Raw genomic sequence first — 115,343 nt, 5'->3', positions numbered from 1 at the left:
GGAATGCGATGGGCCTTTTCCTCGGCCCGCATGCGGCGGCGCTCACGCATCTCCGAAGCGTAGACGCGCAGGGTGGTGGCGATGCTGGTGCCCAGCTTGTCCGACTGGATCATCAGCGTGGTGAAGGAGGTGATCTCATCGACACCGGCCTCTTCGGCCAGCAGCCGCAGCGCCTCCTCGCGGCTTGCGCCGGCCCGCTGACGCAAGGTCACCGCGGTCAGCAGAGCCGCGACCAGCGGATGGGACACCGCCATTTCGCGGCCCACCCGGTCGAAAGCGGCCTCCATGCCGTAACCGGCCTCGACGCAGATCAGCAGCAGGTCGAGGCAATCGGGAAAGCCGTTGATGATCGCCTCGCGGCGGCGATCGGCCCGGATGCGGACATAGAGCGCGGGCCCGTAAAGCCCCACCGCCGCCCAGAAGCAGCATGCCGCATAAAGCGACAAGATCGACAACTGCCGCCCCAGAGCGAACATCCCCGCCACGAAGAGCAGGGGCAGGCCGATCACCAGCACCAGCCGCAGCAGGGAATAGACCCGCACCGCCGCGGCAGAGGCGTAACCGGCCGCGCGCAGCTTCTGGCGCAAACTGTCTTCACGCGTGTCGCCCAGATTGAGGCCGCTCGCCTCGATGCGGGTCACGAGCCGTGTCCAGGCATCCTTGCCGCGCAGCGAAAGCGTGTCATGCTCGATCTCGTCCGCCAGGACATCGTCACCGGCAAGCCGGCGCAGATCGCGCCTCACCCCGGCATGGCGCGCCATGGCCATGCTGCCCATCAGGCTGACCAGCATCACCAGCGCAAAGATCCCGATCAGGATAACCGTGCGCATAAGCGGATTGGAAGCGACCAGATCGATCATGTCACACCTTGATGTCGATGATGCGGGAAATGATGAAGACGCCCAGGCAATACAGCGCGATCAGCGAGGAAAAGCCGTAAACGAAGATCGTGTCCTGAGCGACGTCGAGGTAGAATTTGGGGTTGACCAGGAACATGCTGGCCAGCGTCAGCACCGGCAGGGCCGAGAGCATCCAGCCGCTCATCCGCCCTTCGGAGCTGAGCGCGCGGACCTTCATGTAGAGCCCCGCCCTTTCGCGGATCACCTTCAGCAGGTTTTCCAGCACCTCCACAAGGTTGCCGCCGGTTTCATGCTGCACGGAAAGCGAAACGACGAACATGCGGATATCATCGAGATCCCAGCGCTCGGCCATGCGCATCAGCGCATCGTTGAGGTCCGAGCCATAGGTCACCTCATCGGCGACCAGCCCGAATTCACTGCCCAGCGGGTCACCCACCTCATGCGTCAGCAGATCGATGGCCGCCGCGATGGGATGCCCGGCCCGCAGCGCGCGGGTGAAGACATCGAGCGCAAGCGGAAATTGCTGCTCCATGCGCTTGCGGCGCTTTTGCGCCATGCGCGAGACCATCATCAGCGGCAGGCCGATGGTGATGGCCATGGCCACGCCCGTGACCAGCTCGACCACCCCTGCCGTCACGCGGAAATGCGCCGCCCAGACGAGGAACAGGATCACACTGTCGAGCACCAGGCAGGCCCCCAGCGAGAGCGCCACCAGATCGTGCGGCGCGATTCTCAGATTGGCCATCGCCATCATCCGGTGCAGCCGCCACAATGCCCGCCCCAGTGCCCCCGGCAAGGAAGGGTTCAGGCCGGGCCGGTTGCCGCGCAGCAAACCCACCACCGTCTCGCGGTCCAGTCCCTGGCGCAGCAGATCCAGCCGGCGATTGACGGCACGGCGCTGGGCTCGTCCCTCGATGGCCATGATGGCGCTGACACGCACCGCCAGAAAAACCGCCGCAAAGATGGCCAGCAAGGCGACAAGGCGCAGGACGGGAGGCATCAGGCGCCTCCCATCGACAGATCGGGCCGGAACAGCGCCGGATCCAGCTTCACGCCCGCCACCGCCAGTTGCGCGGCGAATTTCGGGCGGATGCCGGTGGCTTCGAACTGGCCCAGCACCTGGCCCTGCGGCCCGCGACCGGTGGCATGGAAGCGGAAGATCTCCTGCATGGTGATCGTCTCGCCCTCCATGCCGGTCAGTTCGGAAAGGCTGAGCATCTTGCGGTGCCCGTCGCTCAGGCGCCCGACCTGCAGCACCACATGCACCGCCGAGGCGATCTGCGCGCGGGCGGAACGTGGCGAAATGTCGATGCCGCTCATGCCGATCATCTGCTCGATGCGCGAAAGGGCATCGCGCGGCGTGTTGGCATGGACGGTGGTCATCGATCCATCATGGCCCGTGTTCATCGCCTGCAGCATGTCGAAGGCCTCACCGGCACGGCATTCGCCAAGGATGATGCGGTCGGGGCGCATGCGCAGCGCATTCTTCACCAGATCGCGCTGGGTCACCTCGCCCTTGTCCTCGATGCTGGCAGGGCGGGTTTCCAGCCTTGCGACATGCTCCTGCTGCAGTTGCAGTTCGGCCGAATCCTCGATGGTGACGATGCGCTCGGCAGGATCGATAAAGCTCGACATGGCGTTGAGCATCGTCGTCTTGCCCGAGCCGGTGCCGCCCGAAATGATGATGTTGAGCCGCGCCGCGACAATGCCCGACAGGATCGCGGCCATCTGCGGCGGAATGCTGCCCAGCTCTACCAGGCGATGCACGCTGATCGGCTTCTTGGCGAATTTGCGGATCGAGAGCAGCGAGCCATCGATGGCCAGCGGCGCGATGATCGCATTGACGCGCGAACCATCGGCCAGACGCGCATCGACGAAAGGCGAGGCCTCATCCACCCGCCGTCCCACCGCGCTGACGATCTTCTGGATGATGCGCAGCAAATGGCGCTCGTCCTGAAAACGCGCCTGGGTCTTTTCCAGCCGCCCATGGCGCTCGACAAAGACATTCGTATGGCCGTTGACCAGAATGTCGGTGATCGTCTCATCCTGAAGCAAAGGTTCGAGCGGCCCAAGCCCCAGCAATTCGTCGAGCACATCGGTCAACAGCCGCTCGCGCTCGCCCTTGTTGAGCGCTTCCTTTTCAGCCGCGAGAATGTCGGCAACGATGCCCTCCACCTCGCGGCGGATCTGCTCGCGCGGCAATTTGTCGAGCAGGGCCAGATTGACCCGGTCGAGCAATTGCCGATGCACGCGGATCTTGAGCGCCAGCATGCGGTGCGCGGCATCCTCATCATCATCCTGCGGGCGGGCCGGCATCGCCATGGCCGCCAAAGTCAAAGCGGGTACAGAGGGGGCCGCAGCCAGGACAGGGGCTTGCCCTGAACTGCGACCGCCTCCGCCGCTGGCATCGCCGTTATCCGGACGTATCTGCCAGAAGCTCATGCTTCACCTCCCTGCCAAACATCGGTCAGCCGCCGGGCAATCGTCGCGATGTCGGAGACGAAACGCCCCCTGTGCCCGATCAGCAATTCACCTCTTTCCTGCGCCGCGGCCACCGCGGGCGCCTCCAGCGCCACGCTGCCCAGCACCGTCTGCCCCAGCGTGCGGGCCACATCCTGCAGCCCGATGGTACGAAACAGGCGCCGCTCCACCCGGTTCACCACCAGATGCACATGCCCATCCGGCACGCCGATGCTGCGCAGCAAATCCAGTCGGCGCCTTGCCTGATGCAGGCTGGGGATGGTCATCTCCACCACCATCACAATGGCATCGGCCCCCATCAGCGAGAAGATCAGCCAATTGGTGAGATTGAGCGGCAGATCCAGCACGACATGGCCGTAATGGCGCCGCAGCAGATCGAGGACATCGATCATCCGCTCGGTCGGGACATCCTCCAGCGCGCGGATCTCCTCGGGCGCGGCAAAGACCTTGATGCCGCTGGCCGCCGGGCGGGCGATGGCCGCCATCAGATCGGCGTCGAGACGGTTTCCGGCCTCGATCAGATCGCGGATCGAGCCGCGACCATGGGCGCTCAGACGATCGGCCACGCTGCCGAACTGAAGGTCGAGATCGACCAGCGCCACGCTTCGCGAGTCCGGCCGACCAGCCCCCTGCCCGTCGCCGCGCGGATCCTCCTGCCCGGCCAGCGCCGCGGCCAGATGGGTGGCCACCGAAGTCGCTCCGCAACCGCCGACCGAATGCATCACCGCCACCATCGGCGCCAGTTGCGCCGTCGCCGCGCGCCCGCGCCCCGGACGCGCCAGCGCCGATGCGACCGCCCCGGCCAGCTCCTCATGCTCCAGCGGCAGGCCCACCACATCGACCACGCCTTCATGCAGCAACCGCCGCACCAGTGTCAGCGACGCATCGTGGATCGCGGCGATCACCGGCACATCGCCATGCTGCTGGTGGAAATGCGAAAGCCGGTCGAGCGAAGCCTGCTCATCGGGCGCGACCTCCAGCACCAGCAGGTCGAGCGCGTCGGTCTCGATCTGCTCCAGCGGGTCGCCGGGCATCGCCTCGCAGACCCTCAGCCCGGCCAGGCGGGGATCGTCCAGCGCACCCAGGGTCCAGGAAAAGCGGGGCGAGATCACCGCCATGATCCGGGGGCCGCGCTTGGCCTGAAGGTCCGGTACGATGGAAAAGGGGTGATCTGCGCGTCCCATGGTCATGGCCGTCCTAATTCGAGTTGGAGCCGCTGCCGTCTTCCATCGGCAGCGTCGCGGTGAACTGGGGGATCGGCACGGCGGCGCCGAAGATCTCCAGCGTGAGCGGCTGATAGGTCAGGTTGCGCAGCCGCACGGTGACCAGCGGAGAAATCTGCATGCAGGAACCGCCCGCGCTGCAACTGGCGTCACCGGCATAGCCCAGACCCGAGCCGCGATATTCCACCACCAGATTGGCGGCCGAAATCGTGCTGCCCGAGGCGCTCTGCATGCGGGTGACGAGGGCGTTGAAGCTGGTGGTGTTGAGCGTGCAGCCGCTGCTGAACAGGCTGCCCGCCCCGCTGCAATCACAACTGCTCGAGGTGCAGGAAATCACCCCCAGCGCCGAGGCCGGGATCGGGTCCCCCTGCGCGAGCACCTTGCCACCCACGCTCTGCCCCACGAAATCGAGGCCCAGATTGCCCACCACCGGATCGGTCACCACCGCCATGCGCGCACCCATCTGGGTGGCCTTTTCATCGCGGTTGAGCGTCCAGCCATAGAGACCGGCATCGATGGTGCCGAAGACAAAGATCAGGAACAGCGGTAGCACCATGGCGAACTCCGCCGCCGAGCTGGCTGTCGTGTCGCGCATGAGGCGCGGGAGAGGCGCGGGCCCGCTCATACGCCCATCACCGCGGCCTGATCGCTGGCACCGATCAGCTTGGCGGTACCAAACGACGTCAACTGCTTGAACAGCGAGGGATATTGCACGCTCGCGCTGACCTTGATCACCGGGGCGCCGCCCAGCACCGTATAGATGCCGGTGTAGGAGCCCGAACCCGACACCGCGCCGGCCGCCGCGCAGGTCACCGTGATGGTGGTGGTGCTCTGGCCGGCCGTATCGGGCACGGTCCAGGTGGAAATGCGGGGCGTATCGGTGCTGGTCGGGCTGACCTTGCCATAGACGGTGACATTCTTGATCGCGGTGACCAGCGCCGCCGAAGGGGCCTGCGTGCAGGACAGGCTGGAAAAGCTCTGCCGCCCGGCATAGCGCGCACCGTCGCGCACCCCCTTGATGATCTGATGCTCGGTGTAGAGGTAATAGCCCGCCTCCATACAGACGAAGATCAGCGCCAGCATCGTGGGCAGCATCAGCGCCATTTCCACGGCGACAGCGCCATCCCGGTGGGAGATCAGGGCCCGGCAGGCCGGAAGGGTGCGAAGCTTGGCCATCTCAGTTCACCAGATAGGGCTTGCTGACGCGCACGGTCTGCGCGCTGGTGGTGTCGCCGCCGCCACCGATCTGGGTGGGGCCGATCACCTCGACATAGACGTCACTCTGGCTGGTGCGCGCCCGGTTGACCGAGGGTTCGACCAGAAAGACATCGATCCATTTGGTGACCGCCACATTGGTGGTGCGGCCCGCCACCCCCTGCGCCGCGCAATCGATCACCGCGACCGAGAGCACCCGCCGGTCCACCGAGGCACCACCGACCGGCAGGCTGCCGCCGCAGGTGGCGGCAGGGCGCGAGGTCAGATTGCCGTTGGTCTGGTTAAGCAGGCGGCTCGCGGCATTGGCGGCCTCATACTTATAGACCTGGTAGCGGGTGGGGGTCGACGTGCCCAGCGTGCTGGAGGGCGAGAAATTGGAAGGATAATCGGCGCTGTTGGTCTTGAAATAGGCGTTGCTGTCCCACACGCCATTGCCCAACTGGCCGCCCGAACAACTGCCCGCGCTGCTCACCGCATGGCAGATGTCGCGCGGATAGCCCATGGGGGCTGTGGCGGTGATCTGCGTCGGGGTCAGCGCCGCATTCGATGACGGCGCATAGGCATTGGACGGTTGCTGCCAGCCATTGCCATTGCCGTTGGTGAAAGCGCAGCCGCTGCCCTTCTGCTCCAGATCCTTGCGCGAATTGGCCGAAGCCGGGCAGGAGCCGTTGCCATTGCCGCAGACATTGTTCAGCCCGTTGGCATAGACATCCATCCGCGTGTTGAGCGCATCGAGCACGCTGACCTGCTGCCCCGGCTTGGTCGTCACCGTGTCGGCGGAGATGCAATCACCCGGCGGCACCACATTGCCCAGAGCCTGCGCCACGGCATTGGCGCCATTGCCCGCGTTCGATTCCAGATAGCCGAAATTGCCCGGCGCGTAATTGCTGCCTCCCGAATTGGCGATCAGCTTCAGCCCCTTGCCGACATAATTGGCGACGGTGAACCCCGGATCACTGGTTTCGGAAGGGTTGCACAGGAAAACCGGCGGCACCTTGCAGATCGAGGACCCCAGCCCCGCCGTCGCCGCTGCCGCGACATTGCCCGAGGACACCAGCCCGACGATCGGCGTAAAGGCATAGAAGGCCTGCCGTGCATTGACCGAAACCCGCACGAATTTGGCCTTGGTGCTATCGGTGGTCGGGTTGGTCCCCGCCTCGGCATCGGCATAAGTGGTGTAGAAGACGAGGCCGGCCACGGTGACGGCCGAGGACGCAATGTTGTCATTGGCCAGCAGCGTCGTGTTGTGCACCAGATTGCTGGCGGCCAGCGTCGCATCGGCGATGGCGCTGCTGGTGCCGTCAAGCTGGGTGGCGGCGGCCAGGGCGGCCTGATCGGCGGCGCTGTGCATCTCGCTGCTGAGCGAGGCCAGGCGGGCATAATCGAAGGACACGCCCGCCGAGGCAATCAGCCCGGTCAGCGCCAGGGCATAGGTCACCGCCACCGCGCCGCGCTCGTCGCGCAGCAAGCATCCGGCTTTGCGGTGACGGGAAAAAGGAGATCGCATCATCATCCGCCTCCCTGTGAAGCGCTAGTTGGTGGGGCCGCTCGTGCCCGCATTGCCCTGACCGCCAGTGCCAATCCCGGTGCCCACCGAGGTCACCCGCAGCCGGTCGGGCCGCTTGACGCGATCCGTGCGATAGCGATCCAGCGCCATTTGCGTATGGTCGCCGCGCCCGGTCTGGACGGTGTCGGCGGCGGGCGGCACGGGGTCGATGATCTGGGCGGCCATGGTCTGGCGGTTGGCCTCGCCCCAGGTGCGATCCTCCGTGCCGGGGCCCGCCATGCCCTGGGTGCAGGCCCCAAGGGACAGCAGCGTCGCGGCGATCACATGTTTACGTTCAATAGGCATAACCATCTCCCTTCGCGGGGCCATTGTCCTTGGTCGAAGGCGTGGCGGCGGGCGCGTTTGGTGTGGGCGACGCGCCCGCCGCCGGAGCAGTCCCCGTGGGATGGTAGGGCTGCCCCATCAGAAAAGCCTCGGCCTCGGTCGGATCACGCACGCGGTCGGTCGGCAGATGAACCTGGCTGGGCCGGATCGGCGCCACCAGATGAGCCGTGACCACGATCAGCAATTCGGTATCGCCGCGCTGGAAGTTGGTCGAGCGGAACAGCGCGCCAAGGATCGGGATCTGCCCCAGCAGGGGCATCTGGTCCACGCTGGTCTTGAAATCGCGCTGCAGCAGGCCCGCGATGGCAAAGCTCTCGCCGTCGCGCAGTTCCAGCGTGGTGCTGGCCCGCCGCGTCTTGAGGCCCGGAATGGAAATGCCGTTGAGCGTGATCGAGGCCGTGGGATCGAGCTGACTGACCTCGGGCTCGACGATCAGATTGATCGTGCGGTCGCCCAGCACCGTGGGCGTGAAGCCGAGGCTGACGCCGAACTGCTTGAACTCCACCGTGATGGCTGCGGTGTTGCTGGTGCCCGTGCCCACGCTGGCCGATTGGGCCACGGGGATGGGGAACTCGCCACCCGCCAGGAAAGACGCCTTCTCGCCCGAGAGCGCCACCAGCGTCGGCTGCGCCAGCGTCTTGGCCAGCCCCTTGCTCTCCAGCCCGTTGAGATAGCCCTGCAGGCTGAGCCCGCCGATGCTGAACTTCTGGGCGATGATGCCATAGGCCCCGGTGATCGCGTTGAGCGCAAGCTGCGCATTGCCGCTGCTGTCGGGGATCAGTTGCGCGCCCTCTCCGGTGACGGCGCCGAAGCGTCCGCTGGCCGAGGTGGTGCCGCTGCTGACACCGATCTGCTTGCCGGTGGTGTGCGAGACTTCGGCAAAGCGCACCTCCAGCATCACCTGCTGGCTGGAGCCGACGCTGATCAGATTGACCACCTTGTCCCCGGCATAGGTCCTGGCCAGTTGCACCGCGCGATCGACCGCCTGCGGATTGTTGACCGTGCCAGAGAGCACCACCGCCTCGTTGGACATGCGGGCGTCGATATGCTCATCGGGGATGAAGCTGGTGAGCTGGCCGCGCAGTCCCTCGACATCGGGGCCAACCGCCACATCCACCACCGAGATCACCCTTCCCTGCGCATCGTAGAAGCTCAGGCTGGTGGTGCCCATCTTCTTGCCCAGCACATAGACCGAGCGATCGCTGACCGGCATGATATCGGCGATTTCCTCGGACCCGATCATCGCCTTGGCGATGGGCCGGTCGGCGCTGACGACCTGGCTCTTGTGGAGCGGCACTTCGAGCACCCCGGCCTGAAGGCCTGCGGGTTGAACATTGGGCGGAAGGACTGCCGAAGGTTCGGCGACGGCGGTGCCGGAGATCGATGCCGTTGCCAATAAGGCCCCCAGCAGGCCGGCGATGCGCGCCCGACGGCGCGTGGTTGCGCGGTCACAAGCCATGTTGCACCTCATAAGCCATGGGCTTCACACCGCGCACGATCATCATTGAGGCGCCGGGGAAACCGGAGAATGCGGGCCGGGCGACAGGATGCGCTGCCCGGTTCTGGTGATGGACGACCGGAGCCGGTGCCTGTGCCGGCGCGGAGGCCAGCGCCAGCTTGCTTGCGGTCAGATCGCGGGTGGAGACCGTGACAGGCGTCGGCCGGGTCTGATCGGAAACATTGCGCAGCGCCAGGCTGATCGTGCCCGTCTGCGTGGCCAGAGCCAGCTTCTGGGCGCCTAGAGCATCGACCTCCAGCGTGGCGGTCTTGCTGACCACGGGCTGGGTCTTGCTTTCATCGGCCACCTGATCGACGCCGATCACGCGCACCGCCTGAAGCAGCACATCGGTGATCTTCTCGGCGTTCATGGTGTTGCCGGGCAATTGGCGCGTGACCATCACATCGACGCTGTCGCCGGGGCGGACGAAGCCGCCGACACCGGTCTGGTCGTTGAGTGGCACCGCGACCGCCAGCTTGCCTGCCGGAAGGTTGGCCGCAATGGTGGCGCGACTGTCAGCACCCGAGACCTTGGAAGCCAGCACGGGCTCTCCGGTGATGATCGGGCGCAGCGCGGCGCGGTTGCGGGTGACGGCATCGAGCGAGGTAAAGGCCCCGGTCGGCACGGAGTCCGCGGGCCAGTTGGCGAGCCGGACATTCTGGGTGCTGAGAGGCGCTCCGAACGCCACATCCTGGCTGGCGACCACGATCCGGGCCATCAGGGCCTGGCGGGCGACCTGCTCCTGCTGATGCTGGCGAGCGCTGAAATAGGTGTTGGTGACATAAACCGCCGTCAGTCCCAGAAAGACGGCAATAACGATGACCAGAATGTTGCGTGACAACATGGCCTTTCCCCCCAGAAGCGGCCAGACACGGTCTGTGAAAGTGGCAGGATGGCGTTTTTGGGCGCCATCCTGCCGGAAGATCAGGCTGCGGGCGGATTCGTGATCAGGTTCGCCGCCTTGTCCATCGCGCCGGAAATGCTGGTGCCCAGGCCGACGGCGGCCGTTGCAATGCCTGCGCCGACAATGGCAAGGATCAGTGCGTATTCAGCCGCAGCTGCGCCCGAATCGTCACGAAACAGCTTGTGAACAAAAGATACCATGAGACTTTCCCCCTTCTGTGGACAAAAGAGATGGGTCCATTACGCCGCATATCATGCGGAATGGGCTCATTCCGGACAAAAATCCGGTATGTTCATGTTGAAATTAACAGATGAATAAAGTCCGGAACTCGCGCCATTGCGAACAGACTTTATGCAAACCCCCAAACGAACTTTTATCTCTTCTGTTCGTTCAGAAATCTGCCTGTTTTTGTCGGTCGTCAATGAATTTTTATCCGTTATGGTTTAGGACAAAGCTTCAACAACTTACCGCGCAAAAAAATTAACAGTCATGGTAAAAATACAGGGATGAGGGCAACGACTCGTCGTCAACGAATCTCTTTTCGTCGTATTTCTTGCGAAACATTCGCATTTTTCCTCCGAAATGATGCGGACGGAGCTTGCCGAGCATGAAGACTCCTACTAATCTGGAAGATCGCTAATGCGGACAACCATCAACAACGTCGCGCAATATCTGCTGAACCGCAGTATCCGGCTGATCCGCAAGCTCGATGCCCGGATCGAGGTGATCATGACAGGCTGGATCGCCATCATGCTGGCGACAGGGATGGTCAAACTTGTCCGGGCGCCTGTTCCGCCACGCGATATTCTTGCGCTGATCTGCGAATTTCTTCCCTTTGCGCTGGCCGCTCTTGCCCCTGTCGCGGGTTACCGCCTTGCGGAAGCCAGCTTTCGCTCCGGCCTGCTGACCGGCCAGCCATGGCTTCGTCCGGCACGGATCAGCCGCTGGCAAAAGCTCGACCTGCTGACGGCGCGGCGTCATCCGGCCTATGGTCCGGCGGGTTTCCTCGCTTCGCTGACCTTTGGCATCCTGCTCAACATACCGGTTCGCACGATGGAATGGTTAACCGCCCTGCCCGTGCTCGATGCCCGCGCACCCGATTGGGTTTACGTTTTGGGCATGAGCATGACCGGCGATCTCCTCCTGATGAACTTTCTTTATGCAGCCTGTTTCCTGATGGCGATGCGCAGCGTCCCGCTGTTTCCGCGCATGCTGCTGCTGTGCTGGGCGATGGACATCCTGGCGCAATTCGCCATCGCGCACACCATGGCGCGGATGCCCAGCCTTCCGCCGGAGGTCCGCACGGCGCTGACCCATCTGCTGGAAGGCAATATCGACAAGGTGCTGATCAGCGTCCTGATCTGGCTCCCCTATCTGATCCTTTCGGAGCGCGTGAATGTCACTTTCCGGTGGCGCTGCGCCCCTGGGCACTCTGACTAGAAGAGGGCTGAACGGGGAGCGCCTTCCGACAAAGAGGATAGCCTTTACCAGAAAACTCCACACTCTTTCCGATATTTAAGAATGCCCTGACAACACGATTTCGAATGACGGGACACCCTTCTTAAGAAATTTCCGAGTCGGTCTCTTAGGAAAGAATTTTTATGTTTTGATGCATTCTGCCTCACTGGATCGTAAACGCTGTTGCGTTCCGGCGAACGGGTTGTTTTTCATAATGATTTTATCCTCGGAACAGTTAATGGCTGGCACGACGACTCTTGCCTCACTCTTTCCGGCGAAGCGCGCCCTGCATCGCAGCGCGCCAGACATGGCGGAGGAAAGGCTTGCCGAAGCCGAACGCCTGTCGCGATCCGGCCTGCCGATTTCAGCGATCACGCTTGCCGAACAGGTGAGAAACGAAGCGCTCGCCCATGGCAGCCAGCATATTTATGCGCTGAGCACCGGACAGCTTTCCTGGTATTATTTTATGACCGCCCGCTATGAACAGGGCGCGGTGCATGCGCTGGAAGCGATCGAGATCTGGCAGGCCACCGGTGATGCCGTGCGCGAGGCGACCTGCCGCTGTTATTACGCCTGGCAATTGTGCCAGATGGGCATGCCCGGCGCCGAACATGAGGCGATGCAGGCGCTGCGCCAGGCCGAAAAGACCGGCGATCCGGCGGCGCTGTGTCTGGCACAGAACACGGTTGCCGTGGTTCTGTGGATGTACAAGCAATTCGAACTGGCGATCGATTTCAGCACGCAGGCGGTCGCTCTGGCGCGCGAGGTTGGCGATCCCGTGGCGCTGGGCTGGTGGCTGATCAACGATGGCGGGATCCGGGGCGATCAGGCCGCCCTGAAGGCAGCGCAGGGAGACCGCAGCGAACTGGCCTCCACCATCGACCATGCCAACCGCATCACCGAAGAGGCCCTGGCTTTGGCGCTGGCGCATCAGGATCATTGGGGCGCGCGCATCTGCCTTGGCAATCTGGCCGAATTTGCGCTGCATGTGGGCGATACCGATCGCGCCACGGCGCATATGGAGCATTGGCAGCAGCTTCCCGGCGAGTTGGGCGACCGCGACCTCACCCAATACCATCGCTGCAACGGGCAGGTGCTCGTCGCGCAGGGGCGGATCGACGAGGCGATTATCGCACTCCGGACCGGCGTAGAGCATGCCGATCAGGTCAATGATCTGGAATCCGGCGTGCCGGGCTGCGAGGCGCTCGCCGCAGCCTATGAGCGCAAGGGCGATTTTCAAATGGCCCTGCACTGGCATCGCGAATTTCACGAGCATTATGTGCGTTACTGCACGCACACCGCCCAGCGCAGTGCGCGCGTGGCGGCGACCCAGTACGAAACCGAGCAATTGCGCAACCAGAGTGAAACAGCGCGCCGCCAGGCACAGGCGCTGGAAATGACAAACCTGGAGCTGACTCAGGAAACCGACCGGCTGAAAAAGGCCAATCTGGAAGATCCGCTGACCGGCCTCTACAACCGCCGGGCATTGGAAAATATGCTGGCCGAAACGCAGAAGTCGGGCTCAGCCTATGCCATCGCCATTCTCGATGTGGATCATTTCAAGCGCATCAACGATCAGTTCTCGCATCTGGTGGGCGACGAGGTGTTGCGCCAGATCGCCGGAATTCTGGGCGGCTTGACCCGCAAAAGCGAATTTCTGGCCCGGTTCGGGGGCGAGGAATTCGTGTTGCTGATGCCCGAAACGAGCAGTGTCGAGGCCGTTGTTTTATGCGAGCGTTTGCGCAGTGCGGTTGAGGCGTGGTGCTGGGGCGAGCGGAACACCGAGCTGCGGGTGACGATCAGCATCGGCATCGCCAGCACCGAAGGGGCAGACGATCCGACCGCCATTCTGGCAGCGGCTGACGCGCTGCTGTATCAAGCCAAGGCCAACGGACGCAATCGGGTGGAAATATCGAAACCCGCTGATACTTGACCTGCTGAAGATCATCATGGAGTTTCCATTCCGAAGATCGCAAAGGTTCGAATGGATGAACACCGCACGCCTTCTCCCCCCGACGTGCGCAAGGAAAAGCGGTCGCCGCCGGCGGCGCTTTTGTCAAAGGATGGGGGCATAATGTCCGGACGTGTTGAACCGCAGCGCCCTCTCCGCCGGCTTGAGGACAGGCCGATAGCAGTCGCCGCCGCCATGGCGCCGCACATCGCGACCGGCACAAGAGTAGCGCTCGATGCCTGATCCCCTTCGCGAGCGTCCCCGACGGGTCTGGCTGATGGGGCTGGCCAACACGACTTACGGCTATCTCTATGCGGTGCCGCTGGTCACCGTGCCCCAGCAACTGGCGGCACGCGGCGTACCCGAACCGGAGATCGCCAACATCGGCGCGCTGGTCATGGCGGTGTCGCTGGCGACCTTCGCGCTGGCCCCGGTGCTCGATACCTCGATGAGCCGCAGGCGATGGTCGGTGTCGCTGGGGCTTCTGGCCACCATCCTCGCGCTGGCGGTGCTGCTGCTGCCCACCGCCAGCCCGCTGCTTGCTCCCGGCCTTGCGGTGGCGGCTCTGGTGACCTCGCTCTACAATGCGGCCATCGGGGGCTGGCTGGGAGCCGCCCTTCCCAAGAGCTGCGACGAGACCGTCGGCACATGGTTCGGCATCGGCAATGCGCTGGGTTTCAGCCTGGGCGCGATGTGTCAGTTCTGGTTGCTGACCCATCTGCCCGCGCCGCTGGGAGCGCTGGCGATCGCGGGGATCGGCGTGTCGACGATGCCGATCCTGCTGGCCCTGCCCCGCCCCTCGGCAGACCGCAAGGCCATGCGCGAGACCTTTGGCACGCTGGCCCGCGATGTCGCGCATCTGGCAAGGCGAGGCCCGGTGTTGCGGATTGCCGTCCTGCTCGCGATGCCCTGCGCGGCCTTCACCCTCACCAATGCCTTTGGCGGGTTGGGCGGCGATTTTCATGCCTCGGCCAATGTGGTGGGTGCGGCCAATGGCGTGGGGCAGATGGTGGCCTGCCTGTTGGGGGCTCTGGCCATACGTCTCGTGATGGCCAGGGTGCCCGCGCCCTTGCTCTATCTGCTGATCGGCTCGGTCGGGGCGGCTTTTACCCTGTTGCTGTTGCCGCTGCCGCATACAGCGCCGGTCTATGTGCTGGCCGTGCTGGGCGAATGCGCGGCGCAGACCTGCGCTCAGGTGGTGCAGAACGCCATCATCTTCCGCTCGATCGCGCCTGACGACCCGCTGGCCTCCAGCCAGTTCGGGCTCCTGCAAAGCGCCCTGATCGTGCCTTACGCCTATATGCAGGCGCTCGACGGCTATGGCTATCGGCTGGCGGGAGGGGTGGCGGGCTCGCTGCTGATGGATGCGGGCGTCAGCCTTGCCGCCTGCGCCCTGATGGCGATGCCGGTCCTGCGGTGGCTGCGCAACGGGCGCCTGGAAGCCGATCCGTGCGCCACCCAATCCGCAGAGCGCGAGCCCACGCTGGCCTAGAGGTTACCCGGCGGGGTCCTTATGACAGCTTGCCTCGGGAAGCCGGGAGAGCGGCGGCTTGTCCGTCATATGCACCGGCAGGATACGCCCATCGGGCGCATAATGGATTGCGTCGATCGCCACTTCGCGCGTGCCCTTGTAAGGGCCCGGTCCCGGCCCGCGTTCCCAGCGGTGATAGGCCATGAACCATTGATGGGTCGCGGGATTTTCCGCGAAGGCATGATGGCCCGGCCCTTGATGGGTGGCGTCGGCCTGCAGGATCGCGCCGCGATAGGTCCAGGGGCCGACCGGCGATGTCGAGGTGGCATAATGGACCGAATAGTCCGGCCCGTCGAAGTGGCCGTGGCTGTAGGACAGATAATAGATGCCGCCACGCTCATGGACGAAGGCGCCTTCGGTGAAATTGGGCGGGGTGGTGACGGGGATCTCATGGTCGATCTCCGTCATATTGGGCTTCATTTCGAAGATGCGCAGCTTCGCGCCCGCGCTGCCGCCGGCGTAAAGATAGGCTTTCCCGCTTTTCGCATCGACGAAGACCATCGGATCGATCGCCTCGAAACCGTTACCGCCGGTCAGCAAGGGCTTGCCGCTGTCGGTGAAGGGGCCCTCCGGCCGGTCGCTGACCGCCACGCCCAAACGGCTCGGCGTCGGGTTCTGCGGGCCGACAGAGTAATAGAGATAATAGCGACCCTTGGCTGCCGTCAGGCTCGGCGCCCAAAGGCCGTGATAGGAGGCGCCATCGGCCTTGATCCAGTCGATCTTGTCCATCTCGAGCAAGGGAGCCGATTTGCTCCAGTGCTGCAGATCGGGGGAGGACCAGGCGTAGAAGCGCGCGGCGGCAAAACCATCCTTGGGGTCGACCGCATTGGTCGGATAGACCCACCAACGGCCACAAAGCGCGACGAAATCGGGATCGGCGCCCGTGAAGACCGGATTGGCGGGGGTGACCGGCTTGGCCGAGCCCGAAGAAGCCGCAATGCTCAGCAGAGCCGCGGCAAGAAGGGGGGAACGCATCGCGTCTGAGCCTTGAAAAAATGGCCGGGAGCCAGAAGGCGCCCGGCCAGAGGGGGGAGGGACTATCAGAGGCGGAAACGCGCACCGATCGCATAGGTCGTGTCATCGAAGCGGATGTCGTGCGGATTGGTCACGTCACCGTAGAAGCTGCGATAGGGCGTGCGGGTGACATTGGTGCCGTCGAAGGTCAGCGTGATGTTCGGCGTCACGTCATAGCCGATGCTGAAATCGAGGCGACCCGCGGCGCGCACGCCATTGAGGAAGGTGCCCTGATTGACCGGACGCAGATTGACCGAGGTGGTGTTGTCGCCATCCATATACTGCGAGCGGTGGGTGTAGATCAGGCGTGCCGACAGGCCGTACTTTTCGTAGAGCAGGCCGGTGTTGTAGTTATACTTGGATACGCCCAGCAGCGGTTGGCCATAGAGGCTGTCGCTGCGCGCGGTCACCTTGCTGTCGGCCAGCGTGAAGTTGCCATAGACGCCGAAACCGGAGAGCGCACCGGGCAGGAAGTCGAAGAAATACTGCGCGCTCGCCTCGATGCCCTTCAGCTTGGCCGCGCCAAGGTTGCGCGGGGTCTGGATCAGATAGTTGATCCCGGCAATCTGCGTCAGGACACCCGTGGTGATGACGCGCCCCGTGATGTTCTTCTGATAGACGCCAAGCGAGATCGCGTTCGACTTGCCGAAGTAATATTCGGCGATGGCGTCAAATTCGTCGGCCTTCTGCGGCTTCAGATCCGGGTTGCCCTGCGATCCGCCGTTCTGGATGTTGGCATTGGTCGACACCGCATAGCTCAGGCCCGGATTGAGCGAGCCGAAGTCGGGACGCGACAGCACCTTGGCGTAGCTGGCACGCAGCTGCAGGCCACCGCCCAGCTTCAGGCGAGCGCTGAAATTGGGCAGGAAATCGGTGTCGCTGGTGGTGCGGCTGACGGGAACCAGCGTGGTCGTCCCGTTCGGATTGGTGACCGTGCCCGTACCCGCAATGGTGCGATCCGTGCGGGAGATGCGCAGGCCGACAAGGCCGTCAAGCACGATCGGTCCGCCCAGTTCGATCCCGTATTTGGCCTGGACGTAGCCCGAATAGGTCCTTTCGCTCGCATGGAAGCTGCGCGCCGGATCATAGGGCTGGTCGCCGGTCGGCTGGTTGAAGATGGTGAGCAGACGATCCTCGACACCGCGATCGAGCAGCACATCCGTGCCCGGCTGCAGCCAGGCCTGGCCGCCGTAAATGCGCGGCACGCCGGGAACCGGCTGCAGGAAGTTGGACGGCAGGCCCTGACCATCGATCGGGGTGACATAGGCGCCGCCGGGCGCGGCGGGGTTGACGATCACATCCTGGAAATCGCCGATGCGGCCAGCATAGCGCGCACCGACCTGAATTTCCTTCAGGATGCCGCCGACTTCATATTTGGTGTTGAGCGCAGTGGCGAACAGCGTGCCGGTCGACTTGGAACGCTCGTCATACAGGCCGTTGGTGAAGGTCCAGCCGCCCTGCTGGCCGAGCGGGTTGCCCGGCGCGGAGAAGTTCACACCGCCGCCGTCATTGGTGGTGACATCGAGTTCGGGGATGCTCTTGCCGATGTCGATGATGAAGGTCTTGTTGCGATAGGTCGACTTTTCATACGACACGTCGAGATCGGCGTGGAAACGGTCCTGGTCGAACTTCATGCCGCCGCCGAAGATCAGATCATCGGTGCTTTGCTTATGCGCCTGATTGCTGGTGAAGCCGCGACCGTTGAGGGCTGTGTAGGAGGTCGCATTGCACAGATGCTCGACCGCGCCATTGGGGTTGTAATAACCATCCGTGCCGACCTGATAGTCGTTGCAGTGGCTGCTATCGAGCTTGAGGTTGGTGATGGTGCTGCCCGGCGCATAGGCATCATTGATGAGGAAGGCAGTGGAGGAGGTGTTGCGATAACCCGCCCAAAGCCCATCGGCATAGACCTGCAGATGGTCGCTGGCCTGCCACTGGAACGAGCCGTTGATCTGCGGACGCGAATAGGTGCCGAACTGGTTGAGGCCGCCCACGCCGGTCGGCATCAGCGCACCCTGGGAGCCGGTGCCCGCGTGATGATTGCCCGAGCGCATCAGATCGTCGAACGCCACCGGGCGGTCGAACTTGGTGCGCGAATAGGAACCGCTCAGCAGGAAGCCCATCTCTCCGACATCGGTGTCAAAACGGTCCGCAATAAGCGCGCTGACGGCGGGATAGGTCGTCCCCAGATTGCTGGAGCGGGTCTGCTTGTAGCTGCCCGCCAGCGTGAACTTCTTGAAATCGAACGGGCGATGCAGATCCATGTTGATGACGCCGGCAACGCCGCCCTCGATCATGTTGGCGCTGTTGTTCTTGTAGACCTGAGCGCCTGCCAGTGCTTCGGCGGGCACGTCCTGGAACGAGAAGCCACGGCCCGCGCCGGTGAAGACTTCGCGCCCGTTCAGCGTGGTGAGAATATCGCCGAGGCCGCGCACCAGCGGGTTCACGATCTCGTTGTTGTCGCCCACGGAGACCTGCACGCCCGGCACGCGCTGCAGCGCGGAGGCGACGGTCGGATCCGGGAACTTGCCAATGTCCTGAGCGACGATGGCATCGACGATCTGGTCCGAATTGCGCTTGATGGTCTCGGCGGCCTTCATCGAACCACGGATGCCGTTCACGATGATTTCCGGAGCTGCGGCGTCGGCCCCACCGGCGGGCGCCTGCCCGACTTCGGTGCCGCTGGCCGGAGCGCCCTGCGCATGCGCATTGGCGGCGACAAGCCACATCGCAGCAAACGACACAGAGCACAGAAAATTCTTCCGACTTACCATCTTCACATCATCCTCCCTTGGTCCCGGCCTTCGGCTCGGCGATTCGCCTGCAGCCGCTTTGGCCGCGGCCGCCTAGCATGGCTGAGATCGCATTTATACGACAATTATGCCCCAGCCAAGGCTTTGTTGCTCGCTTATTTCAATTATTCCGGCAGAGGGAAACCGCCGCCTTTTGGGAGGATTCGTGAGAAAAACCTGCAAACGCTCTCTATTTTCGAGCGCAAGCTCTGCGGAATCCCTTTCTATTTTCCGCAGAAGAACGATTCCACCGCCCTGATGCCCATAGCAATCCTCACAGGATAGGGTGATATCCGGGCTGATCCCCCCATATTTTGCGTTTCCGCATCACCCATGGGGCCATTTCAATCGAATCAACCGATCATGGTCCGGAGCGCCATCAAGGCGCCTGATAATATTATCATACATTTTTCCACCCCTCAGCCTTCTTTTCGCGCGCCAACACGCCGGCCCGCTCCCCGAAGATAGCGGTCGTTCGAAGCTGAAAGGGCCCATTCCCGAAGCCATCGGCCCTTCATCGCCGCATGAGCGGCAGGACCCAAACAGCCCTTCAGCCAGCCTGCTGAAAGCGGCCGAAATGCCGGGCGCAGAACAATCCGATCATCACACCGCCAAGCCCGGCCGCCAGGGCATCGACGGGCACGCGCAGATCGAAAGCCCCGACCTGACACAGCAGCAACCACGACAGCAAAAGATTGAAGAAACCCCACGCCACATTCACCGTCGGGGATGACAGCCCCTCGCCCGGCGGGTTGGCAAAGGGGCTCTGAAACGGCTTACCCATCAGACCGGACACCAGATGCGGGATCGCATTGATCAGCGTTGCCCCACCAAAAAACCAGGCCAGAAGCTGCAAGGGATGCATCGCTCTCTCCTTTCAAATCCTCGTTACGCGCCCTTCTCCACACGGGACGGCAACCGCCGCGCCGTGAGGCAGACCGCGCCATGCAGCAGCCCCAACACCAGAAACGCCCAGCCATAGGCATTGAGGCCCGGCGTCAGGCTGCCATGGCCGATCTGATCCACCCCCAGCCGCCAGGCCAGAAGGGTCGCGCACAGGGTCGTCATGGTCGGGCCGCCGATCCTTTGCACGATGTTGATCGATGTGGTGGCCATGGGCAGGTCCCGCTTGGCGACGGTGGTATAGGCCGCCGACATGGTCGGCAGACCGACCGATCCCTGCCCCATGCCGCGCAGGAACAGCGCCGGCATCAACACCCAGAGGTCGAGCCCATGCCACGCCAGCCAGACGAAGGACAGGGTCGAGACCGAAGCCAGCGCCGCCCCGCCACGCACCAGCCGGCGTGTGCCAAGCCGCTGGGTCAGGATGCTCATCGCCAGACTGCTCACCAGCATGCCCAGCCCCAGCGGCGCCAGCATCCAGCCCATATCGGTGGGGGCCCGCCCGCAAGCCCCGACCAGAAACACCGGAACCAGCATCTGCCCGGCAAACAGCGCGCCATTCGACAGGAACTGGGTGATCGCGCAAGCGCGAAACACCGGGCCCCGGAACAGCCGCAGATCGATCAGCGCATCATCACCCCTCGCCCGCGCTGCCCACAGAAACAGGCCGATCAGGCTGACGCCCGCAGCCATCTCCAGCCAGCCCGCCGCCTGAGCCAAACCCTGCGTGCCATAGAGGAACAGCACCAGCCCCGGCGACAACAGCGCCAGCCCGCCCCAGTCCAGCCCGCGCGGGCGCAGATCCTGCCGATCCTCGGGCAGCAGCATGAAGGCCAACCCCAGCGCGAGCAGTCCGACCGGCACATTGACCAGAAACAGCCAGCGCCATGTGGCATATTGCAGAATGATCCCCGCGATCATCGGCCCCACGATCGGCGCGAACAGCACCGGCAAGGACATATAGCCCACCACCCGGCTCATCTGCTTGCCCGCCGCGCGCGCCACCAGCATCTGCGCCATGGGGGCCATCAAACCACCGCTGATCCCCTGAAACGCCCGAAAGGCAATCAGCGACGCCGCCGACCAGGCCAGACCGCACAGCGCCGAGGACATCGTGAAACCGGCAAGGCACATCAGGAACAGCCGCTTGGCGCCGATCCGCTCCAGCAGCCAGCCGTTGAGCGGCAGCACCAGTGTCAGCGCCAGAAGATAGCCGCTGGTCACCCACTGGATGGTGGAAAGCGAGGTTTTCAACTCCGCCGCCAGCCCGGACAGCGAGACGTTCACGATCGTCGCATCGACCTGCGACAGCAGGGGGCCGAACACCGCGACAAAGCAGATCTTATAGACCGAAGGGTCGAGTTTTTCAGGCCTGTCCCGCGCTGCCGATGCCATGCGTTCAGCCTCTGGCGTCGAGCAGGGCGGCGATGGCCTCGACCGTGCCGCTCTCACCCAGACGGGGGAAGATCCGCGCGAGGCTGTTGTCATGCGCCTCGCGGCTCATGTCGGTCATGGCATCGGTGGCCAGGGTGACGTTGAAACCCAGTTCATGGGCGAAGCGCGCCGTGGATTCCACCCCCGCGCTGGTGGCCACACCGCAGATCACCACCTGCGTCACCCCATGCGCGCGCAGCCGCGCCTCCAGATCGGTGCCGGTGAAGGCGCCCCAGGTCCGCTTGGTCACCAGAATGTCCTGGGGCCGAGGATCGAGTTCGGGCAACAGATCGGCAAAGTCGGGCGAGAAGCGCAAGCCGCTCATGCTGTGTTCGGTGCGGCCCGGCGCCAGCCCCGTGACATTGACGAGAACGACCGGCAGGGCGTGTCGGCGAAAGGCTGCCAGCAGGGTGACGGCCCCGGCCACCACATCGCCCATCGGATGAGCGCCGGGCAAGGCGACAATGCCTTTCTGAAGATCGACGACGATCAGCGCCGTCCGGGGATCGAGCGTGGTGACAGGCATGGTTGGCTCCATGGTTGAGAGAAAGGTTCAGCCTTCGCCAAGGCGCCGGATCAGAGGGATGGCGGCCTGCAAGGTCTGCACTTCGGATGGTTCGAGCCGCTCCATCGCGGCGAGCAGCCAGGCACGCTTGGCGGCCTGTTGGCGGTGGCGCGCGGCAAGGCCCGCCTTGGTCAGGGCGATCAGCATCTGCCGCCCGTCGGTGGGATGGGGTTGCCGCTCCACCAGCTCCTGACGCTCAAGCTGGGCAATCAGCGCGCCCATCGACTGGGGCTTCATCGCTTCGGCGCGGGCCAGCGCGGCGGTTGTGAGAGGTCCTTCGCGCTCCAGACGGGCCACGACGGCGGCTTCGGAGAGATTGAGGTCCGTGGCCCGCACATCAGCCCGAAGCCGGCGGATGAGGCCGCCCACGGCAAGGGTTAAATCGGCCACCACGGCATCGAAGGGGGGCTGGCTGGTCATTGGGACCAATTACATCTTGGAAGGCAAACTTGCAAGATAGACTTTTAATTATCAGGTCTCGATGTGCAAGATCCTTGATCGGCGGGACAACACGCGCGCCTCAACCGCTGACAAAGAGAACATCCCTCCGGCCCGGCGCGGGCCAGAGGGATGCGGCAGGCAGACCGCTGCGATCAGGCGTCGGTCACCTCGGCGCTTTCCTGTTTCACGGTGCGGCTGCGACGGCCGTCAATCGAGACCGGCACGTCGCCCGCCACCGTGGCGCGGCGCAGCGTGCGACGCTGGAGGCCGAAATCGGCGATGGCGCGATGCTGGGTGGCGCGATTGTCCCAAATGGCCACGTCGCCGACCTGCCAGCGCCAGCGCACGGTGTTTTCCGGCTTGGTGATGTGGTCCTGCAGGATGGCGAAGATTCTCTGCGAATCCGCCGAGGTCAGCCCGACAAACTGCTTGACGAAATGGCCCAGAAGCAGGCTGCGCTCCCCGGTTTCGGGGTGGACGCGCACGACGGGATGCTCGGTTTCATAAACGGTCGAGGCGAAGATCTTGGAATAGGCCTCGGCGCGTTTGGAATCCTTGCTGCCGAAGGTGCCGGCATAATCATATTTGTTGGTATGCACCGCCCACAATCCATCGACCAGAGCGCGAAGCGGCTCGGTCAGCTCTTCATAGGCGGTCACGCCATTGGCCCACAGCGTGTCGCCGCCCGCCTCGGGGATGGTCAGCGCACGCAGGATCGAGGCCTTGGGATAGGCTTCCACGAAGGTGACATCGGTGTGCCAGCTCGAGGCGGCCTCACCCTCCTTCGAATCCAGTTCGAGCAGATAGCGCGAACCCTCGACCACCGGCACCGTGGGATGGGCCACCGGATCGCCCAGCAGGGCGGCGAAGGCCTCATGCTCCTGATCGGTCAGATCGTGCTGGCCACGGAAGAAGATCACCTTGTGCCGCAGCAGAGCGGCGCGCACCGCCCCCAGCGTGGCGGCATCAAGATCGCCTGACAGGCGCACATTGCGGATTTCCGCGCCGATCCGGCCTGCAACCGGCACGATGTCGAGCGGGCTTTGATCATCGGCGGCATTGCTGAAGCGGTGGATGGTATCAGTCATGGTCGTACTCCTTTGACAATCGGGTTGGCGGTTATTCGGCGGCGGTGGAGAAAGGGGTGGCGGCGGCCCGCTCGGCAAGCGCGCGGCGGACCTCGGCATGGCGCGCTTCATCGAGCGGGAAGCCCATGATCAGCCAGGCCGAGAGCAGATGGGCGAGCGCCGGGCCCAGCGCGAAGACATAGAGCAGGCCCCTGAGCGCTTCGGGCGTATTGTGCGCGGCATGCGGGCTGAAGCCCAGCCAGCCCACCAGCGGCAGCGCCACGCCCACGGCAAAGGCGGTGCCCGCCTTCATCGAGACGCTGAAGGCCGAGAAGAACAGGGCGGCGCGATCCTCGCCGGTGCGCAGGCGGTGTTCATCGGCGATATCGGCGACCATCGAGCGCAGCATCAGATTGCCCGAGCTTTGCGTCAGCCCCTGCGCCACGGTCAGCGCCACCATCAGGGCGATGCCGCCCGGCACCACGAGGAGCAGGCCCAGATTGATGGCCACCTGCGCCAGCTCTCCGGCGATGGCGGCGCGATGCTTGCCGAAGCGATAGCCGATCTGCGCCCAGACGGGGCCGGCCACGACACCGAAGATGAACTGCAGCAGATAGAGGCCGCTCGCCCATTGCGGCAGGCCCATGTAAAAGGTGGCGAAGAAGACGATCAATCCGGCGCGCGTGCCCTGCCCCGCCGTGACCGCGAAATCCGAGAGCAGGACGCGGCGCAGCAGCTTCTCGCGGACGATCAGGCTCAGCGTGCGGCCAAGGGGCTGGCGGCGGACCGGTGTCGTGCCGGCCGGTGCCTCGCCTGGGGTCTGCTCGGGAAAGGCGCGCAGGGTCAGCGGCAGGGCGATCACCAGACTGACCAGCACCGCCGCCCCCATCGCCGCCAGCCGCAAGCCGCTGTCGCCGGGGCGCAACTGGTCAATGATCGTCGGCAGGACCAGCACCATCAGCAGCGCGAAGGAACCGGCCACCTGCTGATAGGTCGCCACGCGGGTGCGGCCATGATAGTCGGCGGAAATCTCCCCGGACCAGGCCAGATAGGGGATCTGCATCATCGACCAGCCGAGATAGAGCAGGAACAGCCCAAGCCCGAGGTAGGCGGGCGACACCAGCGCCCGGCTCGGAAAGAACAGGGCCAGGCAGGCCAGACCGAACAGCACCGACCCCGCCGCGATCCAGGGACGGCGGCGCCCGAAGCGGCTGCTTGTCCGGTCGCTCAACGCGCCGATCAGCGGGTCGCTGACGGCGCCCCACAGGCGCTCGATCAGGAACAGCAGGCCGATCACGCCCAGCGAAAGGCCAAAATGCTGCGTGTAGATCGCGGGCAGATGCACCGCGAGCGGCATCTGCGCGGCATAGATCGGCACCGACAGGGCGGCAAAGCCCGCCAGCCGCCAGGCTTCGGGCCGATGCGCCTTGCCGCGCGCGCCGTTGGGAGTGGAGCGCGCGGTGGCGGCGCCCTCCCTTGCGGAATAGACTGTCGCCATGTCTCACCTCACCATTTGGTCTTGACGGTGACGCCATAGGTGCGCGGATCGCCGATGGTGCCGGTGATGTAGCCGGTGGCGGCCGCGCTGAGCGCCTGGAAGTAGTTGGTGTTCGTCAGATTGCGGGCCCAGACGGACAGATCCCATCTGTCGCTTTCCGAGCGGATGCCCAGCCGCGCATTGAGCAGGCCGTAGCCCGGCACCTGCGCGTAACGGCTGTTGTTGGAGGAGGTGTTGAAGCTGGATTTATGCGCGAAATCGGCATGGCCATAAACGACCAGCCCGCCGCCCTTGAGCGGCTGCGCCACATCCGCGCCCAGCGAATAGGAGAAGCGCGGCACGCCGGGCAGTTGCACGCCGCTCAGGTTCTGGGTCGGCCCCGATCCACCCGCCGCGATGGCCGCCGGATTGTTCTCAAGCGCCTGCGGCGCATTGGCATAGTCGCGGTACAGCGCCTCCACATAGGAGCCCGAGGCGGTCAGCGTCACCCAGCGGCTGGGGGTGTAGGTCAGATCGCCCTCGATGCCGCGCGAGCGCACCTTGGGAATGTTGGAAATATATTGCACCAGCGAGCCCAGCGCATTGTAAGCGGAAATGGCGGTCTGATAATCCTTCACATTGGTCCAGAAGCCGGCGAGATTGGCAGTCAGATGCCGGTCGAACCACTGCGATTTCACGCCAACTTCGACATTGTCGACCGTTTCGGGGCGCACGGTCAGCGCCGAGGTGGTGAAGCCCGCCGGAATGTTGGTAAGGTTGAGCCCGCCCGACTTGCTGCCGCGCGAATAGGAGCCATAGATCAGCACATCGCGCGCTGCCTTCCAGCTCAGCGTGGCCAGGCCTGAAACGCTGTCGTCGCTCAGGCCGATGCTGTAGCTGGTCTGGGGGTTGAAGGCGTTGCGATAGGCTGTCGCGGTCTGCGCATCCGCCGCTGACAGGGTGGAAAGATCGGTGCCCGCCGCCCACCACTGGCGATAGACGCCACTCTTGTCCTCATGGGTGTAGCGCAACCCACCGGTGAAGCTGAGCCGCTCGGAGATGTTCCAGTTCGCCTGTCCGAACAGGGCATAGCTGCGCGTGATCGGATCGGAAAAGCTGTTCGCCTCGAAGCCGTTGAGGGCAGCCGCCGCAACCGCCTGATTGGCGGTGGGCAGGTTCCAGTTGGCCGCTGCCGAACCATAGGCCGAGGCGCCGTAGCCACGGATCGTCTGCCAGAAGTAATAAGCGCCCACCACCCAGTCGATGGTGTGCTTGCCTTGCGAGGCGAGGCGGATTTCCTGACTGAACTGGCGCTGGCGGTTGGCCTGCTGCGCCTTGGTCGTGACGGGCAGGCCAGTGCTGTCGCCATCATTGGCCGGGTCCCAGTCCCACCAGCGATAGGCCGTGATCGAGGTGAGGGCGGGCCCGCCCAGATCCCAGTCGACCTGGCCCGAGACGCCATAGCTTCTCATCTTGGCCTGATAATGGCTGTCTGAATCGCCGATCCGCGCAAAGGGGCTGGCAGGCAGCAGCGTGTAATTCGCCCGCGCCGCGCGCTGCACGATGTTGTTCGCCAGAACGGCGCCGCTGTCGTAATTGGTGACATAGGCCACCGGAACGTTGAGCACATAGTTCTGCCGCTGATTGGCATAATCACCGATCAGCTTGACCGAGACTGCGTCCGCGGGCTTGATCAGCAACTGGCCGCGGATCGCGACATTGTCGTAATCCTGCGCCTTCGATCCATCGTGGATGTTGGTCAGATAGCCGTCCCGATGCGTGTCGGAGATCGACAGGCGGAACGCGGCCTTGTCCGCGATGATCGGCGCGGAAACCGAGGCGCGAAACTGGTAATAGCCGTAATTGCCGCCGCTGGCCTCGCCATAGGCTTCGGGCCTGAAGCTGGGTGCCTTGCTGGTGATGTTGATCGCGCCCGCCGTGGTGTTCTTGCCAAACAGCGTGCCCTGCGGCCCGCGCAGCACCTCGATCTGCTGGAGGTCGACCAGATCGAACTGCGACTGGCCGGGCCGCCCGTAATAGACATTGTCCAGATAGAAGCCGACGCCATTCTCCAGCCCGTCATTGGTCAGCGAGACATTGGCACCCAGCCCGCGAATGTTGATGTTGGTGTTGCGCGGATTGAAGCTGTAAACCTGAAGACTGGGCACGAGCTGCTGGACTTGGGACAGCGTGTAATTGCCCGTTTTGGCCAGAGCTTCGGAACCGATCACGCTGATGGCGATGGGCACCTTCTGCACATTCTCGTCGCGACGGCGCGCGGTCACCAGAATGGGCTCGCCAATCGGGGTTTCAGCGGTGGCGGTGACCGCGAGAGGGGCTGCGGCGCCTTCATCGGCCAGCGCCGGGGCTGCGCAGGCCAGCGCGACGGGACCGGCGGCAGACAGCAACAAGGCCTTGCTGCTGCGGATGGCGCTGCGATGAAAAGCGGACGAAAGCGTCTTGTTCACGTCAATCCCTGTTCTGAAAAGATGGATGGCAGCCGCCGGGGCGCAACGCTGCCTCGCATGGCGCGCAGCCTGCCCCGCTCCGCAGGACCGATGGCCAAGCGGTTGATGATGGACGAATCCCCTCGCCACCCGACATCGCTGTGCCGGACGTGGACGAAAGGACAGACGGGCGCGGAATGCGCCTGTCGCTTAGGAGAGCTGCCTGATGATGTTCATCGCTAAGTCCCTTGATGTGAGGGAATGCGACACCGGACCCTGATGCCCGGATATCGCATGCTTCAGTCGTCGATCAAGCGGCGCCTTCATTCCCTTCGGCGGCCGCTTCCGGGTTATTGTCTACTTATCCGATTGGATATCCGACAATATAGCTTTGCTTTGTCCGGCAGAATGCTTCCTTTATGGAAAAGGAAGAAAGCAGTCTGCTTTCAACATAACATTGAATTTATGTGGAATAATAAAGAAATCCATATGCCGATCCCGCCCGGAAACGGTATATGAGAAATTCCTATACATCGCAGCGCCTCGCCCGGTGCGGCGGGCAGGGTTCTTCCAAAGACCTCCTCCCCGGATTGCGGTAAGGGAAAAGGCTGCAACTGTCGGATGAGCGCCTGCAAGCGCGGTACCGCCCCGGAGGACAAGACCCATGCTCAACATCGCCTCAGCCTCATGGCTGTTCTGGAGCCTGCTTTCGGCGGTCTTTGCCGCCTTGACGGCAATCTTCGCCAAGATCGGCATCGAGGGCATCAATTCCGATCTCGCGACCTTTTTGCGGACCATCGTGATCGTCCTGATTCTGGGGGCCATGCTGATCTTCGGGGGCAAGTTCCATGCGCTGGATCAGATCAGCGCACGCAGTTGGGCGTTTCTGGTGCTCTCGGGTCTGGCGACGGGGGCATCATGGCTCTGCTATTTCCGGGCACTCAAAATGGGGGATGCGGCAAGGGTTGCGCCGATTGACAAGCTGAGCGTCGTCATCGTCGCATTGGCCGGCGTCTTCCTGCTGGGCGAAAACCTCAGTGCGCGCGGTTGGCTGGGCATAGGCCTGATCACTCTGGGCGCAATCTGCGTCGCACTGGCCTGAGATGGCGCCGAGGGGCGATCGAATGCGGGCCCGCGTAGCCACATTATGGCCCTGAATTGGTCACAAATAGGCAGGAGCCTTGCCGACAGGGTCCTGGCCACAGGATATACGGCAGTGCGGTCTTGCAAAGCAGGCGTATGTCAGAACGGCGCGGGCACTTTGCGCGTTACGGTGACCTTGGTCGGATCCGTCGATTGAAAACGCACCTCGGTGACGACATCGCCCGGCACACCCAACCACATCACGACCTCACCGGCCTCAAGCGTGATGGCCCAGGGCGCTAATCGGCGCACACCGGAACGGATCGCTGTGCTGCTGTCGCACAGGCCGGAGGATGTCCTGTCGGAGCATTGGAACTCGATCCGGCTGCCTGCGGCGCTCACCGCTTCAAGGTGCGCCAAGGCATTCCATCCCTGATCCACGCTCACGCCGGGATTCAAGTGTACATAGCGTCCAGAGGGGCAGACACCATGCGGCGAGGCTGCAATCTCCCATGTGCTGTAGATGCCTGCCGCAGTGGCGGTGTCGATGGCCGCCCCCGGTGCCGCATGGAATGTCACGGTCCAGCGCCGTCTGACACAGCCTGAGCCGCTCACGGTCGGACGTTCCACAAACTGGCCGTCAACCACACCCGGCGCGTTCAAGCCTCCGGTTGGCGCCTCGAATGTCTCGATGTGACCATGCTGTTGATCGCGCAGGACAGCGTCGCCCGCCACTGCCGACGGCAAATCCCGAAGCTGCGAGAACGATAAGGCAGCGGCTTGCACCAACAGGAAGACGAACATAAGCAATTGGCGTTCCCTATTGTCGTGATCGCTTTCTATCAAGCGACAGAACAATCCGCCAGTCCATATGGCCTGTTTGTTCGTGGTGACGCGCGAGGGATCGCCGGAAACGGCGGGACACAGGATGATACTTCCCCTTTTCGCCACCTGATTTCAAGCGCCGGCCATCACCTGCAGCGGCCCAGAAACCTTTAATCCTTGAGCGGGAAAGGACGCGGTACCCCCACTCCGATAGCTCAGGCAGGCGCGGTCGTGAGGCGGAGCCCATCTCCCGCCGGATCGGAAGCGGCGCCATTCACGCCGTCCGTCCGGAGAGTGCTTCACGATCTGCTCAGGCATCGCTCCGGTGACGCGGGGCGGTCGATTGGCGCAGTTCGAGCGTCGCGGGAACGATGATCGGCTGGCTTGGCGCGTCGCGCCCCGCAAGCTCGGCGATGATGAGTTCGACAGCCTGCGCCGCCAGGTCGGCGATCGGCTGATCAATCGCCGTGAGCGGCGGATGCGTGAAGCGCACGATCGGCGTGTTGTCGAAGCTGACCAATGACAGGTCGCGCGGCACCTCGATCCCCCGGCTCCGGCAGGTCTCTAGTGTGGCGAGCGCCATCTGGTCATTGCTGGCGATGATCGCGGTCGCGGGATCGGCGGCGTCGAGCAAGGCGATCGCCGCATCCCGGCCCGAGGCATAGCCAAAATCGCCCCGCGCCAGCAGATCGTCCGCAAGGCCCGCCGCCAGCATCGTCTTGCGCCAGCCATCGATGCGCCATGCGCTCAGTTCATAATCCTCCGGTCCGGCAATGAAGCCGATCCTGGTGTGGCCCAGCGCGATCAGGTGCTCGGTGGCCAGCGAGGCCGCGGATTCATCGTCCATCGTCAAGGCAAAACCCGCCCCCCCCGCGCCGCGAGCCGATCCGCGCGAAGCTGATCCGTTGCTGCTCCAGCAGGCCGATGATCAGCGGATTGTCCGAATGGGGCGGGGTCAGGATCACGCCATCGGGCTGCAGCGCGGCAATCGCCGCCATCAATTCGCGTTCGATATGATCGCTATGCGTGTCGACCAGTTCGACGATCATGCGATAGCCATGGGTCGCGCAGGTCAGCATGCCGCCCAGCAGCATCTGGTCGACCCAGTCGGTGCCTTCGCGCGCGCGCCAGTCGGCGATGGTACGCTCCCGGTCGTTGAGCGCAACGATCAGATAGGAACGCGAGCCCCCCATCCGCTGCGCCGCGATCGAGGGGACATAGCCGAGCCGGGTGATCGCCTCCTGAACCCGTTCCACCAATTCCGCCCGGACGCTGGGCTCCTTGTTGATGACACGGCTGACGGTCTGCAGCGACACGCCCGCATCAGCGGCCACATGCTTGATCGTGACAGCCTGCCGCCTGCGCGCCATCGCCTTCAGGCTCCGCAATAATGCGCGACATAGTCGGCATGCGGCGGCAAGCCCGCAACCGTGCGTTTCACATTGTCGCGCAGTGTGGAGAGGAACTTCGCCAGTTCCTCATCGGGCAGCTTGGCGGCAATCGGATGATGGGTGGCGGGCATGATCCCCTGCCCCATCATCACCTGCACCCAACTGTTCTCCGCGAACAGCTCCTCATTGCGGCGGAAGACCCGGCCGGTTTCGCGGAACAGCTCGATTTTTTGCGCAAGGCTGTCGGGAATGTCCATGCTCGCACATTGCCGCCAGAAAGCGGAGTCACGCCGATCGGTCGCCTTGTAGTGGAGGATCAGGAAATCGCGGATCTGTTCCATATCCGCGAATTGCTGGTCGTTGAACTCGGCGATGTCGCGCGGCGAGATCGGCCCGCCCGGCATCATCCGGATCAGCCTGAGGATCGCGCGCTGGATAAGATGAATGCTGGTCGATTCCAGCGGCTCCATAAAGCCGCTCGACAGGCCGATGGCCACGACATTGCGATGCCATTGCTTCCGCCTGGCGCCCGTGACGAAGCGCAGATTGTTCGGCTCGGTCAGGACCTTGCCCTCGATGTTGCCAAGCAGGCGCTCAAGCGCGGCGTCACGCTCCAGATAGCGGCTGGAAAAGACGATGCCATTGCCCGAGCGATGCTGCAGCGGAATCCGCCACTGCCAGCCCGCATCATGCGCCATGGCGCGGGTATAAGGCACGGGCGGGCCGACATTCTCGGTCTGCACCGCGATGGCGGAATCGCAGGGCAGCCAGTGCGTCCAGTCGTCAAAGCCCGCATGCAAGGCCTGCTCGATCAGCAGAGCGCGAAAGCCGGTGCAGTCGATGAACAGGTCACCCTCGACCACGGTCCCCGATTCAAGATGAAGCGCGGCAACATCGCCGCTTTCGCTGTCGAGCGCGACATGGGCGATCTTGCCCTCGATCCGGTGCGCGCCATCGCCCTCCGCCATGCGCCGCAGGAACTGGGCGTAGAGCGTGGCATCGAGCTGATAGGCATAATTCATGCGCTCATCGGGGAGGTGCGCGAATTTTCCGTCCAGCGCAGCGACCAATTCGAGGCAATAGGCGTCGTAGGACTCGTCATGCCCGCGTTCCAGCCCGTTCAGCCAGAAATGCTGGAAACCGGCGGACCAATGATCCTGCCCGGTCAGCCCGAAGGAGTGGAAATAGCGGTCTTGCCGTTCTTCCAGCCGTCGAACAGGATGCCCAGCTTGAAGGTGGCTTGCGTCGCGCGCATGAAATCGGCCTCGCCGATGCCGAGCAGCCGGTTGTAGATGACGAGCGGCGGGATCGTCGATTCCCCCACCCCGACCGTGCCGATGGCATCCGATTCAATCAGCGTGACCTGCGCGGTGCGGCCCATCGTGCGCGTGATCGCGGCGGCGGCCATCCATCCTGCGGTGCCGCCTCCGGCAATGACGATACGGCGTGGGTTTGGGATCATTGACTGAGATTCCTGAGCAGGAAGGCACGAATACGGTCGGCGCTTTCCGGGGTGAGCGGGGCCAGCACGCTGCGGCCTTCCTCCGGAATATGGGCGGTCACCTCGTCGCCATTGGCGAAGACGTAATAGTCGAACATGTCGCGCCAATGCTGCTTCTGGTCGGCGGGCAGATCGCGGATCGCCAGCAGCGCATGGGTCAGCGCATCCTGCGGCGAGCCCATCCAGCGCGGTGTCTCACGCCACCAGTAGTTCACCAGAATGTTGAAATCCTCGAGACCCTCGACGTGATGCCACCACATGGACGGGATGTACAAGGCATCCCCCGCCTCCAGCTCGGCGACCTGCGCATGGGCCAGCGCGTCGGGAAAACGGGGATGGCGCTGCGGATCGGGCGCGTGGAAATCGACCATGCTGATCGCGCGGCCCGCGGGCGTGTTATCGATCGGCCCCAGATGCAGGTTGCGGAACTGCTCACGCGGGAACAGGGTGAAGCGGCGGCGGCCCACCGCCACGCAGGCCAGATTGTTGGGCAGGTCATTATGCGCCGCGATGCGCGTGCGCGTGCCGATCCAGATGCTCGCCAGACACGTCCGCTCGCCCAGATCGAGATGGTTTGCTTCATGCAGCCCATCGAAGAACTGGTGCATGTCGATCGAGGAAAGATAGACCGAGGGTGCTCCCGCGCGTCCTTCCACCGCATCCATCCGCTGGAAGATGTCGGGCAGCTTGGCGCGCAAAGTGCGAAAATTCATCGCCATATCCGCGTCGTAGAACAGGCGCCCATCGCCGCCCAGTTCCCCGACGGCGACGGTGAAAGCCATATCGCGGTGATGGCGCAGCAGATAGGCGCGCGCCTCACGCGATGAGCGGCGCCCGGCCTCGACCAGCGGCCAGTCCTTCACCAGGCCGCGCACCACGAAAGGCGTATCGGCACCCTGCAGCCGCGCATCGAGATCAGCGGCATCCACGACCCGCACTTCGGGCACGCGCGCCAGATCTTCGAAGATGCCCGGATCGGTATCAACCATGCATGGCGACCCGCAGGCTCTTGCGATCGCGCAGTTCCGCGACATTGGCAAGCGACGCCAGCGCCATAAACACCGGCATCAGATGGCCTCCGGCCTGCAGGTCGCCAAGCGCCGCCGCATCGAGTTGTTGCAGCCTCTCCTCGGCAATGCCGTGATAGCCCACCAGCCGACTGGTCGAACCATCGTTCAGCGTGATCTCCAGCGTCAGCGGTTCAAGCAGCTCATGGCGGGTGAGCGCGGTGAAGAAATCATCATTCGCCTGCCACCCGGCATCGAGTTCGCCAAGCCGTTCGGCCATCGTCTCAAGATAGGGGGTCGGGCGACCGAGGTCATCGAACAGCCGGATCCCCTCCTCACTGCCCGAGATGCGCGGACTGTCCAGATCGATATGGATCTGCTTGTCGCCGCCTTCTGTCGCGGGATGGCCGATCAACAAGGGCTGGATCTGCATCGCCAGCGGAAGATAGCCCGCATCCCAATGATTGTCCTGAAGGAAGAGGTTTTCGCCCTGTTCAAAACCAAACATCGCGAAGGCCTGGAAGCGGTCGCGCTGCGGCGTCAGGCGGAACAGGATGGGAAAGTCGTTCTGCACACGGCGGAACTCTGTCGGCACGATGAGGCAGGCCATCACCGCATCGCCCCTGTCCGCGCCGCGCTGCGGGATGATGCGCAGGGTCAGGTGATCATCCGAGGAAAGAAGGGCGTGATTGGCCATCAGATCAAATGCTCCATTGCGAGCGGGCGCCACGCCGCAGGGCCCGCGTCGAGATAGGTCGAGGTTGGCAGAGGCGCAGGTGTCCGACGCCGGGGCGACCTGCAGTGTCCCCGCTCATGGCTCCCATCCCGGAAATGGCCGTATCCACGTGACCCGTCCTGCTGCGTGGTCCTGCTCAGGCCACTCCCTGTCAGCCTTGTGCCTCACGAAACGGGAAAACGCCACCCTCGCATCGCGAGGGTGGCGCTGTTCGCTGGGGTCAGAAGGTGATCCGCGCACCGCCCGAGTAACGCGGACCCTGCTTCGTCACAAAACCGACGTTGCTGTCCGCACGGGCATGGCCGCTGCGATTCTCGCTGTTGACGTTGATCCCCTCGAAGAACACCGAGATGTTCTTGGTGATCGCATAGCTGGCACTGACGTCCAACTGACCGTAGGTGTCGATGTAGAACGGGTTGACGCCCGAACTCGACAGATAGCCCTTGCGCCAGTTGTAGGCGGCACGCGCCTGCAGCCCGTTCTTGTCGTAGAACAGCACGGCGTTGGCGCTGTCCGACAGACCGGTGATCGCGAATTGCGACACGCTGGCCGGCAGGCTGTTGTCATAGTTCCGGTTGCCCTTCACGATCGTGTAGTTGAGGATCGTGCCGAAGCCGGTGTGCCAGAAGTTGTGCTGGATCGCGAATTCGAAGCCATCGACATTGGCGGTCTGGTTGCTGTTATACGGCGTCTGCAGCACGAAATTCACCAGCGGATCGTTCGGCTGCGCGACGATGGTCCCATTGACCACGCCACCGGGATAGTTGGCGGCGATATAGTCGCGGATCTGACCATAGGTCGCATTGGCGCCCAGAGCATTGAGTGCGGCCTGATAACGCGGGCCGTTCTGCGTGACGCCATTGAACGTCGTGGTGGGCGATGTGACGCCGGGGATTGTCTGATTGACCACCGTATTGCCAATGTAATTGGCCACGCTCTTGTGGAAATAGCCGACCGAAAGGTAGCTTTCCTTGTTGTAATACCACTCTGCCGACACATCGATGTTCTTCGACTTGTACGGGATCAGATTGGGATTACCGACAGACCCCGTGCCGCCACCAATGCGGAACAGCGTATCGAGCCGCTGACCGCCCTGCAGGCTGCCATAGTCCGCGCGCGTGATGGTGTGGCTGTAGGAAGCACGCAGCTTGATGTTGCGCGTCGGTTCGATGTCGAAGTCGATCGACGGCAGCCAGTTCTGATAGCTGCCCTTCGACGAGGTGAAGCCGCTGCCGTTGAACAGGATGTTGAACTCATTCTGCGAATTCTGCCGTGCGCCCGAGGGAGTCGGCACCAGCGCCGAGGCATCGACGGTGGTCGTTTCATAGCGCACGCCACCGATGACATGGCCGGGGATCGAGAGAATGTTAAACTTCCCGCTGAACTGGAAGTAAGGCGAGATCGTCTTTTCGTGAATGTGCGAATCGGTGGTGTAAGGGATCAGGCACTGACCGTTACCGCCACAGATCTTATAGGCCTGATCAAGCCGCGAGACGACGCTCCCCAGATCGAACGAGTAGAACGACTTGACGATGTTCGCCGCATTCGCGCCGCTGATACCCGAGAACTTGTCGGGAATGCTGACGAGATTGAACAGATTGTCCGGCAGCAGCGCGGCTGCGGCCGCACGTTGCGCCGGGCTGTCGCCACCGGTGCCGCCCCATGTGTCGTTCTGCAGCACGCTGTAGGCCGAACGCACCGCATTGTCGGTGTATTGAACACCCCAGTCGAGGCTGTCGAGGAAGCCGCGATGGTGGTCGTAATGCCCCTTCACCTGGAACTGGTTGATCTCGTCGCGGAAGTAGGAGTTGCGGAAAGCGTTACCCGTCGGGACGATGTTCGCCGGGTTCAGCGGATCGATCCCCGGATACATGGTGTAGGAGATGCCCGGCAGCTTGTTCTGGAAATTGACCGTCTGGCTCTGGATGCCGAAGATGGCCGTGCCCACCGAATTGCTGTTGCCATAGGGGCTGTTCGGCTTCGATTCAGCGGTCGAATGGCTGACGTCGAGCACCATGGTGACGCCGCCGGGCGCCTTCCAGGTGAGGTTGCCGCCGATCGCCTTGTTCTCGCTGCGCGCCGAAGTCTGCGAGGCCGAATAGGACAGATCCTTGCCTTCGCTCGCCTGGAACCGCTCGGTGTAGAAGACGGGGCCAGCGACCGGGCCATTGGTCCATGCGCTCGACGTGTCGTTGTGATTGTACCAGATGCCGACGCTGTTGTCGCGAATGTCGACCGTGTTGCGCGAATAGGTGTAGTCGAAGGTCGCCGTCAGCGTATCGGTCGGCTTGAACTGCAGCACCGCCTGGCCGTTGATGCGCTGGCGCTTGCCGTTGACCACGTCATAGCTGGCATTCTGCGGCACCTGATAGACGCTGTTCGGGCCGGGCCGGTTGGTGATGTTGGCATAGCGCGGATCGCCCTGCTGCGCGAGCGAGCCCCAGTTGTTTTCCGAACCGAGATAGCCGTCGCGGTAACCGACATTGGCCTGGTTGGCGCTGAAATGGCGCTCCTGGAACGAGCCGAGGATCAGCACGCCGATGCGATCTTCCGCGAAGGTGTCGGAGAAAATGCCCGACACTTCCGGCGTTACGTCCTTGCCGCCGTTCTGCGTCGTGTCGACCACGCCGCGTGCCTGCAGCGAACCATGCATGCCCGGCTTGTCCAGGGGACGCGGCGTGCGGATGTTGATCGTCGAACCGATGCCGCCCGAGGGTACGGTGGCGCGCCCCGACTTATAGACTTCGAGGGCTGCCACACCTTCGGAGGCGAGATTGGCGAAGTCGAACGAGCGCGAGACCGGTGCGCTGTTGCCGTCACCGATGATCGAGGTCGCGATCTGGCGGCCATTGAGCGTGACGAGATTGTATTCCGGACCGAAACCGCGAACGGTGACAAATTGCCCCTCACCATTCGAACGGTCGATCGACACGCCGGTGATACGCTGGAGCGATTCAGCCAGGTTGGTGTCGGGGAACTTGCCCATCTCTTCCGACGAGATCGCATCGACAATGCCCTGCGCATCGCGCTTGAGGCTGAGCGAACTGCGAAGGCTGGCGCGGATGCCGGTCACGACAATCGCTTCGCCCGTTTCGGCGGTATAACCGGGCGCAGCCTCCGGCGGCGTGGTCGCTGGCTGGTTCTGGGCCGTGGCGCCCGTATCCTGTGCAGCGGCAATCATCGGACAACTCGCCAGTGCGAGCATCGATCCACCGAGCGCCAGGCGCGCGGCAAGACTGGTGCCAAAGCCCCTCATCATCATCCCCCTGTTAGCGGCGCATTACTCCTGCGCACTCTGCTTGAGAACGTTCACTTGTTCCTGGACAAAGTAATTGTCAAGATGGCAAGGTGAGAAAACAAGTTGTTGTTAGCGTTATCAGCATGGGCTGTCCCCACGCCATCAGGCGCGGCATGGGCAGCCGTGCGATATTCTGACGGCAAAGACATATCCATAAAATCGGGGAGAATTTCGACGTGGCAAAGGCACATCATGGCTGGCTTCTGGGGACGACGCTGATCTGCGGTATCGCGGGCGCCGCGCCCACGGCGATGGCCGATCCATCAAGCGGACAGGCCCCGGCGCAGGATGCGCGCAGCCGCGCCGCCGCAATCGTTGCCCGCATGACGCTCGACGAGAAAATCCAGTTGATCCACGGCCTTTTCCCGCCGATGGCCAAGGGCAAGACGCAGAACGAACTGATCCCTTCCGCCGGCCATATCGACGGCATCCCGCATCTGGGCGTTCCCCTGATTCGCGAGAGCGATGCCTCGCTGGGCGTCGCGAATCAGGTCGAGCAGCGCAAGGGTGACGTTGCAACCGCCCTGCCCTCCAGCCTCGCCACCGCGGCGAGTTTCGATCCCGCAATCGCGCGGGCGGGTGGCGCGATGATCGGTGCCGAGGCACGCGCCAAGCGCTTTTCGGTGCTGCTCGCAGGCGGAGTCAATCTGACGCGCGACCCGTGGAACGGGCGGAATTTCGAATATCTGGGCGAGGACCCGCTGCTTTCCGGCACGATGGCGGGCGCGCATATCGCGGGCGTGCAATCGAACCGCATCGTCTCGACCATCAAGCATTTCGCGCTCAATTCGCAGGAAACCGGTCGCACCGTCGCCGATGCGCGGATCGACGAGGCCGCGCTCAGAATGAGCGACCTGCTCGCCTTCGAAATCGCCATTGAGACGGGCAAACCCGGCTCGGTGATGTGCGCCTACAACAAGGTCAATGGCGACTGGGCCTGCGAGAATGCCCATCTGCTGAGCGATGTGCTCAAGCGCGACTGGGGCTATCGCGGCTGGGTGATGAGCGACTGGGGCGCGGTGCATTCCTCAGCCAAGGCGGCGAATGCCGGGCTCGATCAGGAATCGGGGCAGGAACTCGATCAGGCCATCTATTTTGCCGATGCGCTCAAGGCCGACATCGCTGCGGGCCGCGTGCCGATGGCGCGGCTCGATGACATGGTGACGCGCTATCTGACGGGGCTGATCGAAACCGGCGCCTATGACGCCCCCGCCAGCGCCGCCCAGCCGATCCCCTATGACGCCCATGCCGAAGTCGCGCAGCGGGCCGCCGAAGCGGGAATCGTGCTGCTCAAGAATGACGGCGATCTTCTCCCACTGGCACGCACCGCCAAGCGCATCGTGCTGATCGGCGGCCATGCCGATGTCGGCGTGCTGTCGGGCGGCGGGTCGAGCCAGGTCCGTTCGGTTGGCGGCGCGCCGGTGGAGATTCCGCTCACCCATGGCGCCGCCTCATCCTTCGCGCGGGTCACCTGGCATGCGTCCTCGCCGCTGCTCGCGATCCGCGCGGCGATGCCTCAGGCGCAGGTGACCTGGATCGATGGCCACGACTCTGCCGCCGCCGCGGCAGCCGCCAAGGCCGCTGACGTCGCGATCATCTTCGCAACCCAGTGGACCACCGAGGCACAGGACGTCCCCGACCTGTCGCTGCCCGATCATCAGAACGATCTGATCGCGGCGGTCGCGGCCGCGCAACCCAAAACAATCGCGGTGATGGAAACCGGCGGTCCGGTGCTGATGCCATGGCGCGCAGCGGTGCCCGCGATCCTGCAGGCATGGTATCCGGGCCAGCGCGGCGGCCTGGCGATCGCCAACATCCTGACGGGCCGCGTCAATCCCTCGGGCCGCCTGCCGATCACCTTCCCCGCCAGCACGGCCCAGGCCCCGCGCGCCGCGCCGGTCGGGTTTGACCAACTGACCGCCGTCGAGGCGCAGGCCGCCGCCGATCCCGCTCATGCCGGCGACCATCAACTGGCCAGCTTCCCCATCGATTACACCGAAGGTGCCGATGTCGGCTATCGCTGGTATGAGAAGACACATGCCGCGCCGCTTTTCCCCTTCGGCCATGGGCTCAGCTACACGCGCTTTGCCTATCGCATCCCGGTCGTGACCGGCGGCGCGAAGCTCAGCATCAGCTTCGATGTGGTCAACACCGGGCGTGTTGCGGGCTCCGACGTGCCGCAGGTCTATGTCGCGCGTGAGGGATCGTCGGCACCGATGCGGCTCGCCGCATTCCGGCGCGTCACGCTCAAGCCCGGCGAGGCAACGCGCGTGACCTTGGTGGCCGAGCCGCGCATCCTTGCCGACTATGACACGGCCTTGCCCGGCTGGCGTGTTGCGGGTGGCCGCTACCGCGTCGCGCTGGCGCATGATGCGCAGGATCGCTCGGTGATCCTGACCACGACGGTCGATGCGGCGACGATGAAGCCCTAACCGACCGAGAGAAACCCGGTGACTGTCAGGCGACCGAATGCCGGGTCGCTCGACAGCACCGCGTCGGGCGCGATGGCCCCGCTGTGGAGCAGATAGCTGGGATAGACGAGCGCGCGGTTGTAACGCGCCTCGACCTCGAAGATGCGCTCGAACAGAGGCGTGTCGCCCGTGACATAGCGCGCGGGCGGCAGGCCGCCATAGCGGATTTCAGCCTCAAGCTGGCCGAAGAAGATCGGCGCACGCTCCTCGTCAAGCGTCTCGAAGCCGGTCGAGCGATGGCGGAAGAACGCTGTTCCGTCGCCCATGGGCGCAAGATAATGCACCAGCGCGATCCGGTCCGCGCCAAAGGCATCGCAATGCGGAAAGCGCTGACGGACCTCCAGTTGATCGGGCGGGGTCGTCACCATCGAGAAGCTCGCGTCGATCACATCCACCGCGCCGGAGCGGCCCAGCATGGGCCCCAGAATATCCGCCAGAACCGCAAGTTGCGATGGCAGATAGGAAGGCGGCAGCGCCGCGCGAATGCCCGGATAATGCTGCGTGGCCGGACCAAAAGTCGCCCCGATTGCGACATCGCGCAGCGCATCGGGATCAGGCGCGAAACCGTCGATCACCACAACCGGCTGCGCCTCGCGCCCGACGCGATGGACCGTGATTGCGGGCGTGCTCACGATGCGCGCCAATAGCGGACATAATCGACAGACATGCGCTGCGGCAGCGCGCCATCATCGATCCCCTTGGCGCCACCCCAATCGCCGCCGACCGCCAGATTGAGGATCAGGCGATAGGGCACGGTAAATGGCCAGGCGGCATGTCCCCCCGGCTGATCATCGGCGACACGCATATAGCCATGACCGTCCACGCCGATGGTGATCGCATGCGGCTGCCAGTCGAGCTGATAGGTGTGGTAAGCGGTGCAGGCACTGGCAACGCGGATTTCGGCACCGCGCTGCGTGCCCTGCTTGTGATTGAAGGCCCCGCTGTGCACCGTCGCATGCACCACGAGCGGCTGCCAGCCGACCATTTCCATCACGTCGATCTCGCCCATGTCGGGCCAGTTCCCCGCCTCGGGCAACAGCCAGATCGCGGGCCATGTGCCGCGCCCGCAAGGCAGTTTCGCGCGGATCTCATAGAAACCATAGCCCAGCGCCTCACGGCTGACGAGCTTGGCCGAGCTATACGCCTGACCGCCCCAATCGGCCTGCCCGCTCAGCGCCTCGCGCCGCGCCTCGATCACCAGCGCACCATGCTCGATCCGCGCATTCTCGCGGCGGTCGGCGGCGTAATATTGCTTCTCGTGATTGGCCCAGCCCTGCCGGTTGCGCCCGGTGTCGAAACGCCAGCGGGTCTGGTCGATCTTGCCGCGAAACTCATCCGCCCAGGCCGGCGGCGTATCGGGCGCATGCATCGGCACATCGGCCCCATAGTTGGTCGCGGCCAGACTTAACCCTTGTGCCAGCAGGGTTGCGATCAGTGTCACCATGCCACCTCATCCCTTTGGCCGCTCTGCGACGGCCTGCGTTCCAACATCGCAGCGCTAGCACGACAGATAGGGATGGCCAACTGCGCCGAGGATAGATTACGTAACGATAACGGCAACATGCCGAGCATAAAAGGACGAGGGGTTGATGAAAGGAACGACACGCCGAGGCGTTCTGGCGGGTATCGCCGTGATCGGAGCGGGCAAGGTCGCGGCACAGAGCCGGAGGCCAAGGCGCGATCCGGACCTGGGGCCCAATGTGCTGATCGTCGACCCCGGCATGCCCGACGCGCAGCGCCGCATCGACAGTTGGTTCGCGCAGCAGGAAAGCGCCCATTTCACCGACCGCCGCTATGCCGTGCTGCTCAAACCGGGCGCGCATCGGCTGGACATCAATGTCGGCTTTTTCACGCAGGTCGCCGGACTGGGCCTCAAGCCCGACGATGTGACCGTCAGCGGCCATGTTCATGCCGAAGCCGATTGGGCCAAGGGCATGGCGCTGGTCAATTTCTGGCGTTCGGTCGAGAATATGGCGGTCCGCCCGCCGGATGGAGTGGACCGCTGGGCCGTGTCCCAGGCCGCCCCCTACCGGCGCATGCACCTCGCGGGCGATCTGGCCCTCGACGATGGCGGCTGGTCGAGCGGCGGTTTCATGGCCGATTGCCATGTGGAGGGCACCGTCCGCTCGGGCACGCAGCAGCAGTGGTTCACCCGCAACGCGCAGATTGGCGGCTGGCAGGGCTCCAACTGGAACATGATGTTCAGCGGGGTCATCGGAGCACCCCAAACCAGCTTTCCCGAGCCGCCCTACACCACGCTTGCCAGTGTGCCCGTCATCCGCGAGAAACCGTTTCTCCACATCGGCCCGGAGGGCGGATGGGCCGTGTTCATCCCGGCGCTTCGGCGGGATGTGGCAGGGGTATCGTGGCAAGGGCAGCCCATGGGCCGCAGTGTGCCGCTCGACACCTGCCTGATCGCCGATCCAGCCACCCCGATCGGGACGATCAACCGCGCGCTGGCCCAGGGCCGCCATCTGATCCTCACGCCCGGCGTGTACCGCCTGCGCGAGCCGATCCGCGTGGTCCGACCCGACACGGTGGTGCTCGGACTGGGGCTTGCGACGCTGCTGAGCGAGGCGGGCAATGCCGCCATGACCATCGCCGATGTGCCGGGCGTATCCGTCGCGGGTCTGCTGATCGATGCCGGGCCGCAGCTCTCGCGCGTGCTTGTGGAGGTCGGCCCCAAAGGATCGGCCCGCGATCATCGGGACAATCCCACGCTGCTGGCCGATGTTTTCTTCCGCGTCGGCGGGGCGGCGGTCGGCAATGTCGGGACCTGTCTGGAGATCAACAGCCGGCACGTCATCGCGGACCATCTCTGGATCTGGCGCGCCGATCATGGTGACCATGGCAGTGGCCGAGAGCACATCGGCTGGAACGAGAGCCGGGGTGAGCACGGGCTGGTCGTCAATGGCGATGATGTGACCTGCTACGGCCTGTTCGTCGAGCATTTCCAGGGCTGGCAGACGCTGTGGAACGGGGAGAATGGCCGGACCTTCTTCTACCAGAACGAATTGCCCTACGACCCGCCCAGCCAGAAAGCATGGCGCGCGGATTCGGATCGTGGCTGGGCGGCTTACAAGGTTGCCGATCACGTCCGCCACCATGAGGCAATCGGCATGGGGGTCTATGCCAACTTCACCGCCGATCCATCCATCGTGCTGGCCAGCGCGGTGGAAGTGCCCGATGCGCCCGATGTGCGCATCAGCCATGTCACGACGATTTCGCTCGGCGGCGGCAAGGGGACGATCGCCCATCCGGTGAACGGGGCGGGTTCAGCCGCCGGCCCCGGCAGCATCCGGCAGACCTTGCGCCACTATCCCGAGCGGCCATAGCCAGGGGCGCCAGCCTGAAAGCACTCTCTCTCATCATGGATCATGACAGGAAAGGATTGATATAGCCGCGCCGTGCCGCGACCGTAACCGCATGGGTACGGTCGTGAACACCAAGCTTTTCGAAGATCGATTTAAGCTGGGCCTTGATCGTATCGTTCGACAGGTTCAACCGCCATGCGATCTCCTTGTTGGCATGGCCTTCGGCAATCAGGCGCAGAATCTCGATGTCTCGTTCGGTCAGCGCCACATTCAGCGCATGCGTGGCAATTTCATGCGCGATGTCCGCCGATATCGCGCGGCGGCCGGCATGGACCGAACGGATGGCGTCCGTCAGTTCGCCGCGAATGGCATTCTTGAGAAGATAGCCGGCCGCGCCCGCCCTTATGGCGCGCGCGGCATTCGCATCGCCCGGATAGGTGGTCAGCACCAGAATGCGGGCATCGGGCGACAGGCGGCGGATTTCCGCAATGGCCTCGACGCCGCCCATCCCCGGCATCTGCACATCCATCAGCGTCAGATCGGGCGACAAGGCGCGAAACTTCTCGACGGCCTCGATGCCGTCAGAGGCTTCGCCGATGGCCTCCATATCGGGCTGCCGAGCAAGCAGAGCGGCGATCCCGTCGCGCACCATCGGATGGTCGTCGACGATCAGGACACGGATGGGCAGGACATGGATGGGAGGCGGCATCATGAACTCCATGGTCGTGGTCTCCGCGGCTTGTAGGCGATCGCTCCGGGGACTGTCAGCACCACTTCGGTCCCGCGACCGGACCGGGGCCGGACGACAAGGCGACCGTGCAAACGCCGCGCGCGTTCGCTCATGCCAAGCAGGCCGTAATGGCCGGCCTTGCCGCCGGCGCGGGCGATTTCGGCATCGATGCCGCGCCCATTGTCCGCAAAGCAGATCCGCAGATTCGTCTCGTAATGCAGTTCGACGGTCGCCTGTGTGGCGTCGGCATGGCGGTGAATGTTGAACAGCGCCTCACCGGCAATCCTGGTGATCTCGTCAAGCGCCGCCGGGTCGAGGCGCCGCGCCTCGCCCTCCGAGGAGATGGTGATCGCCACCTCCGAACCGAATTCGAGCCTTGCGACAAGGTCGCAGATGATTTGCTGCAGGTCGCCTTCCTGCTGCTTGCGCAATTCGCGGACCCGGTCACGGCCTTCGGCGATGACCTTGTCGGCAATGTCGATGGCGTTGATGAGCGAGGCGCGCGCAGGCATCGCCTCCGGCAGATCGTCAGCCGCGAGCTGAAAGCGGAGCGTCAGCGACTGGACCGACTGCAGCAGCGTGTCATGCAATTCGCGCGCGATCCTCTCGCGTTCCTCGGCACGTTCGGCCATCCGCATGCGGATGCGCTCGGCCACGGTGCGCAGGCGCAAGGAGTAAGCGAGCCACATCAGCGCCAGCACCACCACCGCGCAGATCAGCTTGAACGGCCAGCTTTGCACGAAGGTGGGCTGGATCTCGAAGGTCAGCGTGGCGCCCTGGCTGTTCCACACGCCATCGCTGTTGCGCGCGATGACGCGGAAAAGATATCGGCCCGGCCCAAGGTTGGTGTAGGACGCCGTCCGCCGCGCCCCGGCATCGACCCAGGCGTCATCCACGCCCTGCAGCCTGTAGCGGAACTGCACACGCTGAGGCACGGTGAAGCTGAGCCCGGCATAGGCGATGTTGACGGTGCGGGTGCCGCCGGGAAGCACGACATGGAGCGGATCGCGCCATGTCCCCCCGCTGCTTTCCAGGGAGCGGATCGTCACCGGAGGCGGCACTCTGTTGGGCTGGAGTTTGGCGGGGTCGAAAAAGGCAGCGCCCTGCCGGTTGAGGAACCAGAGCCGGCCATCTGCCCCCACGGCGGATTGTTGTCCCATGAAGCCGCCTTGCTGAACCGTGCTCGCCAAGCCATCCAGAGCGTCGAATTTGGTGACGGGCAGCGGCGCGCGCGGATCGTCGAAAGCACGATCCAGATCGGCGGTGGCGACTTCGTAGACGCCGGTCCGGCTGAACAGCCAGCTCTTGCCGTCCGCCGTCTGCTGCATCGTCCTGACCCAGGTGATCCAGGGGAAGCGCCGCTCGTCGAGATGGCGCAGTTGATGGCCGCGCATCCGGGCCAGACCGGCACTGCCGCTGACGAAGAGGTCCTGCCCCTGGCCGGCCATCAAGGCCCAGGGCGTGCCGATCCCTGCCTGCTTCAGGCTGATTGTCTCAAGCCGCCCCCCGTGCAGAATGGCGATGTCGGGCGGAGTCACGAGCCCAAGGTCGCCGGCAGGCGTCCTCATCACATCCCAGATCTTGAGGTTGGCGAGCGCACCGCCCGCCCGATGCCAGCCTGATGCATCCCGCCACAGCAGCGCCCCGCTGGCAACCGCAAGCCAGAGGCGACCAGAAGCATCCTCGGCGCAGGCGATCCTCGCCTCGCCGCCCGGATAGCCGGGAAAGCGCTGCACATGCGTGCCTTGCAGCAGGATGAGCTGGCCCCGTGGCTCGATGATCCAGACACCCCCGGCACGGGCGGTGCACATCGAAATTTCGTCCGTGTCCAGCTTCAGAACGGGAGCCGCAGGCCCCTTCGCAGGCACGCGAAACACCGTCCGACGCGAGCCGACATAGATGCTCCCGTCATGCGCGCGGGCCATCGAGACGCCATGTTCGGGATCGGCGGGGACTGCGGGGTCCTGCTGTGCCGCAGCCCGGCGGAACTGGTCGATGCCGCTTTCCGTGGTGATCCAGACATTTCCCTCACGGTCGACAAACGGCATATAGCTCGTGTCGGAGGTCAGGCCGTTGGCCGCGCCGAACCGGCTGACCGGCGCAGCAGGCATGGCGGGATTGGCGACATAGAAAATCCCCACTGACCCCGTCGTGCCCCACATCCCCCCACCGCGATCGAACGCAAGGGCGGCCCGCGTGACACCGGGCACGGGCGGAAAGCCAAGCACCGGCTGTTTGCGCTTTCCACTGGCATCAAGAAACATGCGGGTGCCAGTGGCATCCGAAATCCAGAGTGCGCCGCTGTGATCGAGCGCGATCTTGGGCCGCCCCGAGAGTTTCACAGGCACGGTCTGAAACCGCGTCGCATTGGGGTCCAGAAAGGCCAGCGTGCCGCTTTCCCCATTCTCGGCGCTCAGCGCGACCCACAATCTGCCGTCGCGCGCGGGGATCAGGTCCATGATGTAACCGGGCGGCAGGTCCAGCGTCTCGTCCACCCGCTCCCACCGGTTGCCGCGTTTGCGCTGCAACCGCTTGTCGAGGCTCATGGACGAGGCCCAGATCGTTCCATCAGGCGCCTGTGCCAGAGCAGCCAGCCCGCGCGGCGGGTCGGGCATGTGCATGTCATGAAGCGCGCCCTGACGGTAAACCGCGACGCCGCCCGTGTCCCGCAAACCGACCCAGAGTTCGCCCCGGTCGCTCACCATTAGCGCCGAGGGCGAGGCGCGCCGCCGGCCCGATCCCTGCGGCCAGTCGATCCGCTCGAAGGTCGCGCCATCGAAGCGATAGAGCGCGTCGCCCGCCAGCCAGATGTAGCCATCGGATGTCTGGGCGATGCGCAGCAGACCATCGGGCGCGCCATCGTCGGCGGCGGCGCGGACGTGTTTAAACGCCTCGAAACCGGGGGAGGAGGATTGCGCAAGGCAGACCGTGCCCGCCAGCGATGACCATGCAAGCAACGACCACGCCAGCAGCGTGAGCGCCCCCATTCTGGTCAAGCAAGACCGGATCATGCGACTGGCCTTTCCCCCATAGGAGGTGCCATCCTCCTGTCCCGGCACGATTATTGCCGAAGCTTGCGGCCTCGACAATCTCCAATCGCCGCTCCGGGTTACATCAGCGTATCGATCACCCCGCCATCGACGCGCAGCGCGGCGCCGGTGGTCGCCGAAGCCAGCGGCGAGGCGAGATAGACAAACATGTTGGCGACCTCCTCGACCGTTGCCGCGCGCTGGATGATCGAGGTCGAGCGCGAGGCCTTGACGAAGTCCGCGGCGACCTCCTCGATCGGCTTGCCCGTTGTGGCCCGCTCATGCTCCAGCATCGCGGCAACGCCTTCCGACAGCGTCGGTCCGGGCAGGACGGAGTTCACCGTCACACCGGTTCCCGCCATGCGCTTGGCAAGCCCGCGCGCGAGGGCGACATCGGCGGTCTTGCTGACGCCATAATGGATCATGTCGGCCGGAATGTTGAAGGCGGATTCCGAGCCGAGCAACAGGAAGCGGCCCCAGCCGCTCGCCTGCATCTTCGGCAGATAGGCGCGGGCAAGCCGCACGCCCGCCATCACATTGACCTGCCAGTGGCGGTCCCAAATCGCGTCATCCGTGTCGAAGAAATCGACGGGCTGGAAGATGCCGAGGTTGCTCACCACGATATCCGCCTGCGGCTCCGCCCTGACCAGTTGGTCATGCCCGGCGGCAGTGCCGAGGTCCGCCGCCACGCCGCGCGCGCTGCCACCGATGCGCGCCACCGCGGCATCGACTTTCGCCCCGGTGCGGCCATTGATGATGACGGTGGCGCCAGCTTTCGCCAGCCCCTGTGCGATGGCGAAACCGATGCCCTCGGTCGAACCGGTGACAAGCGCGGTCTTGCCGCTGAGATCGATGTTCATGAGCTTTGTCCTTTGATCGGATGGGAGGGGGGGTATCAGATCCGTTCCGGCTCAGCGTTTCAGGCGCCAAATCCGCCGTCGATGGTGTGCATGGCGCCGGTCACCGCGCCGGCGTCAGGCCCTGCGAGCCAGAGCACCATGCCCGCAACCTCGGTGGGGCGCACATGGCGCTTGATCGCCATGAAGCTGTGCATGGCGTCGCTCATCGGGCCGTTGGCCGGGTTCATGTCGGTGTCGGTCGGTCCAGGCTGGACGACATTGACGGTGATGCCCCGCGCCCCGAAGTCCCGCGCCAGACCGCGCGCCATGCCCTGCATCGCCGATTTGGTCAGCGCATAGGCCGCCCCGCCTTCAAAGGGCATCCGGTCGCCATTGACCGAGCCGATGATGATAATCCGGCCACCCTCGGCCATGCTCCGCGCGGCCTCGACGGCGGCATGATAGGGCGCGCGGACATTGAGGTCGATCATCCGGTCGACCGCATCGGCATCGAGGTCGAGCGGATTTCCCAGCACCAGCGCCCCGGCATTGACCACCAGAACATCGAGTTTGCCCTGCGCCCTGATCACGGCGATCAGGGCCTCGCGATCCGAGGCATCCGAAAGCACGGCAACAGCGCCGGTGTTCTTCTGGAGCGTTGCCGCCGCTTCGGCGGACCCGGCATAGGTGAAGGCCACGGAATCGCCGTTTTCGGCAAAGCGCTGGACGATGGCGGCGCCGATACCACGGCTTCCGCCGATGACGAGAATCTTGCGGCTGTCTTCGGTCATGGGACACTCCATTGGGATGGTCGATGGTGGCCTGTCGCGGTCAGTGGCCGACTTCGGCGAAGACGATTTCGGCAAAGCCCGAGGTGGTCGCGTCGCGGGCCCAGTCACGCTGCAGCTCGCAGGCGACTTGTATCCAGCTCACGGGAACGGCGCCAGCCTGAACCAGTCGATCGATCCCGGCCTGATGCGCGGTTTCGGATGTGCCCGCCACGGCATCAACGACGGCATAGACCTCATAGCCCGCACGCAATGCATCGAGCGCTGGGAAGACGAGGCACACCTCCGTCCACAGCGCCACCATGATCAGTTTGGACCGCCCGGTGGCCTTGACGGCGGCCACGAAATCATCGTCCTCCCAGGCGTTGATCGAGTTGCGATCGATGGGCGGCACATCGGGCAGCACCTCGGTGATCTGATGGATCGTCGGCATGTTCCGCCCGGTCGCGACATTGACGGTCGAGAGCACAACGGGAAGTCCGTAGAGTTTGGCGGTGCGGGCCAGCGCGGTGACATTCTTCACCAGCAGCCGCTTGTTCATCGTCACGATCGATCCGACCTGCACCGGCTGGAAATCGATGATGATCAGCGCCGCATTCTCCGGCGTCAGCATGTGGTCCGCGATGGGGTCACGGGCGATGGCGGGCGAGGTCATGGTCGTTTCTCCGTATGGGTTGCAGGCGCTGCGGCGACGAATTTGGTGTCGGTGGGGCCAAAGCCGCTGATGATGACCGTGACCGGAGTTGCGCCTGTCATCGCGAAATGAGCATCACCGCCCGGCTCACTGTAGAAACTGCCGGGCCCCAGCGCTTTCGTCGCCGAGGCATTCGCAACCGGGCCATAGCCGAAATGCCAGATGCCCGAGACGACCACCGCGGTGCGATCATCACGATGGGTGTGGGCCGCGATTTTGGTGTTGGCGGGAACCCGCAGTTCGATCGTGTAGGGACCGGCCGCCGTCGGATCGCCCGCCAGAACGATCGTCTGGATGCCTGCGACGCCAGAGGTGCCCGGCCCGCCAGACGCGCGATGCTGCGCCGCGATTTCGGGCTGCGTCAGGCGCATCTCGGCCGGATGCGTGGCGGGCGCTCCACTCGCCGCCGTGGCGGTCAGCAGGAGCGCGGGCAGCAGGAGGCGGCTCACTTCTGCGCGTCCAGGAAGGTGCGGATCACCGAGACGGTTTGCGCGGGCTGCTCCTCCATCAGCCAATGGCCGGAGTCGCGCACCACAGCCTCCTGCACATTGGTGGCCGCGGCGCGCATCACCACCGCCATCGTCGGGCCAAAGGAGTGATCGCCGCCGATCGCCAGAACCGGCATGGTCAGCTTGCCCGCCGCCAGAAAGGCCTGATCGTCCTTGACGTCCTGATCGAAGGCCTTGAACTGCTCGAAACCGGCATGCATCGCGCCGGGCCTGGCGTAAATCGCAGCGTAATGCTGGCGGGATTTTTCGTCGAACTTTTTGGGATCGGCGGAAAATTCGTTCCAGAAGCGGTCGAGATAGATGCGCTCGCGACCGGCAACGAGCCGCTCCATATCCGGCCCCCCGAAGCGGAAGTGCCAGAGCATCGGGCTTTTCAGGATCTCATCCCAGGGGCCGACGCCGGGAATGGGCGCATCCATCAGCACAAAGGCTTTCACCCGGTCGCGATGCTCGGCCACGAAGGCGAAGCCGACCATATTGCCAATGTCATGGGTGACCAGATCGACCTGCCCGACCTTCAGCGCATCGAGCACACCGGCAATGTCATAGCCCTGCGTCTTCTTGTCATACCCGCCCGCTGCCCGTGCCGAGAGGCCCATGCCGCGCAGATCGGGCACAATCACCGTGTGATCGCGCGCAAGGTCCGCAGCCAGCGGCGCCCACATGTCGCCGGTTTCACCATAGCCATGCAGCAGAACGACAGCAGGCCCGCTCCCGCAGACACGCACATGCAGCGAGGTGGCATTGGTGGCGACATCCTGAACCTTGCAGGCCGCCGGGAACGGCAGGACCCTGGCGTCAGCCGAAGCGGCGGACAGCAAGGCGATCAGGCTGGTGGCGAGCATGCGTAGCATAAAACCTCCTCGGGCTTCAGGGAGCGGCAAAGGGGCAATCCGGGAAGCATCTCGCCTGTGGTTTATGGAGCGCGACCGGAATGCGGGAACGGGGGAATCCGGGCCGGCACGGGTGCCGCGAGGCAAAGTGTGCCGGCCATCGCAATGGCTTGGGACATCGCTTCTCCCCTGGGCGGTGACGGCCACGGTCATGGCGGTGGCTACTGTCTGCGCACGCGGGTCAGGCTTCAACCCCAGGGAGGGTCTGCGGCCCTACCCGAACGGGTAGAACCATGTTCGTTGTCCGGGCAGGACGATCATCAAGCCGCCCCTTGCGGCATCCCGGCAATGCCCCTAAAGATGCGAATGCCTCGCAAATGCGGCGGCCAGTCCCCTGCCGCGACAGAAAGGCGAGCACGTGCCGCAGCGCAAGGTCATTGCCGATATTCTGGTCGAACAGCGCGGCGATCTGATCAATTATGCCCGCGCCGTCAGCGGCGATGCCGATGGCGCCGAGGATCTGGTCCAGGACGCCTGGCTGCGGCTCGACAAGGCCGCGCGGACACAGCCCATTGCCAAGCCAACCCATCTGCTCTGGCGGATCCTGCGCAACCTCTCGATCGACCGCAGCCGCCGGATCGCCAGCGAGCGGGGGCTGATCGCCGCCGAGCCGATCCCCGCGCAGGCCGAGCAGCAGCCGGACCGCCAGCCTTCCGTGGAGGAGATGCTGATCGCGCGGGACGAACTCGCCCGCATTCGCCATGTCATCGAGGGCTTCGATGCACGCAAGCGCGAGGCCTTTGAAATGCACCGCTTCGAAGGCGCCAAATTGCGGGAAATCGCCGAGCATCTGGGCATTTCGGTGACCGGCGCGCATGGGCTGGTGGCATCGGCGCTGCGGGATATTCGCGCCGCGCTTGATCACGATTGAAAAGATCGGCCAGTGGGGTTGGAAAAAACGCCCCGTCATGCGTCTCTTGAACAAAGGCATGAGAGCCAGGCGGCAGAGGTGATGAGACGGCAGGGCATGACAGGCGCTTCTCCCGACACAACGGACGCCGATGAGGCAGCGATCGCATGGGCCATCCTCCTGCGCGAGGAGCCGGAGAATGCCGAGCTGCTGGCCGCTTTCGAGGCCTGGCTTGCCGCATCGGACCTGCATGCAAACGCCTGGGCGACAACAGCCCATGCTTACGACCGGGCGGGCGATCTGCGCCCCATGTTCATGCCGCCGCTGCGCGCCGCCGACGCGCGGCCGGTCCTTCCGGCCGGGCCCATCCCTTACCGGCGGCGCGCCGCAAAAACCGCCTGGCGGCCCAGAGCGCGCCACATCCTTCCCACCGCTCTGGCCGCCTGTCTGGTGCTGGTCACAACGCCCTCGCTGCTGCTGCGCATGCAGGCCAGCTATCGCACCGGAACCGCCGAGCGCAGCCAGACCGTTCTGGCGGACGGCACCATCGCCCGGCTTGCGCCCGACAGCGCCATTGCCGTCACCTATGCCGCCAACCGCAGGCAGGTCCGGCTGCTGAAGGGCGAGGCATGGTTCGATGTGCGCCACGATGCCGCGCGCCCCTTCTATGTCGATGCCGGGGGCGTCACCACCACCGACATCGGCACCGCCTTCGATATCAGGCTGGGGCGCAAGGGGGTGACGACGGAAGTCACCGCGGGGCAGGTCCGCGTCGCCTACAGCAGCGCTCCGCCCGTCTCGGAACCTTTGTCGCGGGGGGACAGCCTGCATGTCGGTTTTGACGGCACCGTCAGCCGGGGACAGCGCCCGGCCGAGCAGATGGCCGCATGGCGCAACGGCCAGATCATCGTGCGGGATCGCCCCGCGGGAGAGGTGATCGAAGCGCTTCGCCCGTGGTTTTCAGGCATGATCCTGATGCGCGACGAAGCTTTTGCCCGGCAGCGGGTCACCGGCCTTTACGATGCGACCCGGCCTGTCGAGGCGCTGCGCGCTCTGGCGCAGGCCTATGGTGGATCGGTGACCAGCATCACGCCCTGGGTGATTGTGGTGTCATCGGCGGGTGAGCCGTGATCGGGTGATTTTCAAAATAATATCATTTTAAATCAGTTTTATGATCGCGATTTCCAGCTTTGGCGCGATCTAAATTCTCCCTCACCCCGAAAAATCCTCTGCCCCCACGTCAATTGCATTGAGAGGCAATGCGACGCATTATCAACATGCCTCTGGATTCAAGACAGTGTGCAAGGAGGCAAGAGCATGGTTACGGGCGGTCAGATCAGCGGGAAGGTGACGCTCAAGAGGAGCCAGCGCCGCCTCATCACCGCCGCATGGGGCCTGCCAATCGCCGCGTCGATCACCACGATGGCGGCGCTATGCGCAACCTTGGTGCAGGCGCAGGAGGCCGCGCGCAGCTTCGATATCCCCGCCCAGCCGCTGGCCGATGCGCTGACCAGTTTCGGCCAGCAATCGGGGTTGCAGGTCAGCACGCAGGCGCCGCTGGTCGAAGGCCGCAACGCCGCCGAGGTGAAGGGCAGCATGCCCCCGCTTCAGGCGCTCAGCCGCCTGCTGGCGGGAAGCGGGCTGACCTTTCGCATCACCGGCAGCACCGTCACGCTGGAACCGGCGCCGCAGAGCGCGGGCGCGATCAGCCTTGGCCCGGTGCGGGTGGAAGGCGAGGCAACCGACACCTCCGGCGCGGATATGGCGCCTGATGCCGTGCCCGGCATCAAGGGCTATGTCGCCACGCGCGGCGCGGGCGCGACCAAGACCGACACGCCGCTGATCCAGATTCCGGCCTCCATCTCGGTGGTCACCCATGCGCAGATCGTCGACCAGAATGCCCAGAGCACCTCGCAAGCCCTGCGCTACACGCCGGGCATCGTGGCCGAGCAGCGCGGCATCAATGAGGATTCGCTCGAATATCTCTACACGCGCGGTTTTCAGGCCCGCAGCTTTATCGACGGGCTGACCATCCCCTTTTCCGGCTTCAACATCGCCACCCGCGACACCTGGCTGATCGACCGCGTGGAAAGCGTGCGCGGCCCCGTCTCGGTCGTCTATGGCCAGACGCCGCCCGGCGGGCTGGTCAACATCGTGTCCAAGCAGCCGACAACGCAGTCACTCCATGAGGTCTTCTTCGAAACGGGCAGCTATGGCCGCGCCAGGGGCGGCTTCGATCTGGGCGGCGCGCTCAACGCCTCGGGCAGCCTGTCCTATCGGCTGACCGCCGTGGCCATGACCACCGGCACCCAGACCGATTATGTGCGCCAGAAGCGCATCGCGGTGGCCCCCGCCCTCACCTGGACGCCGGATGATCGCAACACGCTGACCGTGATCGGCAATTACCAGAAGGATCCGCAAGCGGGCGCCTTCAACTATGTGCCCGCCGTGGGCACGGTGCTGCCCGGCAAGGTGACGATCCCCCGCTCGCTCAACACCGGCGATCCGGGCTATGACGTCTACCGCAAGGAAGAAGCGAGCATCGCCTACCGCTTCGAGCACCGCTTCACCGACGCGCTCAAATTCCGCCAGAACTTCCGCTTCATGCACAACAGCCAGACGATCCACCATGTAGGCGACGGATCGGGCTATGATGCCACCGGCACTGCGCTCAGCCGCGTGGCCTATAACAATTTCGGCACGGTCGATGCCGTCAGCATGGACAATCAGCTCAACGCCGATTTTGCGACGGGGCCGGTGCAGCATCGTTTCGTGGCGGGTGTGGATCTGCTCAACACCCAGTTCGATCATTATCTCTATTACAGCCGCCTCGACGGGCGCAATCCGCCCAATCTGGTGATCGCGGCGCCCGCCTATTTCCAGACCGTGCCCGAACCCGATTTCCTGCTGGGCAGCTCCACGCAGGAACGCACCCGGCAGGCCGGGATCTATGCTCAGGATCAGGCGACCTTGGGGCGGCTGACGCTGGTCGGCGGTTTGCGGCAGGACTGGGCGGGCACGCACAGCGTGTCCTACAAGACCGGCGGCGTCACCGACCAGAACAGCCATGCCCTGACCGGGCGCGTGGGGGCCGTGTTCAAGATCACCGACAGTCTGGCGCCCTATGTCAGCTGGTCCTCCTCCTTCCAGCCGCAGGCGGGCAACACCGACACGGGCGCGCCGCTCAAACCCACCAGGGGCAAGCAGGTCGAGGCCGGGATCAAGTTCCAGCCCGCGGGCGGCAAGAGCTTCGTCACGCTGGCCGCCTATGATCTGCGGCAGACCAATGTCACGGTTTCCAACTCGCTCTACACCGGCTCGCTCACCCAGACGGGCGAGGTGCGTTCGCGCGGGGTGGAGGCCGAAGCCCATGCCTGGCTGACCGACCGGGTGCAGGTGATCGCCAGCTACACCCATGACGAGCTGCGCAACACCAGCGCCACCGCCAGCATTCTGGGCAAGGCACCGGCAGGCATCCCTCAGGACATGGCCGCGCTCTGGCTCTCCTACGATCTGGCCGACACGCTGATCCCCGGCCTGAAGGCCAGCGGCGGGGTGCGTTATGTCGGCCCCAGCTATGGCAATCCCACCAACAGCTTCAAGGTGCCCGGCTATACGCTGGCCGATCTGGGCATGCAGTATGAGGTGGGGCGGCTTGTGCCAAGGCTTGCGGGCGTGAAGCTCAGCGTCAATGTCAGCAATCTGTTCGACAGGACCTATGTGACCTGCACCGATCTGACCTATTGCACCTTCGGGCAGGGGCGGCAGGTGCTGGCCGGGATCCGCTACGCGTGGTGACGATCAAGGGCTGGTCGCGGCTGCATCGCTGGAGCAGTCTGGTCTGCACGCTGTTCCTGCTGGTGCTGTGCCTGACCGGCGTGCCGCTGATCTTCAGCGCGGAGATCGACCGCGCCTTCGATCACACGCGGCACGATGCGCCACGACCGGGGATGAGCGCCCCCTCGCTCGACCGCCTGATCGCGCAGGGGCGGGCGCGCTATCCCGGACAGGCGGTCATCTCCCTGTTTCAGCCGGATGACGCCGCGGCGATCATCCTGCGCATGGCGCCCTCGCTGGAAGCGGTTCATGCCGATCCCGCGCTCGAACATCTGCTGGTCTTCGATGCGCAGTCGGGACGGCTGCTGCGCGAAGGCAGCCGCGCGGCGCTGTCCGCGCAAAGCCCGACGGCTTTCCTGCTGACGCTACACCGCAGCCTGCTGGCGGGCCTGTGGGGAGAGCTGTTTCTGGGCGCGATGGGCCTGCTCTTCATGGTGGCGATCGTCTCGGGCGTGGCGCTCTATGGGCCCTTCACCAGAAAACTGGCTTTTGGAACCTTGCGCCGGCATCGCGGCGCAAGGATCTTGTGGCTCGACCTGCACAATCTGCTGGGCATCGTCACAGTCGTCTGGGCGCTGTTGGTGGGGGCGACGGGGGCCATGAACACGCTGGCCGTGCCCCTCTTCGCGGTCTGGCAAAAGCATGAGGTGGCAGCCTCTCTCACACCCTATGCGGGGCGGGATCTGGCCGGGCAGGATCATCTGGCCTCTGCCCAGCACGCGGTCGAGACCGCCATGCAAGCCCTGCCCGGCACCACCATGCTGAGCATCGGCTTCCCCAATGACCGCGAGGGCAGCCCGTGGCACTATATCGTCTGGCTGCAAGGCGACACCCCGCTCACCAGCCGCCTGTTCAATCCGGTGCTGGTCGATGCACGCAGCGGCAGGCTGACAGCGATTGTCAGCATGCCCTGGTATCTGCGTTTGCTGGAGGTCGCACGCCCCCTGCATTTCGGGGATTATGGCGGGCTTCCCCTCAAGATCATCTGGGCGCTGTTCGATCTGGCAACGATCGTGGTGCTGGTCAGCGGCCTCTATCTCTGGTGGCGCAAGCAGACATAGGCTTCGGGTCGCCCTATCGGCTGTAACGCTCCAGCGCCGATTGCTCGGAAATGGCCGGGTTGCCGCGCCCGCAATAGACATGTTCGCTCAACCAGGCGGTTTCAGCCTCCAGATCCTCACCCGATACGCTGGTCCACCAGAAGCGCAGGAGTGAATCCCAGCGATAACCCCGCGCCTTGAGCGCATCCTTGGCGTCGAAAGGAGCCTCGACGGCATGGATCCGGAACAGAGGCTGCGCCGAGCGGGCCAACAAGGCGGAGAGGATCGTCGTCTCATCCGGCAGCGCATGGGAAAGCAGATGGATCAGCGCGAGAATGTCATTTTCCGCGCGATGCCCCTCGTAGAACCAGCCGCATTGCGCGACCAGATGCGCCAGCGCCCGCCCCTCGAACCCCAGTTCGAGCCAGTCGACCTCCGCCATCGAGCAGGCCCATGCCTTGCCCGCGATGGCCGGCAGACGGCGGTCGACAAAGGGCCGGTCGAAGGCCGCATTATGCGCGACGATGATGTCCGCCGAAGCAAGGATATGGATGGCGGCCGCCTCATCGATCGCCTTGCCGACCAGATCCTCATCGGTGAGGCCGGTGAGCATGGTGATACGCGGATCGAGCGGGACGCCGGGGTCCTCCCGCCAGACCCTTGCCTGACCGATTTCGGTGATGCGGCCCAGCGCATCGAAGCGAAAGCGCTGGATCGCCAGTTCGATGATCTGGTCCTTGCCATGGTCCAGACCGGTGGTTTCGACATCCACCGCCACGCCGACCCGCATATCGCCCGAGGGCTTTCCGGTGAACAGCCATTCCACGGCACGCAGGCGGCGCAGCACCCGGAAATCGGGATGGGCTTCGAGCAGGTCGGCGGCGTGATCGAGTGTTGCGGCGGAAAGGTTTGTCATGGCAGCGCGCCGATAGCCCGGTCTCCGGGAATGGGAAAGGCGCATCCGCTTTCGCGCACTGATAAGCAGCGGTCATCAGCCATCACAAATCTGCATCGCTCGCTCCATGCGCTAACAGAATAGCATCGCTTCAACTGCACGGGACCGGCCAAAGCACAAGCCATCCGGCCCGATGACAGAAACAGAACATCTGGGGAGATGATCATGCACACCGCCTTGATGAGCACGGTTGCGTGCCTGGCTTTGGTTCCGGGGCTGGCCTTTGCCCAAAGCGACGCGCCATCGGGGGGCGCGGCCGCCGGCAGTCCGCAATTGACCGAAATCATCGTCACCGCGCAGCGGCGCGAGGAAAACCTGCAGCGCGCCGCCGTGGCCGTCGATGTGGTGACCGGCGCCGATCTGGTCGCCGCAGGCACCACCAACGCCAGTCTGCTGAGCGACCATGTGCCCGCCCTGACGGTGGAGCCCAGCAGCACCGGCAATCTGATCTTCCTGCGCGGCGTCGGCAATTTCACCGTCGTGCCCACCAGCGACCCGGCCATCGCCTACAATTACGACAATGTCTATGTCGGCCGCCCCACCTCGACCACGGGCGCCTTCTTCGACCTGTCGCGCGTCGAGGTGCTCAAGGGCCCGCAAGGCACGCTCTATGGCCGCAATGCGACCGGCGGCGCGATCAACGTCAACCCCGAGCATCCGCATTATGGCGAGACTTCGGGCTATGCCACCGCCAGCTACGGCAATTACAACGCCTTCAACGCCGAAGGGGCGATCAATCTGGCGATGGGGCAGGATGGCGCGGCCCGCCTGTCCGGCACGATCACTCGCCGCGACGGCTATCTGAAAGACGGCACCTTTGACGATCGCACCGAAGGCCTGCGCTTCCAGATGGCGGGCAGGCTGACCGACCGGCTGACCGCGCGGATCGGCATCGATTATGCGCATAATGGCGGTTATGGTTACAGCGTCAGCTACACCGGCAAATATGTGCTCAACCCCGCCACAGCCAGGTACAGTTTCGTCCCTTCCAACATTCCTGTCGATCAGGGGCTGTATACGCCAGCGTCCCAGGCCTTTCGCCAGGGCACCTATGTCGGGCTTTCGGGGCGCACTCTGGGCGCGCTGACCCCGATGCCCTATCAGAACAACCACTTCTACGGCGCCAATGCCGAGATCACCTGGAAAACCGATGCCGGCACACTGACCTTCATCCCGGCATGGCGCGATTCGAAGCTGGACTATTCCGCCGATGCCGCCGCCTTCTTCTACAAGACGCGCGAGGATGACTCGCAATACAGCGGAGAATTGCGCTTCAACGGCAACCGTATCGACATCTTCTCCTATACGCTGGGCATGCTCTACTACCATGAGACCGAAGACTATCATGCCGATGTCAATGTCTTTGCTCAGTCTTCATGGACCGATCAGCGGATCAACACCGCCTCATGGGCGCCCTTCGGTCGCCTGACCGCCAATCTGACCGACACATTGCGCCTTGTCGGCGGTATTCGTTACACCCATGACCACAAGGATTTCGTCAGCAACGGCGTCACCGGGGTGATCGTCTGCCGGGCCCCGGCCACGGTCGGCTGCCCCACGGCGCCGCTGTTCCCCCTTGTCGACGATCCCTCGCAACTGCCCTTCGCCTTCCCGCCGCAGGGCGTGCCCGCAGCGCCTCTGGGCACCAGCGGTGCCATCGTGACCCGCACCGACAGCAGCTACAATTCGCAACTCACCAACCAGCGCGTCACATGGCGCGGCGCGGTGGAGTATGATCTGACCCGCCATTCCCTGCTCTATGCCAGCGTGGAGACCGGCTATCGCTCGGGTGGCTTTGCGGCGGCGGTCGGCCATACGACCTATCAGCCCGAAACCATCACCGCCTACACGCTGGGCAGCAAGAACCGTTTCTTCGGCAACCGCCTGCAGTTGAACATCGAGGGCTTCCTCTGGAATTATCACAATCAGCAGGTCAACCATGTCGGGCTCGACAGCAACGGCAGCAACGCCAATTTCACCGACAACATCGGCAGCTCGAAGATCTACGGCGTCGAGGTGGAAACGCAGGCGCTGGTCACCAAAAACACCCTGCTCAGTGCCGATATCCAGTATCTGCACGCCCGGAACGACTCTTTTGTCTACACCACGGGCGCTTCGGCAGCGCCGGTCACGGGCTGCCCCTATACGCTGAGCGGGCCGGTCTATGTCATCAACTGCTCGGGCTTTGCCGCCAACAATGCGCCGCGCTGGACGATGAATCTGGGGGCGCAGCAGACCATCCCGGTCGGCGACTACAAGGTCGTGATGGGGGTCGATACGCAGTATAAGAGCGGCCGCTTCATCAACTTCTCCTATGTCAGCGATGGCGGGGGCTACGTCGATCATAGCTGGCAGACCAATGCCCAGATCTCCTTCGGGCCCGCCAATGGCCGGTGGTCTGCTGCGGCTTTTGTGCGCAACATCGAGGACAATCGCGTGCCCACCTTCCAGTCGCCCGCGCCGCTCATCAATCTGACGGTGGTGGGCACGACTCCGCCGCGCACCTTCGGCGGCCGCGTTTCGGTCAAATTCTAGATCCCCCCTGCGAGAGGAGACGTCCCCATGAGCACATTGCAAGTCCCCGGCGCCGAGCTCTATTTCGAAACCGTCGGCGATGGGCCGCTGATCGTGTTCATCCCCGGCGCGCAAGGCTGCGCCATGGTGTTTCAAGCCCTTGCGCAGCAGTTGCGGGACCGGTTCACCGTGCTGATCTACGACCGCCGGGGCTTTTCCCGCAGCATGCTCGAGGGCGAGCAGGATTATGCCCAAAGGCTGGAGACCGATGCCGACGATGTCGCCCGCCTCATCGAGCATACCGGCAAGGGCCGCGCCACTATTCTGGGCAGCAGCTCGGGCGCCATCGTCGCGCTGACCGTGCTGGCACGCCACCCCGAGGTGGTCGAGACGCTGATCGCGCATGAGCCGCCCGCCTCGCACCATCACCCAAAGGGTGACGCGCTGATCGCCGAAAATCTTGCCATTTACGATCTCTACAAGGCGCAAGGCATCGGCGCGGCAATGCAGCGCTTTATGCGCGTCTGGATGCAGACGCCGACCTCGGATCATCAGGTCTTTGCGCAGACCATGTCGGGCACGCCCGCGCCCCAGATCGTGAAGAACATGACCTATTGGTTCGAACATGAAATGCGCCACTATCCGCCGGTGCAGCTCGATATGGCGGCGCTGAAGCTGGAAGCAGCCCGGCTGGTGATCGGCGTGGGCGAGGAAATGCAGGACCCGGCCAACCCCACCACCCCCATCGCCCACGCCCTGTCGGACAAGCTGGAGGCCCCGCTGCGGATCTTCCCCGGCGCCCATCTGGGCTATGCGGTGAAGCCCGAGGCCTTTGCCCAAACCCTGAACCACCTGCTGGACGAACGCGCGGCGGTGGCTGGCTGACCCCCGATCAAAGGAAACATATATGGCCAACATCAAAGGCCTCTGGCTGCATGCGGCCAGCATGGCCCTCGCCCTGGGCACGGCTTCGGCGGCCTGCGCGCAGCGCATCGTGCTCGACAATGCCACCATCGTCGACACGCGCAGCGGCAAGCTGACCGCGCATCGTGCGGTGGTGGTGGAAGGCAGCCGGATCGCCAGCATCGCCGAAGCCGGAAAGGTCAAAGCCGCCCCCGGCGACCGGCTGATCGACGCCAGGGGCAAGTTTATCGTCCCCGGTTACAATGACATGCATGCCCATCCGCTCAATCCGGGCGACACGGTCAACCAGCTCCAGATGATGCTGGCGATGGGCATCACCGGCTTCCGCCAGATGAGCGGCTCGCCCGAGCTGCTGGCCGCGCGCAAGGCGGGCACGCTGATGCCGAAGCTGGCGCCCACCTTGCTGGTGACGCCCGGATCGCTGCTGGTCGGCCCCAATGCCGCCACGCCCGAGATGGCCGCCGCCGAGGTGCATCGCCAGAAAGCGCAGGGCGCCGATTTCATCAAGGCGATCAGCCTGCCGCCCGCCGTGCTGTTTGCCGCCCATGCCGCCGCCAAGGCCGATGGCTTGACGGTCACCGGCCACCTCCTGCCCCTGGTGGACCCGCGTGAGGCCGCCGAGCATGGCATGGACGGCATCGAGCATCTGGGCCCCGGCGATGCGCTGCTGCTGGGCTGTTCCTCGCAGGAAAGCGCCTTGCGCGCGGCCATCGTGCCGCCGCGCCCGGTCGTTGCACCGCCCGAGGCCCCCAAAACCGGCGCCGGCACCCCGCCGCCCGGCGTGCCCGGCGCGATCGGGCTGGCCAATCCGCTGGCCTTCACGCCGCTGCCCGCGATCCTGGCCTATGCCAGAGTGCTCGACAGCTATGATGCGGGCAAATGCGGCGCTCTGGCAGACACGCTGGCGGCGCGCGGCATCTGGCAGACACCAACGCTGATCCGGGTGCGCACCATGGAGTTAGGCGATGACCCGGCCTATGTGAACAGTCCCGAGCTGCGCTATGTCATCGGCTCGGACCGGGCCGTCTGGCATGCGGCGGGCGAGCGCTACACATCGGTGATGACCGAGCCCGCGCGCGCCGTGCTGAGCCGCCTGTTCACCGTGCAACTGGCGCTGACCAAACTGTTCTACGACCATCATGTGCCGATGATGGCGGGCGACGACACGGGCGGCGCGGGCTGGGTCGTGCCCGGCTATGGCCTGCATCAGGAGTTCGATCTGCTGGCTCAGGCCGGACTGCCGCCGCTGGCGATCCTGCAGATGACCACGCTCAACCCCGCCCGCTACCTCCACCGCGAGGCCAGCATGGGCACGGTGGAGACCGGCAAGACCGCCGATCTTCTGCTGCTCGATGCCGATCCGCTGGCCAGCGCCGCCAATCTGCACCGGATCTCCGGCCTTATCCACGATGGCCGCTATTTCACCGCCACCGACCTCGCCGGGCTCCGACAGAAGGTTGCCGATCGCGAACAGTGATGCGCGGGGGGCGTCGCCTGTCCGCTCCCCCCGCCCGGAAAGCGCTTGCTAAAGGGCATCAGGCGTCGGGCTGACCAGCGTGACCTGCTCCGGCAGGACCGGATCGTCATCACCGGGCGCCCGCGGCGTGATGAATTTTGCCAGACGCGGGCGCAGACGCATTTCGAGATTGTCGATCAGCTCATAGACCACCGGCACCATCACCAGCGACAGCATCGTCGAGCTGATCAGCCCGCCGATCACCGCAATGGCCATGGGCTGGCGGAACGTCGATCCCTCGCCGATGCCCAGAGCCGTGGGCAGCATGCCGGCCGCCATGGCCACGGTGGTCATCACGATCGGGCGGGCACGTTCGCGGCAGGCGTTCATGATGGCCTCACGCTGGGGCTGCCCGGCGCGCTCGTCCTCGATGGCGAATTCGACCAGCAGGATCGAATTCTTGGCCGCCAGCCCCAGCAGCATCAACATGCCGATCAGCACCGGCAAGGTGATCGCGATGCCCGTCACCTTGAGCGCCACAAAGGCCCCCAGCATGGTCAGCGGCAGGGCCGAGAGAATGGTGACCGGCTTGAAGAAGCTGTGGAACAGCATCACCAGCACGAAATAGATCATCAGAATGCCCGAGGCCATCGCCCCCACGATGCCGCCGAACAGATCGGCCAGCGCCTCGCTGTCGCCGGTGCGGGCCTCATGCACGCCTGCGGGCAGGTGATGCATGGCGGGCAGGGTCGCCACCTCGTTCAGGGCCTGGCCGATGGTGGTGCCGTTAAGATCGGCCTGCACCGACACGCGCCGCTCGCGGTCATAGCGCTGGATCTGGCCGGGGCCGGACGCGATCGACAGCTCGGCCACCGTGCGCAGCGGAGTCATCTTGCCGTCCAGCGTGGGCACCTGCAGATTGCCGATCTGGTCGAGATCGGCGCGGGCGTCACGCGGCAGACGCACCCGGATCGACAGGCGCTGTTGAATCGTCGGGAATTTGGCGACATTGGCGTCGATATCGCCAATCGTCGCGATCCGCGCCACCTGCGCAATCGCCTGCGACGACACATTCAACCGAGCCGCCGCATCGGGCAGTGGCCGGATGATGAGTTCGGGCGCGGAGGGCGGCGGCGCGGGGCGCGGGTCCAATGTGGTCTTCATGCCCTGCATGTCGCGCAGCAGGGCAGACTGCGCGCGCGCCAGAGCGTCACCATCGCGCCCGGCCAGCACCACTTCCACGCCCGCCGCGCCAAAACCGCCCTGATTGTTCAGCCGCACTTCGGGCACCTGCCGCAACAGGCCGGTGATCGAGCGCTGGAACTCATCGGTGGTCATCGAACGGTCGTGCTTCAGCACGATGCTCAGCGTGCCGGTCTGCAGATCGGAGGAACCGCCGCCCCCGCCGGGCCCGCCGCCCGAACTGGTGGACCCCACTTGCGCAAAGACCCGCTCCACATCGGGCAGCTTGCGCAACCGCGCGGTCACGTCGCGCACGGCGCGGTCCATGGTCTCATGATTGGAGCCCGCGGTGCCCTGCATCGAGAGGTAGAAATAGCCCGGATCGCCCGTCGGCTGGAACCCCACCGGCAGGGTGGCGGCAATCCCCAGCGCGCCCACGAACACCAGAATGCCGATCCCCACCGTCGTCTTGGGCCGGGCCAGCGCCCAGTCCAGCACCTTGGGATAGGCCCCGCGCAACTGATGCGGCGGCGTGCTGTGGGTGGAAGGCTTGAGAAAGTAGGCCGCCATCAGCGGGGTGACGAAACGCGCCACCAGCAGCGAAAAGAGCACCGCCACCGCCACCGTCAGGCCGAATTCGCGGAAGAACTGCCCCGATTGGCCGCCCATGAAGGACACGGGCGCAAAGACCACGATGATCGTCGCCGTCGTCGCCACCACGGCAAGGCCGATGGCGTCCGCGCCGATCAGCGAGGCGCGATAGGGGCTCGCCCCGCCCTCGATGCGCTTCTGGATGTTCTCGATTTCCACGATGGCATCGTCGACCAGAATGCCGATCACCAGGGTCAGACCCAGCAGGGTGATGACGTTGAGGCTGAAACCGAAGATCACCATCGCGCCAAAGGTCGGCACCAGCGACAGCGGCATCGCCAAGGCCGCGATCACCGTCGCGCGCCAGTCGCGCAGGAACAGGAACACCACCAGCGCCGCCAGCACCATGCCCTCGATCAGCACATGCACCGTCGCCAGATAGGAGGCCCGCGTGTCCGACACGGTGGAGACCACCTTGCTGATCGCGATCCCCTTGTTCTGCCCGTTCAGCGTGGCGATGGCGCGGTCGACGCCGTCTTCGACCGACACGTCGCTGGCCGCCGTGGTCTTGCTGACCTGAAAGGCGATGGCGGGGTGGCCGTCGAGCCGGGCAAAGCCGCGTTCCTCGGCATGGCTGTCGGTGATGGTGGCCAGATCGCCCAGCCGCACATATTGCGTGGCGCTCAGCGGGATGGTGAGATTGCGCAACTGCTCCATCGTCGCCGAGGAGCCCAGCACGCGGATGGTCTGCTCACGCCCGCCCGCTTCGGAGCGGCCGCCGGTGTCGTCGCGGTGGAACTGGGCCAGCGCGGTGTTGATCGCATAGGCCGTGACGCCATGGGCGGTCATGCGGTCGGGATCGAGGGTGATGTTGATTTCCCGGCTGACGCCGCCGATCCGCTTCACCTGCGCCACGCCGCGCTGCGCCTGCAAGGCGCGCGCCACCGTATCGTCCACGAACCATGACAGATCGACCGCGCTCACCCCCGGCGCGCTGACCGCATAGGTCAGGATGGGCGCCGAAGACATATCGACCCGCGTCACGCTGGGCGCATCGATGCCCTGCGGCAGGGTGGCGCGGGTGCGCTCGACGGCGGTGCGCACATCCTCCACCGCCTTTTGCATATCGGTGCCGATTTCGAACTCGGCCGAGGTGCTGGAAGCCCCCAGCGTGACGGTCGAGCTGGTGTGACGCAGGCCCGCAATACCGGTCAGCGCATCCTCGATGGGGCGGGTGATCTGCTGCTCCATCTCGCTGGGCGCGGCGCCCTGCTGGGTGACGGAGACCGAGACGACGGGGAATTCCACATTGGGAAAACGCTTGATCGGCAGCAGCAGATAGGACCAGATCCCCGCCAGCGTCAGCGCGATCATGATGACGGCCACGGGAATGGGATGGCGGATCGCCCAGGCGGAAATCTTCATGAAATCAACGCCCCTTCTGCGCCACGGGCTGGACCTTCTCGCCGTCCAGCACGAAGTCCTGCGATCCGGTCAGCACACGCACACCGGCCTGCGGTCCCTGGGTCAGTTCGATCATGCCGCCGCCGCGCCGCCCGGTCTTGACGGCCACACGGCGGACCTTGTCGCCCGCCTCGATCACCGTCACCGAGGCGCCATTGCCGTCATAGGAGACCGCCGCCTCCGGCACGGCCAACACCGGCACCGGGGGCCCGGCCATTTCGGCGCGGGCATAACCGCCGGGACGGATCTCGCGATCCACCGGCAGCAGGATGCGCGCACGGCCCAGCCGCGTCTGCGCATCGACCTGCGCGGCGACGAGGCGCACCGTGCCCTCCACCCAGCGGCCCGAGGCAAGGCGCACCCGCGCATGATCGCCCGGATGGACGGCGCCCAGCAGCTCCTCGGGAATTTCGGCATCCAGTTCGCTGCGGTCATCGCGTGCCAGCGTGAACATCACCGTCGAGGGCGAGGCCACGTCACCGGGCCGCACCGTGCGGGTCAGCACCCGCCCCGCCACCGGCGCGCGCACCACCATCAGCCCCTGCCTCACCAATTGGGCGGACAATTGCGCCTGCGACTGGTCGACCTGTGCCTGTGCCGTGCGCGCGGCAAGGCGGCGCTGGGCGATGGCTTCGTCCGACAGCACGCCGGTATGGTCGAGCGCCGAGACGCGCGAGGCCTCCTGATTGGCCTTTTCGGCGGCCACACGCGACTGGGCGACGGCGGCCCGATTCTGCGCGATATCGGAACGCAGCAGCGTCTCATCGAGATAGGCCAGCGGTTGCCCGGCCTGCACCAGCGCATCCTGATCGACCGCCACCCGCGCCACCAGATAGCCCGAAAGCTGGCTCGACACCGCCGCTTCCTCACGCGCGACAAGGCGGCCCGACACATCGATGCCGGTGCCCAGCGGTTGGCGGACCACGGCGGCGAAGGGCACCGCGCGCGGCGTATCGGCGCCGGGCGGCGGCGCCTCGGCCTTGTGGCAGGCGGCAAGAGCGATAAGGGCGACAAGAAAGAGCGGACGGGCGGTCATGGTCTGTGATCCGGAAAAGATGTCACGGGATGGTTCGGGTCGAGCGGGGTCCAGCCGCCGCCCAGCGCGCGGAAGACATTGACCCCGTCGCTCAGCGTGGTGGCGCGCAGCATCGAGAGCGCATTGCGGCTGGAGCGCCATGTGCGCTCGGCGGTGAGCAGCGCGGTGAGATCGACGACACCGGCGCGATAACCGGCGTTCTGGCCGTCGAAGGCGTGGCGGGCGCGCGCCTCCGCCTCGATCAGCAGGCCAAGGCGTGCGCGGTCGGCGGCATAGGTGGCCAACTGGTTCTGCGCCTCGCCAAAGCCGGTCTGCACCGCCTTTTCATAGGCGATGGCGGCCTGCTCGGCGCGGGCGCGCTGGGCGCGCACCTCGCCCAGCAGGCGGGCGCGGTCGAACACCGGCATGGCCACGCCGGCGGCCAGTGACCACAGCGAGGTGGTGTAACCCGCCGGGCCGGCAATGGCGCTGATGCTGGTGGAGGCCTGCAGGTTGATCTTGGGCAACAGGGCCAGCGAATCCAGCCGCAGCGTGCCCATGGCCGAGCGCAACCGGGCCTCGGCCTGCATCACATCGGGGCGGCGCACCAGCAGCGTGGCGGGCGTGGTCTGCGGCACATCGGGCGGCGGCCCCAGCGCGCCATCCACCGGCAGGCTTTCGGGCGCGGCCCCGGCCCGGCCCAGCAGCACCAGCAAGGTCTGGCGCGAGACGGCCAGTTGCGCCTCAAGCTGGACGACATTGGCCTGCGCCGTGGCGCGGTCGGCGATCAGGCTGTCGGCATCGACATCGGCGCCGATCCCCGCCCTGGCCTTGCGCACGCCGATCTCGGCCAGTTCACGCGCCACACGCAGACTGTCACGCGCCTCGGCCAGTTGCAGCGAGAGGCCGCGCGCTTCGAACAGATTGGAGGCCACCTGCGCGGTCAGGCTCTGCAAGGCGGCATGATAGGTGAAGGTCGCCGTCACCAGATCGGCATCGGCGGCCTGACGCGCCGCCCCCCGGCGACCGAACAGATCAAGCTCCCATGAGGGCGAAAAGCTGCCCGCCGTGGTGGTGGTCTGCCCCGAGGGCGCCATCTGGAACGCGCTGTTGCCGCTGATCGAGGTCTGGCCGCGCGTGATCGAGCCCGAGGCATTGCCCTGCACATCATAGGCCAGCAAGGCCTTCGAGCGCGTCGCCCGCGCCTCATCCAGCACGGCCAGCGCCGAGCGCGCATCGGGGGCATGGGCCAGCGCCTCATCCTCCAACGCGGTCAGTTGGGAATCGGAGAACAGCAGCCACCAGCGGTCCAGCGCCTGCGCCGCGGCAGGCTGGGCATCCTGCCCGCGCGTGTCGGCGGTGAAGCGCTCGGGCAGGCGCAGATCGGGCCGGGACACCGAGGTCGCCGCGCAACCGGCCAGTAGCAGGGCAGGCAGAAGCAGGGCCGGCAGCGTCAGGGAAAGGGAATGGCGTCGCATGATGGCCGCTTATGCCAGCCGGATCGGCGCTTGCGGGTCAGGACTTCGCAAGTGAAGTGTAAGGATTGTGTAAATCGGGCGGGACAGCGCCCTTGCAAACCGTCACAAGGCAGCCATGAACACGCCTGCCTTCAACATTCTGCTGGTCGATGACGATGCCGCCCTCACCCAGATGCTCGCCGAATATCTGGAGGGGGAAGGCTTTGCCTGCCGCGCCGTGCACACCCTGCCCGATGGACGCGAGGCGGCGCTCTCGGGCCATTATGACGCGGTGATCCTCGATGTGATGCTGCCGGGGGGCAATGGCATCGACCTGCTGCGCGCGATAAGGGGGACGAGCGACGTGCCCGTCATCATGCTGACCGCCAAGAGCAACGACACCGAACGCGTCATCGGGCTGGAGCTGGGCGCGGATGATTATGTCGCCAAACCCTATTTCCCGCCCGAACTGGTGGCGCGGCTGCGCGCCGTGCTGCGCCGCCCGGCGCGGCGGGCGGCCAGCGGCGACCATCTGCGGCTCGGCGCTCTGGCGCTGGATGCCGCGCGGCGCTGGGCCGGGTGGGAGGGCATGGCCCTGGAACTGACCGCGACCGAGTTCAACCTGCTGGAAATCCTGCTGCGCGGGGGCGAGCGCGTCTCGACCAAGGACGAGCTGTCGCTGCGCCTGCTGGGACGGCGGCGGGAAAGCTATGACCGCTCGATCGACGTTCATATTTCCAATCTGCGGCAAAAGCTGGAACGCGCCAGCCGCGAACGCCTGCGCATCGCCACGGTGCGCGGCATCGGCTGGCGGCTGGAGGTGGCACCATGAAGGGCAGGCTGTTCTGGAAGATCTTCACCGCCTTTTGCTGCGTCTTTTTCGGGCAATTGGGTGTGCTGTGGACGCTGTTCATCGTCATCGAACGCCACCATCCCTATTGGGCCAACGATCTGGAGCGCTATGCCGCCCCGCGTCTGGAACAGATGGCCGCCGCCATCATCACCCATGAGGGCCCCCAGGCCATCCCGGTCGCTCTGACCGGGGGCGCCAATCCCACGCTGGTCGTGGCCGCCGATGGCGCTGCGCCTCCCCCCGGCGCCCAGGCCACCACCGCGCAGGCGACCGCGCCCGATGGCCGCCATTGGCGCATCTTTTACCGCCTGCCACGCAAATTCAACAAGGGCGGCATCACCCCGCCGCTGATCTTCTACATCAGCGGCATCCTGTCGGGCCTGATCTTCGCGGCCATTCTGGGCCTCTATCTCGCGCTGCCGATCCGGGCCCTGCGTGAGGGGCTGGAGCGCTTTGCGCGCGGCGATCTGGGGGTGCGTCTGGCCGCGCGCATGGGGCGCCGCCGCGACGAGATCGCGGATCTCGCCCGCGATTTCGACGGCATGGCCGAAAAGGTCGAGCAGCTTGTGCTGTCGCGCAGCCAGCTCATCGATGACATGTCGCATGAATTGCGATCGCCGCTCGCCCGCCTGCAACTGGCCATCGCCCTGGCCCGGCAAAAGCCCGAGGGCGCGGTGACCGCCCTCGACCGCATCGAGCAGGAAGCGCGGCGGCTGGATGCGATGGCCGGCAGTCTGCTCACCCTGTCGCGGCTGGAAAGCGCCAGCGCTCCGCTGGAGCATTTCGTCCATCTGCGTTCGCTGATCGAAGACATTCTGGCCGACGTCCGCTTTGAAAGCGAAGCGAAAAATGTGCGGATCGACCTCTTTTGCCACGCCAGCATGCCGGAGGGCTTTCACGCAGATGTCGCGGGCGATGCCGAATTGCTGCGACGTGCTTTCGAAAATGTGTTGCGCAATGCGCTGCGTTTCTCACCCCGGAACGGCACGATCCGGGTCACCCTGTCCGAGGAAGCCGACCGGATCGTTGTCCAGATCGAGGATGAGGGGCCCGGCGTGCCTCCCGAGCAGCTTTCGCGCCTGTTCGAGCCCTTCCATCGGGGCGAGGGCGAGACGGGTGGCTTCGGGCTGGGTCTGGCCATCGCCAGGCGCGCGGTGGTCGTCCATGACGGGATGATCGTCCTGAAAAACCGGCTGCCTGTCGGCTTCCAGGTGGGCATCACCCTGCCGGCGCGCTGGGAAGAGGCGGCGCCCGAGGGAGAGTCCGAGCACAACAGCCAGGATGTTCCGCCGGGCACGCACAGCGCGCGCCCGGCCTGAGCGGCTATTTGGAAATTCGGCGAAGCCGAATTTGCGACACCAAGCCTCTCCCCCGCCCGGCCACCCACAGGATACGACCGATGGGTGGCCGGGGGGGGGGGAGGGCTGGTGCTGCTCAGGAAAATGCGCTTTCGCGCATTTTCCAAACGGACTCTCAGGGCTTGCCAGCAGCCAGATAAGTGTCGAACCAGGCGACGGTGCGGGCGGCGGCATCCTTGATATGGGCGGGCTGGCGCAGGCGGTGGCCTTCGTCCGGGTAGATCACCAGGCTGGTCGGCACGCCCAGATCATGGAGCGCGTGCCAATATTCCACCGACTGCGTGGGCGGCACCTCGATATCGCGCTCGCCCACATAGATGAAGGTGGGGGTCTTCGCCTGCTTGATGAAGTCGATGGCCGAAGCCGCGCGATAGGCGGCCGGATCGTCATACATGGTCTTGCCGAAGAAGGGCAGCATCCACTGGTCGATCCCGTTGGTGCCGTAATAGCTGATCCAGTTCGACAGGCCCGCCGCCGCGACGATGGCCTTGAAGCGGCTGGTCTGCGTGTTCGCCCACATCGACATGAAGCCGCCATAGCTGCCCCCGGTCAGGCCAAGGCGGCTGTCGTCGATGGGGGCGATCTTCTCCACCGCATCGATGCCCGTCAGGATGTCGCGCAAGTCGCCGCCGCCGAAGTCACGCCGGTTGGCAGCAGTGAAGGCCTCACCCTGCCCATAGGATCCGCGCGGATTGGGGTAGAAGACGTAATAGCCCTTGGCCAGCAGATCCGCCACGGTGCCCTTTTGCACATAGCGCGGTTCGTTGGCCGCCGCGGGGCCGCCGTGGACGATCGTCACCATCGGCGCCTTGGCCGCGTTTTCAGCGGTGAGCGGCGCCAGAACCCAGCCCTGCACGGTGAAGCCATCATTGGTCCATGTCACGCTGCGCGCGCGGGCAAGGGCGGGCAGCCTGTCATTGTCATGGGTGAGGATGCGCGGGGCAGTGGCGGTGCCTGCCAGAATGGCGGGGCCATGGGTGAAATCCTGCCGCACGCTGGCCACATGGCTCCCATCGGCCGACCACACGGCACGGCCATCGCCGGCGCCAAGGCTCACCGGGGCGCTCCACAGGACCTTCGCGGGGCCGGTTGCCCCCCACGACACCAGTTGCGCGCTGTCACCGGCAAGGCGGGTGCCGCGCAGGCCGCCCGTGGTCCAGTCGATCGCGTTGACGGTGGCCTTGTCGCCCGCCGTGCGGTTGGCGGGCGTGCCGCCGGCCAGAGCCACGGTCCAGACATCACCGCCGATCGAGCCGAAATCGCTCATCACGCCGCCGATGAAGGCCACGGTTTTGCCGTCCGGGGAGACGCGGGGCATGTTGATCTGGGTGGCGGGCTTGGCGATGGTGCGCAGGGCGCCGGTGGCGGCATCCACCGCGTCCAGCGTGGCCACCCACCAGTTGTTGTCGCCATTGCCCACCGCGCTGGTGACGACCAGGCTGCGCCCGTCAGGCGCCCAGTCATATTCATAGATGTAGCGGTCGGCAGGGGTCAGCGGCCTGATATCGGCGCTGGCGAGGCTGGCCTTGCGGTCGAAAAGCGCCAGACGCTGTTCGTCACTCTTGTCGCCGATCTCGCCCACCTGCCGGGCTCCGGCCTGTGTCGCCCCGGTTTCCTTTGATGCACCCAGAGTCACCAGCAGCGCCACGCGCTGGCCATCGGGCGAGAAGCGTGGCGTGGCCGCAAGTCCGGCAATGGTGGCCAGCGTGCGGAGCTGGCCGTCCTGCGCCAGCATCAGGCTGGAGGTTCCCTTGGCACGGTCGCGCGCAACAAAGGCCAGAGCGCCATCCTGCGCAAAGCTCAGGCCAGCATAGGTGCAGGTGCCGCAAGGATCGAGCGTGGTCAGCACATGGCCATCCGTCGCGGCGCGCAGGACGATGGCGGAATGATCCTTGCCCGCCGGTTCCACTGCGGCCAGACGATCTCCCTTCGGCGCGAGAGCCAGCCCGTCATAGCCGTGGATGGGCTCCGGGGCGGCCTGGGGCGCGGCTTGCGGCGTGGTTTGAGACTGGACAGGAGAGGCCAGCATGGTGGCGGCCAGAAGCACGCAGGCGGGAAGGCGCATGGGGCAGGAGACTCCGTGAAACGATCGGCAAGGGGCTAGGACGACAGGGGAAGCATCGCAACCCTGCTTTATCGCGCTTTGCCTCTCCCAGCTGGCGTGCCTTCGGAAGGGCCGGTGCCTCACATCCGGCTTTCGCCGGATGTCCAGACAGCCCGTGACAGCTTGCCTAGCCGAACGGGGCAGCCAGCGTCAGGATCGTGCGGGCATGTCTCAAGGCCACCGCCTCCCGGTCCGGGCCATATCCCCCGCCCAGCGTGCTCGCCAGCGGTATCCCTCGAAGCCGCGCCTGCGACGACACCATGTGATCGCGTGCCGCAAGCCCGTCATCGGTGAGGGCCAACCGCCCCAGGCGGTCGTCCCTATGGGCATCGACACCGCCCTGCAGAAGGATGAGGTCCGGCACAAAATGGTCGAGAACACCGGGCAGGCAGCCACTCAGCGCTTCGAGGTAAGCGGCGTCGCCTGTCAGGTCGGGCAAGGCGATGTCCAGCGACGAACGCGCCTTTCGCGCGGGAAAATTCTTCTCGGCGTGCAGGGACAGCGTGAAAACGTCGCCACGCCCTGCCGTGAGTGCTGCGGTCCCATCGCCCTGATGCACGTCGAGATCCAAAATCAGGATGCGTGAGGCATCTCCCTCTGCGATCAACCTGTTGGCAGCGACCGCCAGATCGTTGAAAACACAGTATCCTGCCCCGGTCTCCGCCAGAGCATGGTGGCTGCCGCCCGCGCTGTTGGCGGCATAGCCGTGCCGCAACGCCAGCTTTGCCGCCAGCCATGTTCCGCCCGGCGACAGTTGCGATCTGCGCGAAATCCGCTCGTCGATCGCGAAGCCGATCCTGCGTTGTTTTTCAGCGGGAACCTTGCAGGTGACGACCTCCTCGACATAGGTCGGATCATGGACCGCCTCGAGCCAGGCTCTGGGCATGATCTCGGGCACATGCACCGTCATCGCCGCGCCGCTTTCGCCCAGCGCGCGCATGACCAGAGCATATTTGTCATGCGGAAAGGTGCCGGGGCTGTCGGTGGCGACAACATAGCCCGGATGGTGGACGACATGCAGCATCCCCCGGGCGTTAACGGCCCTGACCACGCCCGTCGAGCCTCTTGCGGTCACGCCACCCCGGCATTTTGCGCAAAAAAAGGGGCCAGCCAGATCGAAGGCAGGGCGGGCTTCCGGGGGCATCAACCAATGGGCCCGGCATTGTCGTCGATCTTCGACCATGAATGAACATCCGCCAGCACCGGATCCGGGAAAGGCAGGATTGTCTGGGATTCGCTGGGGGTGGCGGTCCATTCTCGCCCGGACCAGCGGAAATCCGCCTGCGATTCGGATGTTCCGCCGCCGGAAACGACCAGGAACGTGCAGGCCGTTGCCCCTTCCGGCTTCGCATTCAAGGCCGCCTTGCAGGTTCCCAGCACGACGCGCACCTGATCCAGGCCAAGCAGGGCCCGGACAGCGGTGGTGGCGCGACCATTGGTCAGCTTGGTGGGCGGCTGCGCATGGCACGCCGTAGCGATGGAGGCCAGCATCAAGGATAAGAGAAGCTTGCGGTTCAGCATGTCACGCTCTCCTGACGAGAGCATGTATAGAGACACCGTTCACAAGATAAAACGTCATTTTCTTGTCAAGAATGGCACATCAATCCGCAGTATAGGTGAAAAGCGGTCATTGCCGTCGAGCAAGGAAGCATTCTCAGCCGGAGGCGGGCGACGGCACTCAGCATACGGTTTCATCCTCTATCAGGGGGCTTTTCCCCTGAGGTAAATGGTTTAGGTTATCTCCGAGGGTGGAAAGCCACAAACGCACCACCACAAAGGGGAGAGATCATATGGCTCATTGGCGCGTGATGGGAGCAACAGCGATGGCAGTCCTCGCGATGCTGCATGCGGTTCCATCGCAGGCCGCCGATACGGCGCCCCTGCCGATCGAGGCCAGCCATGGCGCCGCGCTGATTTCGGCAGACGATCTGGGGGCGCAGATCTCCGCGATGAAAGCGCGGGTCAAGCCCGACACCTCATTGCTCTGGCAGCCTGTGCTGCTGGCCAATGGCACCACGGCGGCGCTGGAATACTGGCATCGTCCCCGGCCGCCAGCGGTGCATGTGCGCGAGGCAGAGTATGTCACGGTGATGCAGGGCAGCGGATGGATGCTGTCAGGCGGCACCATGACCCAGAGCCACGAAACCCATCCCGGCCTGCTGGAAGGCGGGGAAATCCAGGGCGGCACCAAAAGGGCGCTGAAACGCGGCGATGTCTTTCTGATCCCGGCGGGCATGCCTCACTATTTCGGGATCGAGGGCGAGGGGCTGGTGCTGCTGGGCATCAAGATCCCTTCGGCCAGCCAATAACCCAACCCAAGGAGCCGCTTTCATGCTGCATCATGCCTTCTTCTGGCTCAAGAATCCCGCATCGCTGGAGGATCGCGACACTCTGGTGCGCGGCCTGAAAACGCTGGGCGAGATACCCCTGATCCGCTCGCTGCAGATCGGCATCCCGGCCTCGACCGAGCAGCGCGATGTCGTCGACAGCGGCTTTGCCGTCTCCGAACTGATGGTCTTCGACAGTCTTGCCGATCAGGCCGCCTATCAGAGCCACCCCATCCACCAGCGCTTCGTCGAGACCTGCAGCCACCTCTGGTCGAAGGTGGTGGTCTATGATGTCGAGACGCTGCCGTAAGCCTTACAGCGTACGGCGCACCGCATCGTGCCAGCCGGCGGCCAGCGCGTCGCGCTCGGCCTTCTTCATGGCGGGCGTGAAGAGGTCGCCCTGCGTCCAGGTTGCCGCCAGCGCATCCAGATCGGGCCAGACGCCCGTGGCCAGCCCGGCGTGGAAGGCCGCGCCCAGCGCCGTGGTTTCCAGATGCACCGGCCGCTCCACCGGCGCGTCGAGCATGTCGGCCAGGAACTGGCACAGCCAGTCATTGGCAGCCATGCCGCCATCCACGCGCAGGGCTTCGGGCCGCGCGCTGCCATCCTCGATCATGGCGCTGGCCAGATCCATCGTCTGATAGGCCACGGCCTCCAGCGCGGCACGGGCCAGGTGAGCCTGCGTGGCCCCCAGCGTCAGGCCGAAGATCGCGCCCCGCGCGTCCGGGTTCCAGTGCGGAGCGCCCAGCCCCACAAAGGCGGGAACCATATAGACGCCGTTGTTGTCGGGCACCTGCGTTGCCATATCGTTGGTCTGGCGCGCGCTGGTGATCACGCCGATGCCGTCGCGCAGCCATTTGATCGCCGCCCCCGCGACAAAGATCGAGCCTTCCAGCGCATAGGTCATCTGCCCGTTCAGGCGATAGGCGGGCGTGGTGAGCAGACGGTTCTGCGACTCCAGCGCCTGCGCCCCGGTGTTGAGCAGCATGAAGCAGCCCGTGCCATAGGTTGATTTGGCCATGCCCGGCTGAAAACAGGCCTGCCCGAACAGCGCTGCCTGCTGGTCCCCGGCAATGCCCGCGATGGGGATTTCCGCGCCCAGCAGGCTCTTGTCGGTGATGCCGAAGATATGGGCATTGTCATGGACTTCGGGCAGCATCTGCATCGGCACGCGCAGCAGGCGGCACAGCTCCTCATCCCAGCGCTGCTCACGGATGTTGTAGAGCAGGGTGCGGCCCGCATTGGTCACATCGGTGGCATGCACCTTGCCGCCGGTCAGCCGCCAGAGCAGAAAGCTGTCGATGGTGCCGAAAGCCAGCTCGCCCTTTTCGGCCCGCGCCCGCGCGCCCTCGACATGGTCGAGAATCCACGCCAGCTTGGTGCCGGAAAAATAGGGATCGAGCAGCAGGCCGGTGCGGGCGCGCACATCGGGTTCCGCACCATCCGCCTTCAGCTCGCCGCACAGCCGCGCGGTGCGGCGGTCCTGCCAGACGATGGCATTGTGGATAGGCTTGCCGCTCGCCCGCTCCCACACCACCACGGTTTCGCGCTGGTTGGTGATGCCGATGCCCGCGATGCCCCCCGCCCCGACGCCGCTCTTTTCGATCGCCTCGCGCGCGGTGGCCAGCGTGTCGCGCCAGATGTCCTCGGGATCATGCTCGACCCAGCCCGGCTCGGGGTAATGCTGCGCGAACTCGCTCTGCGCGGTGGCGACCGGGCGCGCGGCGTCATCGAACACGATCGAGCGCGTCGACGTGGTGCCCTGATCGATGGCGAGGATATGGCGGGCTAGGGTCATCAGGAACTCTCCAAAGGCGGGCTGGCCGAAAGCGGGCTGGCTAAAAGGCTGGCGCGGCCTGTTTTATTGCAAAATCTTGCGGTCCTTGGGCAAGTAGGGCTTGATCAGGAACTGATAGATCCCCGCGCCCACAACGCCGCCCAGCAAAGGCGCCGCAATCGGCACCCACCAGTAATTGTCAGGACCGGGAAAGGCCGAGGCGTCCCATCCCGCCAGCCACGCCAGCAGGCGCGGCCCGAGGTCACGCGCGGGGTTGATCGCCCAGGCCTCCAGAAAGCCGCCCGAAGCGCCGATGGTGGCCACCAGCAACCCGATCATCAGCGCACCCGAATTGGCCATGGGGGCGCTGGTGTTGTATTCATCGGTGATGGCGAAAATGCCCAGCAGCAGGATGGCGGTCAGGATCACCTCGTCCCAGAAAGCATGCATCGGCAGGATATGCGGCCCCGGATGGGTGAAGAACACACCCGCCGCGCCGCCGCCCGCGCGGGTCAGGCCATGGGCGGCATTGTAGGCGTCGATGACCGGATGATAGAGCTGCAGCACCAGCGCCGCGCCGATGAAACCGCCGATCACCTGAGCGATCCAGTAAGGCAGCACCTTTTCCCTGGGGAAACCGCGAAACAGCGTCAGCGCCAGCGTTACCGCCGGATTGGCATGGGTGCCCGACACCGCGCCGGTCACGAAAATGGCTAGAGTCACCGCCAGACCCCAGGCGATGCACACGCCCCAATAGGCGGTGGCATAGGGGCTGGGATCATAGAGCGTGATCATCGCCGCCGCCGAATCGCCCAGCGTGATGATGATCACCACGGCGATCACCTCCGCGATCAACTCGCCACGCAGCTTGTGGTCCAATCTCATGCCCATCCTCTCACGATGCATCCAACGGGGCGTTTTCGCCTGCTTCGGCCATCTGCTCACGCTTTCGCGCCAGCGTCAACAGTTTCGTTTGCATTTTCGTTATTGCGATCATATTTTCGCATTCGAACATTGAACGGACTCACTTTCGAAAGAGACGCACCATGGCCATACCCCCGCCCCAGAGCCCCGAACCGGTCTACGATCTGCTGATCGTGGGCGGCGGGGTTAATGGCGCGGGGATCGCGCGCGATGCGGCGGGGCGCGGCCTGTCGGTGCTGCTGGTCGAGGCCGAGGATCTGGCCAGCCACACCTCCTCGGCCAGCACCAAGCTGATCCATGGCGGGCTGCGCTATCTGGAGTATTACGAGTTCCGTCTGGTGCGCGAGGCACTGATCGAGCGCGAGCGGCTGCTGGGCATGGCCCCGCACATCATCTGGCCGCTGCGTTTCGTGCTGCCTCAGTCGCAGTCGCCGCGCCCGGCGTGGATGGTGCGGTTGGGCCTGTTTCTCTACGATCATCTGGGTGGTCGAAAAAAGCTGCCCGGCACGGAAAGGCTGGATCTCGACCGCGCGCCGCAAGGCAGTGGCCTGAAGCGTGGCGCCAAAGGAAAAGGCAGCGCTTTCGTCTATTCCGACTGCTGGGTGCAGGACAGCCGCCTGGTCGTGCTCAATGCGATGGATGCGGCGGCGCGCGGGGCGGACATCCGCACACGCACCCGTCTGGTCGAAGCGCAATCCGCAGGCGATCAGTGGCTCGCCACCATCGAAGATGAGACTGGCCCGCGTCAGGTGCGGGCGAAAGTGCTGGTCAATGCGGCAGGCCCATGGGTCGATGCCGTGCTGCGCACACTGGGCCGGGCGCGCAATGATCGCGGCGTGCGGCTGATCAAGGGCAGCCATATCGTGGTGCCGCGCCTCTATGAGGGCGACCATGCCTTCATGCTGCAGAACCCGGACCGCCGCATCGTTTTCGCCATCCCCTATGAGCAGCACTTCACCCTGATTGGCACCACCGACGAGCCATGGAACGCCCCCCCCGGCAAGGCCGAGATCAGCCAGGGCGAGATCGACTATCTCTGCGAGACGGTGAACCGCTATTTCGAACGCAACGTCTCCCCCGCCGACATCGTGTGGAGCTATGCCGGTATCCGCCCGCTTTACGACGACCATGCCGCCAATGCCTCGGCGGTGACGCGCGACTATGTGCTGGATTTCGACCAGAGCGAGAGCCGGGCCCCGATGCTCAGCGTCTTCGGCGGCAAGATCACCACCTATCGCAAGCTGGCCGAACACGCGATGGAGCATATCGCGCCGCTCTTCCCGCAAGCCGGCGCGCCATGGACCGCCGGGGCCACCCTGCCGGGCGGAGACCTGCCGGATGGCGATTTCGATGGCTTTGTGGCGGCACTGGTCTCCCGCTATCCGCAGCTTGATCCCGCGCTGCTGCATCGTCTGGCCCGCGCCTATGGCACACGCGCCCTCGATCTGCTGGGTACGGCCAAGACGCCGGGCGATCTCGGCCCTGATCTGGGCGGGGGCCTGCACACCGGCGAGGTCGATTATCTCGTCCGGCACGAATGGGCCCGCAGCGCGCAGGACATTCTCTATCGCCGCAGCAAGCTGGGGCTGCATGTGCCGGAAGGCACGGCGCAGGCGCTGGAGGCCTATCTGGCAGGCAATTGACCTGAGCGTCACGCAGGCTAAGGCCAAGGTGGCAAGGAGGCGCCGGTGAACACAGTGACGGACAGTCAGGACGATGCGGTCGCCCGCCGCCGCGCGCGCATTCTGGAAATCGCCCGCAACGCAGGCAGCGTCGCCGTGGAGGATCTGGCCGAGCGCCTTGCCGTCACGCCCCAGACGATCCGCCGCGACCTCAATGTGCTGGCCGATCAGGCCCTGCTCTCGCGCATTCACGGCGGGGCGATGATCGCCTCAGGCGTCAGCAATCTGGCCTATGACACCCGCCGCGCCGTGGCGGCCCATGCCAAGGCGCGCATCGGCGCGGCGGCGGCGGCGCTGATCCCGGATGGCTCATCGCTGTTCATCAACATCGGCACCACCACCGAGGCGGTGGCCGCCAATTTCAGCCATCACCGCGATCTGATGGTGATTTCGAACAATCTCAATGTGGTCGATGCGCTCAGCAATCACGGCTCGGTCGATCTGGTCTGCGTCGGTGGCAAGGTGCGGACCGAGGACCGCGCGGTGGTCGGCGCGCTGGCGATGCGCTTTATCGAGAACTTCCGCGTCGATTACGCGCTGATCGGCATTTCCGCGTTGGCCCCGGACGGCACGCTGCTCGACTTCGCGATCGATGAGGTGGAGGTTTCGCAGACGATCATCCGCAACGCCCGCAAGGTCATTCTGGTGGCGGATTCCTCGAAGGAAGACCGCTCGGCGCCGGTGCGGGTCTGCGGCATGGAAGAGATCGACTTCTACGTCTGCGACCGCATTGTGGACGAGGGACTGAGGGCGGCATGCGAGCAGCATGGCGTAACCGTGATCGAAACCATTGGATCGATGGATGAAACACCCACCGATCAACAACCGCCCGCACCTTAACGCAAACGCCCGCCGCCTTATTGCGGAACCAGCGTCTTGAGCGGCACCGCCGGATCGGCCAGCACCTCTGGAGCGATCATCGCTCCGGACGTGATCAGGCCCCGGCCCTGAATGAAATCCCGAGCCATGTTCACGCAATCCAGCGCGATCACCTTGCCGCCCCGCGTGTAGAGGATGGAAAAGCCCCCCGCCTCCGGATCGCCCCGGAGGATAAAGGCATCATGCCCCGCCGACAGGCCGATGGTCTGGATTTTCAGATCATACTGGTTTGACCAGAACCATGGCAAAGCAGCATAGGTCGCCTCGGCCCCGGCGATGGTGCGCGCCACGGTGATCGCCATATCCACCGCATTCTGCACCGATTCCAGCCGAACCGTCGCGCCCTCGGCAAAGCTGTTGGCATGGGCGGCCAGATCGCCGATGGCATAGATGTCGGCAAGGCTGGTGGCGCAACGCTCATCGACCAGCACGCCATTGCCCACCACCGCCCCGGCAGCCTCCAGCGGCGCGACTTCGGGCACGATGCCGATGCCGACGATCAGCAAATCGCAAGGGATCACCTCCCCATCCGACAGGCGCACACCGGTGACGAGAGCCTCGCCTTCTAGCGCCTCGATCCCGATGCCGAGGCGCAGATCGACGCCATGCGCCCGATGGGTCTGCTCGACAAAGCGCGACAGAGCCTCACCGGCGGCGCGCGCCAGCACCCGGTCCTGCATCTCCAGCAGGGTCACCTGCTTGCCGGCCTTGGTCAGCACGGCGGCGGCTTCCAGCCCGATATAGCCGCCGCCGATGATCACCACATTTTCCGCCGCAACCGCCGCATCCCTCAAGCGATCCGCATCGGCCAGCGTCCGGATGGCCAGCACATTGGCGGCATCGCCCTTCTCCAGCGGCAGGCGACGGGGCGCCCCTCCGGCGGCCCAGACCAGCTTGCCGTAGGCAAAGCTGCGGCCAGCGGCGGTGGCGATGCTGTGCGCCCCGGCATCAACCGACACCACCCTTTCGCCGGTGATCAGGGTGATGCTCTTGTCCTGCCAGAAGGCTTCCGGGCGGATGAACAGCCGCTCCCGCACCTTCTCGCCCGAGAAATACTCCTTCGAGAGCAGCGGCCTTTCGTAAGGCAGCTCCACCTCTTCCCCGACAATCGCGATCGAGCCGGTAAAACCATGCTGCCGCAAGGCAATCGCGGTCTGCGCGCCGCCGTGACCGCCGCCGACGATGATCACATCATAGGATTGCACCATGGGTATCAAAACCTCTCAGTCGGCGGGGGCGAGGCGGACCCGAATGGCATCGAGGTCCTCGGTGATGGTGATCTGGCAAGACAGCCGCGAATGATCCTGACGATGAAGCGAGCTTTCGAGCAGATCGGCCTCATCCTCGCTGGCCGGGGTCTTCATGCTGTCCGGGCCGGATTCGACGAAGACATGGCAGGTGGCGCAGGAACAGCAGCCGCCACACAGCGCCAGCAGATCGTCGAAACCATGGTCGCGCAGCACCTCCATCAGGGTGATGCCCGGCGCTGCCGAGACCTGTGTTTCCACCCCGGCATGATCGATCACATAAAGATTGGCCATAAATCCCTCCCCCGGTCAGCGCATACGTTCGGCGTGCCAGGCGAGATGATCGGCCATAAAGCTCGCGATGAAATAATAGGAATGGTCATAGCCCGCATGGTTGCGGATGGTGGCCTGCTGCCCGGTGCGGGCGCAGACATCGCGCAGCAGATCGGTGCGAAGCTGCCCGGCCAGAAACTGGTCGGCCTCGCCCTGATCGACGAGCAGATCGGGCAGGCGCGCGCCATCCTCGATCAAGGCAACCGCATCGTGGCGGCGCCATGCCTCGCGATCCTGCCCCAGATAGCCACCCAGCGCCTTGTGCCCCCAGGGCACCTGCGATGGCGCCACGATGGGCGCGAAAGCCGACACCGCCTTATAACGCTCCGGATAGGTCAGGCCGATGGTCAGGGCGCCATGGCCGCCCATGCTGTGCCCCATGATCGACTGGCGAGCCATATCCGCCGGAAAATGCGCCGCGATCAGCGCGGGCAGTTCCTGCGTGACATAGCTCCACATGCGGTAATGCCGGTCGAAGGGCGCCTGCGTCGCATCGACATAGAAGCCCGCGCCGAGGCCGAAATCATAGGCGCCCTCCGCGTCGTCGGGCACACCTTCGCCGCGCGGAGACGTATCGGGCGCCACGAAGATCAGGCCGAGCTGCGCGCAGGCACGCCGGAATTCGCCCTTTTCGGTGACATTGGCATGGGTGCAGGTCAGGCCCGAGAGATACCACACCACCGGCAGCCGCGCCCCCGGCGCATGGGGCGGGACATAGACCGAGAAGGTCATGTCCACGCCGCACACGGCAGAGGCATGGGTGTAGACGCCCTGAGCGCCGCCAAAGGCATGATGAAGGCTGATCTGTTCCATGCCGCGCGTCAGTTCCCGTCGGTGAAGGCGTAGGACACGACCTTGTTGCCAGCCGGATCGCGCAGATAGGCGGCATAGGCGCCGGGCAGATGGCCGCGCGCGCCCGGAGCGCCCTCGTCGCTGCCGCCATGGGCGAGACCGGCGGCGTGGAAGGCATCAACCTGCGCGGGTGTGGCGGCGGCGAAACCGATGGTCACGCCATTGCCCGAGGGGGCTTCGCCGTTGCCCGGCTTGGCGATGATGAAAGCGGGCTTGTCCTTGCCGTAAAGCACCCACCCGCTGCCGAAGGGCCCGAGGTTCTTCACGCCCAAAGCGCCCAGCGTCGCATCATAGAAACGCGTCGAGACATCGACGTCGGCCGCGCCGATAAACACATGGCTGAACACGCCGTCACCGGAAATCACTGCCATTGTCATTCTCCATCATCAGCGAGCGCAAGCTCGGTGGGATCAAAGGCTTACCTGCCGGACCCATTCGGGCAGATTGTAGTAAAGGCTCACCCGCGAGATCAGCCCTTCGCGCAAGGCGAAGAAGGCGCCGGCGGGCAGGACGTAGCGCTGGCCGCTGGCCTCGGGCAGACCCTCGTCGGTGACCAGATACTGGCCATGGACGGTGAATTCCGCCGCCGCCCGCAGGCCATCGGCATGCTCCATCAGGGTGATGTCGCTCAGTTGCTCGGCGTAGCAGCGGTCCATATGGGCGAGGAAAGCCGTGAAAGCCGCCTTGCCCGTCTGGCGCTCGCCCTGGTTGATGTCATGCGCCACATCCTCGGTCAGGCAGGCCAGCATGGCGGGCCTGTCTCCGGCGTTGAAGGCGGCATAGTAACGCTCCAGCAGGGCGAGCGCGCTCATCAGAACACCACGACCGAGCGGATCGACTTGCCCTCCTGCATCAGGTCGAAGGCCTCGTTGATCTCTTCCAGCGGCATGACATGGGTGATCAGGTCGTCGATGTTGATCTTGCCTTCCATGTACCAGTCGACGATCTTCGGCACGTCGGTGCGGCCGCGCGCGCCGCCGAAGGCCGAGCCCTTCCATTCGCGGCCCGTCACCAGCTGGAACGGGCGGGTGCTGATCTCCTCGCCGGCCTCGGCCACGCCGATGATGATGGACTGGTGCCCCAGCCGCGATGGCAGGCCTCCAGCGCCGGGCGCATCACCTTGGTGTTGCCGATGCACTCGAAGGAGTAATCGGCGCCGCCATCGGTCAGCTGCACGATGTGGTCGACGACGATCTCCTCGCGGCTCATGCCTTCGGTGTTGATGAAGTCGGTCATGCCGAAGCGGCGGCCCCATCTCCTCGCGCTCGGGGTTGATGTCGACGCCGATGATCTTGTCCGCGCCGACCATCCTCGCGCCCTGGATCACGTTCAGGCCGATGCCGCCCAGGCCGAAGACCACCACGTTGGCGCCCGCCTCCACCTTGGCGGTGTTGACCACCGCGCCGACGCCCGTGGTCACGCCGCAGCCGATGTAGCAGACCTTGTCGAACGGCGCGTCCTCGCGGATCTTGGCCACCGCGATCTCCGGCACGACGGTGTAGTTGGAGAAGGTCGAGCAGCCCATGTAGTGGAAGATCGGCTCGCCCTTGTAGCGAGAAGCGCGTGGTGCCGTCGGGCATCAGGCCCTTGCCCTGCGTGGCGCGGATCGTCTGGCACAGGTTGGTCTTGCCCGACAGGCAGAACTTGCACTCGCGGCATTCGGGCGTGTAGAGCGGGATCACGTGGTCGCCCGGCTTCACGGTGCCGACGCCGGGGCCGACGTCGACCACGACGCCCGCGCCTTCATGGCCGAGGATCGCCGGGAAGATGCCTTCCGGATCGGCGCCCGACAGCGTGTAGTAATCGGTGTGGCAGATGCCCGTGGCCTTGATCTCGACCAGCACTTCGCCCGCCTTGGGGCCTTCCAGATCGACTTCCACGATCTCCAGCGGAGTCTTGGGCGCAAAGGCGACGGCGGCGCGGGTCTTCATCTCAAGCTTCCCTTTCGGAGACGGCATGGTGCGGCGGTGCGACAAGCCTCGATCGGATCATGGGCCCCTGCCGACTGTTCTGTTCTTGCAGCTTTACCCAAAGCCGGTCCTTGAGATAAAGGGCGATATCTGGAAATCATTATACCATATCTGGAATAATCAAGGCCGAACCGGGACGGGATCGAGCCGTTTGTCGCGGTCGCCAAAGGCGACTCCTGCACCAGAGCGGCGGAGAGGCAGGGATGTGCCAAACCACAGCGAGCATCGAAAGCCGCCATCAATCGATCCTGCGGGCTCCACGGCCATAGTGGCAGATGGTACCAAATTGTCCTGCTCTTACGAAATTTCATTCCGCAAGTTCCGCACTATCCCTCTGGCAGCGGCCGCATTCAGGCTTTGAAACTGCCCGAGCAGCGTGAGGACGAGAAGAGGCATGACCTACGATCTGGAAACCATCGTCTCCGACGCAATAGCAATCCGCCGCGACATTCACGCGCATCCCGAACTCGCCTATCAGGAGCATCGAACGGCGGCGCTCGTCGCAGATGCTCTGAACGCGCTCGGCATGGAGGTTCAGACCGGTATCGGCGGCACCGGTGTCGTGGGCACGCTGCGTCGCGGCACCTCGCCGCGCAGCATCGGCCTGCGCGCCGACATGGACGCCCTGCCCTTTCAGGAAGAAGGCTGCCCTGCCCACGCCAGCACGGCCCCCGGCATTTTCCACGGCTGCGGCCATGACGGGCATACGGCCATGCTGCTGGGCGCGGCACGGCATCTGGCCACACAGGGGCACTTCGATGGCATCGTGCATTTCATCTTCCAGCCAGCGGAAGAAGGCCTCGGCGGCGCCAAGGCGATGATCGAGGACGGCCTGTTCGATCGCTATCCCTGCGATGCCGTCTTCGCGCTTCACAACTGGCCCGACCTGCCTGCGGGCACCATCCACACCAGGCCGGGCCCGATCATGGCGGCGGGCGACAGGTTCGAGATCGTCATCACCGGCAAGGGCGGCCATGCGGCCCAGCCCCATCACACACCCGATGCGATCCTGACGGCGGCGTCGGTCATCACCCAGCTCAACACGATCGTCTCCCGCCGCGTGCCGCCCACGGAGCTGGCGGTGCTGTCCGTCACCAAGATGGAGGGCGGCCAGACCCACAGCGTCATGCCCGCACAGGTCAGGCTGACCGGCACCGTGCGCAGCTTCAATCCGTCGGTGCAGGACATCATCGAGGGCGCGATGCGCGAGATCGCCGCCGGAACCGCGACAGCCACCGGCACAGCGATCGAGGTGATCTACACCCGCTATTACCCCGCAACCATCAACGATCCGCAAGCGGCTCAAGCGGCCCTCGCCGCCGCCAGACTGGTCACGCCCGATGTGGCGGAGGCCCCTCACCCGGCCTTCACCTCGGAGGATTTCGCCTTCATGCTGCAGCGCTGCCCCGGCGCCTATATCTGGCTGGGACAGGGCGAGGGGCAATCGCCGCCACCGCTGCACAACCCCTTCTACGATTTCAACGATGCCATCATCGGCACGGGGATCGGCTGGTTCTCCGCTCTGGCAAGCACGCTTCTGCCTGTCGACTGACATCCCTCTCCCATCATCCGGAAGAACCCCATCCCATGACAGATCTGGCCATCACCATCGACGATATCCGCAGCGCAGCCACGCAGATCGAGGGGGCTGCGGTCTACACGCCGCTGCTGGAAAACGCCGCGTTGAACAGGCTGGCCGGTCGCCGCGTGCTGATCAAGTTCGAAGGGGCCCAGCACACCGGCTCCTTCAAGTTTCGCGGCGCCTACAACCGCCTCAGCCGGATCGCGGCAGAAGACCGGGCCGCAGGGGTGGTGGCATGGTCATCGGGCAACCATGCGCAAGGTGTCGCCGCGGCCGCGCGCCTGCTGGGCATGCCCGCTGCCATCGTGATGCCCGCTGACGCGCCCCGCATCAAGATCGAGAACACCCGCGCCCTGGGCGCGCAGATCGTGCCCTATGACCGGTTGACGCAATCGCGCGAGGAGATCGCCACAGCGCTGGCGCAGGAGCGCGGCGCGGTGCTGGTCCCCTCCTTCGACGATCCCTTCATCATCGCGGGTCAGGGCACGGTCGGGCTGGAAATCCTCGATCAGGCGCGGGCGATGGGTGCCGTAATCAGTCAGCTCGTCTGCACCTGCGGCGGCGGTGGACTGATCGCCGGGATCGCCACGGCCATCAAGGCCACAGCGCCCACGGTCGCCATCTATGCGGCGGAACCGGCAGCTTTCGACGATACCGCACGTTCGCTGGTCTCGGGCCAGCGGGAGACGGTTGCGGCAGGCGCCAGCTCGATCTGCGATGCCCTGCTGGCACCCAGTCCGGGCGCGCTGACCTTCCCGATCAACCATGCCCTGCTCTCGGGCGGCCTCTCGGTAACGGACGAGGAGGTGCGCGCCGCGATGCGCTTTGCCTTCGAGACACTGAAGCTGGTCGCCGAGCCGGGCGGATCGGTCGCGCTGGCCGCGCTGCTGCACGGCAAGGTGCCGCATGACGATGCGCCGCTCGCGCTGGTTATCTCGGGCGCCAATGTCGATCCGGCAGATTATGCCGCGATCCTGCAGGGGAGCCCCGCCTAGGGGCATGCCGAGGCATGTTCGGCTGGAATGGCGTGTCAGAAAAGGTGATTTCGCTCGATGACGCCTCAAATGCGGATTCATATTCCACAGCCAGCCGATAGAGTGCCAGATCTCGACGCAGGGGCGGTGACCATGCAGCACATCTTTGTTGCCAACCCGGACCGGAAACAGGTGGAATCGCCCTCGCATGCGGCCCGCCATTTCATGCAAGGCATTGCGCTATGACCAAGCCCAGCCCCATCTCCTATTGGCTCGCCAGCGCACCGGACTTCACCGGCGGCGCCAAGGGTTCGCCCGAGGGACGGGTGGATGTCGCCATCATCGGCGGCGGCCTGACCGGACTGTCCGCCGCTTTGGCCCTGCGGCAGCGCGGCGCCAGCGTCACCCTGCTGGAGGCCGGCCAGGTGGTGGGCGAGGCCTCCGGGCGCAACGGCGGCCATTGCAACGCAGGCACGCATCAGGATCATGGCGCGCTTGTCGCCTCGCTGGGCGAGGAACGCGCCTCCGCCTTCTATCGCGCGCATTGCGACGCGGTCGATACGGTCGAGCGCATCGTGAGGGAGCAGGGGATCGACTGCGCCTTCCGCCGCTGCGGGCGCCTGAAACTGGCCGCCAAGCCGCAGCATTTCGAAAAGATGATGCGGGCGCATAATCTGCTGCATCCCAGGGTCGATCCCGATATCGACCTGCTCTCGGCCAGCGATCTGGAGCGTGAGATCGGCACCCATGACTATCACGGCGGCCTGCTGCAGAAGACCAGCGCCCAGTTGCATGTCGGCCAGTTCGGCGTCGGCCTGGCCGAGGCCGCCGCGCGCACGGGCGCAAAAATCTTCGAGAACTGCACCGTGCTGGGCGCGCAGCGTTCGGGCAGCGGCTGGGCGCTGCGCACCACGGGCGGCACCGTCCATGCCTCGCAGGTGCTGATGGCCACGGGCGGCGCCCCGGCGCAGAGCGATTTCCGCTGGTTCCAGCGCCGCCTGGTCGGCATCGGCGCCTTCATCGTCGCCACCAGCCCGCTCGACCCTGCGCTGATCGACCGGCTGCTGCCGCAGCGACGCAACTATGTCACCAGCCGCGTCATGGGCAATTTCTTCCGCCTGTCGCCCGACAACCGCCTGATCTTCGGCGGGCGGGCGCGCTTTGCCATCTCGAACGCCAAATCGGACGCCAAGAGCGGTGTGATCCTGGTCGACACGATGCGCCGCATGTTTCCCGAGTTGGCCGATGTGGGCGTCGACCATGTGTGGGGCGGCATGGTCGACATGACCGCCGACCGCCTGCCCCGCGCCGGCCAACATGAGGGGCTGTACTATGCCGTGGGCTACAGCGGCCATGGCGTGCAGATGGCGGTGCATATGGGCCAGAAGATGGCCGACTATATGGGCGGCGACACCAGGGCCAACCCATGGGAAGACCTCGGCTGGCCGGCTATTCCCGGCCATCTGGGCAAGCCATGGTTCCTGCCCGCCGTGGGCCTCTGGTACAAATTTCAGGACGCGATCCACTGAGCCAAGGGCCCGTCCGCGCGCTTCACGCCATCAGCCAAGGACCATCGATGACCATGCTCACGCCCCCTGCTGTGCAGGCAGCCCCCTCTTTTGTCGATCTGCGGGCCTTTGCCGCCGACCTTCAGGCCGGTGAGCCCGTGCCGGACGACGGCAATCCATGGACCTTCTCGCGCCGTCTGCTGCCGATGCCGCCGGGCCCGGTCACCATCGCCGCCCTGCGGCTGAGCGCCGGATCGGGCCATGCCGCAGCCACGCCCTTCGATGATTATATCATTCTCCTGTCGGGCCGCCTGCGCCTGAACGATGGCGCCGCAACGATCATCGAGCCATCCCGCTCTTTCGTGGTGCCCGCAGGCATCGCCTTCGACTGGCAGGCCGATGACGACACGGTCGCCATCGTGATGCGCTGCCCCGGCGGCACATCCGATACCAAGGGGCTGGTGAAGGTGGACATCGACGCCCCGCGCACGCCGTCCGCCCCGCCCGCGCCCGAGGTCCTGCTGACCCCGACGCCAGACTGCCGCAACCACACCGACTATCTGTCGGCGACCGGCGAGTTCAAGGTCGGCAGTTGGGACTCCACCCCCTATCACCGCTCCGCCATCGACTATGGGCATTATGAAATGATGCTGCTGCTCGACGGCGAGGTCGAGTTCGAGGACGCATTGTCCGGCACCAGCGCCACCTTCCGGGCTGGCGACGTCTTCGTCCTGCTGCGGGGCGCAAGGTGCAGTTGGAAGCATGAAGGCTTCTGCTCGAAACAATATGCCATCTATCGCCCCGCCTGATCGCCAAGCACCTGACCGCCAAGAGGACCACGCCATGACCTTTCGCCCCAAATACATCAGCTTCGACTGCTATGGCACGCTGATCCGTTTCCGCATGACCGAGATGGCGCAGGCTCATTTCGGCGCCCGGGTCTCGGCGGAAAACATGCCGCGCCTGATCGAAGACTGGGCACAATATCGCTTCGACGAGACGCTGGGCGCATGGAAGCCCTACAAGCAGGTGCTCATCAATTCGGTCGAGCGCCTGTGCAAGCGCTGGGGTCTGGCATGCGACGAGGCCTTTGGCGCATGCGTCTATGAGTCCGTGCCCACCTGGGGCCCGCATGACGATGTGCCGGGCGGTCTTGCCCCCATTGCCGACAAGATTCCGCTGGTCATCCTCTCGAACGCCAGCAACGACCAGATCCAGCGCAATGTCGACCAGTTGGGGGCGCCTTTCCACCGCGTCTACACGGCGGAGATGGCGCAGGCCTACAAGCCGCGCATGCAGGCCTTCGAATATATGTTCGACCAGTTGGGCTGCGGGCCGGAAGAGATGATGCATGTCTCCTCCTCCTTCCGCTATGACCACAACACCGCAAAGGATCTGCGCTTTGGCTGTCAGGTCTTTGTCGGACGCGGACATGAGCCGTCCAACGCCCATTACCGCGATATCGAGATCCCGCATATCGGCTGCCTGCCCGCCGTCGTCGGCCTCTGATCCCGGTCGGGCGAGGCGCAGGCTTCGCCCGATCCACCCGCCATACAGCGCATAAAAAAGGGGGCTTTTCAGCCCCCTTTTACATGGATGTCATCGCCTCAGAAATCGGCCACATCGACCCTGCCCCCCGGCATGAAGCGCGACAGGCTGTAATCCTGCGGATCGACGATCGGCGCCGCCCCCGTCGCCAGATCGGCAGCCAGATGGCCAGCCCCCGGACCGATGCCGAAGCCATGCCCGCTGAAGCCTGCCGCCAGGATCATGCCCGGCACGCCGGGCACCTCGCCGATCACCGGAACGCCATCGGGCGTGCTGTCGACATAGCCCGCCCATGAGGCCACCACCGGCACCTTGCGCAACGAAGGCACAAGTTCGGAGGCCCGCTCTTGCGCTTTCACCACAGCCACCGCATCGACCTTGGCATCAAGAATGCGCATCGCCTCCATCGGCGTGGGCTGGTCCAGCCGCCAGCGCGTAACGCCCTCATGCCCCGCGCGCCAGCCATCGAAGCCACCGGGGAAGAGATTGCGCCAGCGCTTGGCGAACATCGGCAGGAAATCGCGATGAAAGCGCAGAAACTGCGGCGTGGGATCCACCCGCGCCCGCCCGCTGACGGCCAGCGTGTGGATGCCCTCGCCCCGCCGCGTGATCGCCACGGATTTGCTGAAGAAGGCATCGGGCAGATGCAGGGCGCTGGTGGCCACCGCCGCGATGGTCTGACGCACCGCCGCCTGAGGAAAACGCACACCGAGCTGATAGCAGAAGGACGAGGCCCATGCCCCGCCCGCCATCACCACCAGCTTCGTGCGGATCGTGCCCTTCTCCGTGACGACCGCGCTGACCGCGCCGCCGCTGGTTTCCAGCCCGCGCGCGGCGCAGCCCTGATGGACACTGCTGCCCATCGCCATCAATGCCTTGGCGGCGGCAGGCGCGGCCAGCCCCGGATTGGCGATGCCATCGGTGGGGGACCATACGCCGCCGCGCCAGCTCTTGTCGGTGAAGGCCCCGGCGCGGGCCATGGCCTGCTGCGCGTCGAGCATATGGGTTTCCACGCCGACGGTGCGGGCGAAACGGCCCCAATTGGCCCAGGTCTCCAGCTCTTCCTCGTTGTTGCTGGCGTAGAACAGGCCGCAACGCTGAAAGCCGGTGGCCTCGCCGCTCTCCGCCGAGAAACGCTCCCACAGGTCGAGGCTCTTGGTCGAGAGCGGCAGTTCACGGGCATCGCGGTTCTGCTGGCGACACCAGCCCCAGTTGCGGCTGGACTGTTCGCCGGCGATGACGCCTTTCTCGATCAGCGCCACCTTCAGGCCGCGCCGCGCCAGATAATAGGCGGTGAAGGAGCCGATGATCCCGCCGCCGATGACGACAGCATCCGCTTCGGCCGGCAGATGAGAAGAGGATTCGATGTAACGCAAGGGTGCAGGCATGGTCAGCGCCTTCTTTCATTGGGGCTCAAGGCAAAGGCTCGGATCAGGCAAAGCCCACGATAGCTTTGGTTTCCAGGTAATCCTCAAAGCCCGGCAGGCCATATTCGCGCCCGTTGCCCGAACGCTTGTAGCCGCCAAACGGCGCATGGGCGTCCCATGCCGGATGGTTGATATGGACCTGCCCCGTGCGGATGCGGCGGGCAACCGCGCGGGCCTGCTCCAGATCCCGGCTCTGGACATGGCCGCCCAGGCCATAGACGGTGTCATTGGCCATTGCCACGGCCTCATCCACATCGTCATAGGCCATGATGCTGAGAACCGGGCCGAAGATTTCCTCCTGCGCAATGCGCATGTCGGCGGTCACCCCGGAAAACACGGTGGGCCGGGCGTAGAAGCCTTGTGACAGCCCCTCCAGCCGCCCCAGACCGCCACAGATCAGCCGGGCGCCATCGGCGAGGCCCGCCTCGATCATCTCCTGCACGCGGTTGAACTGGGCCTGATTGGCGATGGGGCCAAGCACCGTGCCTTCATCCAGCGGATCGCCCATGCGGATCTGCGCGACGGTGGCGATGGCCAGCGCCTCGACCTGCGCTAGCCTGTCGCGCGGCACGATCATCCGCGTGGGGGCGCTGCAGGACTGGCCGACATTGCGGAAGGCGGTCATCACCCCGCTGGCGACGACCGTCTCGAAATCGGCATCGGGCAGCAGGACATTGGGCGATTTGCCCCCCAGCTCCTGTGTCACCCGCTTCACTGTCGGCGCGGCAGCCTGCGCCACCAGCACGCCCGCCCGGTTCGATCCGGTGATCGAGATCATGTCGATGTCGGGATGGGACGCCATGGCGCCGCCGATCTCGGGCCCGGTACCGTTGACCAGATTGAACACGCCCGCAGGCAGCCCCGCATCATGCAGGATCTGGGCGAACATGATGGCGTTGAGCGGCGACAGCTCGCTGGGCTTGAGCACGATGGTGCAGCCCGCGGCAAGCGCCGGCGCAACCTTCGCGGTGATCTGATAGAGCGGCCAGTTCCATGGCGTGATCAACCCGCAGACGCCGATGGGCTCGCGCACGGTGGCCGTCGTGCCGCGCAACGTCTCGAAAGGATAGGCCGCCAGCACATCGATGGCCGCGCGCACATGGGCGATGGCGAAGGGCACATGGGCCGCGCGCGCATGGCTGATCGCCGCGCCCATCTCCAGGGTCAGCATCCGGGCCAGCGCTTCCGCCCGCTCCTGCATCAGCGCCTCGATGCGTTCGAGCCAGGCGATGCGCTGGGCCACCGATGTGGCCGCAAAGGCGGGAAAGGCGCGGCGCGCGGCAGCCACGGCGCGATCAAGATCGGCCCCGGTCGCGCCGGTCAGCCGGGCCACCACGGTTTCGCGCGAAGGGTCGATCACCGGCAGGCGCTCGCTTCCCGTCACCGGCAGCCACTGCCCGTCGATATAGGCGTGATCGAGGCACGCCAGCAGCGCGGGGCTCAAGGGGTCGAGTACAAGGGTCATATCGGCAAGTCCTGCTCTTGAGGCCCGCAGGCCGCGATCGCGTCGATTTCCACCAGATAGCCGTAGTGCAGCTCCGGCACGGGCACGACGGTGCGCGCCGGGCGGATATCGCCCATCACCTCGGCATAGATGGCGTTGAAGCGCGGCCAGTTCTCCACGCCCACGATGTAGGCGGTGACCTTGGCGATATCCGCCGGTCCCGCTCCCGCCGCAGCCAGAGCGGCCAGTATGTTGGCCAGCGCCTGCCGCACCTGTGCCTCGAAAGCGAGATCGGCGGTATGCGTGCCATCGGGCCGGATGCCCAGTTGCCCGGCGGTGAAGACCAGATCCCCGACGCGCGCGGCATGGCTGTAATGGCCGCCGGGGCGAGCCAGTGTCTCGGGCACGAAGGTCTGGACGGTCGGTGTCTTTGGCTTTGTCATCGGCTTACCATCCCCGCATGCGCGGCCAGTGCGCGACGATCGCGCGGCTGCCGGTCTCGACGGTTGCGGCGGGCTTGGTGGCGGTTTCGATCATGCTCGATCCTATGGACAACAAGAGGGCTAACCCAGCGACTGGTTGGCAAGCGCGAAGACCGCCAGGCGGCCGGACGGGTCGGTGGGCGGTCCCTTGGCCATGGCCACCACCGCATCGACCTGCGGCAGGCCGATGGCCTCCAGCCAGGGCGACAGGTCGCTGCGGCGCGTGACGTCGATGCGCAGGAACCCGCCTTCGTGGTCAGCGGTCAGCGCCGCGATGATGCTCTGCGCGTCCTCGCGCGTTTCCGCCACGACAGGGCCGATCACCACACCACGCCCCCAGACGCGCGCGCAGCCATAGGCCTGCACCACGCCATCGCGCTCCAGCACCTTGATCTGGCCGATGGCGCGCAGCGCCGCGATCAAGCCGTCGCGATCCATCCCGCTCCCGGCCCTGTCCAGCGCGCGCAGCGCCGCCAGGTCATCGGGGCCGAGGGGGCGGATGGTCGCATCGCTGTCGATGCGTGGCGCCGCGGTCAGCACCGCCTGATGCTGGTGCACCGCGCCGCAAGGCAGGAAGCCGAGCCGCTCATAGAGGGGCAGGCCATCGGGCGTGGCATTGAGCACGATGCGTCGCCCCTCAAGCCGGGCCAGCAACGCGTCCATCAGCCGGGCGCCGATCCCCTGCCGCCGCGCCTGCGGCGAGACGATGACCATGCCGACCGAGGCCACATCGTCACCATACAGCCACCACAGCGCCGTCCCCAGCACCTGCCCCTTATGTTCGGCAACCAGCCCGTGGCCAAGGTCAAGCGCGAAGACCCAGTCCTCGCGCCGATAGGGCCAGTTCAGCGCGCGGGAGAGATCATGCGCCTGATCCAGATGCTGCTCGCACATCGGAACCAGCCGGATCGCCTCCTGCGTGGCGTGATCGATCGACAAGTGAACCATGATGCGCCCTTTGTCCTGTCAGCAGCCATGCCGCTGCCATGGCATCATAATGACCTTACGCGGTGACATCTGCCGGATTCCGGGAGAATGCGGCAGATGCTGCCGGGGCGAGGCCCATTGCCCGATGTCAGAAATATCGGAGCCAGGTGATGTCGCGGCGGCGCTTCTTGAGGCGCGAATACCAGGCGGTGGGCAGGTAGAAGGGCACGATCAGCCCGACATACCAGACCAGCACCCAGCCATAGCTGTCCAGCCCGAACAGCGGCCCCTTGTTGGGGCCCCAGATCGCGAAGGCCGTGTGATACAGCAGGCGCAGCGTGGTGAGATGCAGGATGTAGAAGAACATCGGTGCTCCGCCGAAGACGCCGAGGGCCCGCACCAAGGGCGCATCCCCCATCCGCTCCAGCACGGTGAGCAGGATCGCCCCGACGCCGAGCGTCAGCAGCAGGAAGTCGAGCGAGGGCGGATATTTGGTCAGCGAGAGGAAGCTGATGGCCGTGCGCAGCGGGCTGCCCTCGACCGTGAACCAGGAGTGGTCGCCATAGCCATTGTTCAGGCGCAGCGCGACAAAGGCGGCCAGCAGGGCAAGGCCCAGAATGACGAGGCGGCGCTGACGAAGCTCCGGCGCGGTGTCGGGCGCAAACCACGGCCCGATGCCATAGCCCAGCGCGATCACGCCCACCCAGGCGAGAATGGGATAGCTGACCTTGGCGACCAGACCGAAGGGCAGCGCGATCGCGTCACGCTGATGCAGCTCTGCCCAGGGGATGAAGAAGGGATTGTCAGGCGTCAGATGAATGCCGTCGAGCAGATTGTGCCCGCAGACGATCACCAGCCCCAGCCCGATCAGCACCGGGCGCGGCAGGCGGATCAGCCCGGCCAGAATGATCATGCAGACGCCGATACACCAGATCACCTGAAGCCACAGCGTCGGCTTGGCGATGCCCCAATAGATCGGCGAGAGATAGAACACCTCGATCGCCATCAGCAGCAGGCCGCGCTTGAAGAGATAGGCGGTGGTTTCCTGCAAGGTGTGGGTGCGATGGAACAGGAACACGCCAAGGCCGGTCAGTGCGACAAAGATCGGCGCGCAGAAGCTGACCGCGAGACGGGCGAAAGCGATGGCCGGCAGGATGGTGCGCGCATCGACCGGATCGGTGACGGGCACCTGCAGAAACCAGGTTTCGCGCGTGTGATCCAGCAGCATCAGCACCATCACGAAGCCACGCAGGGCATCGATGTTCTGCAGACGCGTCTTCACGGTCACGAGGGCCTTGGGCAGAACGTGTTCGGAGGTTTGCGACCCTAACGCCGCGGCTGTTGCTGCGCCCATCTCATGCTCTTTCGCTTCTGCCGACGCCATCGTCGGCCGAACCATTAAAGCGGATTTTTCTGGCAACATATTCCGAATGTCACTGCGGCAAGCGGCCACCATGCGGTAGGATCGCCCGATTGCAGAATTTGCTGCCGTCATGCCACATGCGGCCGGAGACAGCATGCCATGCGGCGGGGATGACCCAAATCGACAGGAAGACGGCGAGGAGAAGGCGACAATCGGCACACACTACCGGCGCTTGCACGCGAAGATAGGCCAGGCGGCAAGCCCCGTAGGCGAGCCGTAAAGCATCATGCCTTGCGGCATGGACCGCATCATGCCGTCCGGCATGGGGAGATTTGGCAGTATGAAGGCCCACATGTTCGATCGCCGCGGCTTCCTGGGCAGCAGCGCCGCCAGCCTGCTGGTCGCGGGCTGCACCTCCGCCAGCAGGCGGCAGCCGGTCAAGGGCGGGCGTATTCGGGTCGCGGGCGCCACCAGCTCCACGGCGGACACGATCGACCCGGCCCGCCAGATGGCGGTGATGGATTATTGCCGCTGCAACATGTTCTATGACGGGCTCATCAAGCTTGATGAAAACCTGCGGCCCGAGCCCGCGCTGGCCGAGGCCATCGACAGCAAGGATGGCCGCGTCTGGACGCTGAAATTGCGCCAGGGCGTGCGCTTTCACGACGGCAAGCCGCTGACCCCGGCCGATGTCGTCTATTCCCTGCGCCGCCATAAAGACCCCTCGGTCGGATCGACGGCCCGCACCTTCATGTCGCAGTTCGAGGAGGTCGCCCCTTTCGGCGAGGACGGCGTCCGCATCACGCTGACGGCGCCCAACGCCGACCTGCCCGCCATTCTGGGCATCCCCCAGTTCATGATCGTGCGCGACCAGACGCGATCCTTCACCACCGCCAATGGCACCGGGCCCTTCCGCTGCGCCGAATTCAACCCCGGCGTGCGCTCGATCTCCACCCGTTACGACGATTACTGGCGCGGCCCCGTCCGGCTGGGCGAGGTCGAGCTGTTTGCCATTTCCGACGAAAGCGCACGAATCAACGCCCTGCTGTCGCATGATGTCGACCTGATTTCCGAGGTCAATCCGCGCATGGCCCGGCGCCTGAGCGAAACCGGGCTCAAGCTGCTGTCCAGCAAATCGGGCGGCTACACCGATCTGGTGATGCGGCTGGACCAGCGTCCGGGCCGCTCACCGGCCTTTGTCGAGGGCATGAAGCTGCTGATGGACCGCGAGGCGATGCAGCAGGTGATCTTTCGCGGCTATGCGACGATCGCCAACGATCACCCCATCCCGCCGACCAACCGCTATTTCGACCCGAGCCTGCCCCAGCGCCCCTTCGACCCGGATCGCGCCGCCCATCTGTTCCGCAAGGCGGGGCTGGCGGGGGCCAGGATACCGGTCGTGGTGTCGGGCGCGGCGGTGCATTCGGAGGATATGGCCATGCTGATGCAGAATGCGGCGGGCAAGGCGGGCATCGGCCTCGACATCCAGCGCCGCCCCACCGATGGCTACTGGGCACATAACTGGATGAAGGATCCGGTCGGTTTCGGCAATCTCAACGGGCGGCCCACGGCGGATATCATCTTCACCCAGCTCTATGCCTCGCATGCGGCCTGGAACGAGTCAGGCTGGCGCAACGAGCGGTTCGACCGGCTGCTGCTGGAAGCACGCGGATCGACCGACGAAGGCCTGCGCCACACCATCTATGCTGAGATGCAGAGGATGGTCCACCGCGAGGCGGGCGTCGGCATCCCGCTGTTCCTCAACATGATCGACGCCTACACGCCGCGCGTGAAGGGCATGGCATCGCGGTCTCAGGGCGGGCTGATGGGCTATGACTTTGCGTCGCATGTCTGGCTTGAGGATGCCTGACACAGCAAAACGGCGCGGCGTGATCGATCACGCCGCGCCGTCAGGGTGTTAAGTTGATCGTCAGGCGGCCGGACGCTGGGTGGCGTAAACCTTCTTCACATGCTCTTCGCTCAGCCAGGCGCAGCCTTCGCCGCGCACGAAGAGAATGACATCGCCGGCCTTGTGGGTGACGCTGGCATGGGCATCGGTGAAGGTGACGCTGCCCTCCAGCAGATGCATCAGCTCGATCTGGCGATAGGGGTTCTGCTTGCGGTGATAGGGCGTGGAATCCCAGGTGCCGCAGACAAATTCGCGCGTGGCCGACCAATAGTCCGAATGGTTGCGGCACGAGGGCGTCGGCCCCAGCAGCAGCTCGGCCAGCGGCGGGTTGGACGGGCTGAGCGGCGCCGTCTCATCGATGATGACCGGTCCGTCCTGTGTTCCCACGGCATCCGCCGGAGCGCTGACAATCACCAGCAGGGCATCCTCGCCGGCCTGCCAGCCAAAGCTGCTGCCCACCGGCAGCACGCAACTGGCGCCGGTCGGCACGGTCAGCGCGCGATCGCCGAGATCCAGATCGAGGCGGCCTGCCAGCACGATCACGAACTCATCCGCACCCAGGGTCTCCACCCGCCCCTTGCCGCGCGGGGCCAGCGCCGCGACCTGCGCCGCGCCGTCGGCAAAGGCTGGTGCGGCCCGCTCGGTCAGCCAGTCATGCGCGGGGGCTGTCCCCCGCGCATAGGCACGCAGGTCGATCACCGCGCCGACGGCAGCTTGCGTCATCACGCCGCTCACAGCCCGACCAGCCCCGGCAGGCCGCCGATATCGGGAATTTCATGGACCTGATAATAGGGATTGAGCGGCTCATGCCCGCGATTGACGAAAGCTTTCATGGTGATGCCCATGTCGAAGGCCGTCATCAGATCGTAGCGGAAGCTGGATGAGCAATGCAGCACATCCTGCGGCCCGCAACCCAGCGTGTCGAACATGAATTCGAAGGCCTTCATGCGCGGCTTGTAGGCCTGCGCTTCCTGCGCGGTGCAGACGGTGTGGAACGGCGCTTCCAGCTTTTCGACGCTGTGGGGGATCAGATCGACCATCGAATTCGACAGGATCACCAGCGGGATCTCGCCCGCAATGCGCTTGAGCGGCGCAACGACATCGGGGTGGGGCTTCCACGTCGGCACCGCCGCATAGAGCGCCTCGCCATCGCTGTCGCGATAGTCGATCCCCGATTTCCTGCACGAGCGCTGGAGCGCTTCGGCCACGACCTGCGCATAGGGGCGCCAGGCGCCCAGCACCGCATCGAGGCGATAGGCCGAAAAGTCGCGGCAGAAGGCTTCGAGCGCCTCACCGGCCAGACGGTCCGCGTAGACCTGCCGGGCCACCGGGGCCATCTCGAAGTTGATGAGCGTTCCGTAGCAGTCGAACGTGATGAATTTGGGCTTCAGATAAGCCATGGGGTGCCCCCTTCCATATGTGCCGCGCCCTGACCGTGAAACCGTTCAGGGCATGCCCGGTCAGTTCACCGGCGGGCGAATGAGCTTGCGATAGAAACCGCTGGTCTTGAGCGTCAGCGTCACGGGCGTCTCGCCCTGATTGCGCCAGTACCAGCCGTGAATGCCGTTGAAGGGCGCCATCAGGCTGCCCTGCGCCGCGCTCAGGCCTTTTTCCTTCCAGTAGGTGGTGGCTTCGCTGGCGGTCATCGACGTCTCGCCATGCATGTCCATCTTCACCGGACCACTCGCGGTCCAGGAAAAGACGAACTGGTCGCCCGTCTGCATCTCGGCCTTGATCTCGGCACCGGCATGCGGGGCGATGGTCAGCGTCATCTGATCCTCGCGATAGGGCGTGGCGCGGATGATGCTGTCGCGGGTCTGCGGGCCGACCTTGACCGGCGCGGCGGCGGCCTGCGTCGAGGCCACAGTGGCGGCGGGCTCGGCATCTTCCATCGCGCCGCTCAGCGCGGTCAGACCGAGCTTGTGGCCGACCCCGGTGGGGTCGATGTTGTATTCGGCGGGCAGCACGAAAAGCGTGAGGATCGCCGCCCCCGCCACCACCGCCGCTGCTGTCGCGCGCAGGATGGTGCTGCCTTCGGCCTGATAGGGGATGGTCGGGTTGAGAAGGGTCTGGGAGGTCACGAGCCGCTCTCCATGGCAAATCCGGTGAGTTGGAAACCGACCAGCACCAGGCCGGCGGTCATCAGCAGGGTGTTGGCGATCACGACATTGCGCTCGAAGCTGCGCGTGCGGCGCCACAGGGTCATCAGGATCAGGATGATGCTCAAAGCGATGAACTGGCCCATTTCCACCCCGACGTTGAAGCTGACCAGATTGGCAAACAGTCCCTCGCGCGAGAGCGACAGGGTCTGCAATTTGGTGGCCAGGCCAAAACCGTGGAAGAAGCCGAAGATCAGCACCGCCGCCTTGGGGTTGGGCTCAAAGCCCAGAATCTTGCGAAAGGCCCCCAGATTGTCGAGCGCCTTATAGACCACCGAGAAACCGATGATCGCGTCGACAATGAAGGAATCTGCGCGAATATTGGCCAGCACGCCCAGCAGCAGCGTGGTGCTGTGGCCGACCGCAAACAGCGTCACATATTTGCCGACATCCTTCAGGCGATAGAGAAAGAAAATCACCCCGAAAAGAAACAGCAGATGGTCATAACCGGTCACCATATGCTTGGCGCCCAGGTAGATGTAGGGGATGATGTTGATCCCCGGATGGGTCTGGATATAGGCCTTGTCGCCCGACGACACGCCATGGGCCAGAGCCGGATGCGCCATCAGCGCCGACAGGCCGAACGCGATTGAGCCGACGGCACAGGCCGCCCTTGCCGGGAATCTCATCCCGCCTCTCCCCTTTGGAAACGCCGGCCCGGTATCCCCTTGAGGAACACCGGACGCGCATGCCTCACTTGATGATGAAGGTGCCGCCCAGATGCGCCTGGCTGGTCTTGTTGATCACCATGACGGCAACCTTCGCGCCCGGCGCCAGCTTGAGCGCGGGGCCATCGAAGCGATTGCCCGCCGCCGGCTTGAGCGGCACATTCTGCGTCTTGCCACCGGTGTTGGTGGTCAGGCTGGCGGTCATGCCCGAGGCCGCGACCGGCTCATCGTCATCGATGACATAGAGCTGGACACCAGCAGGCTTGGCCACCAGTTCGAACAGCGTTTCGCCGCTGGTGGTCACGATGCCGCCATGCTGGGGCTTGGTGAAACCATGGGCCAGCACCGGCGACGCCACCGACAACGAAAGGGCAAGCGCGGCGCAAGCCGCAAGACGATTGGTCATGAAACGACTCCGGTGTTGGGCCTGATTATTCGGGCCTGATTATTCGGGCTTGTGAGCGAGGGTGAAGGTCAGCGTCGCCGAATTCTCGATCCGGTCGTACTTCTTAGGATTGTCGGTCGGACTGACGAAGACCGCCTCCAGCACGTTGAGGCCCTGATTGCGCACCACCATCGTCACCTTGCCCTCGGCATCGGTGGTGACGGGCGTCTGATCGGGGTCGTTGACCAGATCGTTGATGACCGTGGCGCCGACCGCGGGCTTGCCCTTGTAAAGCACCTGATAGGTCATCTTGCTGCCGAGCAGCGCGGGAATGGCGCCGACCGGCACGATCTGCAGCACCTGATCGGGCAAGGCCGGGATCGGCTTGTCGAGCGGGCCCATGATGGCGACCGAATATTTGTAGTTCTTTTCCGAAAGGGTCGAGGTCGGCGCCTCGTCACGGCCCTTGGGCTCGAACTCGCCGTTCACGCGCGACCAGATGCCGTTGAAGAACACCACGGAAAGCAGGGTGGGCTGCTGCTCGCTGTCCACCAACACGATCGGCCCGGCGATGCGCGGCGTGGCCTTGATCGGCTGATAATTGGCATCATAGCCGCCCATCTTCTCGATGAAGGAGAAACGCTTGACGGAATCGAGGTCATCGGCCCCCACGCCATAGATCAGCGCGGTCTGGCGCGCGCGCTGGGCGAACCACACGGCATGGGCATCGGCGGGCACATTGGCGAAGCTGGCGAAAAGGCTCGCTGCGATAACGAGTTTGGACCTGCGCATGGCGTTGGTGACTCCCGGTTTGAAACTGGATCTGACCCGGAAAGACTAGTCCGGATAGACGAAAGGATTCCGCCTTTTTGATGGCGCTCAGGAGCACATCGCCGCTTTAGACGGGACATCCACAGCATGATCTACCAGACCTTGAAGGGATGCCATGCCTGCCTGCCATTCAAGGGGGGCATGCCGGAGAAAGCACTCACCGGCATATCCTGCCGACAGCATCCGAGCCTCGGTCACGCCGGTACCGCGCCCTGTGCGATGCCAAGCGTCGCCTGCAAGCCATCAAAGCCGCGATGGCAGGCGATCGTCTGTCCGGCACCGACATGGACCGCAGGATCGAGCACATCGCAGAGCCCCGGATGCGAAACCGCGCAGCGCTGAAAGAAGCGGCATCCCGCCGCATGGCCGGCGCCCGGCGTCGATCCGCATGAAAAGGCGCTGTTCGCGGCCTCCAGCCAACCGGGCCGCAATTCGGGCACCGAGGCCATCAGCAGCCTGGTATAGGGATGATGCAAGGGCCCTTCGAGCGCCTCATGCGAGGCCAGCTCCACCGGGACGCCGCCGTAAAGCACCATCACCTCATCGGCGATGGCCCGAACGATGCCGATGTCATGGGTGATGAACATATAGGCCAGCCCCAGCTCGCGGCGCAGATCGATCAACAGATCGAGCACCGCCTCGGCAACCACCGGGTCGAGCGCGGAGGTGACCTCGTCGCACAGCAGCAGATCGGGCCGGGCGGCCAGCGCGCGGGCCAGATTGACCCGCTGTTTCTGCCCGCCCGACAATTCTCCGGGCAAGCGACCCGCCAGCGCGGCAGGCAGCCTGACCAGATCCAGTAAGCGGGCGACCTCGGCCTTTCGGTCCGCCCCTCGCAGAGCATGGAAGAAGGTCAGCGGGCGGCCGATCGCCTCCCCCACCGATACTGCGGGGTTGAGTGCTGTATCGGCATTCTGGAACACAAGCTGGACCCGGCGCAACTGCTCCTTGTCGCGATGCCGGATCTCGCCCTCAAGCGTATAGCCGTCGAGATTGACCCGCCCCGATGCCGGGGCATGCAACCCTGCCACCACGCGCGCCAGAGTGCTTTTGCCGCTGCCCGATTCGCCGATCACACCCAGCACCTTGCCGCGCTCAATGGCAAAGCTGACCCCGTCGAGGATGCGCACCTGCGGATTGCCCTGCGCATCCACCCCGCCATAGCCGGCGACAACATCGCGCATCTGGATCAACGGCGGATCGCCGGCATCACGCGGCAGATCGGGCATGGGGGCCGCCGGAACGCGGGCCGCCGCCGCCGCGACCAGCGCGCGCGTATAATCCTGCCGGGGATGGAACAGGATCTCCTCAACCCGGCCCTGTTCCTGCACCATGCCGTCGCGCAGCACGCAGATCCGGTCCGCGATCTGCGCCACCACGGCCAGATCGTGGCTGACATAGACCGCCGTCGTCCCCAGCTCCCTGACCACCGCCTTGAAGGCCTTGAGCACCTCGATCTGGGTGGTCACGTCAAGCGCGGTGGTGGGCTCATCGAAGATCACCAGCGCCGGATCGGTGATCAGAGCCATCGCCGCCATCAACCGCTGCAACTGCCCGCCCGATACCTGATGCGGATAGCGGTCGCCCACCGTATCCGGGCGCGGCAGCGCCAGCGCGCGGAACAGGCCGCGCGCCTTGTCCTCTGCCGCCTCGCGCGTCATCAGCCCATGGACCAGCGCCGGTTCGATCACCTGCCGCATGATCGGCAGCATGGGATTGAAAGCCGCCGCCGCGCTCTGCGCGACATAGGACACCACCCGGCCGCGCAGGCCCTGCAACCGCGCCTCCGGCAAGCTGTCGAGCCGGTGCCCCGCCACCTCGACCGTTCCGCCCGAGATGCGGCACGCCCCGCGCGTATAGCCCAGCATGGAGAGCGCGATGGTGGTCTTGCCCGAGCCCGATTCCCCGATCAGCGCCAGCACCTCGCCGGGCTGAACCTCCAGCGAGATATCGCGGACGATGATCTTGTCCTGCCCCTGCGCGTCGCGCACCGAAATCTCCAGCCCGGTCAATCTGACCAGCGGATCGCCTGACAGGCTCATCGGCGTCCTCCCGCGCGGCGCCCGCCCGAAACGGCGTCGATCACCATGTTCATACCGATGGTCAGCGAGGCGATGGCGAAGGTCGGCACCAGCACGGCGGCCGCGCCGAAGCCCAGCCCGGCGATGTTTTCGCGCACCAGAGCCCCCAGATCGGCATTGGGCGGCTGCACCCCCAGCCCCAGAAAACTCAAGCCGCTGAGCAGCAGGGTGACAAAGACAAAGCGCAGCCCGAAATCGGCGGCCAGCGGCCCCACAAGATTGGGCAGGATCTCGCGCAGCACGATATAGGGCAGCGTCTCGCCCCGCGCCCGCGCGACGGTGACGAAATCAAGCACGGCAATGTTGCGGGCCAGCGCGCGCGACGTGCGGAAGGCGCCCGGCGAATAGACCGTGGCCAGCGTCCCCACCAGAACCGGAATGGAAGCCCCCAGCGATCCGATGACGACCAGCCCGAACATCAGCGACGGCACGGCGCTGAGCGTGTCGAACAGCTTGCTCAGGATCGTGTCGATCCAGCCGCTGCTCGCTGCCAGCAGGCCGCAGAACACACCGGTGGTGGCCGCAAGCAGCGTCGCCAGCAAAGCGATCGACACGGTAAAACGCGACGCGATCAGCATCCGGCTCAGAACATCGCGGCCCAGATAGTCGCTGCCCAGCGGCAAGGCGCTGCTGGCCGGGCTGAACACGTCGAGATCGACGACCTGACCCGGCGCATGGGGCGCCACCATCGGCCCGACAAGGGCAACGATCAGCCAGAAGATGATCGTCGCTCCCCCGAGCAGCAGCGAGACATTCATCCGCCGACGCCGGATTTTGGGGGCCTGCGCCCCATAGGGCACCCCGGATTTTGGCACTGTGTTCATCGATGGCGCAGCCTGGGATTGCAAAGGATGGCAACGATATCCGCGCTGGTCACCAGCATCAGATAGGCGGCGGAGAAAATCATGGCGACGGTCTGGATCAGGGGCAGGTCGCGGGTGCTGACGGCGTCCACCATCAGTCGGGCCACGCCGGGATAGTTGAAGATTACCTCGATCACGATCACCCCGCCCAGCAGCACCGACAGGCTGAGCGCGACGGCATTGACGATCGGCCCGATCGCATTGGGCAGTGCGTGCCCCAGCACCAGACGGCGGGGCGGCACGCCTTTCAGCCTTGCCGCCTCGACATAGCTGCTGTCGAGCGCGTCGCAGACGGCGGCGCGGGTCATGCGGATCATCTGCGCCATCACGACGCAGGCGAGACAAATCACCGGCATGGTGAACACACGCACCACATCATGCAGCGAGGAAAAGTCGCGGGACGAGGACAGCGCGGGCAGCCAATGCAACCGCACCGCGAAGATCAGCACCATCAGCGTGGCGATGACGAATTCCGGCACCGACACCACGCCGATGGTGGCCATGCTGATCACCCGGTCCAGCAGCGATCCGCGCCGGACAGCCGCCAGAATGCCCAGAAACAGCGCCAGGGGCACCGACACCGCGGCGGTCAACCCCGCCAGTTGCAGCGAGGCCAGAAGGCGCGGCGCCAGCAGCGTGGAGACCGGCAGCTTCGTGATCAGCGAAACCCCCAGATCCCCCCGGAGCAAGCCCCCCAGCCAGCCCAGATAACGCTGCCATGAGGGCTGATCGAGATGCATCGCCGCGCGCAGCCCCGCCAAAGCCTCGGGCGTGGCATTCTGCCCCAGCATCGCCTCTGCCGCGTCGCCGCCCATCAGCAGGGACATGGCAAAGACGACAAGCGACAGCAGAAACAGCGTCAGCAGCGCGCCGCCGACCCGTTTCGCGATCATGCCCATGATCCAGCGATCAGCCATTCACGGCACAATCGTCTGTCTGGAATCTGCCTGGATTCGCATGCCCCGCACGCCTGTTCTCCCTTGAAAAAACCGGACGGTATGGCGAAGAATCGGCCGCTTATGTCTGTCTGGCCGACTCTGCCCCGGCAGCATGATACGCCAAAGTTCCGGCATGATATTCCGGATCACGCCGCGTATCCGACGGATTGAACTGGAAGCCGCCCCATGCGCGGCAGCGAATGCTTGCCATTCGCCTGTAAAGCAAAGCCAAGAGATCGCGATGCGACAGCATCAACGCACAGGAGTATTCGATGGCGACAATGCCGGACCGCAGGCTGAAGCTTCGTCCGATGACCGCAACGGACGTGGCCTCGGTCCATGCCCTGTCGGTGGGTGAGCAATGGCCGCACCGCAAGCAGGATATTGCGAGCGCCCTGGCGCTGGGCGCGGGAACCGTCGCGGAAATGGGCGGCCAGATCATCGGTTCCGCGATGTGGTGGCTGCACGGGCAGGATTGCGCGACGCTTGGCATGTTCATCGTCGCCAAGCCATTTCGGAACGGCGGGATCGGGCGGATCGTGATGGACAATGTGCTCGACCAGATCGGCCAGCGCAGCGTCCTGCTCAATGCCAATCATGGCGGCCTCCCGATGTTCCGCAAATTCGGTTTCAACGGCATATCGGAAATCCTTCAGCATCAGGGTACGTCTTTCAGCGTACCCCTCCTGCCGCTGGGCGAGGGTGAGCGCATCCGGCCGATGGGCGAACGGGACCGGGACAAGGTCACCGCTCTGGCGCAGGAAGCCACGGGACTCGAGCGCCCCTCGATCATGGCGGCGGTGCTCGACAAGGGGCATGGCGTCGTGCTCGATTCGGATGGCGAGGTGACCGGCTTCGCGCTCTTCCGCCGTTTCGGGCGGGGTTACGTCGTCGGCCCGGTGGTCGCGCCGGACAAGGACCGCGCCAAGGGCCTGATCGCGCAATGGCTGGGGTCGCGCAGCGGCGAATTCATGCGCCTCGACATTCCGGGCGAATGCGGGCTGAGCGACTGGCTGGAGGAATTGGGCCTTGTCCGGGTCCATCGCTTCGTCACCATGGTGCGCGGCGACGAACCCACGCCATCGCGTCCGGGCCGGTCCTTCGGGATCATCAGCCAGGCGCTGTTCTGATGGAGGACATCATGGATCTTCGCGACGCATCGCTGTTCGTTCAGGCCTGCCTGATCGACGGGCACTGGCGCTCCTCCGCCGGAGGGGAGGCGCTGGATGTCATCAATCCGGCCACCGGCCTGACGATCGGCACCGTGCCCTCCTGCGGGGCGGATGAAACGCGGGAAGCCATCCTCGCCGCGCAGAACGCCCTGCCCGCCTGGAAAGCACGCACCGCCGATGAGCGGGCCACCCTGCTGGAAACATGGCATGAGCTGATCCTGGCCAGCAAGCAGGATCTGGCGCGGATCATGACCGCCGAACAGGGCAAGCCGCTGGCCGAGGCGGAAGGCGAGATCGGTTACGCCGCCTCCTTCGTCAAATGGTTTGCCGCCGAGGGGCGCCGCATCTCCGGCCATGATATCCCCGCACCGACCCCTGACCGCCGCATTCTGGCGCTGAAGGAGCCGGTCGGTGTCTGCGCGATCATCACGCCATGGAATTTCCCGGCGGCGATGATCACGCGCAAGATCGCCCCGGCTCTGGCGGCGGGCTGCACGGTGGTCATCAAGCCCTCGGAGCTGACGCCCTTCACCGCGCTGGCGCTGGGCCTTCTTGCCCAGCGGGCGGGCATTCCGGCGGGGGTGGTCAACATCGTCACCGGCCTGCCCGAGGGCATCGGCGGCGCGCTGACCGCCAGCCCCGTGGTGCGCAAACTCTCCTTCACCGGCTCGACGCGGGTCGGCTCGCTGCTGATGCGGGAGTCGGCGGGAACGCTCAAGCGGCTCAGTCTGGAGCTGGGCGGCAATGCGCCTTTCATCGTCTTCGACGATGCCGATCTGGACGCCGCGGTCGCCGGCGCCATGGCCAGCAAGTTCCGCAATGCCGGCCAGACCTGCGTCTGCGCCAACCGCATTCTGGTGCAGGCGGGCATCCATGACCGCTTCGTCGCGCGGCTGGGCGAGGCGGTGAGCGCGCTGAAAGTAGGAGACGGACGCGACAGCACGACCACCATCGGCCCGCTGATCAACCCTGCGGCAGCCAACAAGGTCCATGCCCATCTGGAGGATGCCCTGGCCCTTGGCGGCCGGATCGCGGCCCAATCCCCCGCCCCCGGCCTGCCGACCTTCGCGCGGCCCGTTCTGCTGACCGGCGCCACCACCGAGATGCGGCTCGCCAGTGAGGAGACCTTCGGGCCCCTCGCCCCGGTGTTCCGCTTCGAGCGGGAGGAAGAGGCGGTGGCCATGGCCAATGCCACGCCTTTCGGCCTCGCCAGCTATTTCTACACCAATGATCTGCACCGCGCCTGGCGTGTGGGCGAGGCTCTGGAGTTCGGCATGGTCGGCCTAAACACCGGTGCCATCGCCATGGAAATGGCGCCCTTCGGCGGCATCAAGGCCTCCGGGCTGGGGCGTGAAGGCGGGCGTGAGGGGATCGAGGAATATCTGGAAACCAAGGCCTTCCATTGGGCCGGCCTGAAAGGATTCGGGGCATGAGCAAGACCTATCGCATCGCCGTGCTGGCCGGCGACGGCATCGGCAAGGAGGTGATGCCCGAGGGCGTGCGCGCGCTTGAAGCCGCAGCAGCCGCCCATGGCATCACCATCGAGCAGCAATGGCACGACTTCGCCTCCTGCGATTATTACGCGCAGCATGGCACCATGATGCCCGAAGACTGGAAGGCGCGGATCGGCGATGTCGACGCCATCTTCTTCGGCGCGGTCGGCTGGCCCGAGACGGTGCCCGATCACGTCTCGCTGTGGGGCTCGCTGATCCAGTTCCGGCGTGAATATGATCTCTATGTCAATCTGCGCCCCGCGCGGCTGATGCCCGGCGTGCCCTGCCCGCTGGCGGGCCGCAAGCCGGGCGACATCGATATGATGATCGTGCGCGAGAACACCGAGGGCGAATATTCGGCCATCGGCGGCATCTCCTTCCCCGGCACCGAGCGCGAGATCGTGCTGCAGGAAACGGTGATGACCCGCCATGGCACCGACCGCATCCTGCGCTATGCCTTCGATCTGGCGCAGGCGCGGCCCCGCAGGCATCTGACCTCGGCCACCAAGTCGAACGGCATCGCCATCACCATGCCGTGGTGGGACGGGCGCGTGGAGGAAATGGCCAAGGCCTACCCCGATGTCCGCACCGACAAATACCATATCGACATCCTGACCGCCCAATTCGTGATGAACCCCGACCGGTTCGATGTGGTGGTGGCCTCCAACCTCTTCGGCGACATCCTGTCCGATCTGGGCCCGGCCTGCACCGGCACCATCGGCATCGCGCCTTGCGGCAACATCAACCCGGATCGCTCGATCCCCTCGGTGTTCGAGCCGGTGCATGGATCAGCGCCCGACATTGCGGGCATGGGCATCGCCAATCCGGTCGGCCAGATCTGGTCGGCGGCCATGATGCTGGAACATCTGGGAGAATTGGAGGCCTCGGCCTCGATCCTGCGCGCCATCGAGACGGTGCTGGCCACGCCCGCAGGGCGCACGCGCGATCTGGCGGGCGGCGCATCGACGCTGGAATGCGGCAAGGCCATCGTCAGCAACATCGGCTGAGTCGTCGGCCCGGCCATGGGCAGCATAAAATGCCGGAGCGCGGCGAAGTTCGGCACGCCGCGCTCCGCTCTGGCCGGGAATTCAGGGCATCTCGCTTTGCCAAGGGGATAGACTGGGCAGGACGACACCACCCGAGAGGTCCCATGCTTGCCAACTCCCTGATCGAAAGCGACCGTCGCCACCTGATCCACCCCGTTTCGGCCTATCGCGCCCATGAAAGGCGCGGCGCGACCGTGCTGTCATCGGCCAGGGGCATGTATCTGACCGATGCGGAAGGGCGCGAGTTGCTCGATGCCTTCGCCGGCCTGTGGTGCGTCAATGTCGGTTATGGCCAGGAAAGCATCGTGGCCGCCGCCAGCGAGCAGATGCGCCGGCTGCCCTATGCCACCGGCTATTTCTCCTTCGCCAGCGAACCCGCGATCCGCCTGGCCGAGAGGCTGGCTGACCTGTCGCCTCCGGGGCTGGACAGGGTCTATTTCACGCTGGGCGGTTCGGATGCCGTCGATTCCGCGATCCGCTTTATTGTCCATTATTTCAATGCCACGGACCGCCCGGCCAAGAAGCATATGATCGCGCTCGACAAGGGTTATCACGGTTCGTCGAGCAATGGCGCGGGGCTGACCGGCCTGCCTGCCTTCCACCGGCAGTTCGATGTGCCGCATCGCTGGCAGCATCATATTCCGGCCCCCTATCCTTATCGCAGCCCGGTGGGCGAAGACCCGCAGGCGGTGATCGACCTGTCGGTCGCCCAATTGAAAGCCAAGGTCGAGGAACTGGGCGCGGAGAATGTCGCGGCCTTTTTTGCCGAGCCGGTTCAGGGATCGGCGGGCGTCATCGTACCGCCCAAAGGCTGGCTCAAGGCCATCCGCGAAACCTGCCGCGAGCTGGACATTCTGTTCGTCGCCGATGAGGTCATCACCGGCTTTGGCCGCACCGGTCCGATGTTCGCCTGCGAGAGCGAGGGGGTAACGCCCGATCTTATGACCCTCGCCAAGGGGCTGACAGCAGGTTATGCTCCGATGGGGGCGGTGCTGATGAGCGAACAAATCTATGCCGGAATGGCCGATGGGCCTGACAACCATCTGCCCATCGGCCATGGGCAGACCTATTCGGGGCACCCGGTCAGCGCGGCCGTGGGGCTCGCAGTCATGGATCTTTATCTGCAGGGCGGGATTCTGGCCAACGGGCAGGTGCGCGCCGTGCAACTGGAGCAGGGTCTGGCGGCGCTGGCCGATCATCCGCTGGTGGGCAACATTCGCACGGCAGGCATGCTGGCAGGGATCGAGCTGGTGGCCGACAAGGTGGCAAAAACCCCATTTACATCAGCACTTAACATCTCCGACAGACTGTCCCGCGCGGCTTATGAGCGGCGCCTGATCTTCCGGGCTTTCGGCGATGGCACCATCGGCCTGGCCCCAGCGCTCAGTTGTGACGAAGACGATATGGACACCTTGTTGCAGCGTCTGCGCGCGACGCTGGACGATGTGCTGGATCATGCTGAAGTCCGGGCGGCCATCGCCTGACAGGAGTTCAGCCAATAAGAGCGGGAGAAGCACAACGCGATGAGCCTTAATCCAAAACTTGATCGACTGGATTTCAGGATCCTCGCGCAGCTCCAGCGTAACGGCCGCATGTCGAACGTTGATCTCGCCGATGCGGTCGGCCTGTCGCCCAGCCCGTGCCTTGCGCGGGTCAAGCGGCTGGAAAAGGCCGGCTTCATCATCGGTTACAGAGCCCAGCTCGCGCTGGCCAAGCTGGGCTCCACCCTGACGGTCTTCACGCAGGTGACGCTCAAAGACCACCGCATCCGCGATTTCACCAAGTTCGAGCAGCGGGCCGCCAATGTCAGCGAGATCGTCGAATGCCATCTGGTCAGCGGCGGTTACGACTATCTCGTCAAATTCATCACGCGCGACGTCTCGCATTATCAGGCCGTGATCGAGGAAATCCTTGAAGGGGATTTCGGCATCGAAAAATATTTCAGCTTCATTGTGATCAAATCGCCGGTCATCAAGTGCCACGATCCCATCGAAACGCTGTTTGAAGAGCAGATGCAATGATCGATCTGAACGGGATCGCGGCCCTTGTGCCGGATCTGACCGCCTTGCGCCGCGACATTCACGCCCACCCCGAACTCGGCTTTTGCGAGCATCGCACCGCCGGCATCGTCGCCGATGCGCTGCGCACGCTCGGGCTTGAGGTGACCACCGGGCTTGGCGGGACGGGCGTGGTGGGTGTCCTGCGAAGGGGCACGTCCAACCGCATGATCGGTCTGCGCGCCGATATGGACGCCCTGCCCTTTGACGAACAAACCGGGCTGCCCCATGCCAGTACCCATGCGGGCGCATTCCATGGTTGCGGGCATGACGGCCACACCGCCATGCTGCTGGGGGCCGCGCGCCATCTGGCGGCACAGGGCGGCTTTTCCGGTGCGGTCGCCTTCATCTTCCAGCCCGCCGAGGAAGGACAGGGCGGCGCGCGCGAAATGATCCGCGACGGCCTGTTCGATCTGTTCCCGTGCGAGCAGGTCTTTGCCATCCACAACTGGCCCGACCTGCCCGCAGGCGCCATCCGCACCCGCCCCGGCCCGATCATGGCCTCGGCCGACAAGTTCCAGATCACCATCGAGGGACGCGGCGGCCATGCCGCGCTGCCTCATGACACGCCCGACGCCTTGCTGGCGGCGGCCGATCTGGTCCAGCAGCTCAACACGATCGTCTCGCGCCGCGTCCCGGCCACGCAGGCCGCCGTGCTGTCGGTGACGAAGATCGCGGGCGGTCATGCCCATAATGTGATCCCCGCAAGCTGCGAGATCATGGGCACCGTCAGAACCTTCGATCCCGAGATCCAGGACCGTATCGAGGCCTCGATCCACGCCATGGCGCAGGGCGTTGCCGCCTCCACCGAGACGGTCATCCGCGTCGACTATGATCGCTATTATCCCGCCACGATCAACGATGCCGATGCCGCCCGCGATGTGCTCGAGGCCGCCCGTCTGGTGTCCGACGATGTGGCCGAAGCGCCTGTGCCCGCCTTCACCTCGGAGGACTTCTCCTTCATGCTTCAGCAGCGCCCCGGCGCCTATATCTGGCTGGGCCAGAAAGCCCCCGATCACAATCAGCCGCTGCACCATCCGCGCTATGATTTTAATGATAGTGTCATCGTTCAGGGTGTAGCGCTGTTGACTGCGCTTGTTGTGTCGCGGCTGCCCGAATCCTGATCGCGCGCCTCAAAGGGCCCGGCAGCATTTCCTGCGTAAACCACCCGCTCATTCAGCGATAATGCGGTCTGCCGGGCCTCACATTGCAATCTAATTCTATAAGCTGCGCTCATACTCGGTCGTGCCAACACCGGTTGCAGAAGATGCGATCAAAGGCGCCCGCCGAGAGGGCATCGCGCCTCCCCACCATCGCATCTTCGCGAAACCAGAAGGAAGGCATCATCGATTGCTCGTCCGGGGGTTACCATGCGCACATCCAGATCCACGCTTCGAATTCAGCTTTTCTGCGCCACGGCCGCCATCGCAGCCGCATCGATCCCCGCCTGCGCCCAGGCCGCGGATGAACCGGCCACAGAGTCCAGGGACGATACCACAAGCATCACCGTCACCGGGATGCGCCAGCCCTATCTGGGCACCACGCCCCTCAAGCAACTGCCGCAAGTCGTCCAGACGATGGATGCGAAAATCCTGCAGGACGCCGGGCTGACCACCCTGTCGGGCGCGCTTGATTTCGTGGCGGGCGTGGCACGCCAGAACAATTTCGGCGGCCTGTTCGACAGCTATGCCATTCGCGGCTTTGCCGGCGACGAAAGCCAGTCGAGCAATTATCTGCTCAACGGCTTCAGCGCCTCACGCGGGTATGGCGGCGCGCGCGATGCCTCCAACATCGAACGGATCGAGGTGATCAAGGGACCGACCTCGGCCCTCTTCGGTCGCGGCGATCCGGGCGGCGCGGTGAACATCATCACCAAGAAGCCGTATTTCACCAATGGCGGAGAACTTCAGCTTTCGGGCGGCAGCTACAACAACCGCCGCGTGCAGGGTGACGTCAATGTCGCGCTCACCTCGAAATTCGCGGCACGGATCACCGGGGCTTACGATGAAGGCGACAGCTATCGCCAATATATGCATCACAAGACCTATACGATCTCGCCATCATTCCTGTGGCAGCTCAACGATGCCACCAAGCTGTCCTACGATTTCGAATGGGTCCATCAGCAGGTGCCCTTCGATCGCGGCATCGTGGCGGTCAACGGCAATCTCTACGCCATTCCCCGCACGCGCTTTCTGGGCGAGCCGGGCGATGGCCCCATCACCACCGAGAGCTTCAGCCATCAGCTCCAGATGCAGCACAGCTTCAGCAAGAACTGGACGGTGCTGCTGGGCGCCTCCTATCGCACCTCCTCCTTCAGCGGCTATGCCACCGAGGCGGAGAACACCACCAGCCGTCAGCGTTTTTACACCGACAGCACCAATCTGTCGCGCCAGCGCCGCTATCGCGATTACAACACCACCGACCTGACCTTCCGCGGCGAAGTCGACGGCAAGGCCGAGACCTTCGGCCTGACGCATAATCTGCAGATCGGTGCGGACTGGAACTACTTCACGCTCGACACGATCCAGACCCGCTTCCGTCCGCCCGCGGTGGCCGCGCAGACGACGCTGGCCGCCGGCAATGCGATCAACATCTACAATCCGGTCTATGGCAATCTGCCGACGACCGGTGCCTTCATCAACAGCATCGAGAAGGATGAGGAAGGCGGCGCCTATCTTCAGGACATGATCGATGTCACCGACTGGCTGAAGCTGCGCGCCGGCGGCCGCTACGACCATTTCGACCAGATCGTCCTCAACCGCCTGACCACCGCCTGGTCACGCCAGACCCGCGATGCCTTCAGCCCGCAGCTCGGCCTGAGCATTCTGCCCACCCAGTCGCTCACGCTCTATGGCAGCTTCGGCAAGGGCTTCCGGCCCAACATCGGCACCGATGCCAACAACAACGCCTTCCTGCCGGAAAAAACCACGGCCTGGGAGGTTGGCGGCAAACTCTCGGCCTTCCACAATGCGCTGCTGGCCTCGCTGGCGCTCTACACCATGACCAAGACCAATGTGCTGACCGCCGATCCGGTCAATGCGGGCTTCTCGATCGCGGCGGGCAAGGCGCGCAGCCGGGGTGTCGAGGCCTCGGTCAGCGGCAAGCTGCCCTATGGTTTCCGGGTGGACCTCAACTATGCCTATACCGACGCGATCATCGATCAGGACGCGATCGATCCCAACTTCGGCTATTCGCTCCACAAGGGCGATCAGTTGATCAACGTGCCCAAGAACAGCGCCAGCGCGCTGCTGTTCAAGGATTTCACGCTGGCGGGCAAGAAGGCGGATATCGGCGCCGGGATCAATTACGTTGGCCAGCGTGTGGGCGAAACGGGCTATCGCAACGCCAGCGGCGCGATGTTCATGCTCCCCAGCTACACGCTGACCCGCGTCTCGGCCTCGCTCTCGCTGACCGAGAAGTTGAAGCTGTCGGGTGAAGTCACCAATCTTTTCAACGTCTCCTATTTCCCCAGTTCCTACTCGCGGATCTGGCTGATGCCCGGTGCGCCGCGCCAGTTCATGGTGCATCTGGCCTATAAGATGTAAGCGGGGATGCGGCGCCGCACGGGTCTTGCCCGGCGGCGGCGCATCCCGCAGACATGCGACCGATCACCCCACGCCCGAACCGTCCCATGATGGTTCGGGCGCTGTTTCTGTCCCTTGCAACGGTGGCGCTGACCATGACTCCTCCCGTCTTTCTTCACGTGGGCTCGCCCGAGCGTGGGCGCATCTGGGCCGAAAGGCTGCCGCAGATGATCCCCGGCCTGGAGGTGCGCCAATGGCCCGATGTCGGCGATCCCGGCGAGATCGGCTATGTCGGCGCCTGGACGCTGCCCGAAGGGCTGCTCGATGGCCTGCCCAATCTGCGTTTTCTGCTGTCGGTTGGGGCTGGCGTCGATCAGCTCGACCTGAGCGTGGTGCCCGATGGCCTGCCCGTGCTGCGCATGATCGATCCGGCGCTGGCCGAGGGCATGACCGAATATGTCGCGGCAGGCGTCCTGTCGCTGCACCGCGACCTCCACCACTACCGCGCCGCAGCGGCCAGAGGCGAATGGACTCACCGCCCGCAGGTGCGCGCGGCTGACAGGCGCGTCGGCGTGCTGGGCATGGGGCGCCTGGGGCAATCCGCGCTGACCGCGCTGGCGCCTTTCGGCTTCCGCCTCTCGGGCTGGGCCCGCTCGCGCCATGCCATGCCGGGCGTGGACTGCTTTGCGGGGCAGGAGGAACTGGCCGCCTTCCTGAGCGATCTCGACATTCTGGTCTGCCTGCTGCCGCTGACGCCCGAAACGCGCGGCATCCTCAAGGCCGATCTGTTCGGGGCCCTGCCGCGCGGCGCCGCGATCATCAATGCCGGGCGCGGCGCGCATCTGGTGGAAGGCGATCTGCTGGCGGCGCTGGAAGAAGGCCAGATCGGCGCGGCCATCCTCGACGTCTTTGAGAACGAGCCGCTGCCCGCCGATCATCCCTTCTGGCGCCATCCCGCCATCGAGGTCACGCCGCATATCGCCAGCGCCACCCTCCCCGCCTCCAGCGCGATGGTGGTTGCCGAGGCGATCCGCGCGGATCTGGCAGGCACGCCCTTGCCGGGGCTGGTCGATCCCAAGACCCAATACTGACCACAGGATACTGGCCGAGC

Annotated in this window: 94 protein-coding genes and 3 pseudogenes (1 of these 97 only partly in view); 33 read left to right on the top strand and 64 right to left on the bottom strand. The window is 65.0% G+C overall.

Going from position 1 to position 115,343, the window contains the following annotated elements; all coding sequences use genetic code 11:
* From ABDW49_RS21530 to ABDW49_RS21480, 11 genes are all read right to left on the bottom strand, one after another.
* Positions 1 to 860: the 5' portion of a type II secretion system F family protein gene (locus ABDW49_RS21530; protein ID WP_343615114.1), read on the bottom strand. Its footprint begins 124 nt before the window's first position; 860 of the gene's 984 nt are visible here — the first part of the coding sequence; the start codon lies at positions 858 to 860; its stop codon lies off the left edge, out of view.
* A 1-nt stretch (position 861) separates the two neighbouring features.
* Positions 862 to 1,860 (bottom strand): type II secretion system F family protein, encoded by a 999-nt coding sequence (locus ABDW49_RS21525; RefSeq protein WP_343615112.1) that lies wholly within the window; start codon positions 1,858 to 1,860, stop codon positions 862 to 864.
* On the bottom strand, positions 1,860 to 3,182 hold the full coding sequence (locus ABDW49_RS21520) for a CpaF family protein (RefSeq protein WP_343617349.1): 1,323 nt from the start codon (positions 3,180 to 3,182) through the stop codon (positions 1,860 to 1,862). Before ABDW49_RS21520 ends, ABDW49_RS21525 begins: the two co-directional genes overlap by 1 nt.
* Positions 3,183 to 3,298: 116 nt before the next feature.
* Positions 3,299 to 4,531 (bottom strand): pilus assembly protein CpaE, encoded by a 1,233-nt coding sequence (locus tag ABDW49_RS21515; protein WP_343615110.1) that lies wholly within the window; start codon positions 4,529 to 4,531, stop codon positions 3,299 to 3,301.
* 7 nt (positions 4,532 to 4,538) lie between these two features.
* Positions 4,539 to 5,159 carry a TadE family protein gene (locus tag ABDW49_RS21510; protein ID WP_343615108.1) on the bottom strand — a complete coding sequence of 207 codons (621 nt, stop codon included), beginning with the start codon at positions 5,157 to 5,159 and terminating at the stop codon, positions 4,539 to 4,541.
* A 26-nt stretch (positions 5,160 to 5,185) separates the two neighbouring features.
* Positions 5,186 to 5,740, bottom strand: coding sequence for a TadE/TadG family type IV pilus assembly protein (locus ABDW49_RS21505; protein WP_343615106.1), 555 nt, complete (start codon positions 5,738 to 5,740; stop codon positions 5,186 to 5,188).
* 1 nt (position 5,741) lies between these two features.
* Positions 5,742 to 7,247, bottom strand: coding sequence for a pilus assembly protein TadG-related protein (locus tag ABDW49_RS21500; protein ID WP_343615105.1), 1,506 nt, complete (start codon positions 7,245 to 7,247; stop codon positions 5,742 to 5,744).
* 63 nt (positions 7,248 to 7,310) lie between these two features.
* Entirely contained in the window at positions 7,311 to 7,631 is a 321-nt protein-coding gene (locus ABDW49_RS21495) for a hypothetical protein (RefSeq protein ID WP_343615103.1), read from the bottom strand.
* The gene (locus tag ABDW49_RS21490) at positions 7,621 to 9,129 is read right to left on the bottom strand and encodes a type II and III secretion system protein family protein (protein WP_343615102.1); all 1,509 of its coding nucleotides are present in this window, start codon (positions 9,127 to 9,129) and stop codon (positions 7,621 to 7,623) included. The genes ABDW49_RS21495 and ABDW49_RS21490 overlap by 11 nt, the downstream gene beginning before the upstream one ends.
* Positions 9,119 to 10,012, bottom strand: a complete 894-nt coding sequence (gene cpaB, locus ABDW49_RS21485) for a Flp pilus assembly protein CpaB (protein WP_343615101.1) — start codon at positions 10,010 to 10,012, stop codon at positions 9,119 to 9,121. Before cpaB ends, ABDW49_RS21490 begins: the two co-directional genes overlap by 11 nt.
* Positions 10,013 to 10,092: 80 nt before the next feature.
* Entirely contained in the window at positions 10,093 to 10,272 is a 180-nt protein-coding gene (locus ABDW49_RS21480) for a Flp family type IVb pilin (RefSeq protein WP_343615099.1), read from the bottom strand.
* A 439-nt stretch (positions 10,273 to 10,711) separates the two neighbouring features.
* On the opposite strand from ABDW49_RS21480, the gene ABDW49_RS21475 reads away from it, so the two are divergent.
* The 3 genes from ABDW49_RS21475 to ABDW49_RS21465 all read left to right on the top strand — a co-directional run bounded on the left by ABDW49_RS21475 (position 10,712) and on the right by ABDW49_RS21465 (position 14,973).
* Positions 10,712 to 11,512, top strand: coding sequence for a DUF2569 domain-containing protein (locus tag ABDW49_RS21475; RefSeq protein WP_343615097.1), 801 nt, complete (start codon positions 10,712 to 10,714; stop codon positions 11,510 to 11,512).
* A 256-nt stretch (positions 11,513 to 11,768) separates the two neighbouring features.
* Positions 11,769 to 13,463 carry a GGDEF domain-containing protein gene (locus tag ABDW49_RS21470; RefSeq protein ID WP_343615095.1) on the top strand — a complete coding sequence of 565 codons (1,695 nt, stop codon included), beginning with the start codon at positions 11,769 to 11,771 and terminating at the stop codon, positions 13,461 to 13,463.
* A 253-nt stretch (positions 13,464 to 13,716) separates the two neighbouring features.
* Complete coding sequence (locus ABDW49_RS21465) at positions 13,717 to 14,973, top strand: MFS transporter (protein ID WP_343615093.1); 1,257 nt, start codon at positions 13,717 to 13,719, stop codon at positions 14,971 to 14,973.
* 3 nt (positions 14,974 to 14,976) lie between these two features.
* Here the strand turns inward: ABDW49_RS21465 and ABDW49_RS21460 are convergent, their stop codons facing one another.
* From ABDW49_RS21460 to ABDW49_RS21420, 9 genes are all read right to left on the bottom strand, one after another.
* Entirely contained in the window at positions 14,977 to 15,987 is a 1,011-nt protein-coding gene (locus tag ABDW49_RS21460; RefSeq protein ID WP_343615091.1) for a family 43 glycosylhydrolase, read from the bottom strand.
* A gap of 65 nt (positions 15,988 to 16,052) precedes the next feature.
* Positions 16,053 to 18,770, bottom strand: a complete 2,718-nt coding sequence (locus tag ABDW49_RS21455) for a TonB-dependent receptor (protein WP_343615089.1) — start codon at positions 18,768 to 18,770, stop codon at positions 16,053 to 16,055.
* Positions 18,771 to 19,368: 598 nt separating this feature from the next.
* Complete coding sequence (locus ABDW49_RS21450) at positions 19,369 to 19,683, bottom strand: hypothetical protein (protein WP_343615088.1); 315 nt, start codon at positions 19,681 to 19,683, stop codon at positions 19,369 to 19,371.
* 23 nt (positions 19,684 to 19,706) lie between these two features.
* Entirely contained in the window at positions 19,707 to 21,116 is a 1,410-nt protein-coding gene (locus ABDW49_RS21445; protein WP_343615086.1) for a DHA2 family efflux MFS transporter permease subunit, read from the bottom strand.
* 4 nt (positions 21,117 to 21,120) lie between these two features.
* A complete protein-coding gene (locus ABDW49_RS21440; protein WP_343615084.1) occupies positions 21,121 to 21,681 on the bottom strand; it encodes an isochorismatase family protein in 561 nt (186 codons plus the stop codon).
* 27 nt (positions 21,682 to 21,708) lie between these two features.
* Positions 21,709 to 22,140 (bottom strand): MarR family transcriptional regulator, encoded by a 432-nt coding sequence (locus ABDW49_RS21435; RefSeq protein ID WP_343615082.1) that lies wholly within the window; start codon positions 22,138 to 22,140, stop codon positions 21,709 to 21,711.
* A 173-nt stretch (positions 22,141 to 22,313) separates the two neighbouring features.
* A complete protein-coding gene (locus ABDW49_RS21430) occupies positions 22,314 to 23,249 on the bottom strand; it encodes a TauD/TfdA family dioxygenase (RefSeq protein ID WP_343615080.1) in 936 nt (311 codons plus the stop codon).
* Between the two features lie 31 nt (positions 23,250 to 23,280).
* Positions 23,281 to 24,726 (bottom strand): MFS transporter, encoded by a 1,446-nt coding sequence (locus ABDW49_RS21425; protein ID WP_343615078.1) that lies wholly within the window; start codon positions 24,724 to 24,726, stop codon positions 23,281 to 23,283.
* A gap of 8 nt (positions 24,727 to 24,734) precedes the next feature.
* Complete coding sequence (locus tag ABDW49_RS21420; protein WP_343615076.1) at positions 24,735 to 27,173, bottom strand: TonB-dependent receptor; 2,439 nt, start codon at positions 27,171 to 27,173, stop codon at positions 24,735 to 24,737.
* A gap of 652 nt (positions 27,174 to 27,825) precedes the next feature.
* Here ABDW49_RS21420 and ABDW49_RS21415 point away from each other — a divergent pair.
* Positions 27,826 to 28,254 carry an EamA family transporter gene (locus tag ABDW49_RS21415; RefSeq protein WP_343617347.1) on the top strand — a complete coding sequence of 143 codons (429 nt, stop codon included), beginning with the start codon at positions 27,826 to 27,828 and terminating at the stop codon, positions 28,252 to 28,254.
* Positions 28,255 to 28,394: 140 nt separating this feature from the next.
* On the opposite strand, the gene ABDW49_RS21410 is transcribed toward ABDW49_RS21415, so the two are convergent.
* The 6 genes and pseudogenes from ABDW49_RS21410 to ABDW49_RS21385 all read right to left on the bottom strand — a co-directional run bounded on the left by ABDW49_RS21410 (position 28,395) and on the right by ABDW49_RS21385 (position 36,900).
* Positions 28,395 to 29,039, bottom strand: a complete 645-nt coding sequence (locus tag ABDW49_RS21410) for a hypothetical protein (RefSeq protein ID WP_343615074.1) — start codon at positions 29,037 to 29,039, stop codon at positions 28,395 to 28,397.
* Positions 29,040 to 29,370: 331 nt separating this feature from the next.
* Positions 29,371 to 30,430: pseudogene (locus ABDW49_RS21405) on the bottom strand (LacI family DNA-binding transcriptional regulator).
* 5 nt (positions 30,431 to 30,435) lie between these two features.
* A pseudogene (locus tag ABDW49_RS21400) lies at positions 30,436 to 31,913 on the bottom strand (tryptophan halogenase family protein).
* The gene (locus ABDW49_RS21395) at positions 31,910 to 32,941 is read right to left on the bottom strand and encodes a cupin-like domain-containing protein (RefSeq protein WP_343615072.1); all 1,032 of its coding nucleotides are present in this window, start codon (positions 32,939 to 32,941) and stop codon (positions 31,910 to 31,912) included. The pseudogene ABDW49_RS21400 and the gene ABDW49_RS21395 overlap by 4 nt, the downstream one beginning before the upstream one ends.
* Complete coding sequence (locus tag ABDW49_RS21390) at positions 32,934 to 33,656, bottom strand: SapC family protein (protein ID WP_343615070.1); 723 nt, start codon at positions 33,654 to 33,656, stop codon at positions 32,934 to 32,936. Before ABDW49_RS21390 ends, ABDW49_RS21395 begins: the two co-directional genes overlap by 8 nt.
* 259 nt (positions 33,657 to 33,915) lie before the next feature.
* Positions 33,916 to 36,900 carry a TonB-dependent receptor gene (locus ABDW49_RS21385; RefSeq protein WP_343615068.1) on the bottom strand — a complete coding sequence of 995 codons (2,985 nt, stop codon included), beginning with the start codon at positions 36,898 to 36,900 and terminating at the stop codon, positions 33,916 to 33,918.
* Positions 36,901 to 37,244: 344 nt separating this feature from the next.
* Here ABDW49_RS21385 and ABDW49_RS21380 point away from each other — a divergent pair, with 344 nt between their 5' ends.
* Positions 37,245 to 39,425: a beta-glucosidase gene (locus ABDW49_RS21380; RefSeq protein ID WP_343617345.1), complete on the top strand. Its 2,181-nt coding sequence runs from the start codon at positions 37,245 to 37,247 to the stop codon at positions 39,423 to 39,425.
* Here ABDW49_RS21380 and ABDW49_RS21375 read toward each other — a convergent pair.
* Both ABDW49_RS21375 and ABDW49_RS21370 read right to left on the bottom strand, forming a co-directional pair.
* Positions 39,422 to 40,096, bottom strand: coding sequence for a DUF6445 family protein (locus ABDW49_RS21375; protein ID WP_343615067.1), 675 nt, complete (start codon positions 40,094 to 40,096; stop codon positions 39,422 to 39,424). The two genes, ABDW49_RS21380 and ABDW49_RS21375, sit on opposite strands and share 4 nt — an antisense overlap.
* Positions 40,093 to 40,908 carry a glycoside hydrolase family 16 protein gene (locus ABDW49_RS21370; RefSeq protein ID WP_343615065.1) on the bottom strand — a complete coding sequence of 272 codons (816 nt, stop codon included), beginning with the start codon at positions 40,906 to 40,908 and terminating at the stop codon, positions 40,093 to 40,095. The genes ABDW49_RS21375 and ABDW49_RS21370 overlap by 4 nt, the downstream gene beginning before the upstream one ends.
* A gap of 145 nt (positions 40,909 to 41,053) precedes the next feature.
* Between ABDW49_RS21370 and ABDW49_RS21365 the strand changes: the two genes are divergently transcribed.
* Positions 41,054 to 42,799, top strand: a complete 1,746-nt coding sequence (locus tag ABDW49_RS21365) for an adenylyl cyclase (protein WP_343615063.1) — start codon at positions 41,054 to 41,056, stop codon at positions 42,797 to 42,799.
* Between the two features lie 40 nt (positions 42,800 to 42,839).
* Here the strand turns inward: ABDW49_RS21365 and ABDW49_RS21360 are convergent, their stop codons facing one another.
* The 7 genes from ABDW49_RS21360 to ABDW49_RS21330 form a co-directional block, all read right to left on the bottom strand.
* Positions 42,840 to 43,490 (bottom strand): response regulator transcription factor, encoded by a 651-nt coding sequence (locus tag ABDW49_RS21360; RefSeq protein ID WP_343615061.1) that lies wholly within the window; start codon positions 43,488 to 43,490, stop codon positions 42,840 to 42,842.
* A complete protein-coding gene (locus tag ABDW49_RS21355) occupies positions 43,487 to 46,519 on the bottom strand; it encodes a triple tyrosine motif-containing protein (RefSeq protein WP_343615060.1) in 3,033 nt (1,010 codons plus the stop codon). Before ABDW49_RS21355 ends, ABDW49_RS21360 begins: the two co-directional genes overlap by 4 nt.
* Before the next feature lie 98 nt (positions 46,520 to 46,617).
* Positions 46,618 to 47,397: an SDR family oxidoreductase gene (locus ABDW49_RS21350; RefSeq protein WP_343615059.1), complete on the bottom strand. Its 780-nt coding sequence runs from the start codon at positions 47,395 to 47,397 to the stop codon at positions 46,618 to 46,620.
* 59 nt (positions 47,398 to 47,456) lie between these two features.
* The gene (bdcA, locus tag ABDW49_RS21345; RefSeq protein ID WP_343615057.1) at positions 47,457 to 48,167 is read right to left on the bottom strand and encodes an SDR family oxidoreductase; all 711 of its coding nucleotides are present in this window, start codon (positions 48,165 to 48,167) and stop codon (positions 47,457 to 47,459) included.
* A gap of 40 nt (positions 48,168 to 48,207) precedes the next feature.
* Positions 48,208 to 48,819, bottom strand: a complete 612-nt coding sequence (locus tag ABDW49_RS21340; protein WP_343615054.1) for a hydrolase — start codon at positions 48,817 to 48,819, stop codon at positions 48,208 to 48,210.
* The gene (locus ABDW49_RS21335; protein WP_343615052.1) at positions 48,816 to 49,307 is read right to left on the bottom strand and encodes a cupin domain-containing protein; all 492 of its coding nucleotides are present in this window, start codon (positions 49,305 to 49,307) and stop codon (positions 48,816 to 48,818) included. The genes ABDW49_RS21340 and ABDW49_RS21335 overlap by 4 nt, the downstream gene beginning before the upstream one ends.
* Positions 49,304 to 50,221 carry an alpha/beta hydrolase gene (locus ABDW49_RS21330; protein WP_343615050.1) on the bottom strand — a complete coding sequence of 306 codons (918 nt, stop codon included), beginning with the start codon at positions 50,219 to 50,221 and terminating at the stop codon, positions 49,304 to 49,306. The genes ABDW49_RS21335 and ABDW49_RS21330 overlap by 4 nt, the downstream gene beginning before the upstream one ends.
* Positions 50,222 to 50,618: 397 nt before the next feature.
* On the opposite strand from ABDW49_RS21330, the gene ABDW49_RS21325 reads away from it, so the two are divergent.
* From ABDW49_RS21325 to ABDW49_RS21310, 4 genes are all read left to right on the top strand, one after another.
* Entirely contained in the window at positions 50,619 to 51,131 is a 513-nt protein-coding gene (locus ABDW49_RS21325; protein ID WP_343615048.1) for a sigma-70 family RNA polymerase sigma factor, read from the top strand.
* Positions 51,132 to 51,227: 96 nt separating this feature from the next.
* Positions 51,228 to 52,241 carry a FecR domain-containing protein gene (locus tag ABDW49_RS21320; RefSeq protein ID WP_343615046.1) on the top strand — a complete coding sequence of 338 codons (1,014 nt, stop codon included), beginning with the start codon at positions 51,228 to 51,230 and terminating at the stop codon, positions 52,239 to 52,241.
* Positions 52,242 to 52,427: 186 nt separating this feature from the next.
* Positions 52,428 to 54,908, top strand: a complete 2,481-nt coding sequence (locus ABDW49_RS21315; protein WP_343615045.1) for a TonB-dependent siderophore receptor — start codon at positions 52,428 to 52,430, stop codon at positions 54,906 to 54,908.
* Positions 54,902 to 56,008, top strand: coding sequence for a PepSY-associated TM helix domain-containing protein (locus ABDW49_RS21310; RefSeq protein WP_343615043.1), 1,107 nt, complete (start codon positions 54,902 to 54,904; stop codon positions 56,006 to 56,008). The genes ABDW49_RS21315 and ABDW49_RS21310 overlap by 7 nt, the downstream gene beginning before the upstream one ends.
* A 13-nt stretch (positions 56,009 to 56,021) precedes the next feature.
* On the opposite strand, the gene ABDW49_RS21305 is transcribed toward ABDW49_RS21310, so the two are convergent.
* On the bottom strand, positions 56,022 to 56,903 hold the full coding sequence (locus ABDW49_RS21305) for a 3'-5' exonuclease (protein ID WP_343615042.1): 882 nt from the start codon (positions 56,901 to 56,903) through the stop codon (positions 56,022 to 56,024).
* A gap of 204 nt (positions 56,904 to 57,107) precedes the next feature.
* On the opposite strand from ABDW49_RS21305, the gene ABDW49_RS21300 reads away from it, so the two are divergent.
* Genes ABDW49_RS21300 through ABDW49_RS21290 form a run of 3 tightly spaced genes read left to right on the top strand, consistent with a single transcriptional unit; the run spans position 57,108 to position 61,857 of the window.
* The gene (locus ABDW49_RS21300) at positions 57,108 to 59,477 is read left to right on the top strand and encodes a TonB-dependent receptor (protein WP_343615040.1); all 2,370 of its coding nucleotides are present in this window, start codon (positions 57,108 to 57,110) and stop codon (positions 59,475 to 59,477) included.
* A gap of 27 nt (positions 59,478 to 59,504) precedes the next feature.
* Complete coding sequence (locus tag ABDW49_RS21295) at positions 59,505 to 60,341, top strand: alpha/beta hydrolase (RefSeq protein ID WP_343615038.1); 837 nt, start codon at positions 59,505 to 59,507, stop codon at positions 60,339 to 60,341.
* A 22-nt stretch (positions 60,342 to 60,363) separates the two neighbouring features.
* Positions 60,364 to 61,857: an amidohydrolase family protein gene (locus ABDW49_RS21290; RefSeq protein ID WP_343615036.1), complete on the top strand. Its 1,494-nt coding sequence runs from the start codon at positions 60,364 to 60,366 to the stop codon at positions 61,855 to 61,857.
* Between the two features lie 48 nt (positions 61,858 to 61,905).
* Here ABDW49_RS21290 and ABDW49_RS21285 read toward each other — a convergent pair whose 3' ends face one another.
* Genes ABDW49_RS21285 through ABDW49_RS21275 form a run of 3 tightly spaced genes read right to left on the bottom strand, consistent with a single transcriptional unit; the run spans position 61,906 to position 67,566 of the window.
* Positions 61,906 to 65,034: an efflux RND transporter permease subunit gene (locus ABDW49_RS21285; protein ID WP_343615034.1), complete on the bottom strand. Its 3,129-nt coding sequence runs from the start codon at positions 65,032 to 65,034 to the stop codon at positions 61,906 to 61,908.
* A gap of 4 nt (positions 65,035 to 65,038) precedes the next feature.
* Complete coding sequence (locus tag ABDW49_RS21280; protein WP_343615032.1) at positions 65,039 to 66,109, bottom strand: efflux RND transporter periplasmic adaptor subunit; 1,071 nt, start codon at positions 66,107 to 66,109, stop codon at positions 65,039 to 65,041.
* Entirely contained in the window at positions 66,106 to 67,566 is a 1,461-nt protein-coding gene (locus ABDW49_RS21275; protein WP_343615030.1) for a TolC family protein, read from the bottom strand. Before ABDW49_RS21275 ends, ABDW49_RS21280 begins: the two co-directional genes overlap by 4 nt.
* A gap of 115 nt (positions 67,567 to 67,681) precedes the next feature.
* Here ABDW49_RS21275 and ABDW49_RS21270 point away from each other — a divergent pair, with 115 nt between their 5' ends.
* Entirely contained in the window at positions 67,682 to 68,377 is a 696-nt protein-coding gene (locus ABDW49_RS21270) for a response regulator transcription factor (RefSeq protein WP_343615028.1), read from the top strand.
* The gene (locus tag ABDW49_RS21265; protein ID WP_343615026.1) at positions 68,374 to 69,717 is read left to right on the top strand and encodes an ATP-binding protein; all 1,344 of its coding nucleotides are present in this window, start codon (positions 68,374 to 68,376) and stop codon (positions 69,715 to 69,717) included. Before ABDW49_RS21270 ends, ABDW49_RS21265 begins: the two co-directional genes overlap by 4 nt.
* A 154-nt stretch (positions 69,718 to 69,871) precedes the next feature.
* On the opposite strand, the gene ABDW49_RS21260 is transcribed toward ABDW49_RS21265, so the two are convergent.
* The 3 genes from ABDW49_RS21260 to ABDW49_RS21250 all read right to left on the bottom strand — a co-directional run bounded on the left by ABDW49_RS21260 (position 69,872) and on the right by ABDW49_RS21250 (position 73,381).
* Positions 69,872 to 71,821, bottom strand: coding sequence for a S9 family peptidase (locus ABDW49_RS21260; RefSeq protein ID WP_343615024.1), 1,950 nt, complete (start codon positions 71,819 to 71,821; stop codon positions 69,872 to 69,874).
* A gap of 166 nt (positions 71,822 to 71,987) precedes the next feature.
* A complete protein-coding gene (locus ABDW49_RS21255; protein WP_343617343.1) occupies positions 71,988 to 72,884 on the bottom strand; it encodes a histone deacetylase in 897 nt (298 codons plus the stop codon).
* Between the two features lie 119 nt (positions 72,885 to 73,003).
* Entirely contained in the window at positions 73,004 to 73,381 is a 378-nt protein-coding gene (locus ABDW49_RS21250; RefSeq protein ID WP_343615022.1) for a hypothetical protein, read from the bottom strand.
* 302 nt (positions 73,382 to 73,683) lie between these two features.
* On the opposite strand from ABDW49_RS21250, the gene ABDW49_RS21245 reads away from it, so the two are divergent.
* A complete protein-coding gene (locus ABDW49_RS21245; protein ID WP_343615021.1) occupies positions 73,684 to 74,169 on the top strand; it encodes a cupin domain-containing protein in 486 nt (161 codons plus the stop codon).
* Positions 74,170 to 74,191: 22 nt separating this feature from the next.
* Positions 74,192 to 74,497 (top strand): Dabb family protein, encoded by a 306-nt coding sequence (locus tag ABDW49_RS21240; protein ID WP_343615019.1) that lies wholly within the window; start codon positions 74,192 to 74,194, stop codon positions 74,495 to 74,497.
* Between the two features lie 3 nt (positions 74,498 to 74,500).
* Here the strand turns inward: ABDW49_RS21240 and glpK are convergent, their stop codons facing one another.
* Positions 74,501 to 75,985: a glycerol kinase GlpK gene (glpK, locus tag ABDW49_RS21235; protein ID WP_343615017.1), complete on the bottom strand. Its 1,485-nt coding sequence runs from the start codon at positions 75,983 to 75,985 to the stop codon at positions 74,501 to 74,503.
* A 63-nt stretch (positions 75,986 to 76,048) separates the two neighbouring features.
* Entirely contained in the window at positions 76,049 to 76,849 is an 801-nt protein-coding gene (locus ABDW49_RS21230) for an MIP/aquaporin family protein (RefSeq protein WP_343615015.1), read from the bottom strand.
* 161 nt (positions 76,850 to 77,010) lie between these two features.
* Between ABDW49_RS21230 and ABDW49_RS21225 the strand changes: the two genes are divergently transcribed.
* Positions 77,011 to 78,531: a glycerol-3-phosphate dehydrogenase gene (locus ABDW49_RS21225; protein WP_343615014.1), complete on the top strand. Its 1,521-nt coding sequence runs from the start codon at positions 77,011 to 77,013 to the stop codon at positions 78,529 to 78,531.
* Between the two features lie 45 nt (positions 78,532 to 78,576).
* Positions 78,577 to 79,410, top strand: a complete 834-nt coding sequence (locus tag ABDW49_RS21220) for a DeoR/GlpR family DNA-binding transcription regulator (RefSeq protein ID WP_343615013.1) — start codon at positions 78,577 to 78,579, stop codon at positions 79,408 to 79,410.
* Positions 79,411 to 79,427: 17 nt separating this feature from the next.
* On the opposite strand, the gene ABDW49_RS21215 is transcribed toward ABDW49_RS21220, so the two are convergent.
* The 6 genes and pseudogenes from ABDW49_RS21215 to ABDW49_RS21190 all read right to left on the bottom strand — a co-directional run bounded on the left by ABDW49_RS21215 (position 79,428) and on the right by ABDW49_RS21190 (position 83,812).
* Positions 79,428 to 80,657: an FAD-dependent oxidoreductase gene (locus ABDW49_RS21215; RefSeq protein ID WP_343615012.1), complete on the bottom strand. Its 1,230-nt coding sequence runs from the start codon at positions 80,655 to 80,657 to the stop codon at positions 79,428 to 79,430.
* Between the two features lie 15 nt (positions 80,658 to 80,672).
* Positions 80,673 to 80,990, bottom strand: a complete 318-nt coding sequence (locus tag ABDW49_RS21210) for a 2Fe-2S iron-sulfur cluster-binding protein (RefSeq protein ID WP_343615011.1) — start codon at positions 80,988 to 80,990, stop codon at positions 80,673 to 80,675.
* A 15-nt stretch (positions 80,991 to 81,005) separates the two neighbouring features.
* On the bottom strand, positions 81,006 to 81,842 hold the full coding sequence (gene fghA / locus ABDW49_RS21205; RefSeq protein ID WP_343615010.1) for an S-formylglutathione hydrolase: 837 nt from the start codon (positions 81,840 to 81,842) through the stop codon (positions 81,006 to 81,008).
* A gap of 8 nt (positions 81,843 to 81,850) precedes the next feature.
* Positions 81,851 to 82,258: a VOC family protein gene (locus ABDW49_RS21200; RefSeq protein ID WP_343615009.1), complete on the bottom strand. Its 408-nt coding sequence runs from the start codon at positions 82,256 to 82,258 to the stop codon at positions 81,851 to 81,853.
* 33 nt (positions 82,259 to 82,291) lie between these two features.
* Complete coding sequence (locus ABDW49_RS21195; RefSeq protein ID WP_343615008.1) at positions 82,292 to 82,693, bottom strand: ketosteroid isomerase-related protein; 402 nt, start codon at positions 82,691 to 82,693, stop codon at positions 82,292 to 82,294.
* Positions 82,693 to 83,812: pseudogene (locus tag ABDW49_RS21190) on the bottom strand (S-(hydroxymethyl)glutathione dehydrogenase/class III alcohol dehydrogenase). The gene ABDW49_RS21195 and the pseudogene ABDW49_RS21190 overlap by 1 nt, the downstream one beginning before the upstream one ends.
* A gap of 433 nt (positions 83,813 to 84,245) precedes the next feature.
* Between ABDW49_RS21190 and ABDW49_RS21185 the strand changes: the two are divergent.
* The 5 genes from ABDW49_RS21185 to ABDW49_RS21165 all read left to right on the top strand — a co-directional run bounded on the left by ABDW49_RS21185 (position 84,246) and on the right by ABDW49_RS21165 (position 89,424).
* Positions 84,246 to 85,403: an amidohydrolase gene (locus tag ABDW49_RS21185; RefSeq protein WP_343615006.1), complete on the top strand. Its 1,158-nt coding sequence runs from the start codon at positions 84,246 to 84,248 to the stop codon at positions 85,401 to 85,403.
* A 35-nt stretch (positions 85,404 to 85,438) separates the two neighbouring features.
* Positions 85,439 to 86,428 (top strand): threonine/serine dehydratase, encoded by a 990-nt coding sequence (locus ABDW49_RS21180; protein ID WP_343615004.1) that lies wholly within the window; start codon positions 85,439 to 85,441, stop codon positions 86,426 to 86,428.
* 221 nt (positions 86,429 to 86,649) lie between these two features.
* Positions 86,650 to 87,936, top strand: coding sequence for an FAD-binding oxidoreductase (locus tag ABDW49_RS21175; RefSeq protein ID WP_343615002.1), 1,287 nt, complete (start codon positions 86,650 to 86,652; stop codon positions 87,934 to 87,936).
* Positions 87,937 to 87,983: 47 nt separating this feature from the next.
* A complete protein-coding gene (locus tag ABDW49_RS21170) occupies positions 87,984 to 88,724 on the top strand; it encodes a cupin domain-containing protein (RefSeq protein ID WP_343615000.1) in 741 nt (246 codons plus the stop codon).
* A 34-nt stretch (positions 88,725 to 88,758) separates the two neighbouring features.
* Entirely contained in the window at positions 88,759 to 89,424 is a 666-nt protein-coding gene (locus ABDW49_RS21165; RefSeq protein ID WP_343614998.1) for a haloacid dehalogenase type II, read from the top strand.
* 98 nt (positions 89,425 to 89,522) lie between these two features.
* Here the strand turns inward: ABDW49_RS21165 and ABDW49_RS21160 are convergent, their stop codons facing one another.
* The 5 genes from ABDW49_RS21160 to ABDW49_RS21140 form a co-directional block, all read right to left on the bottom strand.
* A complete protein-coding gene (locus tag ABDW49_RS21160; protein WP_343614996.1) occupies positions 89,523 to 90,851 on the bottom strand; it encodes an FAD-binding oxidoreductase in 1,329 nt (442 codons plus the stop codon).
* A gap of 43 nt (positions 90,852 to 90,894) precedes the next feature.
* Positions 90,895 to 92,355, bottom strand: coding sequence for an aldehyde dehydrogenase family protein (locus tag ABDW49_RS21155; RefSeq protein WP_343614994.1), 1,461 nt, complete (start codon positions 92,353 to 92,355; stop codon positions 90,895 to 90,897).
* Positions 92,352 to 92,777 (bottom strand): RidA family protein, encoded by a 426-nt coding sequence (locus ABDW49_RS21150; protein ID WP_343614992.1) that lies wholly within the window; start codon positions 92,775 to 92,777, stop codon positions 92,352 to 92,354. The genes ABDW49_RS21155 and ABDW49_RS21150 overlap by 4 nt, the downstream gene beginning before the upstream one ends.
* Positions 92,778 to 92,897: 120 nt before the next feature.
* On the bottom strand, positions 92,898 to 93,764 hold the full coding sequence (locus ABDW49_RS21145; RefSeq protein ID WP_343614989.1) for a GNAT family N-acetyltransferase: 867 nt from the start codon (positions 93,762 to 93,764) through the stop codon (positions 92,898 to 92,900).
* Between the two features lie 127 nt (positions 93,765 to 93,891).
* Positions 93,892 to 95,025, bottom strand: coding sequence for a heparan-alpha-glucosaminide N-acetyltransferase domain-containing protein (locus ABDW49_RS21140; RefSeq protein WP_343614987.1), 1,134 nt, complete (start codon positions 95,023 to 95,025; stop codon positions 93,892 to 93,894).
* Between the two features lie 433 nt (positions 95,026 to 95,458).
* On the opposite strand from ABDW49_RS21140, the gene ABDW49_RS21135 reads away from it, so the two are divergent.
* Positions 95,459 to 96,976, top strand: coding sequence for an ABC transporter substrate-binding protein (locus tag ABDW49_RS21135; protein WP_343614985.1), 1,518 nt, complete (start codon positions 95,459 to 95,461; stop codon positions 96,974 to 96,976).
* 60 nt (positions 96,977 to 97,036) lie between these two features.
* Here the strand turns inward: ABDW49_RS21135 and ABDW49_RS21130 are convergent, their stop codons facing one another.
* From ABDW49_RS21130 to ABDW49_RS21090, 9 genes are all read right to left on the bottom strand, one after another.
* A complete protein-coding gene (locus ABDW49_RS21130; RefSeq protein ID WP_343614983.1) occupies positions 97,037 to 97,738 on the bottom strand; it encodes a cupin domain-containing protein in 702 nt (233 codons plus the stop codon).
* Between the two features lie 8 nt (positions 97,739 to 97,746).
* Entirely contained in the window at positions 97,747 to 98,415 is a 669-nt protein-coding gene (locus ABDW49_RS21125) for a haloacid dehalogenase type II (RefSeq protein WP_343614981.1), read from the bottom strand.
* Between the two features lie 60 nt (positions 98,416 to 98,475).
* Positions 98,476 to 99,096, bottom strand: coding sequence for a hypothetical protein (locus ABDW49_RS21120; protein WP_343614980.1), 621 nt, complete (start codon positions 99,094 to 99,096; stop codon positions 98,476 to 98,478).
* Positions 99,093 to 99,740 carry a HupE/UreJ family protein gene (locus tag ABDW49_RS21115; protein WP_245654063.1) on the bottom strand — a complete coding sequence of 216 codons (648 nt, stop codon included), beginning with the start codon at positions 99,738 to 99,740 and terminating at the stop codon, positions 99,093 to 99,095. The genes ABDW49_RS21120 and ABDW49_RS21115 overlap by 4 nt, the downstream gene beginning before the upstream one ends.
* A 127-nt stretch (positions 99,741 to 99,867) precedes the next feature.
* Positions 99,868 to 100,248 carry a hypothetical protein gene (locus ABDW49_RS21110; RefSeq protein ID WP_343614978.1) on the bottom strand — a complete coding sequence of 127 codons (381 nt, stop codon included), beginning with the start codon at positions 100,246 to 100,248 and terminating at the stop codon, positions 99,868 to 99,870.
* Positions 100,249 to 100,287: 39 nt separating this feature from the next.
* Positions 100,288 to 101,019 (bottom strand): DUF4198 domain-containing protein, encoded by a 732-nt coding sequence (locus ABDW49_RS21105; RefSeq protein WP_068091140.1) that lies wholly within the window; start codon positions 101,017 to 101,019, stop codon positions 100,288 to 100,290.
* Positions 101,020 to 101,252: 233 nt separating this feature from the next.
* Positions 101,253 to 103,100: an ABC transporter ATP-binding protein gene (locus ABDW49_RS21100; protein WP_343614974.1), complete on the bottom strand. Its 1,848-nt coding sequence runs from the start codon at positions 103,098 to 103,100 to the stop codon at positions 101,253 to 101,255.
* The gene (locus tag ABDW49_RS21095; protein ID WP_343614972.1) at positions 103,097 to 103,963 is read right to left on the bottom strand and encodes an ABC transporter permease; all 867 of its coding nucleotides are present in this window, start codon (positions 103,961 to 103,963) and stop codon (positions 103,097 to 103,099) included. Before ABDW49_RS21095 ends, ABDW49_RS21100 begins: the two co-directional genes overlap by 4 nt.
* Complete coding sequence (locus tag ABDW49_RS21090; RefSeq protein ID WP_245654062.1) at positions 103,960 to 104,895, bottom strand: ABC transporter permease; 936 nt, start codon at positions 104,893 to 104,895, stop codon at positions 103,960 to 103,962. The genes ABDW49_RS21095 and ABDW49_RS21090 overlap by 4 nt, the downstream gene beginning before the upstream one ends.
* A 356-nt stretch (positions 104,896 to 105,251) precedes the next feature.
* Here ABDW49_RS21090 and ABDW49_RS21085 point away from each other — a divergent pair, with 356 nt between their 5' ends.
* The 8 genes from ABDW49_RS21085 to ABDW49_RS21050 all read left to right on the top strand — a co-directional run bounded on the left by ABDW49_RS21085 (position 105,252) and on the right by ABDW49_RS21050 (position 115,323).
* Positions 105,252 to 106,070 (top strand): GNAT family N-acetyltransferase, encoded by an 819-nt coding sequence (locus ABDW49_RS21085; RefSeq protein WP_343614967.1) that lies wholly within the window; start codon positions 105,252 to 105,254, stop codon positions 106,068 to 106,070.
* An 11-nt stretch (positions 106,071 to 106,081) separates the two neighbouring features.
* On the top strand, positions 106,082 to 107,545 hold the full coding sequence (locus tag ABDW49_RS21080) for an NAD-dependent succinate-semialdehyde dehydrogenase (protein ID WP_343614965.1): 1,464 nt from the start codon (positions 106,082 to 106,084) through the stop codon (positions 107,543 to 107,545).
* Complete coding sequence (locus ABDW49_RS21075) at positions 107,542 to 108,612, top strand: tartrate dehydrogenase (protein ID WP_343614964.1); 1,071 nt, start codon at positions 107,542 to 107,544, stop codon at positions 108,610 to 108,612. Before ABDW49_RS21080 ends, ABDW49_RS21075 begins: the two co-directional genes overlap by 4 nt.
* A gap of 143 nt (positions 108,613 to 108,755) precedes the next feature.
* The gene (locus tag ABDW49_RS21070) at positions 108,756 to 110,135 is read left to right on the top strand and encodes an aminotransferase class III-fold pyridoxal phosphate-dependent enzyme (RefSeq protein WP_343614962.1); all 1,380 of its coding nucleotides are present in this window, start codon (positions 108,756 to 108,758) and stop codon (positions 110,133 to 110,135) included.
* Positions 110,136 to 110,174: 39 nt separating this feature from the next.
* Positions 110,175 to 110,672 carry an Lrp/AsnC family transcriptional regulator gene (locus ABDW49_RS21065; protein WP_068091128.1) on the top strand — a complete coding sequence of 166 codons (498 nt, stop codon included), beginning with the start codon at positions 110,175 to 110,177 and terminating at the stop codon, positions 110,670 to 110,672.
* Positions 110,669 to 111,832 carry a M20 aminoacylase family protein gene (locus ABDW49_RS21060; RefSeq protein WP_343614958.1) on the top strand — a complete coding sequence of 388 codons (1,164 nt, stop codon included), beginning with the start codon at positions 110,669 to 110,671 and terminating at the stop codon, positions 111,830 to 111,832. Before ABDW49_RS21065 ends, ABDW49_RS21060 begins: the two co-directional genes overlap by 4 nt.
* A 246-nt stretch (positions 111,833 to 112,078) precedes the next feature.
* Entirely contained in the window at positions 112,079 to 114,253 is a 2,175-nt protein-coding gene (locus ABDW49_RS21055) for a TonB-dependent receptor (protein ID WP_343614956.1), read from the top strand.
* 134 nt (positions 114,254 to 114,387) lie between these two features.
* Positions 114,388 to 115,323: a glyoxylate/hydroxypyruvate reductase A gene (locus tag ABDW49_RS21050; RefSeq protein ID WP_343614954.1), complete on the top strand. Its 936-nt coding sequence runs from the start codon at positions 114,388 to 114,390 to the stop codon at positions 115,321 to 115,323.
* Positions 115,324 to 115,343: the final 20 nt, after the last annotated feature.

Source organism: Novosphingobium sp., from assembly GCF_039595395.1.
GTDB lineage: Bacteria > Pseudomonadota > Alphaproteobacteria > Sphingomonadales > Sphingomonadaceae > Novosphingobium.
This window is presented reverse-complemented; position numbering and strand designations above follow the sequence as displayed.

Coding starts and splice junctions, on each gene's coding strand:
- ABDW49_RS21050 (WP_343614954.1), top strand. CDS start 114,388: ATGACTCCTCCCGTCTTTCTTCACGTGGGCTCGCCCGAGCGTGGGCGC.
- ABDW49_RS21330 (WP_343615050.1), bottom strand. CDS start 50,221: ATGCTACGCATGCTCGCCACCAGCCTGATCGCCTTGCTGTCCGCCGCT.
- ABDW49_RS21165 (WP_343614998.1), top strand. CDS start 88,759: ATGACCTTTCGCCCCAAATACATCAGCTTCGACTGCTATGGCACGCTG.
- ABDW49_RS21475 (WP_343615097.1), top strand. CDS start 10,712: ATGCGGACAACCATCAACAACGTCGCGCAATATCTGCTGAACCGCAGT.
- ABDW49_RS21100 (WP_343614974.1), bottom strand. CDS start 103,100: ATGAGCCTGTCAGGCGATCCGCTGGTCAGATTGACCGGGCTGGAGATT.
- ABDW49_RS21490 (WP_343615102.1), bottom strand. CDS start 9,129: ATGGCTTGTGACCGCGCAACCACGCGCCGTCGGGCGCGCATCGCCGGC.
- ABDW49_RS21175 (WP_343615002.1), top strand. CDS start 86,650: ATGACCAAGCCCAGCCCCATCTCCTATTGGCTCGCCAGCGCACCGGAC.
- ABDW49_RS21170 (WP_343615000.1), top strand. CDS start 87,984: ATGACCATGCTCACGCCCCCTGCTGTGCAGGCAGCCCCCTCTTTTGTC.
- ABDW49_RS21070 (WP_343614962.1), top strand. CDS start 108,756: ATGCTTGCCAACTCCCTGATCGAAAGCGACCGTCGCCACCTGATCCAC.
- fghA (WP_343615010.1), bottom strand. CDS start 81,842: ATGGAACAGATCAGCCTTCATCATGCCTTTGGCGGCGCTCAGGGCGTC.
- ABDW49_RS21410 (WP_343615074.1), bottom strand. CDS start 29,039: ATGTTCGTCTTCCTGTTGGTGCAAGCCGCTGCCTTATCGTTCTCGCAG.
- cpaB (WP_343615101.1), bottom strand. CDS start 10,012: ATGTTGTCACGCAACATTCTGGTCATCGTTATTGCCGTCTTTCTGGGA.
- ABDW49_RS21215 (WP_343615012.1), bottom strand. CDS start 80,657: ATGGTGCAATCCTATGATGTGATCATCGTCGGCGGCGGTCACGGCGGC.
- ABDW49_RS21085 (WP_343614967.1), top strand. CDS start 105,252: ATGACCGCAACGGACGTGGCCTCGGTCCATGCCCTGTCGGTGGGTGAG.
- ABDW49_RS21520 (WP_343617349.1), bottom strand. CDS start 3,182: ATGGCGATGCCGGCCCGCCCGCAGGATGATGATGAGGATGCCGCGCAC.
- ABDW49_RS21495 (WP_343615103.1), bottom strand. CDS start 7,631: ATGCCTATTGAACGTAAACATGTGATCGCCGCGACGCTGCTGTCCCTT.
- ABDW49_RS21130 (WP_343614983.1), bottom strand. CDS start 97,738: ATGACGCAAGCTGCCGTCGGCGCGGTGATCGACCTGCGTGCCTATGCG.
- ABDW49_RS21460 (WP_343615091.1), bottom strand. CDS start 15,987: ATGCGTTCCCCCCTTCTTGCCGCGGCTCTGCTGAGCATTGCGGCTTCT.
- ABDW49_RS21395 (WP_343615072.1), bottom strand. CDS start 32,941: ATGGTTGATACCGATCCGGGCATCTTCGAAGATCTGGCGCGCGTGCCC.
- ABDW49_RS21060 (WP_343614958.1), top strand. CDS start 110,669: ATGATCGATCTGAACGGGATCGCGGCCCTTGTGCCGGATCTGACCGCC.
- ABDW49_RS21160 (WP_343614996.1), bottom strand. CDS start 90,851: ATGCCTGCACCCTTGCGTTACATCGAATCCTCTTCTCATCTGCCGGCC.
- ABDW49_RS21435 (WP_343615082.1), bottom strand. CDS start 22,140: ATGACCAGCCAGCCCCCCTTCGATGCCGTGGTGGCCGATTTAACCCTT.
- ABDW49_RS21195 (WP_343615008.1), bottom strand. CDS start 82,693: ATGAGCGCGCTCGCCCTGCTGGAGCGTTACTATGCCGCCTTCAACGCC.
- ABDW49_RS21290 (WP_343615036.1), top strand. CDS start 60,364: ATGGCCAACATCAAAGGCCTCTGGCTGCATGCGGCCAGCATGGCCCTC.
- ABDW49_RS21150 (WP_343614992.1), bottom strand. CDS start 92,777: ATGACAAAGCCAAAGACACCGACCGTCCAGACCTTCGTGCCCGAGACA.
- ABDW49_RS21180 (WP_343615004.1), top strand. CDS start 85,439: ATGACAGATCTGGCCATCACCATCGACGATATCCGCAGCGCAGCCACG.
- ABDW49_RS21055 (WP_343614956.1), top strand. CDS start 112,079: ATGCGCACATCCAGATCCACGCTTCGAATTCAGCTTTTCTGCGCCACG.
- ABDW49_RS21250 (WP_343615022.1), bottom strand. CDS start 73,381: ATGCTGAACCGCAAGCTTCTCTTATCCTTGATGCTGGCCTCCATCGCT.
- ABDW49_RS21090 (WP_245654062.1), bottom strand. CDS start 104,895: ATGATCGCGAAACGGGTCGGCGGCGCGCTGCTGACGCTGTTTCTGCTG.
- ABDW49_RS21270 (WP_343615028.1), top strand. CDS start 67,682: ATGAACACGCCTGCCTTCAACATTCTGCTGGTCGATGACGATGCCGCC.
- ABDW49_RS21470 (WP_343615095.1), top strand. CDS start 11,769: ATGGCTGGCACGACGACTCTTGCCTCACTCTTTCCGGCGAAGCGCGCC.
- ABDW49_RS21105 (WP_068091140.1), bottom strand. CDS start 101,019: ATGCGCAGGTCCAAACTCGTTATCGCAGCGAGCCTTTTCGCCAGCTTC.
- ABDW49_RS21510 (WP_343615108.1), bottom strand. CDS start 5,159: ATGCGCGACACGACAGCCAGCTCGGCGGCGGAGTTCGCCATGGTGCTA.
- ABDW49_RS21210 (WP_343615011.1), bottom strand. CDS start 80,990: ATGGCCAATCTTTATGTGATCGATCATGCCGGGGTGGAAACACAGGTC.
- ABDW49_RS21285 (WP_343615034.1), bottom strand. CDS start 65,034: ATGAAGATTTCCGCCTGGGCGATCCGCCATCCCATTCCCGTGGCCGTC.
- ABDW49_RS21280 (WP_343615032.1), bottom strand. CDS start 66,109: ATGACCGCCCGTCCGCTCTTTCTTGTCGCCCTTATCGCTCTTGCCGCC.
- ABDW49_RS21065 (WP_068091128.1), top strand. CDS start 110,175: ATGAGCCTTAATCCAAAACTTGATCGACTGGATTTCAGGATCCTCGCG.
- ABDW49_RS21275 (WP_343615030.1), bottom strand. CDS start 67,566: ATGCGACGCCATTCCCTTTCCCTGACGCTGCCGGCCCTGCTTCTGCCT.
- ABDW49_RS21370 (WP_343615065.1), bottom strand. CDS start 40,908: ATGGTGACACTGATCGCAACCCTGCTGGCACAAGGGTTAAGTCTGGCC.
- ABDW49_RS21390 (WP_343615070.1), bottom strand. CDS start 33,656: ATGGCCAATCACGCCCTTCTTTCCTCGGATGATCACCTGACCCTGCGC.
- ABDW49_RS21340 (WP_343615054.1), bottom strand. CDS start 48,819: ATGACCTCGCCCGCCATCGCCCGTGACCCCATCGCGGACCACATGCTG.
- ABDW49_RS21080 (WP_343614965.1), top strand. CDS start 106,082: ATGGATCTTCGCGACGCATCGCTGTTCGTTCAGGCCTGCCTGATCGAC.
- ABDW49_RS21135 (WP_343614985.1), top strand. CDS start 95,459: ATGTTCGATCGCCGCGGCTTCCTGGGCAGCAGCGCCGCCAGCCTGCTG.
- ABDW49_RS21315 (WP_343615045.1), top strand. CDS start 52,428: ATGGTTACGGGCGGTCAGATCAGCGGGAAGGTGACGCTCAAGAGGAGC.
- ABDW49_RS21525 (WP_343615112.1), bottom strand. CDS start 1,860: ATGCCTCCCGTCCTGCGCCTTGTCGCCTTGCTGGCCATCTTTGCGGCG.
- ABDW49_RS21245 (WP_343615021.1), top strand. CDS start 73,684: ATGGCAGTCCTCGCGATGCTGCATGCGGTTCCATCGCAGGCCGCCGAT.
- ABDW49_RS21320 (WP_343615046.1), top strand. CDS start 51,228: ATGACAGGCGCTTCTCCCGACACAACGGACGCCGATGAGGCAGCGATC.
- ABDW49_RS21385 (WP_343615068.1), bottom strand. CDS start 36,900: ATGCTCGCACTGGCGAGTTGTCCGATGATTGCCGCTGCACAGGATACG.
- ABDW49_RS21200 (WP_343615009.1), bottom strand. CDS start 82,258: ATGACAATGGCAGTGATTTCCGGTGACGGCGTGTTCAGCCATGTGTTT.
- ABDW49_RS21145 (WP_343614989.1), bottom strand. CDS start 93,764: ATGGTTCACTTGTCGATCGATCACGCCACGCAGGAGGCGATCCGGCTG.
- ABDW49_RS21185 (WP_343615006.1), top strand. CDS start 84,246: ATGACCTACGATCTGGAAACCATCGTCTCCGACGCAATAGCAATCCGC.
- ABDW49_RS21305 (WP_343615042.1), bottom strand. CDS start 56,903: ATGACAAACCTTTCCGCCGCAACACTCGATCACGCCGCCGACCTGCTC.
- ABDW49_RS21230 (WP_343615015.1), bottom strand. CDS start 76,849: ATGAGATTGGACCACAAGCTGCGTGGCGAGTTGATCGCGGAGGTGATC.
- ABDW49_RS21240 (WP_343615019.1), top strand. CDS start 74,192: ATGCTGCATCATGCCTTCTTCTGGCTCAAGAATCCCGCATCGCTGGAG.
- ABDW49_RS21095 (WP_343614972.1), bottom strand. CDS start 103,963: ATGAACACAGTGCCAAAATCCGGGGTGCCCTATGGGGCGCAGGCCCCC.
- ABDW49_RS21295 (WP_343615038.1), top strand. CDS start 59,505: ATGAGCACATTGCAAGTCCCCGGCGCCGAGCTCTATTTCGAAACCGTC.
- bdcA (WP_343615057.1), bottom strand. CDS start 48,167: ATGACCGAAGACAGCCGCAAGATTCTCGTCATCGGCGGAAGCCGTGGT.
- ABDW49_RS21355 (WP_343615060.1), bottom strand. CDS start 46,519: ATGATCCGGTCTTGCTTGACCAGAATGGGGGCGCTCACGCTGCTGGCG.
- ABDW49_RS21265 (WP_343615026.1), top strand. CDS start 68,374: ATGAAGGGCAGGCTGTTCTGGAAGATCTTCACCGCCTTTTGCTGCGTC.
- ABDW49_RS21115 (WP_245654063.1), bottom strand. CDS start 99,740: ATGGCGCATCCGGCTCTGGCCCATGGCGTGTCGTCGGGCGACAAGGCC.
- ABDW49_RS21365 (WP_343615063.1), top strand. CDS start 41,054: ATGAAAGGAACGACACGCCGAGGCGTTCTGGCGGGTATCGCCGTGATC.
- ABDW49_RS21225 (WP_343615014.1), top strand. CDS start 77,011: ATGGCCATACCCCCGCCCCAGAGCCCCGAACCGGTCTACGATCTGCTG.
- ABDW49_RS21425 (WP_343615078.1), bottom strand. CDS start 24,726: ATGGCGACAGTCTATTCCGCAAGGGAGGGCGCCGCCACCGCGCGCTCC.
- glpK (WP_343615017.1), bottom strand. CDS start 75,985: ATGACCCTAGCCCGCCATATCCTCGCCATCGATCAGGGCACCACGTCG.
- ABDW49_RS21110 (WP_343614978.1), bottom strand. CDS start 100,248: ATGACCAATCGTCTTGCGGCTTGCGCCGCGCTTGCCCTTTCGTTGTCG.
- ABDW49_RS21155 (WP_343614994.1), bottom strand. CDS start 92,355: ATGACCCTTGTACTCGACCCCTTGAGCCCCGCGCTGCTGGCGTGCCTC.
- ABDW49_RS21440 (WP_343615084.1), bottom strand. CDS start 21,681: ATGCCTGTCACCACGCTCGATCCCCGGACGGCGCTGATCGTCGTCGAT.
- ABDW49_RS21380 (WP_343617345.1), top strand. CDS start 37,245: ATGGCCGATCCATCAAGCGGACAGGCCCCGGCGCAGGATGCGCGCAGC.
- ABDW49_RS21300 (WP_343615040.1), top strand. CDS start 57,108: ATGCACACCGCCTTGATGAGCACGGTTGCGTGCCTGGCTTTGGTTCCG.
- ABDW49_RS21360 (WP_343615061.1), bottom strand. CDS start 43,490: ATGATGCCGCCTCCCATCCATGTCCTGCCCATCCGTGTCCTGATCGTC.
- ABDW49_RS21260 (WP_343615024.1), bottom strand. CDS start 71,821: ATGCGCCTTCCCGCCTGCGTGCTTCTGGCCGCCACCATGCTGGCCTCT.
- ABDW49_RS21505 (WP_343615106.1), bottom strand. CDS start 5,740: ATGGCCAAGCTTCGCACCCTTCCGGCCTGCCGGGCCCTGATCTCCCAC.
- ABDW49_RS21430 (WP_343615080.1), bottom strand. CDS start 23,249: ATGACTGATACCATCCACCGCTTCAGCAATGCCGCCGATGATCAAAGC.
- ABDW49_RS21465 (WP_343615093.1), top strand. CDS start 13,717: ATGCCTGATCCCCTTCGCGAGCGTCCCCGACGGGTCTGGCTGATGGGG.
- ABDW49_RS21445 (WP_343615086.1), bottom strand. CDS start 21,116: ATGGCATCGGCAGCGCGGGACAGGCCTGAAAAACTCGACCCTTCGGTC.
- ABDW49_RS21480 (WP_343615099.1), bottom strand. CDS start 10,272: ATGGTATCTTTTGTTCACAAGCTGTTTCGTGACGATTCGGGCGCAGCT.
- ABDW49_RS21515 (WP_343615110.1), bottom strand. CDS start 4,531: ATGACCATGGGACGCGCAGATCACCCCTTTTCCATCGTACCGGACCTT.
- ABDW49_RS21450 (WP_343615088.1), bottom strand. CDS start 19,683: ATGCATCCCTTGCAGCTTCTGGCCTGGTTTTTTGGTGGGGCAACGCTG.
- ABDW49_RS21075 (WP_343614964.1), top strand. CDS start 107,542: ATGAGCAAGACCTATCGCATCGCCGTGCTGGCCGGCGACGGCATCGGC.
- ABDW49_RS21125 (WP_343614981.1), bottom strand. CDS start 98,415: ATGGCTTATCTGAAGCCCAAATTCATCACGTTCGACTGCTACGGAACG.
- ABDW49_RS21255 (WP_343617343.1), bottom strand. CDS start 72,884: ATGCTGCATGTCGTCCACCATCCGGGCTATGTTGTCGCCACCGACAGC.
- ABDW49_RS21350 (WP_343615059.1), bottom strand. CDS start 47,397: ATGAACATCGATCTCAGCGGCAAGACCGCGCTTGTCACCGGTTCGACC.